This is a genomic window from Pseudoclavibacter sp. Marseille-Q434 (assembly GCF_050315415.1).
Lineage (GTDB): Bacteria > Actinomycetota > Actinomycetes > Actinomycetales > Microbacteriaceae > Pseudoclavibacter.
In genome coordinates, this window is record NZ_JBNPQH010000002.1 from 901,886 (window position 1) to 1,013,208 (window position 111,323).

General features: G+C 68.7%; 104 protein-coding genes, 1 tRNA gene and 2 pseudogenes (2 of these 107 running past the window's edge). 57 read left to right on the forward strand and 50 right to left on the reverse strand.

All coding sequences use genetic code 11. The annotated features are described in order from the left end of the window. Positions 1-833 carry the 5' portion of an SDR family oxidoreductase gene (locus tag ACQFZP_RS11190; protein WP_211891341.1) on the reverse strand. The gene continues 25 nt to the left of window position 1, outside the view, so only the first 833 of its 858 coding nucleotides appear in the window; it begins with the start codon at positions 831-833; its stop codon lies beyond the left edge, outside the window. Between the two features lie 257 nt (positions 834-1,090). On the opposite strand from ACQFZP_RS11190, the gene fdhA reads away from it, so the two are divergent. The 3 genes and pseudogenes from fdhA to ACQFZP_RS11205 all read left to right on the forward strand — a co-directional run. Beyond that, positions 1,091-2,305: a formaldehyde dehydrogenase, glutathione-independent gene (gene fdhA, locus ACQFZP_RS11195; protein WP_104313265.1), complete on the forward strand. Its 1,215-nt coding sequence runs from the start codon at positions 1,091-1,093 to the stop codon at positions 2,303-2,305. Positions 2,306-2,502: 197 nt separating this feature from the next. After that, entirely contained in the window at positions 2,503-3,324 is an 822-nt protein-coding gene (locus ACQFZP_RS11200; RefSeq protein ID WP_211891342.1) for an alpha/beta fold hydrolase, read from the forward strand. A gap of 116 nt (positions 3,325-3,440) precedes the next feature. Beyond that, positions 3,441-3,599 (forward strand): annotated as a pseudogene (locus ACQFZP_RS11205) (DUF3253 domain-containing protein); the annotation flags it as partial. Positions 3,600-3,631: 32 nt separating this feature from the next. Here the strand turns inward: ACQFZP_RS11205 and ACQFZP_RS11210 are convergent. From ACQFZP_RS11210 to ACQFZP_RS11220, 3 genes are all read right to left on the reverse strand, one after another. Then, positions 3,632-4,261 (reverse strand): hypothetical protein, encoded by a 630-nt coding sequence (locus tag ACQFZP_RS11210; RefSeq protein ID WP_211891343.1) that lies wholly within the window; start codon positions 4,259-4,261, stop codon positions 3,632-3,634. Positions 4,262-4,510: 249 nt separating this feature from the next. After that, positions 4,511-6,784 (reverse strand): FdhF/YdeP family oxidoreductase, encoded by a 2,274-nt coding sequence (locus tag ACQFZP_RS11215; RefSeq protein ID WP_249312448.1) that lies wholly within the window; start codon positions 6,782-6,784, stop codon positions 4,511-4,513. A 211-nt stretch (positions 6,785-6,995) separates the two neighbouring features. Beyond that, positions 6,996-9,146, reverse strand: a complete 2,151-nt coding sequence (locus tag ACQFZP_RS11220) for a heavy metal translocating P-type ATPase (RefSeq protein WP_211891345.1) — start codon at positions 9,144-9,146, stop codon at positions 6,996-6,998. A 132-nt stretch (positions 9,147-9,278) separates the two neighbouring features. On the opposite strand from ACQFZP_RS11220, the gene ACQFZP_RS11225 reads away from it, so the two are divergent. The 5 genes from ACQFZP_RS11225 to ACQFZP_RS11245 all read left to right on the forward strand — a co-directional run bounded on the left by ACQFZP_RS11225 (position 9,279) and on the right by ACQFZP_RS11245 (position 15,347). Continuing rightward, positions 9,279-10,142 carry a MerR family DNA-binding transcriptional regulator gene (locus ACQFZP_RS11225; protein ID WP_211891346.1) on the forward strand — a complete coding sequence of 288 codons (864 nt, stop codon included), beginning with the start codon at positions 9,279-9,281 and terminating at the stop codon, positions 10,140-10,142. Positions 10,143-10,539: 397 nt separating this feature from the next. Further along, positions 10,540-11,247, forward strand: coding sequence for a FadR/GntR family transcriptional regulator (locus ACQFZP_RS11230; protein ID WP_211891347.1), 708 nt, complete (start codon positions 10,540-10,542; stop codon positions 11,245-11,247). Between the two features lie 133 nt (positions 11,248-11,380). Beyond that, entirely contained in the window at positions 11,381-12,871 is a 1,491-nt protein-coding gene (locus ACQFZP_RS11235; protein WP_374100767.1) for a four-carbon acid sugar kinase family protein, read from the forward strand. A 47-nt stretch (positions 12,872-12,918) separates the two neighbouring features. After that, complete coding sequence (locus tag ACQFZP_RS11240) at positions 12,919-13,818, forward strand: NAD(P)-dependent oxidoreductase (protein WP_211891349.1); 900 nt, start codon at positions 12,919-12,921, stop codon at positions 13,816-13,818. Between the two features lie 68 nt (positions 13,819-13,886). Beyond that, complete coding sequence (locus ACQFZP_RS11245; protein ID WP_211891350.1) at positions 13,887-15,347, forward strand: GntP family transporter; 1,461 nt, start codon at positions 13,887-13,889, stop codon at positions 15,345-15,347. 308 nt (positions 15,348-15,655) lie between these two features. On the opposite strand, the gene ACQFZP_RS11250 is transcribed toward ACQFZP_RS11245, so the two are convergent. Beyond that, the gene (locus ACQFZP_RS11250) at positions 15,656-16,852 is read right to left on the reverse strand and encodes an MFS transporter (protein ID WP_179555596.1); all 1,197 of its coding nucleotides are present in this window, start codon (positions 16,850-16,852) and stop codon (positions 15,656-15,658) included. 174 nt (positions 16,853-17,026) lie between these two features. After that, entirely contained in the window at positions 17,027-17,746 is a 720-nt protein-coding gene (locus ACQFZP_RS11255) for a DedA family protein (RefSeq protein WP_104313238.1), read from the reverse strand. 76 nt (positions 17,747-17,822) lie between these two features. Between ACQFZP_RS11255 and ACQFZP_RS11260 the strand changes: the two genes are divergently transcribed. From ACQFZP_RS11260 to ACQFZP_RS11275, 4 genes are all read left to right on the forward strand, one after another. Next, positions 17,823-18,005, forward strand: coding sequence for a hypothetical protein (locus tag ACQFZP_RS11260; RefSeq protein ID WP_211891351.1), 183 nt, complete (start codon positions 17,823-17,825; stop codon positions 18,003-18,005). Between the two features lie 53 nt (positions 18,006-18,058). Next, the gene (locus ACQFZP_RS11265) at positions 18,059-18,901 is read left to right on the forward strand and encodes a DUF222 domain-containing protein (RefSeq protein ID WP_211891352.1); all 843 of its coding nucleotides are present in this window, start codon (positions 18,059-18,061) and stop codon (positions 18,899-18,901) included. A 123-nt stretch (positions 18,902-19,024) separates the two neighbouring features. After that, complete coding sequence (locus tag ACQFZP_RS11270; RefSeq protein ID WP_211891353.1) at positions 19,025-19,777, forward strand: HNH endonuclease signature motif containing protein; 753 nt, start codon at positions 19,025-19,027, stop codon at positions 19,775-19,777. A gap of 4 nt (positions 19,778-19,781) precedes the next feature. Continuing rightward, positions 19,782-20,459 (forward strand): hypothetical protein, encoded by a 678-nt coding sequence (locus ACQFZP_RS11275; protein ID WP_211891354.1) that lies wholly within the window; start codon positions 19,782-19,784, stop codon positions 20,457-20,459. Positions 20,460-20,509: 50 nt separating this feature from the next. On the opposite strand, the gene ACQFZP_RS11280 is transcribed toward ACQFZP_RS11275, so the two are convergent. Continuing rightward, the gene (locus ACQFZP_RS11280) at positions 20,510-22,255 is read right to left on the reverse strand and encodes an MDR family MFS transporter (protein WP_211891355.1); all 1,746 of its coding nucleotides are present in this window, start codon (positions 22,253-22,255) and stop codon (positions 20,510-20,512) included. A gap of 60 nt (positions 22,256-22,315) precedes the next feature. After that, on the reverse strand, positions 22,316-22,939 hold the full coding sequence (locus ACQFZP_RS11285) for a TetR/AcrR family transcriptional regulator (protein ID WP_211891356.1): 624 nt from the start codon (positions 22,937-22,939) through the stop codon (positions 22,316-22,318). A 114-nt stretch (positions 22,940-23,053) separates the two neighbouring features. Here ACQFZP_RS11285 and cls point away from each other — a divergent pair, with 114 nt between their 5' ends. From cls to ACQFZP_RS11300, 3 genes are all read left to right on the forward strand, one after another. Next, a complete protein-coding gene (gene cls / locus ACQFZP_RS11290; protein ID WP_104313227.1) occupies positions 23,054-24,532 on the forward strand; it encodes a cardiolipin synthase in 1,479 nt (492 codons plus the stop codon). Positions 24,533-24,657: 125 nt separating this feature from the next. After that, complete coding sequence (locus ACQFZP_RS11295) at positions 24,658-25,575, forward strand: VOC family protein (protein WP_211891357.1); 918 nt, start codon at positions 24,658-24,660, stop codon at positions 25,573-25,575. Between the two features lie 98 nt (positions 25,576-25,673). Then, entirely contained in the window at positions 25,674-25,910 is a 237-nt protein-coding gene (locus tag ACQFZP_RS11300) for a DUF3072 domain-containing protein (protein WP_104254270.1), read from the forward strand. Between the two features lie 89 nt (positions 25,911-25,999). On the opposite strand, the gene ACQFZP_RS11305 is transcribed toward ACQFZP_RS11300, so the two are convergent. Next, positions 26,000-26,073, reverse strand: a tRNA-Gly gene (locus ACQFZP_RS11305). Between the two features lie 80 nt (positions 26,074-26,153). Then, positions 26,154-26,327 carry a hypothetical protein gene (locus tag ACQFZP_RS11310; protein ID WP_167516542.1) on the reverse strand — a complete coding sequence of 58 codons (174 nt, stop codon included), beginning with the start codon at positions 26,325-26,327 and terminating at the stop codon, positions 26,154-26,156. 47 nt (positions 26,328-26,374) lie between these two features. On the opposite strand from ACQFZP_RS11310, the gene dcd reads away from it, so the two are divergent. From dcd to ACQFZP_RS11325, 3 genes are all read left to right on the forward strand, one after another. Further along, positions 26,375-26,980, forward strand: a complete 606-nt coding sequence (gene dcd, locus ACQFZP_RS11315) for a dCTP deaminase (RefSeq protein WP_104254259.1) — start codon at positions 26,375-26,377, stop codon at positions 26,978-26,980. A 140-nt stretch (positions 26,981-27,120) separates the two neighbouring features. Beyond that, the gene (locus tag ACQFZP_RS11320) at positions 27,121-28,239 is read left to right on the forward strand and encodes a VIT1/CCC1 transporter family protein (protein WP_211891358.1); all 1,119 of its coding nucleotides are present in this window, start codon (positions 27,121-27,123) and stop codon (positions 28,237-28,239) included. 5 nt (positions 28,240-28,244) lie between these two features. Then, positions 28,245-28,826, forward strand: coding sequence for an NUDIX hydrolase (locus ACQFZP_RS11325; protein WP_104313222.1), 582 nt, complete (start codon positions 28,245-28,247; stop codon positions 28,824-28,826). A gap of 273 nt (positions 28,827-29,099) precedes the next feature. Here ACQFZP_RS11325 and ACQFZP_RS11330 read toward each other — a convergent pair whose 3' ends face one another. From ACQFZP_RS11330 to ACQFZP_RS11340, 3 genes are read right to left on the reverse strand one after another with little or no spacing between them, the layout of a single operon-like run. Further along, the gene (locus ACQFZP_RS11330) at positions 29,100-30,119 is read right to left on the reverse strand and encodes a DUF4333 domain-containing protein (RefSeq protein ID WP_211891359.1); all 1,020 of its coding nucleotides are present in this window, start codon (positions 30,117-30,119) and stop codon (positions 29,100-29,102) included. Positions 30,120-30,169: 50 nt separating this feature from the next. Then, a complete protein-coding gene (locus ACQFZP_RS11335) occupies positions 30,170-31,075 on the reverse strand; it encodes a hypothetical protein (RefSeq protein ID WP_179555613.1) in 906 nt (301 codons plus the stop codon). Further along, positions 31,075-32,157 (reverse strand): trypsin-like serine peptidase, encoded by a 1,083-nt coding sequence (locus ACQFZP_RS11340; RefSeq protein ID WP_104313215.1) that lies wholly within the window; start codon positions 32,155-32,157, stop codon positions 31,075-31,077. Before ACQFZP_RS11340 ends, ACQFZP_RS11335 begins: the two co-directional genes overlap by 1 nt. Before the next feature lie 166 nt (positions 32,158-32,323). On the opposite strand from ACQFZP_RS11340, the gene ACQFZP_RS11345 reads away from it, so the two are divergent. Beyond that, complete coding sequence (locus ACQFZP_RS11345; protein WP_104313477.1) at positions 32,324-33,412, forward strand: LLM class flavin-dependent oxidoreductase; 1,089 nt, start codon at positions 32,324-32,326, stop codon at positions 33,410-33,412. Between the two features lie 3 nt (positions 33,413-33,415). Next, positions 33,416-35,095, forward strand: a complete 1,680-nt coding sequence (locus ACQFZP_RS11350; RefSeq protein WP_211891360.1) for a DUF7059 domain-containing protein — start codon at positions 33,416-33,418, stop codon at positions 35,093-35,095. Positions 35,096-35,133: 38 nt separating this feature from the next. Here the strand turns inward: ACQFZP_RS11350 and ACQFZP_RS11355 are convergent, their stop codons facing one another. Further along, the gene (locus ACQFZP_RS11355) at positions 35,134-36,078 is read right to left on the reverse strand and encodes a 2-hydroxyacid dehydrogenase (protein ID WP_307852819.1); all 945 of its coding nucleotides are present in this window, start codon (positions 36,076-36,078) and stop codon (positions 35,134-35,136) included. Positions 36,079-36,212: 134 nt separating this feature from the next. Here ACQFZP_RS11355 and ACQFZP_RS11360 point away from each other — a divergent pair, with 134 nt between their 5' ends. The 3 genes from ACQFZP_RS11360 to ACQFZP_RS11370 are packed head-to-tail and all read left to right on the forward strand — an operon-like array spanning position 36,213 to position 39,909. Then, positions 36,213-37,661 (forward strand): GntP family permease, encoded by a 1,449-nt coding sequence (locus tag ACQFZP_RS11360; protein ID WP_211891361.1) that lies wholly within the window; start codon positions 36,213-36,215, stop codon positions 37,659-37,661. Positions 37,662-37,702: 41 nt separating this feature from the next. After that, positions 37,703-38,974 (forward strand): CaiB/BaiF CoA transferase family protein, encoded by a 1,272-nt coding sequence (locus ACQFZP_RS11365; protein WP_211891362.1) that lies wholly within the window; start codon positions 37,703-37,705, stop codon positions 38,972-38,974. Then, positions 38,971-39,909 (forward strand): hydroxymethylglutaryl-CoA lyase, encoded by a 939-nt coding sequence (locus ACQFZP_RS11370; RefSeq protein ID WP_211891363.1) that lies wholly within the window; start codon positions 38,971-38,973, stop codon positions 39,907-39,909. Before ACQFZP_RS11365 ends, ACQFZP_RS11370 begins: the two co-directional genes overlap by 4 nt. Before the next feature lie 24 nt (positions 39,910-39,933). Here the strand turns inward: ACQFZP_RS11370 and ACQFZP_RS11375 are convergent, their stop codons facing one another. From ACQFZP_RS11375 to ACQFZP_RS11410, 8 genes are all read right to left on the reverse strand, one after another. After that, positions 39,934-40,740, reverse strand: coding sequence for an IclR family transcriptional regulator (locus ACQFZP_RS11375; RefSeq protein ID WP_104313203.1), 807 nt, complete (start codon positions 40,738-40,740; stop codon positions 39,934-39,936). A 9-nt stretch (positions 40,741-40,749) separates the two neighbouring features. Next, complete coding sequence (locus tag ACQFZP_RS11380) at positions 40,750-41,214, reverse strand: DoxX family protein (RefSeq protein WP_211891364.1); 465 nt, start codon at positions 41,212-41,214, stop codon at positions 40,750-40,752. A 35-nt stretch (positions 41,215-41,249) separates the two neighbouring features. Next, complete coding sequence (locus ACQFZP_RS11385) at positions 41,250-42,323, reverse strand: carboxylate-amine ligase (protein WP_211891365.1); 1,074 nt, start codon at positions 42,321-42,323, stop codon at positions 41,250-41,252. A gap of 99 nt (positions 42,324-42,422) precedes the next feature. Then, the gene (locus ACQFZP_RS11390; protein ID WP_307852820.1) at positions 42,423-43,427 is read right to left on the reverse strand and encodes a CPBP family intramembrane glutamic endopeptidase; all 1,005 of its coding nucleotides are present in this window, start codon (positions 43,425-43,427) and stop codon (positions 42,423-42,425) included. Between the two features lie 147 nt (positions 43,428-43,574). Continuing rightward, complete coding sequence (locus ACQFZP_RS11395; protein ID WP_211891366.1) at positions 43,575-44,618, reverse strand: hemolysin family protein; 1,044 nt, start codon at positions 44,616-44,618, stop codon at positions 43,575-43,577. Further along, the gene (locus ACQFZP_RS11400) at positions 44,611-45,990 is read right to left on the reverse strand and encodes a hemolysin family protein (protein WP_211891367.1); all 1,380 of its coding nucleotides are present in this window, start codon (positions 45,988-45,990) and stop codon (positions 44,611-44,613) included. Before ACQFZP_RS11400 ends, ACQFZP_RS11395 begins: the two co-directional genes overlap by 8 nt. Positions 45,991-46,135: 145 nt before the next feature. After that, on the reverse strand, positions 46,136-47,197 hold the full coding sequence (locus ACQFZP_RS11405) for an aldo/keto reductase (RefSeq protein ID WP_211891368.1): 1,062 nt from the start codon (positions 47,195-47,197) through the stop codon (positions 46,136-46,138). A gap of 77 nt (positions 47,198-47,274) precedes the next feature. Then, complete coding sequence (locus tag ACQFZP_RS11410; protein ID WP_211891369.1) at positions 47,275-48,729, reverse strand: MFS transporter; 1,455 nt, start codon at positions 48,727-48,729, stop codon at positions 47,275-47,277. A 173-nt stretch (positions 48,730-48,902) separates the two neighbouring features. Here ACQFZP_RS11410 and ACQFZP_RS11415 point away from each other — a divergent pair, with 173 nt between their 5' ends. After that, positions 48,903-49,766, forward strand: a complete 864-nt coding sequence (locus ACQFZP_RS11415) for a hypothetical protein (RefSeq protein ID WP_211891370.1) — start codon at positions 48,903-48,905, stop codon at positions 49,764-49,766. Between the two features lie 130 nt (positions 49,767-49,896). Here the strand turns inward: ACQFZP_RS11415 and ACQFZP_RS11420 are convergent. Together ACQFZP_RS11420 and ACQFZP_RS11425 are read right to left on the reverse strand one after the other, a co-directional pair. Further along, a pseudogene (locus tag ACQFZP_RS11420) lies at positions 49,897-51,228 on the reverse strand (ABC transporter substrate-binding protein); the annotation flags it as partial. 12 nt (positions 51,229-51,240) lie between these two features. Next, complete coding sequence (locus ACQFZP_RS11425; RefSeq protein ID WP_211891371.1) at positions 51,241-51,522, reverse strand: hypothetical protein; 282 nt, start codon at positions 51,520-51,522, stop codon at positions 51,241-51,243. 363 nt (positions 51,523-51,885) lie between these two features. Between ACQFZP_RS11425 and dnaK the strand changes: the two genes are divergently transcribed. From dnaK to ACQFZP_RS11450, 5 genes are all read left to right on the forward strand, one after another. Further along, a complete protein-coding gene (gene dnaK / locus ACQFZP_RS11430; protein WP_104313183.1) occupies positions 51,886-53,751 on the forward strand; it encodes a molecular chaperone DnaK in 1,866 nt (621 codons plus the stop codon). 2 nt (positions 53,752-53,753) lie between these two features. Continuing rightward, complete coding sequence (locus ACQFZP_RS11435; RefSeq protein ID WP_211891372.1) at positions 53,754-54,464, forward strand: nucleotide exchange factor GrpE; 711 nt, start codon at positions 53,754-53,756, stop codon at positions 54,462-54,464. 114 nt (positions 54,465-54,578) lie between these two features. Then, a complete protein-coding gene (locus ACQFZP_RS11440) occupies positions 54,579-55,589 on the forward strand; it encodes a DnaJ C-terminal domain-containing protein (RefSeq protein ID WP_104254235.1) in 1,011 nt (336 codons plus the stop codon). An 8-nt stretch (positions 55,590-55,597) separates the two neighbouring features. Next, the gene (locus ACQFZP_RS11445) at positions 55,598-56,110 is read left to right on the forward strand and encodes a heat shock protein transcriptional repressor HspR (protein ID WP_211891373.1); all 513 of its coding nucleotides are present in this window, start codon (positions 55,598-55,600) and stop codon (positions 56,108-56,110) included. 19 nt (positions 56,111-56,129) lie between these two features. Further along, positions 56,130-56,669, forward strand: a complete 540-nt coding sequence (locus tag ACQFZP_RS11450; RefSeq protein ID WP_211891374.1) for a hypothetical protein — start codon at positions 56,130-56,132, stop codon at positions 56,667-56,669. Between the two features lie 181 nt (positions 56,670-56,850). On the opposite strand, the gene ACQFZP_RS11455 is transcribed toward ACQFZP_RS11450, so the two are convergent. Together ACQFZP_RS11455 and ACQFZP_RS11460 are read right to left on the reverse strand one after the other, a co-directional pair. Further along, positions 56,851-57,621: an SDR family NAD(P)-dependent oxidoreductase gene (locus ACQFZP_RS11455; RefSeq protein ID WP_104313175.1), complete on the reverse strand. Its 771-nt coding sequence runs from the start codon at positions 57,619-57,621 to the stop codon at positions 56,851-56,853. Positions 57,622-57,735: 114 nt separating this feature from the next. Beyond that, positions 57,736-58,479, reverse strand: a complete 744-nt coding sequence (locus ACQFZP_RS11460) for a FadR/GntR family transcriptional regulator (RefSeq protein WP_181027060.1) — start codon at positions 58,477-58,479, stop codon at positions 57,736-57,738. A gap of 176 nt (positions 58,480-58,655) precedes the next feature. On the opposite strand from ACQFZP_RS11460, the gene ACQFZP_RS11465 reads away from it, so the two are divergent. The 6 genes from ACQFZP_RS11465 to ACQFZP_RS11490 are packed head-to-tail and all read left to right on the forward strand — an operon-like array spanning position 58,656 to position 64,449. After that, the gene (locus tag ACQFZP_RS11465) at positions 58,656-59,654 is read left to right on the forward strand and encodes a zinc-dependent alcohol dehydrogenase (RefSeq protein ID WP_104313172.1); all 999 of its coding nucleotides are present in this window, start codon (positions 58,656-58,658) and stop codon (positions 59,652-59,654) included. Beyond that, on the forward strand, positions 59,651-60,232 hold the full coding sequence (locus ACQFZP_RS11470) for a TRAP transporter small permease (RefSeq protein ID WP_104313170.1): 582 nt from the start codon (positions 59,651-59,653) through the stop codon (positions 60,230-60,232). Before ACQFZP_RS11465 ends, ACQFZP_RS11470 begins: the two co-directional genes overlap by 4 nt. After that, entirely contained in the window at positions 60,232-61,488 is a 1,257-nt protein-coding gene (locus tag ACQFZP_RS11475; protein ID WP_104313168.1) for a TRAP transporter large permease, read from the forward strand. The genes ACQFZP_RS11470 and ACQFZP_RS11475 overlap by 1 nt, the downstream gene beginning before the upstream one ends. A 44-nt stretch (positions 61,489-61,532) precedes the next feature. Beyond that, positions 61,533-62,549 (forward strand): TRAP transporter substrate-binding protein, encoded by a 1,017-nt coding sequence (locus ACQFZP_RS11480; RefSeq protein ID WP_211891375.1) that lies wholly within the window; start codon positions 61,533-61,535, stop codon positions 62,547-62,549. A gap of 2 nt (positions 62,550-62,551) precedes the next feature. Next, positions 62,552-63,802 (forward strand): 3-oxo-tetronate kinase, encoded by a 1,251-nt coding sequence (gene otnK, locus ACQFZP_RS11485; protein ID WP_211891376.1) that lies wholly within the window; start codon positions 62,552-62,554, stop codon positions 63,800-63,802. After that, the gene (locus ACQFZP_RS11490; protein ID WP_104313164.1) at positions 63,799-64,449 is read left to right on the forward strand and encodes a class II aldolase/adducin family protein; all 651 of its coding nucleotides are present in this window, start codon (positions 63,799-63,801) and stop codon (positions 64,447-64,449) included. Before otnK ends, ACQFZP_RS11490 begins: the two co-directional genes overlap by 4 nt. 33 nt (positions 64,450-64,482) lie before the next feature. Here ACQFZP_RS11490 and ACQFZP_RS11495 read toward each other — a convergent pair whose 3' ends face one another. Both ACQFZP_RS11495 and ACQFZP_RS11500 read right to left on the reverse strand, forming a co-directional pair. Beyond that, positions 64,483-65,322 (reverse strand): helix-turn-helix transcriptional regulator, encoded by an 840-nt coding sequence (locus ACQFZP_RS11495; RefSeq protein WP_211891377.1) that lies wholly within the window; start codon positions 65,320-65,322, stop codon positions 64,483-64,485. Positions 65,323-65,331: 9 nt separating this feature from the next. Continuing rightward, complete coding sequence (locus tag ACQFZP_RS11500) at positions 65,332-66,267, reverse strand: SDR family oxidoreductase (RefSeq protein WP_211891378.1); 936 nt, start codon at positions 66,265-66,267, stop codon at positions 65,332-65,334. Between ACQFZP_RS11500 and ACQFZP_RS11505 the strand changes: the two genes are divergently transcribed. The 5 genes from ACQFZP_RS11505 (at position 66,244) to ACQFZP_RS11525 (ending at position 70,075) form a co-directional block, all read left to right on the forward strand. Then, complete coding sequence (locus ACQFZP_RS11505; protein WP_211891379.1) at positions 66,244-66,873, forward strand: hypothetical protein; 630 nt, start codon at positions 66,244-66,246, stop codon at positions 66,871-66,873. The two genes, ACQFZP_RS11500 and ACQFZP_RS11505, sit on opposite strands and share 24 nt — an antisense overlap. Before the next feature lie 74 nt (positions 66,874-66,947). Beyond that, complete coding sequence (locus ACQFZP_RS11510; RefSeq protein WP_146080854.1) at positions 66,948-67,586, forward strand: hypothetical protein; 639 nt, start codon at positions 66,948-66,950, stop codon at positions 67,584-67,586. 106 nt (positions 67,587-67,692) lie between these two features. Further along, complete coding sequence (locus ACQFZP_RS11515; protein WP_146080853.1) at positions 67,693-68,037, forward strand: hypothetical protein; 345 nt, start codon at positions 67,693-67,695, stop codon at positions 68,035-68,037. Positions 68,038-68,175: 138 nt separating this feature from the next. After that, the gene (locus ACQFZP_RS11520; protein WP_211891380.1) at positions 68,176-69,168 is read left to right on the forward strand and encodes an NADP-dependent oxidoreductase; all 993 of its coding nucleotides are present in this window, start codon (positions 68,176-68,178) and stop codon (positions 69,166-69,168) included. A 46-nt stretch (positions 69,169-69,214) separates the two neighbouring features. After that, positions 69,215-70,075 carry an alpha/beta fold hydrolase gene (locus ACQFZP_RS11525; protein WP_211891381.1) on the forward strand — a complete coding sequence of 287 codons (861 nt, stop codon included), beginning with the start codon at positions 69,215-69,217 and terminating at the stop codon, positions 70,073-70,075. Positions 70,076-70,165: 90 nt separating this feature from the next. Here the strand turns inward: ACQFZP_RS11525 and ACQFZP_RS11530 are convergent, their stop codons facing one another. Beyond that, complete coding sequence (locus tag ACQFZP_RS11530; protein WP_211891382.1) at positions 70,166-70,879, reverse strand: SDR family oxidoreductase; 714 nt, start codon at positions 70,877-70,879, stop codon at positions 70,166-70,168. 149 nt (positions 70,880-71,028) lie between these two features. Here ACQFZP_RS11530 and ACQFZP_RS11535 point away from each other — a divergent pair, with 149 nt between their 5' ends. Continuing rightward, positions 71,029-71,631, forward strand: a complete 603-nt coding sequence (locus ACQFZP_RS11535; RefSeq protein WP_211891383.1) for a TetR/AcrR family transcriptional regulator — start codon at positions 71,029-71,031, stop codon at positions 71,629-71,631. A 76-nt stretch (positions 71,632-71,707) separates the two neighbouring features. Here ACQFZP_RS11535 and ACQFZP_RS11540 read toward each other — a convergent pair whose 3' ends face one another. Continuing rightward, entirely contained in the window at positions 71,708-73,945 is a 2,238-nt protein-coding gene (locus ACQFZP_RS11540) for a beta-glucosidase family protein (protein ID WP_211891384.1), read from the reverse strand. 47 nt (positions 73,946-73,992) lie between these two features. Then, a complete protein-coding gene (locus ACQFZP_RS11545; RefSeq protein ID WP_211891385.1) occupies positions 73,993-75,432 on the reverse strand; it encodes an XRE family transcriptional regulator in 1,440 nt (479 codons plus the stop codon). 124 nt (positions 75,433-75,556) lie between these two features. On the opposite strand from ACQFZP_RS11545, the gene ppsA reads away from it, so the two are divergent. Then, positions 75,557-77,980: a phosphoenolpyruvate synthase gene (gene ppsA, locus ACQFZP_RS11550; RefSeq protein ID WP_211891386.1), complete on the forward strand. Its 2,424-nt coding sequence runs from the start codon at positions 75,557-75,559 to the stop codon at positions 77,978-77,980. Between the two features lie 101 nt (positions 77,981-78,081). Here ppsA and ACQFZP_RS11555 read toward each other — a convergent pair whose 3' ends face one another. Both ACQFZP_RS11555 and ACQFZP_RS11560 read right to left on the reverse strand, forming a co-directional pair. Then, a complete protein-coding gene (locus ACQFZP_RS11555) occupies positions 78,082-78,789 on the reverse strand; it encodes an NADPH-dependent F420 reductase (protein ID WP_249312298.1) in 708 nt (235 codons plus the stop codon). Beyond that, the gene (locus tag ACQFZP_RS11560) at positions 78,786-79,400 is read right to left on the reverse strand and encodes a TetR/AcrR family transcriptional regulator (RefSeq protein WP_211891388.1); all 615 of its coding nucleotides are present in this window, start codon (positions 79,398-79,400) and stop codon (positions 78,786-78,788) included. The genes ACQFZP_RS11555 and ACQFZP_RS11560 overlap by 4 nt, the downstream gene beginning before the upstream one ends. Before the next feature lie 113 nt (positions 79,401-79,513). Between ACQFZP_RS11560 and ACQFZP_RS11565 the strand changes: the two genes are divergently transcribed. Then, positions 79,514-80,845 carry an NtaA/DmoA family FMN-dependent monooxygenase gene (locus ACQFZP_RS11565; protein WP_211891389.1) on the forward strand — a complete coding sequence of 444 codons (1,332 nt, stop codon included), beginning with the start codon at positions 79,514-79,516 and terminating at the stop codon, positions 80,843-80,845. 88 nt (positions 80,846-80,933) lie between these two features. Next, on the forward strand, positions 80,934-81,413 hold the full coding sequence (locus ACQFZP_RS11570; RefSeq protein WP_211891390.1) for a CinA family protein: 480 nt from the start codon (positions 80,934-80,936) through the stop codon (positions 81,411-81,413). Between the two features lie 78 nt (positions 81,414-81,491). On the opposite strand, the gene ACQFZP_RS11575 is transcribed toward ACQFZP_RS11570, so the two are convergent. The 7 genes from ACQFZP_RS11575 to ACQFZP_RS11605 all read right to left on the reverse strand — a co-directional run bounded on the left by ACQFZP_RS11575 (position 81,492) and on the right by ACQFZP_RS11605 (position 84,678). Continuing rightward, positions 81,492-81,665: a CsbD family protein gene (locus ACQFZP_RS11575; RefSeq protein WP_104254193.1), complete on the reverse strand. Its 174-nt coding sequence runs from the start codon at positions 81,663-81,665 to the stop codon at positions 81,492-81,494. A gap of 74 nt (positions 81,666-81,739) precedes the next feature. Then, positions 81,740-82,345 carry a hypothetical protein gene (locus tag ACQFZP_RS11580; protein ID WP_211891391.1) on the reverse strand — a complete coding sequence of 202 codons (606 nt, stop codon included), beginning with the start codon at positions 82,343-82,345 and terminating at the stop codon, positions 81,740-81,742. Further along, entirely contained in the window at positions 82,342-82,923 is a 582-nt protein-coding gene (locus ACQFZP_RS11585) for a DUF6286 domain-containing protein (RefSeq protein WP_211891392.1), read from the reverse strand. The genes ACQFZP_RS11580 and ACQFZP_RS11585 overlap by 4 nt, the downstream gene beginning before the upstream one ends. Then, positions 82,920-83,300, reverse strand: a complete 381-nt coding sequence (locus ACQFZP_RS11590; RefSeq protein WP_104313131.1) for a hypothetical protein — start codon at positions 83,298-83,300, stop codon at positions 82,920-82,922. The genes ACQFZP_RS11585 and ACQFZP_RS11590 overlap by 4 nt, the downstream gene beginning before the upstream one ends. Next, on the reverse strand, positions 83,297-83,497 hold the full coding sequence (locus ACQFZP_RS11595; protein WP_104313129.1) for a DUF2273 domain-containing protein: 201 nt from the start codon (positions 83,495-83,497) through the stop codon (positions 83,297-83,299). Before ACQFZP_RS11595 ends, ACQFZP_RS11590 begins: the two co-directional genes overlap by 4 nt. After that, the gene (locus tag ACQFZP_RS11600) at positions 83,494-83,961 is read right to left on the reverse strand and encodes an Asp23/Gls24 family envelope stress response protein (RefSeq protein WP_104313127.1); all 468 of its coding nucleotides are present in this window, start codon (positions 83,959-83,961) and stop codon (positions 83,494-83,496) included. Before ACQFZP_RS11600 ends, ACQFZP_RS11595 begins: the two co-directional genes overlap by 4 nt. Before the next feature lie 114 nt (positions 83,962-84,075). Continuing rightward, entirely contained in the window at positions 84,076-84,678 is a 603-nt protein-coding gene (locus tag ACQFZP_RS11605; protein WP_181027057.1) for an RBBP9/YdeN family alpha/beta hydrolase, read from the reverse strand. 130 nt (positions 84,679-84,808) lie between these two features. On the opposite strand from ACQFZP_RS11605, the gene ACQFZP_RS11610 reads away from it, so the two are divergent. Both ACQFZP_RS11610 and ACQFZP_RS11615 read left to right on the forward strand, forming a co-directional pair. Then, positions 84,809-85,108 (forward strand): hypothetical protein, encoded by a 300-nt coding sequence (locus ACQFZP_RS11610; RefSeq protein WP_211891393.1) that lies wholly within the window; start codon positions 84,809-84,811, stop codon positions 85,106-85,108. A 151-nt stretch (positions 85,109-85,259) separates the two neighbouring features. Then, positions 85,260-86,357: a DUF418 domain-containing protein gene (locus tag ACQFZP_RS11615; RefSeq protein ID WP_249312299.1), complete on the forward strand. Its 1,098-nt coding sequence runs from the start codon at positions 85,260-85,262 to the stop codon at positions 86,355-86,357. Here ACQFZP_RS11615 and glgX read toward each other — a convergent pair. Further along, positions 86,326-88,371 carry a glycogen debranching protein GlgX gene (gene glgX / locus ACQFZP_RS11620; RefSeq protein ID WP_211891394.1) on the reverse strand — a complete coding sequence of 682 codons (2,046 nt, stop codon included), beginning with the start codon at positions 88,369-88,371 and terminating at the stop codon, positions 86,326-86,328. The genes ACQFZP_RS11615 and glgX overlap by 32 nt on opposite strands. 193 nt (positions 88,372-88,564) lie before the next feature. Here glgX and ACQFZP_RS11625 point away from each other — a divergent pair, with 193 nt between their 5' ends. Further along, positions 88,565-88,867: a DUF427 domain-containing protein gene (locus ACQFZP_RS11625; RefSeq protein WP_104313119.1), complete on the forward strand. Its 303-nt coding sequence runs from the start codon at positions 88,565-88,567 to the stop codon at positions 88,865-88,867. 242 nt (positions 88,868-89,109) lie between these two features. After that, positions 89,110-90,693 carry a Mur ligase family protein gene (locus tag ACQFZP_RS11630; RefSeq protein WP_249312460.1) on the forward strand — a complete coding sequence of 528 codons (1,584 nt, stop codon included), beginning with the start codon at positions 89,110-89,112 and terminating at the stop codon, positions 90,691-90,693. Between the two features lie 30 nt (positions 90,694-90,723). Here the strand turns inward: ACQFZP_RS11630 and ACQFZP_RS11635 are convergent, their stop codons facing one another. Then, positions 90,724-91,965, reverse strand: coding sequence for an MFS transporter (locus ACQFZP_RS11635; protein WP_211891395.1), 1,242 nt, complete (start codon positions 91,963-91,965; stop codon positions 90,724-90,726). Further along, positions 91,962-92,522 (reverse strand): cyclophilin-like fold protein, encoded by a 561-nt coding sequence (locus ACQFZP_RS11640; RefSeq protein ID WP_211891396.1) that lies wholly within the window; start codon positions 92,520-92,522, stop codon positions 91,962-91,964. The genes ACQFZP_RS11635 and ACQFZP_RS11640 overlap by 4 nt, the downstream gene beginning before the upstream one ends. Positions 92,523-92,662: 140 nt before the next feature. Between ACQFZP_RS11640 and ACQFZP_RS11645 the strand changes: the two genes are divergently transcribed. The 4 genes from ACQFZP_RS11645 (at position 92,663) to nagB (ending at position 97,445) form a co-directional block, all read left to right on the forward strand. After that, positions 92,663-93,565, forward strand: coding sequence for a helix-turn-helix transcriptional regulator (locus ACQFZP_RS11645; RefSeq protein WP_211891397.1), 903 nt, complete (start codon positions 92,663-92,665; stop codon positions 93,563-93,565). Between the two features lie 172 nt (positions 93,566-93,737). After that, positions 93,738-94,454 (forward strand): GntR family transcriptional regulator, encoded by a 717-nt coding sequence (locus ACQFZP_RS11650; RefSeq protein ID WP_211891398.1) that lies wholly within the window; start codon positions 93,738-93,740, stop codon positions 94,452-94,454. Between the two features lie 94 nt (positions 94,455-94,548). After that, positions 94,549-96,474, forward strand: coding sequence for an N-acetylglucosamine-specific PTS transporter subunit IIBC (gene nagE / locus ACQFZP_RS11655; protein WP_211891399.1), 1,926 nt, complete (start codon positions 94,549-94,551; stop codon positions 96,472-96,474). Positions 96,475-96,662: 188 nt separating this feature from the next. After that, a complete protein-coding gene (nagB, locus tag ACQFZP_RS11660; protein WP_211891400.1) occupies positions 96,663-97,445 on the forward strand; it encodes a glucosamine-6-phosphate deaminase in 783 nt (260 codons plus the stop codon). A 278-nt stretch (positions 97,446-97,723) separates the two neighbouring features. On the opposite strand, the gene nagA is transcribed toward nagB, so the two are convergent. From nagA to ACQFZP_RS11680, 4 genes are all read right to left on the reverse strand, one after another. Continuing rightward, on the reverse strand, positions 97,724-98,851 hold the full coding sequence (gene nagA, locus ACQFZP_RS11665) for an N-acetylglucosamine-6-phosphate deacetylase (RefSeq protein WP_211891401.1): 1,128 nt from the start codon (positions 98,849-98,851) through the stop codon (positions 97,724-97,726). 241 nt (positions 98,852-99,092) lie between these two features. Further along, the gene (locus ACQFZP_RS11670) at positions 99,093-99,797 is read right to left on the reverse strand and encodes a response regulator (RefSeq protein ID WP_211891544.1); all 705 of its coding nucleotides are present in this window, start codon (positions 99,795-99,797) and stop codon (positions 99,093-99,095) included. A gap of 29 nt (positions 99,798-99,826) precedes the next feature. Further along, entirely contained in the window at positions 99,827-101,308 is a 1,482-nt protein-coding gene (locus tag ACQFZP_RS11675; RefSeq protein WP_211891402.1) for a sensor histidine kinase, read from the reverse strand. Between the two features lie 332 nt (positions 101,309-101,640). Beyond that, a complete protein-coding gene (locus tag ACQFZP_RS11680) occupies positions 101,641-102,537 on the reverse strand; it encodes a MurR/RpiR family transcriptional regulator (protein WP_211891403.1) in 897 nt (298 codons plus the stop codon). A 171-nt stretch (positions 102,538-102,708) separates the two neighbouring features. Between ACQFZP_RS11680 and ACQFZP_RS11685 the strand changes: the two genes are divergently transcribed. Genes ACQFZP_RS11685 through ACQFZP_RS11695 form a run of 3 tightly spaced genes read left to right on the forward strand, consistent with a single transcriptional unit; the run spans position 102,709 to position 105,829 of the window. Next, positions 102,709-104,109: an MFS transporter gene (locus ACQFZP_RS11685; RefSeq protein ID WP_104313099.1), complete on the forward strand. Its 1,401-nt coding sequence runs from the start codon at positions 102,709-102,711 to the stop codon at positions 104,107-104,109. After that, positions 104,106-104,624: a hypothetical protein gene (locus tag ACQFZP_RS11690; RefSeq protein WP_104313097.1), complete on the forward strand. Its 519-nt coding sequence runs from the start codon at positions 104,106-104,108 to the stop codon at positions 104,622-104,624. The genes ACQFZP_RS11685 and ACQFZP_RS11690 overlap by 4 nt, the downstream gene beginning before the upstream one ends. Next, entirely contained in the window at positions 104,621-105,829 is a 1,209-nt protein-coding gene (locus ACQFZP_RS11695) for a metal-dependent hydrolase family protein (protein WP_211891404.1), read from the forward strand. Before ACQFZP_RS11690 ends, ACQFZP_RS11695 begins: the two co-directional genes overlap by 4 nt. Before the next feature lie 171 nt (positions 105,830-106,000). Here the strand turns inward: ACQFZP_RS11695 and pdxY are convergent, their stop codons facing one another. Together pdxY and ACQFZP_RS11705 are read right to left on the reverse strand one after the other, a co-directional pair. Continuing rightward, a complete protein-coding gene (gene pdxY / locus ACQFZP_RS11700; RefSeq protein ID WP_104313092.1) occupies positions 106,001-106,852 on the reverse strand; it encodes a pyridoxal kinase PdxY in 852 nt (283 codons plus the stop codon). Positions 106,853-107,054: 202 nt separating this feature from the next. Continuing rightward, positions 107,055-107,993 carry an FRG domain-containing protein gene (locus tag ACQFZP_RS11705; RefSeq protein ID WP_211891405.1) on the reverse strand — a complete coding sequence of 313 codons (939 nt, stop codon included), beginning with the start codon at positions 107,991-107,993 and terminating at the stop codon, positions 107,055-107,057. A 268-nt stretch (positions 107,994-108,261) separates the two neighbouring features. Between ACQFZP_RS11705 and ACQFZP_RS11710 the strand changes: the two genes are divergently transcribed. Next, positions 108,262-109,791 carry a serine hydrolase domain-containing protein gene (locus ACQFZP_RS11710; protein WP_211891406.1) on the forward strand — a complete coding sequence of 510 codons (1,530 nt, stop codon included), beginning with the start codon at positions 108,262-108,264 and terminating at the stop codon, positions 109,789-109,791. Positions 109,792-109,874: 83 nt separating this feature from the next. Here the strand turns inward: ACQFZP_RS11710 and ACQFZP_RS11715 are convergent, their stop codons facing one another. After that, on the reverse strand, positions 109,875-110,666 hold the full coding sequence (locus ACQFZP_RS11715) for an HNH endonuclease family protein (RefSeq protein ID WP_211891407.1): 792 nt from the start codon (positions 110,664-110,666) through the stop codon (positions 109,875-109,877). 180 nt (positions 110,667-110,846) lie between these two features. Here ACQFZP_RS11715 and ACQFZP_RS11720 point away from each other — a divergent pair, with 180 nt between their 5' ends. Next, positions 110,847-111,323, forward strand: the 5' portion of a protein-coding gene (locus tag ACQFZP_RS11720; RefSeq protein ID WP_211891408.1) for a hypothetical protein. It continues 168 nt past the right edge of the window; the window shows 477 of its 645 coding nt (coding positions 1-477); the start codon lies at positions 110,847-110,849; its stop codon lies off the right edge, out of view.

A 111,323-nucleotide genomic window follows, 5' to 3' on the forward strand; every position in this document is an offset into this window, starting at 1 on the left:
TCGGCGAGGGTGGTCGTCGGTCGCCCGGACACGCGGGAGAGGTCGCCGGTCGTGAGGCCGAGGGCGCCGTCGCGGATGTTGGCGTCGAGCCCGGTGATGAAGCCGATCGTGCCTTCGTCGACGGCGTTCGAGGTGAGGGCCGCCGCGTGCTCCTCCGTGGTGAGTGCGCGGTACTCGACGTCGCGGCCGAGGGCGTCGGCGAGGGTCTTCGCGAACTCGTCGAAGTCCCAGGCCTTGTCGCCGGAGAACTCGTAGACCTTGCCGTCGTGGCCGTCCTCGAGGGCGAGCGCGGCGATGCCCGACGCGTAGTCGGCGCGCGACGCGCTCGCGACGCGGCCCTTGCCGGCGCTGTTCGCGATGACGCCCGTGGTCTCGCCCTGGGCGATCTCGGCGACGTAGTTCTCGGTGTACCAGCCGTTGCGGGCGACGGTGTAGGGCAGGCCCGATTCGCGGATGAGGGACTCGGTGGCGACGTGCTCCGGGGCGAGGATGAGGGCGTCTGGGTCGCCGCCGAGGACGCTCGTGTAGATGATCCGGGCCGCGCCTGCGTCGTTCGCCGCGTCGATGATCGTCTCGTGCTGGGCGACGCGGGTCCCGACCTCGTTGCCGGAGATGAGCACCACGGTGTCGCCGGCGCTGATCGCCCCTGCGGCTGTCTCGGGGCGGGCGTAGTCGATGACGGCAGTGCGGACGCCCTTCGAGGCGAGCTGCTCGAGGCGCTCCACGTTGCGCCCGCCCGCGACGATGTCGGCGGGAGCAGCACCTCGTTCGAGGAGGCTGTCGATGACGAGGGTGCCGAGCTGTCCGGTCGCGCCGGTGATGACGATTGCCATGCTGTGCTGTTCCTTCCGAGGGGGTGCTTGCAGCTACAACAACCACGGGATCGTCGCGACTATTCCGGATGGACCAGTGGAAAGGGCGCGGTCGGTCACCCGGACACGCGCCTGTGCATCCACCCCTCATCCGCCCCTGATCCTGGCGCGGCGTGGGGGTGGACCATAGCCTCGAAACACTGCGTAACAGAGACGTTCGCAGGGCTGCGCGTTCGCGCGCACCGCACGCAGCATCCGCTCAACTCAAAGGAGAGATCATGGCGAGCAACAGAGCTGTCGCGTACAAGGGGCCGAACGAGGTCGAGGTCATCGACATCCCGTACCCCGAGTTCGAGCTGAAGGACGGGCCGGGCGTGAACCCGGCGAACGTGGGCCGGCAGGTGCGGCACGGCGCCATCCTCCGCACCGTGACTACGAACATCTGCGGTTCCGATCAGCACATGGTGCGCGGCCGCACCACTGCCCCGGTCGACCTCGTGCTCGGGCATGAGATCACGGGCGAGGTCATCGAGGTCGGGCCGGACGTCGAGTTCATCAAGGTCGGTGACATCGTCTCGGTGCCGTTCAACATCGCCTGCGGGCGCTGTCGCAACTGCAAGGCGGGCAAGACGGGCATCTGCCTCAACGTCAATCCCGACCGCCCCGGCAGCGCGTACGGCTACGTCGACATGGGCGGCTGGGTCGGCGGGCAGGCTGAGTATGTGCTCGTGCCGTACGCCGACTGGAACCTCCTCAAGTTCCCCGACCGGGACCAGGCGCTCGAGAAGATCCTCGACCTGACGATGCTCTCCGACATCTTCCCGACCGGGTTCCACGGTGCATACACCGCGGGTGTCGGACCAGGGTCGACCGTCTACATCGCGGGTGCTGGGCCCGTCGGCCTCGCGGCCGCGGTGAGCGCCCAGCTGCTGGGCGCAGCGTGCGTCATCGTCGGCGACCTCAACGAGGACCGTCTGGCGCAGGCGAGATCCTTCGGCTGCGAGACGGTCGATGTCTCGAAGGGCGACCCGGGCGAGCAGATCGAGCAGATCCTGGGCGTGCCGGAGGTCGAGTGCGGTGTGGATGCGGTGGGCTTCGAGGCCCGCGGGCACGGCTCGGATGCGGGGCACGAGGCGCCCGCGACGGTGCTCAACTCGCTCATGACGGTGACGGAGGCTGGCGGAGCGCTCGGTATCCCCGGCCTGTATGTGACGGGCGACCCGGGCGGCGTCGATGATGCCGCGAAGGTCGGCTCGCTGTCGATTCGTCTCGGCCTCGGCTGGGCGAAGTCGCTGTCGTTCACGACCGGCCAGTGCCCGGTCATGAAGTACAACCGCCAGCTCATGCAGGCGATCCTCTTCGACAAGGTGAAGATCGCGGATGCAGTGCAGGCGACCCCCATCACGCTCGACGAGGCGCCGAAGGGCTACGCCGACTTCGATGCAGGCGCACCGAAGAAGTACGTGCTCAACCCGAACGGCTACGTGAAGTAGCTCTGCGCGGGGGACAATAGACCGCGACAGAGCGTGGATGGCGCCGAGCCTCGCGCTGCAGGGATGGACTGCAGTGCGGGGCTCGACGTATGCGTCGGGGGCTTTCGCCTGGTTTTGTCGGTGGCCGGGTGCAGACTGTCGTCGTAGTCGAGTGCGGGCACCGAGGCCGGTACTTGCGGGCGCAGGGGAGCAGGAACATGGTTGCAGCAGAACAGAACGACTTGGGTGGGGTGCGCGTCGACCGCGAGGTCGCCACCTCCGCCGACGGGACCCGCATCGCGTACGAGATCCGCGGGGAAGGGCCCGTGGTGGTCATCGTCAATGGCGCCTTCTCGACGGCGCGCGATGTGACGGAATTCGCGATGGCGCTCGTCCGGGCGGGATTCGCGGCTGTCTCCTACGACCGTCGCGCTCGCGGGGACAGCGGCGACACGAAACCCTCGGCACCGGAGCGCGAAGCTGAAGACCTGGCGGCCGTCATCGACGCGGTCGGCGGTCGGGTGAGTGTCATCGGGCATTCCTCTGGTGCCGTGCTCGCGCTCTTCGCCGCGTCGCTGGGCGTGCCCGTGCAGCATCTGTTCCTCTCCGAGCCGCCGTTCCGCTTCGGACAGCACGAGCCTGCCGCCGATCTCGCCGAGCGTCTGCAGCGCCTCGTCGACGACGGCGACGAGGCGACGGCCGTCTCCACCTTCCAGCTCGAAGGCGTGGGCCTTGACCCTGCCCTCGTGGAGCAGATCAAGCAAAGCCCGATCTTCCCTGGGCTCGTGCCGCTCGCGCAGTCGACCGTCTACGACGCGCAGCTCGTGCGACAGGTGTCGACGCCCACGGAGGCGATGGTCGCCGTGCAGGTGCCCGTGACGATCGTCGTGGGCGGCGACACGTTCCCGTTCCTCGCGAGCGCAGCGAAGCGGCTTGCCGAGACCCTGCCTGGGTCGGAGCTCGTCGAGGTCGCCGAGTCGGTTGGCCACCGCGTGCATCCCGAAGCGACGGCGAAGGTGCTGGCGGAGCGGCTGCTGTGAGCGCGGCGGGCGGCCCCGAGAGCGGCCCCGATCGCGCAGGAGGCGAGCTCGAGCGGGTGATTCTCGATCTCCTGGACAAGCGCGCCGAAGGGGCCACGATCTGACCATCGGAGGCGGCCCGAGTTGTCGGCGGCGACGAGTGGCGAGATGAGATGGAGGCGGCGCGGGCCGCCGCGCGGCGACTCGTCGAGTCGGGCGAGGTCGACATCACCCAGGGCGGCGAGGTGGTCGACGGCGCGACGGCCAAGGGGCCGATCCGCATCCGCCGCCGCTGAACCATCCGCACCGGCCGAACCATCCCTGCTGCTCAGTCCCAGTAGGTGATCGTGCGGTACACGATCATCATCTCGCCGGCGGAATCGACGGAGATGAAGAGCGTCGGGAAGGTCCAGAACTCCGCGTCGAGCGGTTCGACGTCGACGCGCGTGCACGCGTAGGTGTCGTCGATCACGGTGAAGGCGTCGCTCAGGGTCTGCTGGATGCGGTCATCATCACGATGGACGCAGGTGACCGGCGAACCCGCGTACTGGGTCAAGGCGTCGCGGATGTCGCTGTTGTTCTGGATACGCGACACGATCTCGGGGTCGCCTGACTTGTCGGCGACCGTCACCCAGTCGCCCTCATCCACTGCGGTGAAGAACATCTCCGCGACGCTCTCTGCACCCTCGATGCTTCCGTCCGGATCGAAGACGTCTGAGCCGGTCTCCGACGAGCCGTCCGTCCCGGTGTCGCTGCTGTCTGTGTCGCCGTCGGCGGTCTCGGCCGTCTCGGCCGTCTCGGTCACCGTGACCGTCTCGGTCACGGCCGGCGGAGCCGAGGTGGCAGGTGGTGCTGGAACTTGGCAGCCCGCGAGCACCAACGCCCCCGCCGTGGCGGCGAGCACAGAGAAGACCCTGCGCGGGGTCAGACCTGGATTGGATTCCTGTCGAGTGGACATGATCGTCCTCCTCTCATGGCGCGGACCCGAATCTCGGGTCCCGCGTTCAGAGGACGGAGGAGGGCCAGAAGTGTCCGGGCGCCCCTCCGCCCGATCTTTCGTACACTAAGGAATCGGCTTGACTCCGCCCCGAAAATGGAGTCACGGACCGGTCCCGTTCGCCTGTCAGCTCTCTGAGCATGTGAAGCGGGAGTCGAGATTCAGGCCGGCCCGGAGAGGGCTCGGAGCGAGTTCGGAGCTTGCCCGCGCCTACGAGGCGAGCTTCTCCAGCCGGACGACGATCGACTTCGACGTCGGCGTGTTGCTGACGTCGGCGGTCGAGTCGAGCGGCACGAGCACGTTCGTCTCCGGGTAGTACGCGGCGACGCAGCCGCGCGGCGTCGAGTAGACCACGATGCGGTGGCGGTCGCTCCGGCGTTCCTCGACGGTGCCGTCGCGGCCCGGCCACTCCGAGACGATGTCGACGTGGTCCCCGTCCGCGAGGCCCTGGTCGCGCGCATCCGCCTCGTTGACGAACACGACGCGCCGCGCGCTCTTCACGCCCCGGTACCGGTCGTCCTTGCCGTAGATGGTGGTGTTGAACTGGTCGTGCGAGCGCAGCGTCTGCAGCAGGAGGCGACCCTCCGGCACCTTCGGGTACTCGAGCTCGTTCACGGTGAACTTCGCCGTGCCGCCGATGTTCGAGAAGTCGCGGCCGTCGCGCGGGCCGTTCGGCAGGATGAACCCACCCGGCTCGTCGATTTTCGCTTCGAAGTCCTCGAAGCCCGGGATGACGCGGGAGATGGAGGCGCGCACGTTCGCGTAGTCGGCGCGCAGCTCGGCCCAGTTCACCTGCGGCACGTTCGGCCGCGATCGGGTGAGGACCCGCTCGGCGAGCATCGTCACGATGGCGACCTCGCTCAGCAGCTCATCGCTGGCCGGCTCGAGGCGTCCGCGCGAGGCGTGGACCGCGCTCATGGAGTCCTCGACGGTGACGCGCTGCGTGCCGCCCGCCTGTCGGTCGCGTTCGGTGCGGCCGAGGGTGGGGAGGATGAGGGCCCGGCGTCCCGTCGCGACGTGCGAGCGGTTGAGCTTGGTCGACACCTGCACGGTGAGTGCGAGCGACTCCATGGCGGCCTCGGTCACGGCCGTGTCCGGCGTCGCCCGGGAGAAGTTGCCGCCCATCGCCATGAAGACGCGGGCCTTGCCGTCGCGCATGGCGCGAATCGCCTCGACCGTGTCGTAGCCGTGCTTGCGGGGGGAGGCGAACGAGAACTCGGCGTCGAGCTTGTCGTGGAACGACTCCGGCATCTTCTCGAAGATGCCCATCGTGCGGTCGCCCTGCACGTTGGAGTGGCCGCGCACGGGGCAGACGCCCGCGCCCGGCTTTCCGATGTTGCCCTGCAGGAGGAGCAGGTTGACGCAGTCGCGCAGAGTCGGCACGGAGTGCTTGTGCTGCGTCAGGCCCATGGCCCAGCAGACGATCGTCGACTTCGACGCGAGCAGCATCTCGCCGGCCTCGCGGATCTCGGCCTCGGTGAGGCCCGTCGCGGTCTCGACCTCAGCCCAGTCGAGCCGCCGGAGCGACTCGAGGTACGCATCCACCCCCTCCGTCTTGGCGGCGATGAACTCGGCGTCGAGCACGGTGCCAGGGTTCGCCTCCTCGGCGTCGAGCAGGATGCGCCCCAGCGCCTGGAAGAGCGCCTGGTCGCCACCGAGCTTGATCTGCAGGAACAGGTCGTTCAGGGCGGTGCCGCCGAGCACCATGCCGCGTACGGTCTGCGGGTTCTCGTAGCGCATGAGCGCAGCCTCCGGCAGCGGGTTCACGGCGATGATCTTGCCGCCGTTGATCTTCGCCTTCTCGAGCGCGGTCAGCATGCGGGGGTGGTTGGTGCCGGGGTTCTGGCCGGCGATGATGATGAGGTCGGCCTCGTGGATGTCCTCGAGGCTCACCGAGCCCTTGCCGATTCCGAGGGTCTCGCCGAGGGCTGAGCCGCTCGACTCGTGGCACATGTTCGAGCAGTCCGGGAGGTTGTTCGTGCCGAGGCCTCGCACGAACAGCTGGTAGACGAACGCGGCCTCGTTGGAGGTGCGGCCCGACGTGTAGAAGATGGCCTCGTCTGGGTGCGACATCTGCGCGAACTCGTCGGCGATGATCTCGAACGCCTCATCCCAGCTGACGGCGCGGTAGTGCGTGCCGCCCTCGTCGAGGAGCATGGGGTGTGTGAGGCGGCCCTGCTGGCCGAGCGAGTAGTCGTCCCACGTGCGCAGCTCCTCGACGGAGTGCTCGGCGAAGAAGCTCGGCGGGATGCGCCGCTTCGTGGCCTCCTCGGCGACGGCCTTCGCGCCGTTCTCGCAGAACTCGGCAGGGCTGCGGTGCTTGCCCTCCGGCCACGCGCATCCGGGGCAGTCGAAGCCGTCTTTCTGGTTGATGCGCAGCAGGGTGCGGGCCGTGCGGGTCGGGCCCATCTGCGCGGTCGTCACCTTGAGCGAGTTGAGCACGGCGGGGATGCCGACGGCTGTGATCTTCGGCTCCGAGAACATGGCGGCGGTCTCGTCGATGTTCTCCACGATGCGCGCGGCGCCGTCGACGGGCTTCGCGTGCTTCTCTGGATGCTTCGGTTCGGGCATCGTTGCTCCTCCCGGGGAATGCGCTCAGTCTACGCGGGGGGACTGAAGTCGATCGCTGCCGGTGTTCCCAACCGCTCCGGGCTCGCAGGCGGTTGGGGACACAGGCAGCGACCACCCAGTGCAGCTACTTCACGAGCGCGCTCGAACCCGGGGAGAGGTCCACGCGGCGCAGCAGCTGCGCGTTGAGGGCGACGACGATCGTGGAGAGCGACATGAGCACGGCGCCGATCGACATGGGCAGGATGAACCCGACGGGCGCGAGGATGCCCGCCGCGAGTGGCACCGACAGCAGGTTGTAGCCGGCCGCCCACCAGAGGTTCTGCGTCATCTTGCGGTAGCTCGCTCGCGACAGCTTGATGACGGAGAGCACGGAGCGGGGGTCATCGCTCGCGAGGATCACCCCGGCGGACGCGATCGCCACGTCCGTGCCAGCGCCGATGGCGATGCCGACGTCGGCGCGCGCCAGTGCTGGGGCGTCGTTCACGCCGTCGCCCACCATCGCGACCTTCTTGCCCTCGGCCTGCAGCTCGGCGACCTTCGCCGACTTGTCCTCGGGCCGCACGCCGGCGTAGATGCGGTCGACGCCGAGCTCCTCGCCGACGCTTCGGGCCACGGCTTCGGCGTCACCCGTGATCAGGACGACCTCGATGCCCAGGCGGTGGAGTGCATCCACGGCCTCGCGCGACTCGGGGCGGATCTCGTCGGCGAGTTTGAGGCCGCCCACGACCGCGCCGTCTCGCACGACGTGCAGGATGATCGCCCCGTCCTCGCGCCACGCATCCGCTTCGCTGATCTCGGATGCGCCGAGCGCCTCGAGGAGGCGTGGCCCGCCAACACGAACCTCGCGACCGTCGACGGTCGCCGTGACGCCGACCGCCGGTGATGAGCTGAAGTTCGACGCCGCCGGCACGGTGAGGCCGCGCTCGGCCGCCGCGCGGACGATGGCCTTGGCAAGCGGATGCTCGCTGTCGGTTTCCGCGGAGGCCGCGATCGCGAGTATCTCGTCGGCCGTGAGGGCGCTTGCGGAGCTGCCTGCGATCGCGATCTCGGTGAGCGTCGGCTCGCCCTTCGTGAGGGTGCCGGTCTTGTCGAAGAGGACCGCGTCGACGGTGCGGGTGCTCTCGAGCGCGAGGCGGTCCTTGATGAGGACGCCGCTGCGCGCCGCCTTCTCTGTGGCGATCGACACGACGAGCGGGATCGCGAGGCCCAGTGCGTGGGGGCAGGCGATGACGAGGACGGTGATGGTTCGCATGACGGCGGCGTCGGGGTTGCCGACGAGCGTCCAGACGATGGCCGTGATGGCGGCTGCACCGAGGGCGAACCAGAACAGCCAGGCGGCGGCCCGATCGGCGATCCGCTGCGCTCGCGATGTCGAGTTCTGTGCTTCGGTGACGAGCCGCTGGATGCCGGCGAGGGTCGTGTTGTCGCCAGTCGCGGTCACCTGGATGCGCAGACCGGAGTCGGTCGCGACAGTCCCGGCCGTGACGGTGTCGCCGACGCCGCGGGACACCGGGCGCGACTCGCCGGTGACCATCGCCTCGTCGATCTCGGCCCTGCCCTCCGTGATCCTGCCGTCCGCCGGCACGCTCCCACCCGGGCGAACCACGACGACGTCGCCGACGGCCAGCTCGGCGGGGGAGACCTGCACGATGCGATCGCCCTCCACGCGTTCGGCGCTATCCGGCAGCAGGGCCGCCAGGGAGTCAAGTGCCGAGGTGGTCTGCGCGAGCGAGCGCATCTCGATCCAGTGGCCGAGCAGCATGATGACGATCAGCAGCGCGAGCTCCCACCAGAACTCGAGGTCGTGGTGCAGGAGGCCGAGGCTCGCACCCCACGATGCGGCGAACGCGACGGTGATCGCGAGCGCGATGAGCAGCATCATGCCGGGCTTGCGTGCCCTGAGCTCGCTGATCGCGCCGGTCAGGAACGGGCGCCCGCCCCAGACGTACATCACGGTGCCGAGGATGGGCGCGATGAAGGCCGCGCCGGGAAAGTCGGGGATCTCGTAGCCGACGAGCATCGCGAACATGCTCGAGAAGCCGACCACTGGTACGGCGATGACGAGGTTGATCCAGAACAGGCGCCGGAACTGGGCGACGTGATCCGCGCCGTGGCCGGCGTGGCCGGCGTGCCCTGCCGAGTCCCCGTGCCCCGCGTGGGTGTGCGCTTCGTCCTCGTGCCCCGCGTGCTCGTGCTCATGCTCGTGCTCGGAAGGCTGGCCGTGCGTGATCGCCTGGCCCGGCTTGTGGGTGTGCGCTTCGGGCTGTGTGCTCATGGGCTTCTCCTCGGCTTGGCGACGTGGTGCGGTGTCGCGTATACCCCTTGGGGGTATAGGGGTTAACCGGCCAGCGTTCCCGTGTATTCCTGCCCTTGACCTTCCTGTTACGGGAGGCGGCAGGCTTGAGTCATGCTCACCATCGGAGAATTCGCGAACACGACCGGCATCAGCGTCAAGGCGCTTCGTCACTACGACGAGACGAAGGCGCTTGTCCCCTTCGAGGTGGATGCGGCGACGGGGTACCGCAGGTACTCCGAGTCGCAGGTGCGCGACGGTGCCCTCCTGCAGACGCTGAGGGCAGCCGGCGTTCCCTTGCCTGCCGCCGCGGGGGCTCTTCGAGACGGCGACGCGGCCGACGTGCTGCGTCGCCACCGGTCGGAAGTGCTCCAGAAGCGCGACGCCGAGGATGCAGCCATGACGGCGGCGGATGCAGTGCTCACGGCATTCGCGCGCCCGGCCGCCGTCGAGGAGCGGCATCTTGGGGCCACTCCTTTCGTGGCGCGCGTGATGCAGCTGACCGCCGACCTGGACGCAGCAGGCGTGGATGGCGCTGGCAGGGAAGGGGTCGCGCCGACTGATGAGGACGCGAATCGAGCCTTCGCCGACCTGTATCAGCACTGCGTCGAGGCCGGTCTCGAGCCCGGGCCAGCGTTCTGGACGTCCTTGCGGGAGGCCCCCGGCAGTCCGGCGAGGGCACCCGAACTGCAGATGCTGCTCTGCTGGCCGGTCGCGCGCCTTCCGAAACCCGACGATGCGTCGTGGGCCGACGAGCGCATCCTCGCCGACGAGCTGCCACCGCGAACCGATCTCGTCGCCGTGTGGCGGTCAGACGGCGCTGACCTGCCCGAGGGCTCCGTGCATCCGGCCGTCGTCGCCCTCTTCGACGCGCTCGCGGAGCGTGGGGTGGCGCTCCAGTCGCAGGAGGTGCGCCAGCGCGTCCTCGGCGAAGACGAAAGCGACTTCGCCGTGGAAGTCGCCGTCACGCTGCTGTGACGCGGCCCCCCTCCGCCGCCCTCCCGCCCTGCCACCTCCACCTCCGCCGCCCCGCCCGTCCCCGTCGCCGTGCGCCGCCCGACTCGGTCGCTGCCAGTCAATTGGCCCGTATGGCCGCGGCTGTAGGGCCACTTGACTGGCAGCGACCGAGTCGGGCGGCGGCTGAAGGGCCACTTGGCTGGCAGTGATCCCCCTCGAAGCGCGGTGCAGCTCGGAACGGCGGAAGCGGTGGCAGCGATCGGGTGGCGGATGCGCGGGAGCGAGGCCACGGGCGCGGGGCACGGGTGCGGGGTGAGCGCGCGGGGTGCACGCGGGGTGCACGCGCGCGGGCGTAGGGGTGCGGGCGCTGCCCCGCCGACTACCATTGCGAGTTCGGAGGTCACCACCGGAGGTCACCATGGCGAGAGCGTCGCTTGTTCAGTCGGTCAGCGACCGGCTCCTCGATGACATCATCTCGGGGGAGCTGCCTCAGGGGGCGCCGCTGCCGCGCGAGATCGACCTTGCTGAGCGGCTCGGCGTGAACCGTCTGACCCTTCGCGAGGCGCTCAAGACGCTGCAGGCGCAGGGGGTCGTGCAGCCGGTCCCCGGCACGCGCGGCCGCGTGCTGCCCATGGAGGACTGGACCGGCATCGAGCCGCTCCTGCGCGCCGCGACCTCGACGGAAGGCAAAGCGCAGGCGTCGGTGCAGCTGGTGCAGCTGCGTCGGATGATCGAGACCGGCGCGTGCGAGCTCGCGGCGCCCCTGCGCACGGAAGACGACCTCGAGCGACTCGAGGCGTACCTCGAGGAGATGCGCGCCGCATCCGCCGCCGAGGACGTGCACACGTTCGTGACGGCCGACATCGCGTTCCACGACGTGGTGCTCCGGGCCAGTGGCAACCCGTTCCTGCGCGTCCTGCTCGAGCCGCTCGGCCGCTTCCTGTACGAGCGCCGCTACGAGACCTCGGCCGTGCCGCAGGTGCAGGTGAACGCGATCCGCGAGCACGCGGGGATCCTCGAGGCGCTCCGCTCGAGTGAGCCGGCGGCGGCCCGTGCGGCGATGGAGTCGCACATGCAGCAGACGGCGGATGACCTGCAGCAGTACGTGCTCGGGCCGCAGGCCTGACCCCGAGGCGGGGCTCGCGCCCGGGTGGGCCCCTCGGTCGAGGCCGGGCATCCCGGAATAGATATCAGATATCTCCTTGACAACACTCTTCGTCGGGCGCAAGCTATCTGATATCCGATTACAAGGGAGTTCTCTGATGGATGAAACCCGACTGCTCGCGCAGTACCCCGCCCCAGTGCACGTCGATGCCGCGGAGGTCGCCGACCGGGTCCGCGAGTCGGGAGTGACCCTCATCGTCCTCGACGACGACCCGACGGGAACGCAGTCGGTCGCCGACCTCCCCGTCCTCACCCGCTGGGAGCAGGACGACCTCGTCTGGGCGCTCGAGCAGGGCCGCGACGCCGTCTACGTGCTCACCAACACCCGAAGCCTGGACGCGGAGTCCGCCGCCGCGCGCAACCGCGAGATCGTCACGGCGGCCCTCGCCGCCGCCGAGCGCCTCGAACGCCGCGTCGCCTTCGTGAGCCGCGGCGACAGCACGCTGCGCGGCCACTACCCGCTCGAGACCGACGTCATCGCGGCGACGCTCGAAGAGCTCGGCGGCCCGGTTCCCGACGGCGTCCTCATCGTCCCCGCGTTCCCCGACGCCGGCAGGGTCACCATCGGGGGCATCCACTACTACCGCCAGAACGGCGAGCTCGTGCCCGTCGCCGAGACGGAGTTCGCGAGGGACGCGACATTCGGATTCCGCAGCTCGGCCCTGCCCGAGTGGGTTGAGGAGAAGACGAAGGGCCGCTGGGCGGCCGCCGACGTCACCGTGCTCTCGCTCGACATCATCCGTAGCGGGCCGGAGGCGGTCGCCGCCATGCTGCAGGACGCGCGCGACGGCCAGCCGATCGTCGTCGACGTGGTCATCGAGGACGACATCCGCATCGTCGCCCTCGGGCTCGAGCTTGCAGAGGCTGACGGCAAGCAGTTCCTGTACCGCGTCGGGCCGCCGTTCGTGCGCGCCCGCATCGGTCAGGAGATCGCCTCGCCCCTCGAACCTGCCGAGCTCACGCGCGCTCGCGCAGACGCGTCCGCCGCCGGCGGCCTCATCGTCGTCGGCTCGCACGTCGACCTCACGACCCGCCAGCTCGCGGCCCTCCACCAGGAGCACCCCGACCTCCCGACCGTCGAGCTCTCCGTCTCGACGATCATCGACGCCGACCATCGCGAGGCGCACCTCGACGACGCCAAGGCGCGCGTCATCGAGGCGCTCGCGGTCGGGGACGTCATCCTCCACACGAGCCGCGAGCTCGTGAAGACCGACGATGCGGATGCGTCGCTCGCCATCTCGAGGAACGTCTCGGCCGCCGTCTGCGAGGTCGTCGCCCACGCGCTCCGCGAGACGCCGCCCAGCTTCGTCATCGCCAAGGGCGGCATCACCTCGAGCGACGTCGCCACCAATGGCCTCGAGATCCGCCACGCGGTTGTGCGCGGCCCCATGCTCCCGGGCATCGTCTCCCTCTGGCAGGCGGTCGGGGGACCGGCCGACGGCATCCCCTACGTCGTGTTCGCCGGCAACGTCGGCGACGAGGACTCGCTCGCGCGGGTCGTCGAGAAGTTCCACGCGAGCGCCGCGACCGGCGTCGTCCCCACGGCCGGCGCGGCAGCACCCGCATCCGCACCCGTAGCCAACTGATCAGCAACAGCGCTGAGACCTCAACACGCACCGAGAAACGAGCAACCATGACCTCCTCTTCCTACTCCGTCGCCGTCCTCGGGCTCGGCGCCATGGGCCTGCCGATGGCCACGCGCCTCAGCAGCCAGCTGACCGTCAACGGCTTCGACATCGCGCAGCCGCGCCTCGACCTCGCGGCCGCCGCGGGCATCGTGCCGCACGACTCCGCGGCCAGCGCCGTCACGGGCGTCGACGCCGTCCTGCTCGCGGTCCGCAACGGCGAGCAGCTGCACGACGTGCTGTTCGGCGCGAACGGCATCGCGGACGAGCTCGACGAGGGCGCAGTCGTCATCCTCACGAGCACGGTCGGCACCGACGGCATCGCCGAGGTCGTCGCCCGCCTCGAGCAGCACTCGGTCGAGCTCGTGGATGCGCCCCTGTCGGGCGGTCCCGTCCGCGCGGGCCAGGGCGACCTCCTCATCGTCGTCGGCGCGACTCCTGCCGCTCGCGAGAAGGCGCAGCCCGTGCTCGAGCTGCTCGCATCCACGCTCACCGTCGTGGGCGACCGCCCCGGCGACGGCCAGGCGCTCAAGACCGTCAACCAGCTGCTGTGCGGCGTGCACATCGCCGCCGCCGCCGAGGCGCTCGCCCTCGCCGAGCGACTCGGCCTCGACCCCGAGAAGACGCTCGAGACGCTCGGGGCGGGTGCCGCCGGCTCGTTCATGCTCGCGAACCGCGGGCCGCGCATCCTGGAGGCCTACGACGAGGACGGCGCCGAGGTTCTCAGCCGACTCGACATCTTCGTGAAGGACATGGGCATCGTCGGCAAGGCGAGCCGCGCCGTCGGACTCCCCACGCCGGTCGCAGCCGCCGCCGAGCAGCTGTACCTCCTCGGGCAGGCGCAAGGTCTCGGCGCGGCCGACGACTCGGCCGTCATCCTCGCCCTCGCCCCGAAGACCACCGACTAGCTCCCCCAGACACTCCCTCGGCGCGAGCCCCCGCTCTCGCCCCGTCGTTCTCGTCAAAGGAGACGAACTTGTCCACACTGCTGCTGCTCACCATCGGCGTCGGAGGAATCGCATTCCTCTTGCTGCTGATCATCAAACTCAAGGTGCACGCCTTCCTGGCGCTGCTCATCGTCAGCATCCTCGTCGGTCTCGCGACGGGGCTGCCGCTCGTCACGATCCCCGAAACCGACCTGGAGCCGGCGAAGCTCGGCGTCATCGAATCGATCATCGCCGGCATGGGCGGAGTGCTCGGCTCGGTCGCCATCCTCGTCGCACTCGGCGCGATGCTCGGCAAGATCATCGAGATCTCCGGCGGCGCGTCGAGCCTGGCCGGCCGGTTCACGAAGATCCTCGGCCCGAAGCGCGTCGCCGGCGCACTCACCGCGGCGGCCCTCGTGCTCGCGATCCCGGTGTTCTTCGACGTCGGCTTCATCATCCTCGTGCCGATCATCTACGGCTTCTGCAAGGCGGCAGGCGTCAACCCCGTCAAGTTCGGCCTCCCCATCGGCGGCATCATGCTCGCCGTGCACGTGTCCGTACCACCGCACCCGGGCATCGTCGGCGGCTCCGGCATCCTCGGGGCCGACCTAGGCTGGGTGACCATCCTGGGGCTCGCAGTGTGCCTGCCCCTCGCCGTGGTGGCGCACTTCGTCTCCAAGTGGCTCAACCGTCGCGACATCACCATGCTGCCGAGCACCGCGGCCTCCTTCGCAGCGTTCGGGACCGAGAAGGACACCGAGTCGATCGTCGACGGATCAGGCGCGGGGACATCGGCGGTCGCAACCTCGACGAAGACCGGCACGGTCGCACCCCCGAGCTCGGGAATGATCATGGCGCTCATCCTGACCCCGCTCGTCATGATCGCCCTCGGCACGGTCGGAGCCACGCTGCTCCCGGCCGGCGACCCGGTCCGCAACGTGCTCGGCTTCATCGGCGCACCGCTGTTCGCTCTGCTCGTGACAGTGCTGCTCGCGAGCTTCTTCCTCGGATTCCGTCGAGGATGGAACGCAACCCAGCTGGGCGAGGTCATCGAATCGGCTCTGCCGCCCGTCGCGATCGTCATCCTCGTCTCCGGAGCCGGCGGATCGTTCGCCCGCGTGCTCACGGAGAGCGGCATCGGAACGGCGCTCAGCGAGACGCTCCTCGCGACAGGAATGCCCCTCATGCTCCTGGCCTTCCTGATCTCGCTCGCGCTGCGAGCCGCGCAGGGGTCGGCAACCGTGGCGATCCTCACGACAGCCGGGCTGCTCAGCGCGTCGGTCCTCGGAGGCGACTACTCCACCATCCAGGTCGCGCTCCTCGCCCTCGCGATGTCCTTCGGCGCCCTCGGCCTGTCGCACGTCAACGACTCGGGCTTCTGGGTCGTCACCCGCTACCTCGGCCTCAGCGTCGCGGACGGCCTTCGCACCTGGACGGTCCTCACGACGGTGCTCGGCCTCGTCGGCTTCCTGCTCTGCTCCGTCGTCTGGCTGATCGTGGGCCTCGCGTAGCCCCACCCCACCCGCGCACGCATCCGCCGCCGCACTCGATCGCTGCCAGTCAAGTAGCCCCTCTGGCAGAGGCTGAAGGGCCACTTGGCTGGCAGCGATGGAGTCGTGCGGCGGCGATTGGGCCACTTGACTGGCAGCGACTGCCGAACGGATGCTGCGGGCGCGGGCGTGGGGACGGATACCGGGTGGATACCGCGGGCGCCACCACCCCGCAGCTAGGCTCGGGCCGCTGGCAGCGATTGAGGTCTGGCTCGCATCCAGGGCCAATTGGCTGGCAGTGATCGCGCGTCGCGGCCCGCGCCGCACCCCTACGGTGCCCGCGGGCCCTTCTGCACGGGGATGACGCCGGTGCGTGCCGGCGGGTTCGGGAAGAACCAGAGGATGGCGCCGGAGAGGATCCAGATGATGGCCATGCCGGCGACGAGCCATCCGGCGTCGAACCCGGCGATGAGGCCTGCGACTGCGGCGCCGATCGCGGCGGCGGTGACGCGCAGTCCTGCGCCGATGGTGAAGACCTGGGAGCGCACGTTCGGCTTGCTCTCCTTGTCGCGCAGCAGCATCATGGCGGCGTTCGCGGGGGCCGCGAAGAGGCCGGCGATGAAGACGGCGGCGAACGTGAAGCCGACGGGGAGCGCTGGGACGGCGATGAGGAGGAACGCGCCCGTCGCGACGAAGCCCATGCCCATGACCCAGACGGGGCCGCGCGTGGTCCAGGTCCTGATGGCCATGAACAGTGCGCCGGCGAGGCCGCCGATGGCGTAGGCCGTGACGATCCAGGCGGCGGATGCTTCGGAGCCGGTGCGCTCCAGGGAGATGGCGATCGCTGCTATGCCGAGCGCCCCGCCGGCGATCTGGCTGACGGTGCCCGCCGTGGTGACGATGGCGATCGGCTTGTGCCGCACGAGGTAGGTCATGCCGCGGGCGATGGTGCGGCCGAGCCCTTCGACGGTGCCCGCCTTTGGGTGCATCCGGATGCCGAACCCGGCCATCGCCCCGATGAACGCGAGGGCTGCGAGGAGCACCATCGCGAGCCGAGCGGACCCGGCGAGCGGGATCGCGAGCGCGGCCAGCGCGGGCCCGCCGACCGACGCGATCGTGTAGGACAGGGCGTCCTGCGCATACGCCTTCCGAACGGGTTCGATGTTGTCTGGCGCGAAGCTCGAGAGGCCGCCCATGTATGCGGGGGTCACGAAGCCGGCGACCGCCAGGATGAGCGCGATGACGCCGATCGGCAGGGTGCCGAGCTGCGACGCGAACAGGTACGCGGCGGCTGTGATGGCACCGCCGATGATGAGGAGCAGGCGGGGTCGGCGCATCCGGTCGAGGAGCGCGCCGACGAGCGGCGCGGCGATGACGCTCGGGAAGAGGGCGACGGCGACGAGGAACCCGCCGACCGCGACATCTCCGAGCTGTTCGACGGCGAGAAGAGGAAGAGCGACGACCGCTCCGGCGTTCGCCAGTCTGAGGGGGATCGAAGTCGACTGGTACCGCCAGATGCCGCTCATCCGAGAACAGAACTCCTCACTGCAACGCCGTCAGAGACGCGGCAGACGATGCCGCGGAAGGCCAGCCTACGTCTCACTGGAGGCGTCGGTCGGCGGTGCGAAACGTGCCGCAACGCGTCGAGGCTGGGCTTGTGACGGGCGGTTCGCGCCGTCCGGTTTCCTCTCGTGCGGCGCTCAGTCGCCCAGCTTCTGGTCGAAGTCCTTCGGCGCGAGGGCGAGGGCTTCCGCCTCTTCACCGCTCAGCTGCTGAGCTTCGCGCCGCGACTTCCGTGCGTTGAGGAGGTAGTGGATGGTCGTGGGCACGACGGTCGCGAGGACGGCGAGGATCAGGATCACGTCGATGTACTCGCGGATGAAGTCGCCGAGCACGGGCACGTAGCCGAGGAGGTAACCAGCGAAGGTGAGGCCGGCCCCCCAGATGAGGGCGCCGATGAGGTTGTAGATCGTGTACTTGCGGTAGTCCATCTTGCCGACGCCGGCCGCGACGGGAGCGAACGTGCGGACGATGGGCACGAAGCGGGCGACGATGACGGCGAGGCCGCCGAAGCGCTCGAAGAAGGCATTGGTGCGTTCGACGTTCTTCATGCTGAAGAGGCCGCTCTCCTTGCGTTCGAAGATCCTCGGGCCGGCCTTGCGGCCTATCAGGTAGCCGACCTCGCCTCCGAGGAACGCGGCGAGGCCGATGGCGAGGCACACCCACCAGATGTCGAAGCCGATGCCCGGGTAGAAGGCGAGGAGGCCGGTGATGAGCAGCAGCGTGTCGCCGGGCAGCAGGAATCCGACGAGGAGTCCGGTCTCCGAGAACACGATGAGGCAGACGACGAGCAGCGCCCAGGGACCCGCGCCGTGAATGATCGTTTCGGGGTCGAGCCAGGGGAAGAGTGTGGGAACCACGGAAGATGCATCCAGTCGCAGAATTCTTGAGGTGAACGAAGGGTATCCCCTGCGGATGGGCGAAGAGGGGGCGATTGTGTCAACCGCGGGCGTCGGTCGTGTTGCGGCTCGCGGTCTGGACGTCCAGGCAGGGGAATCGCTCACCAACGTGCGCGGGTGTCTCCCCGTCGCCGACCTCGTCGATTGGGCGTTCGTCGACGTCGAGGACGTGCCGCCGGGGCCGTGGCTCAGGCTGGTCACCACCTCCGAGGTGCAGTGAGTGGGCCGCTAGCGGGCCGCGGCGGAGAGAATCTACTGTGGATACTCGTATCTATGTTCGAGAACATGGTAGGGTGGAGCTGGATCTTGGGGGAGGTCGAGATGTGGGATGAAACGCAGAATCTGCGCGACGACGAGGCTTCGTGCTCGGGCGCTGTGTCGTTTCCGGCAGGTGTTGCGGCGTCCGTTCGCGAGGCCGCTGTCAACGCGACTCCGGGAGTCGAGGCGCTCATCGACGGGCGCCGTCCCGTCGCATCCCTGCTCGATACGGAGTTCTTCGCCGCATTCGAAGAGCTGGCCGCACGCAAGCGGATGCTCGACGCGACCCTCCTCGAGATGACCGCCGAGCTGCTCGGGCGCGACGAGGTGACCCCCGTGGCATTCTCAGGGTCGCTGGTTCGGCGCGGTGGGTTCAGATCGGTGCACGAGGCCGTGCAGCAGACCCTCGGGCTCCGGCGAGGTGAGGCGGGCGCCATGCGAGAACTCGCGGAGGCGACTCGCGAGACGATCAGCATGACGGGTGAGCCGCTGCAGCCGACGCGGGGCCACGTCGCGGTCGCCGTCGCAGAAGGGCGAGTGACCCTCTCGCAGGCATCAGCCATCGCCAGAGGGCTGCGTGAGGCCGATGGTCGCGCTGATGTCTCCGCCCTCGATCGTGCGGAGTACGAGCTCGTGCGGGCAGCCTGCGGACTCACGCCAGAAGACGACGAGCCCGCCTCGCCTGAGCGCCTCGCCAAGCAGGCGGCCGTGTGGGTTGCCTTCCTCGACCCCGACGGTGCGGAGCCCAACGCGGAGCGCCAAGCCGAGAAGCGCGGTCTCTCCTTCACGCGCCGCTCCGACGGAATGGTGCAGGGGCGACTCCTCGCGACGCCTGAGCAGGGCGAGATCCTGCAGTGAGTCCTCGACGCGTACCTCTCGCCGAGGCGCGATCACGCCTGCGACAAGGAAGACGCCGGCCATGACGCCACGCTTCGCGCGTCCGGTGCAGTCGGTGCGCCCGATGCGTCAGGTGTACTCGGTGTGCCCGATGCGTCAGGTGTACTCGGTGTGCCCGGCACGTCCGGTGTGCACGAGCCTGAGGTGCCGATCCGAGACGAGCGCAGCCCATCCCAACGGCGCATCGACGCTCTCGTGTCGGTGTTCGCGCAGCATGCTGAGTCCCCGGCCGCGCCGCGCACGGGCGGCGAGGCTCCGACCCTGGTCGTCTCGGTCACTCGCACAGGGCTCCTCGGAGCCATCGACAGCCTGGCCGATGTACCGCGCTTCGAGCACTCCGGCGAACCGGCCTCGATCGACGTCGCCAGGCGCATCCTGTGCGACGGCATCATTCGGGCCGCCCTCGTCGACGACGACGGAGAAGTGCTCAAGCTGGGTCGCAAGCGACGACTCTTCAGCCCCGCTCAGCGAAGAGCGATCTTCGCCAGAGACGGCGGGTGCCGAGCACCCGGCTGCGAGTTCCCCTACGACATGGTCGAATTCCACCACGTCAGACCCTGGTGGCAGGGAGGTCTCACCGACACCAGCAACGGCATCGCACTGTGCAGCTTCCACCACCACGAAGTCCACCTTGAACGGCTCGTCATCGTGCCCTCGGCCGACCGTGTCTGGAAGGTCGAGCCCGCAACAGGGCCAAGGGGCAGTCGCAGCCAGATTCGCTCAAGTGACAGCTCGGCGCGCCCCGTGGAGTTCAGGGCTTCGGCCCCCGACCTCGTCCCAGGTCATGTCGCCGACCCCGTCGCCCAGGAGCTGTCGACCGGCAGCTCGCGAGAATAGACGCATGCCACGAATCCGCGCTCAGCAGTTCCCACCCCTCGAGGTCATGAGGGGCCGTTGGGCCCTGGCGGCCGCCATAGAGACGGCGATCCTCGGTGAGAACAACCAAAACGCGCGCGCCGACCACCACGGCTGGTTCTACTCCGACGGCGGCGGCAGCTGGGTCCGCCTCACTCCACTCACCGACGGCCGCGCCGTCCTCAGCGGCATCGACCGCGACTACTCCGAGACGCATCAGACGGGCATCGACCCCACTGCCGGTCTCCCCGACTGGGCGATCGAACACGTCGAAGCCGCCGTTCGCGACGAATCGGGCAGCGAGTGGTCCAGTGGTGACGAGCAGCCCTGGCTCGGGTTCGTCTCCTGGCTCGACCGCGGTGAAGTCGATTGGCGCACCGTCGACCACGGCGTCGCCGACGGCCTCGACCGGCACCTGCTGCCCGCGCTCAGCGAACAGCGGATGCTCGACGCCGCCGACGACTGGTTCCAAGGCGCCGCCATGGAACTCGACGACCCGGAAACAGCGCCCGAACGCGTGGACACCGAAGCCGTGCTCCGCGCCGCGCAGCTGGGCCCCGACCTCACAGGAGACGCGCTCGCCGCCGTCCTGCCCTTCGAGGGGATGCACGTGCAGGCCGCACTCCGAGCCGCCCGGGCATTCGCCAACGGGCCAGCTGCCTGAGAGAAGAGCAGAGAAGAAGCTCTCAGTGAGCCGGCCGTGACGACAGGACGCTAGTCGCGCTGCGGCCCGATGTCAGACGCCTGATCAGGCCTCTCTGCGGCCGATGCAACCGTCGTCGCCGCGCCCGCGCCCGTGGCCGCCGCCGCGCCGACCTGTGCCGTCTCTGCGACACCCGCGTGCGCTGCCCGAGCGCCGCCCCGGGCCGCCGCATCCAGCTCCTCAGCCTCGTCGCCGCCAACCGCCTCACCGCGGGCCACCAGCCCCGCGACATCCGACAGCGGGATCTGCTTCAGGAACAGCGACAGCAGGAACGCGAGGGCGATGAACGGCACGAGGTACCAGAACACGGGCGCCAGCGCATCCGCATACGCCGTGACGATGCCATCTCGCACCTCGTCGGGCAGCTGCGACAACGTCTGCGGGTCGATCGATGACGTCGCCGTCGCCGCATCCGCCGAGCTGGCCCCGCTCGCCGTGAACACCGACGTCAGGTTCTCGGTGAGGCGCGTCGTGAAGATCGCGCCGAACACCGCCGTGCCGAGCGCCGCACCCACCTCGCGGAAGTAGTTGTTCGTGCTCGTCGCCGTGCCGATCTCCGCAGCCGGAACCGCGTTCTGCACCACCAGCACCACCACCTGCATGATGAGGCCGAGCCCCGCCCCGAAGAAGAACAGGAACACGCAGATCAACCAGACCGGCGTATCCGCCGTGAGGGTCGTCATCGCGACCATCGCGAGCCCCGTGAGCACCGTCCCGATGATCGGGTAGATGCGGTAGCGGCCGGTCTTCGAGATCAGGATGCCGGACGCGATCGACGTGCCCATGAGGCCCGCCATCATGGGCAGCATGAGCAGGCCGGACGCCGCCGCCGAGGTGCCGGACGACATCTGCAGGAACGTCGGCACGAAGCCGATCGCCGCGAACATGCCGATGCCCAGCGTCAGCCCGATGGCCGTCGCGTTCACGAAGATCGGGTTCTTGAAGAGGCCGAGCGGGATGATCGGGTCCTCGGCGCGCGACTCGACGAAGACGAACAGTGCTGCCGCAACCAGCAGTCCGAGACCCCACGCCCACGTGACCATCGAACCCCAGCCGTGCTCGGCATCCGCACCGAAGTCGGTGAAGAAGATGAGGCACGTCGTTGCGGCCGAGAGGAAGATGACGCCGAGGTAGTCGATGCGCTTCGTCGCCTTCTTGCTCGGCAGCTTCAGTGCGACGACGGCAATGATGAAGGCCGCGATGCCGACGGGGATGTTGATGTAGAACGCCCACTGCCACGTCAGGTGGTCGACGAAGTAACCGCCGAGAAGGGGGCCGCCGACCGCGGAGAGGCCGAAGACCGCACCGAGCGGGCCGAGGTACTTGCCGCGCTCGCTCGCCGGCACGATGTCGGCGATGATCGCCTGCGACAGGATGATGAGGCCGCCGCCGCCGAGTCCTTGCAGGGCGCGGAACACGACGAACGCCCAGAAGCTGTCCGCGAAGGCGCACCCCACGGAGGCGAGCGTGAAGATCGCGATCGCGACGAGGAACAGGTTCCGCCGCCCGAGGACATCGCCGAACTTGCCGTAGATCGGCATGACGATGGTCGTCGCGAGCAGGTAGGCCGTCGTGATCCACACCTGGTGGTCGACGCCGCCGAGCTCCCCGACGATCGTGGGCATCGCGGTCGACACGATCGTCTGGTCGAGGCTCGAGAGCAGCATTCCTGCGATGAGGGCGCCGAAGATCGTCCAGATCCTGCGCTTCGTCAGCAGGAACTGCGGCTCGGCAGGCGCGTGTGCGGTGGAGGTCATGCGTTGGTCCGTTCGAAGAGTGCGGTGGGGGATGCGGCGAACTGCGGGGAGGGGGGAGGGTCAGCGCTGCAGCACGGCGCGCATCGCGTCGACGCGCCTGCCGACGATCGCCTCCATGTCGTCGGTGTTGTCGGTCGTGAAGAACTCGAACGCACTCGCCCGCATGATCGACATGAGGATCTGCACGGCGGCGGAGGCGCGGAGGTCGCCGGCGGGGAGCCCCTCGCGTCGCTCGACGAGTGCCACGTCGCGCTTCTCGTCGCTCGACATGTGCTCGAGCACACGCCTGAAGAGGCGCGGCTCCTGGTCGATGACGGCCATGACCTCGCGCACGCGCTCGGGGTCGGGTTCGGGATCGTCTATCCGCCACCGCTCGAGTGCGAGACGGGTGAGCGCCTCGAGGAGGTCGGGGCTCAGGTGCTTGCTCTGCGGGTCACCGCCAGCCACGAAGTCCTCGTCGAGGTGCGCCGTGTCGCGCCGAGCGGAGATGCCGAGAACTGCGTCTTCCTTCGATGCGAAGTAGTTGAAGAACGTCCGCCGGGAGATCCCGACCTGCTCGCAGAGCTCCTCGATCGTGAAGCCGGCGAGTCCTGCATCGAGGGCTCGCCTGCGGGCGGCCGCCGCGAGGTCGCGGCTCATCTGCGCCATCTTGCGGGCGCGCAGGCTCGTTGCACTATCGGTCACAAGTGCAGTATTGCACTTCCAGCCGGAAGTGCAACAAGCCTTCCGAGTGGATGCGAGGCCTCGCCACGCGCATCCGTTGCCCTACGCTGTCCCCTAGTACCCCGAGGAGACCAGATGGCCGAGATTCCGCACATCACGATCAGCGCCGGCTTCATCTTCGCGATCATCGACCTGATCATCCGCGTCATCGCGATCATCGTCGTGCCCCGCAACCGCAAGCCGAGCGTCGGCATCGCCTGGCTCATGGCCATCTTCCTCATCCCGTACGTCGGCGTCGTCGCCTTCCTCCTGCTCGGCAGCTTCCGCCTCCCCGCCAAGCGCATGGAGCGCCAGCAGGAGGTCACCACCTTCATCAACATGGCCGTCTCGAGCGTGGAGGTCGAACCCACCGAGCACACCGACCCGCCGTGGTTCGACTCCGTCGTCGCCCTCAACCGCACGTACACGGCGATGCCGCTCATCAGCGACAACGAGGTGGTGCTGCAGGGAGGCTACGAGGAGACGATCCTGGCGATGGCCGCCGAGATCGACACGGCCGAGAAGTGGGTGCACATCGAGTTCTACATCCTCGCCTGCGACCACACCACCCTCCCCATCTTCGATGCCCTCGACCGGGCAGCCGCCCGCGGCGTGAGCGTGCGCATCCTGCTCGACCACATCGCGTCCATCCGAGTGCCCGGGTACCGCAAGCACACGCTGTCCCGCCTCAAGGCCCTCGAGCGGGCAGGCGCCGAGTGGCACTACATGCTGCCGGTGCGTCCGTGGCGCGGCGAGTACCAGCGGCCCGACCTGCGCAACCACAGGAAGCTGCTCATCGTCGACGGCAACTCCGCGTACCTCGGCTCGCAGAACGTCGTCGACTCCACATACAACAAGCGCGGCAACATCCGCCGCGGGCTCCACTGGCACGACCTCATGGTGCGCCTCGAAGGTCCGGCCGTGCACGCCGTCAGCGCCGTCTTCATCACCGACTGGTACTCGGAATCGGGCACGATCATCCCCGAGGACCTCACCGACGTCGAGACCATGCCGCAGGAAGCGCGGATGGACTGCCAGATCGTGCCGAGCGGTCCCGGCTACCCCAGCGAGAACAACCTCCGCCTCTTCCTCAATCTGCTCTACGTCGCCCAGAAGTCGATCATCATCACGAGCCCCTACTTCGTTCCAGACGAGTCGATGCTGTACGCGATCACCACTGCAACCGCGCGCGGTGTGGTCGTCGAGCTGTTCGTCTCCGAGATCGGCGACCAGGCGATGGTCTACCACGCGCAGCGCTCCTACTACGAGGCGCTGCTGCTCGCGGGGGTGCGCATCTGGATGTACAAGTCGCCGACGATCCTGCACGCCAAGCACTTCACGATCGACGACGAGGTCGCGGTCATCGGGTCGTCGAACATGGACATGCGCTCGTTCTCCCTCAACTTCGAGGTGTCGCTCATGGTGCGCAGCGCCGACTTCGTCGAGGATCTCCGCGAGGTGCAGCAGGACTACCGCGAGCATTCGCGCGAGCTCACCATGTTCGAGTGGCGCAAGCAGCCGATGCGCTCGACCGTGCTCGACAACCTCGCGCGGCTCACGGCGGGATTGCAGTAGGCGCAGTCTGGATGTTCGCTCCGACCCGGAGTCCGGGCGCGCGGCCAATGTCGGTAGTCGGGAGTAACTTTACCAGTGGGTTCGACTGGGCCCGGAACCACCGACGCGTGCAGGAGTAGCGAGTCATGCAGAAGATCATCCCGAACCTCTGGTTCAACAAGAACGCCGAGGAAGCTGGCGAGTTCTACGCTTCCATCTTCCCGAAGACGACGACGTCAGTGGAAGCCAGGTATCCCGAGACCGACCTCCTCGACTTCCAGAAGGAGTTCGCCGGCCTCCCGCTCGTCGTGGGCGTGGAGATCGAAGAGTACCGGTTCACGCTCATCAACGCGGGCGACCAGTTCAGGCCCAATCCTTCGATCTCGTTCATGCTCAACTTCGACCCCCGCGTGCTCGGTGGAGACGCGGCGTCGGCACGCGAGGAGATCGACCGGGTCTGGGCAGGGCTCAGCGACGGTGGCAAGGCCCTCATGCCGTTGCAGGAGTACCCGTTCAGTCCGCACTATGGCTGGATCGAAGACCGGTACGGCGTGAGCTGGCAGCTCATGCTCGTCGACCCCGACGGGTTGAGCACGGCTGACGAGCCTCGTCCATTCATCGTCCCGAGCCTCATGTTCGGTCGCGAAGCGCAGAACAGGGCGCGCGAGGCCATCGACCTCTACGTATCCCTGTTCCCGGAGTCCCGTATCGGCACCGTCGCCGAGTATCCGGCTCCGTCAGGCCCGGCTGTGGCCGGGGCGATCATGTACGCCGACTTCCAGCTTGCGGGGCAGTGGTTCGCCGCCATGGACAACGGTGCCGGACAGGAGTTCGGCTTCGACTGCGGTGTCTCGCTCGAGGTCGACTGCTCCGACCAGGCCGAGATCGACCGCTACTGGGATGCACTCACCGCCGTACCCGAAGCGGAGCAGTGCGGATGGCTGGTGGACAAGTTCGGTGTCAGCTGGCAGATCGTGCCCGCGAACATGGGCGAGCTGATGGCGAGGCCCGGCGGCTACGAGCACATGATGCAGATGAAGAAGCTGGTCATTGCCGACTTCTGATTCCTAGCACCCCGAGGTGCGCTGGTCGCCCGGATTCGAACACATATTCCCAGCATCCGTCGGGCCGCCAGCCAGGAGCGCCGCCTACTGTCGCGGACATGGCAGAGACACACGAAGGTGAAATGCTCGGCGCGACCGAGCCTGGAGAGAACGGTACCGAGAAGGACCCGTCGACGTGGGTCACCGGCGATGAGCCGATGACCGGTGCGCAGCGCAGCTACCTCGACACGCTCGCTCGCGAGGCCGGCGAGGAGATCCCTGCGGACATCACGAAGGCGGAGGCGTCGGAGCACATCGACCGGCTGCAGCACGAGACCGGTCGCGGCGAGAGCTGACCGCGGCGACTGCTGACCGCGGCGACTGCCTCCAGAAGGCGAGAACGGCCAGGTCGGAATGCGAACTGCATCCGGTCTGGCCTTCTTCGTGGAGCGGATGACGGGAATCGAACCCGCGCTATCAGCTTGGGAAGCTGAAGTTCTACCATTGAACTACATCCGCGCACCCGCCGGCACTCGGCCTGCGGACTCGACCATCGTACATGCACGCCGCTTCGAGACCGCAAGGGCGCCCGGTCGGCGTCAGTCGCGTTTTGTGACGAGAGCCCGGATCACGAAGAACACGATGACAGCGACCACCGCGACGATGCTCAGGCGGGCCACCATCCACGCCAGGTGGAAGAGCACATCGACAAGCCACCACGCGATGACGACGGCCACGACAACCCCGATGACGGTCCACACGTTTCTGCTCACGGGCTGAGCCTAGCCGTCGGCTTCCGACGAGCAACTAGGCTGGCGACGTGCTTCTCAGCGATCGGGACATCAAACAGGGCGTCGAGACTGGCCGCATCGGCCTTGAGCCGTACGAGCCGGGGCTCATCCAGCCTTCGAGCATCGACGTGCGCCTCGACCGGTACTTCCGGCTGTTCGACAACCACCGGTACCCGTTCATCGACCCGTCGGAGGAGCAGCCAGAGCTGACCCGGCTCGTGGAGTCGAAACCCGACGAGCCGTTCGTCCTGCATCCGGGGGAGTTCGTCCTCGCCTCCACGTTCGAACGCGTCACCCTCGGCGACGACGTCGCCGCGCGCCTCGAAGGCAAGAGCTCGCTTGGCCGCCTCGGACTCCTCACGCACTCCACGGCCGGCTTCATCGACCCCGGCTTCACCGGACACGTCACCCTGGAGCTCTCCAACGTCGCGACCCTGCCGATCAAGCTCTGGCCAGGGATGAAGATCGGGCAGCTGTGCTTCTTCCAGCTCTCCAGCGCCGCGGAGCACCCCTACGGGTCAGCGATCTACAGCTCCAGGTACCTCGGGCAGCGCGGACCGACCGCATCCCGCTCCTTCATGAACTTCACGCGCGCGGACGTCTCCGTGACCGAGGCCGGCGCCCCCGGGCAGTGACCCTGAGCCCCGCTCAGGTGCGCCGAACATCTCCGCGAGGTTGCGGAAACCAGGAGGCGCGCGCGTAGCGTTGGCTGAACGTTGCCAACGATGCCCGTGCTCCACAGGGCTCGAGGCATCCGCACGAAGGATGCACGGCCATGCCACAGACACCACCGCCAGTCCCGGGGACCGGGGATCTCACGCGGGAACCCACCTCGGCGGACATCCGCCGCTGGCGCCGCTACCTCGCCGACGAACGCGCCGAGGGCTCCGTCTACCGGGACCTCGCCGCGAAACGCGAAGGTGAGGAGAAGGAGATCCTCCTCGGCCTTGCGAACGCTGAGGTGCGCCACGAGGAGCACTGGCTGCGGCTGCTCGGCCCTGCCGGCGACGGCGGCGTCCGCGCCCACCTCGGCACGCGCCTCTTCGGGTGGTTCGCTCGCCGCTTCGGCTCCCTGTTCGTGCTTGCCCTCATCCAGCGGGCCGAGTCGAGGTCCCCGTACGAGCGGGAAGCGGATGCGACGCCGGAGATGGCCGCCGACGAGCGCATCCACGAGGAGGTCGTGCGCGGGCTCGCGATGCGCAGCCGGTCCCGCATGTCTGGCATGTTCAGGGCTGCCGTGTTCGGAGCGAACGACGGCCTGGTCTCGAACCTGGCCCTGGTGCTCGGCATCGGCGCGACCGGCGCCCCGACCGTCATCATCCTCGCGACCGGCCTCTCCGGGCTGCTCGCCGGCGCCCTCTCCATGGCCGCCGGAGAGTACGTGTCGGTGCGGTCGCAGCGCGAACTGCTGCAGGCATCCACGCCCAGCCCTGACACGCCGCAGACCATTCAGCGGCTCGACGTCAACGCGAACGAGCTGGAGTTCGTGTACCGGGCGCGGGGCATGGACGAGGCCGAGGCGCGCAGGTACGCGCATCGCGTGTTCGCGCTGCAGGGAGCCGACCCAGCCTCGGGCCCCATCGCCCTGCAGGCAGCCGATGAGGAGCACGAAGAGCTCGGCACCGCGTGGACAGCGGCGCTCTCGAGCTTCGGCTTCTTCGCCGCCGGCGCACTCCTGCCGGTGCTGCCCTACATCTTCGGCATGAGCGGGCTGACGGCCGTCATCGTCTCCGCGATCGTCGTCGGCATCGCGCTGCTCACGACCGGCGCCATCGTCGGCGTGCTCTCGGGCGGCCCGCCGTGGCGCCGCGCGGGACGCCAGCTGCTCATCGGCTACGGAGCGGCCGCCGTCACCTACGTGCTGGGCCTCATCTTCGGTGTTGCGGTTGGATAGGCCCCATGCCGATTCCTGAATTCGTCGCCGACCTGCGTGCCAAGATCGGGCCGGAGCATCCGCTCTGGCTTGCCGGTTCGACCGCCGTCATCATCCGCCCGCGTGCACGCGCGGGCGACCTGTCGCCGGTCGAAGGATCTCGGCCGGCTGGCGAGGCTGTGCCCGCCGACGAGGAGGTGCTGCTGGTTCGCCGCTCCGACAACGGGGTGTGGAGTCCCGTGACGGGCATCGTCGACCCCGGTGAGCATCCCGCGACAGCCGCCGTGCGGGAGAGCCTCGAGGAGGCGATGGTCGAGGTGCGCGTCGACCGGCTCGTGCGGTTGAGCGTCTCGCCGAAGATCGTCCACGCGACGGGCGACCGGGCGCAGTACTGCGACCTCGTCTTCCGGTGCACGTGGGTCTCCGGCGAGGCTGCCGTCGGTGACGACGAGTCGGTGGACGTCGCCTGGTTCCCAGTGGATGCGCTCCCCGCCATGCCCGAGCACCTCGCGTCGCGCGTCGCGGTCGCGGTGGCCGACCGCCCCGAATGCGAGCTGCTCGTCGATGGCGTCGCGCTGCCGATCGTCGGGCCGAACGGGACCGCGTAGCGCCGGCGAGTCAAGGCCTTCGGGCCGAAGGGGCTGGGACGGGCTGTGGCGGGGCCGACTCGGAGCCCGCCTGTCCAAAATGAGTGCGATTTCCAGCCGATTGAAGCTTGGGCGGGCTCAGCGCACTGATATCGCACTGATGTTGGACAGCCTCTTGACCCTGCCGTCTCGCGCGGACGGGCTGGGACTCGGCCGCTTGCCGGTCAACGGGCAGCCTGGAGGCTGGCGGCGTCTGCGTCCTGTGACCCGCGTCCGCTCGGTGACCGGCGGCGGTTACTCGGGCGCGCCAACGACGACCTGGCCGTCGGCGGAGGAAACGGTGACGGTCACCGACTGGTCCTGCTCCGCGTAGGTGAACGTGCACTGGAACTCGGAACCCTGGTCGGCCTTCACCTGCTCCGGGCAGGTGACATCGCTGACTTCCACGAGCCCGAAGTCGTCCTGCAGCACGCGAGTCACCTCCGCCTGCAACGGCTCCGCCGCAAGAACACTGCCGTTGCTCTCCCCGATGAAATAGCCGCCGAGACCCGCGATGAGCGCCGCCGCCGGGATCGCGAGGATGAGCAGCAGGCGTGAGTTGCGGCGCGGCTTGCCGTTCGGAGTTGGGCCGGCCGCAGCGAAGCCGGAACCGGGGGCCCCTGGCGTCGGGTAACGCGTCGGCTGCTGATACCCGAAGCCCTGAGCCGGAGGAATCCCGGTTGACTGAGCCCCGTTCGAGGAGCCGTACCCCCCTCCAGGAACGCCGTACCCCGTGTTCGGTGTGGCATAGCCGGAGCTCGTCGCCGACGGTGCGCCGTAGCCGGAGTTGGTCGCCGAGGGTACGCCGTAGCCCGAGTTCACGCCGTAGCCGGTCCCGGAGCCCGCGCCGGTCGCAGTTCCCGTGCCCGCGCCGCCGGGAGGCGTGGCCGAAGCGGCCGAGTACCCGGGCTGCGGATATTGCTGGCCGGCCTGCGGATACTGCTGACCTGGCTGTGAGTACTGCTGGTCGGGCCGGCCCTGCTCGTTGCCCCGGCCCGGCCCCGCAGTGCTGGTCGCGCCGTGCTGGCCGTGCTGTCCGGAACCGTACGAGCCGTGCTGATTCTGTTGAGGCTGCTGCCCGTACTGGCCCTGCTGTGGGGTCTGGGGGTTGGGCGCCCCGTGCCCGGTTGCAGCGTCCTGCCCGTTCGGCCGACCCTGCCCAGGGTCTTGGGTGCGAGGGCCCTCTTGGGTGCGAGGGTCCTGCTGGTTCCGCGGGTCGCCTGGGTTGCGCGGATCGTACGGCCGCTGCGGGCCGCCCTGCGGTGGGAAGGTCATCGTGCTGCCTCCAGCTTGCTTGCTGCTGCGTTCATGAGCCCGGCCAACCCCTAGCCGGTCCTTGCGTTTCCGATGGCATCCCAGAAGGCACTGGCCTGGTCTGCGGTGACGTTCGTCACGTACTGCGGCGCGAGCGACGCCGGGTCGTCCGGCAGATCGTCGGCAGTCGGCGTTCCCGTGATCTCGAAGCCGAACTGCACCTCCACGTCGAGGGAGGCCGCGTCCATCGTGCCGTTGACCTCGATCTTCTGGATGATGCCGTCGGTGCCCACCCACACGTGCAGGGGGAGGAGCGTGCCGAGCTCGTCGTCGCTCAACTGCGAGCGCAGGTCGTCGCCCAGCGTGTACAGCCCCGCCGCTTCCAGGGAGTCGAAGGTGACCGCGGACGTGAAGTGCTTGCTGCCGTCAGCGGAGACCTCGAGCTTCTCGGGCAGCTCCTCGCCGTTGCTCTCCTTCGAGAGCTGCCACGCCTCGACGAGATTGCACATGAAGATGACGGTGCCGAGGATGCACGTGCGCTGAGGGTCGTTCGCCCGGTCGAGGTCGCCCATCGGCAGCCGAGCCCACGGCGTCGCCACGACCGTCGTGTACGCGCTGCCGAAGAGGTAGTACGTGAACCCGCTGCCGGCCATGTGGACCTCGTCGATCGAGGTTCCCGGCTCGGCCGTTGATTCCTTCGTGACGTAGGACGCGCCGACCACGGTCGTCTCGTGCTGCGTGCTGAGCGTCGCCCCCGTCGAGGCCTTGCCGTGCGTGTAGGCGGTCGCCGAGAAGTTCTCGACCCCGGCGAGACCCTCGACGAGCGAGTCGCCGAGCAGCTCAGCGCCCGTGTCGGCGTGGTACTCGAGTTTCGCCTCGTGGTTCGCGACCGCCGTGGGCGTCGTCGTCGCGCATCCCGTCAGCACCAGCCCGACGAGCAGCGCCGTCGCGCCCGCCACCAGCCGCTGCGTGCGCATCAGGACCCCCCGAGCTCGTCGTACAGCGAGAGTGCGGTCTGGCCGAGGACCGAACCCTCCCAGCGGAACGGGGGATTCGCGGACGAGAGGACGGTCGACGACGTCGCGGCGACGTAACCGGCGCCGACGACCTTGTCGTAGTAGACGAGCCAGGCCCCGCCGGATCCTCCCGGCGTCATGCTGCACATGTGCGTGTAGCCGCCCGCCGAGCCTTCCTTCCACTGGCTGGAGGCGCACATGTACTCCTCCGACCCGTCGTAGGGGCTCGCGCTCGGGTAGCCGACCTGCGTGATCGCCTTGGCGGGCACGCCGAACGCGATGCCCTGGCCGCCCGTCACGTCCTGGATGCGTTGCCCGTCTTTCTCCTCCATGACGAGGAACGCGAAGTCGTTGTTCCATCCGTCGCCGTACACGCCCTGGTCGCCGTAGTTGGCGTTGTCGAGGAAGTGCTGCGGGATGCTGTAGTCGGTGGCCGCCCAGCGCCCGTAGGGCTGCTCGGCGCCGTCGCCGCGGTCGCCGGGGATGAAGACGACGTTGGTCGCGACGGCCTTGTTGCTCTCGAAGTCGACGAGGCAGTGCGCCGCGGTGACGACGATGTTGCGCTCGCCCGAGTTCACGACCGTCGCCGAGCAGACGGCGAGGCCGCTCGCGAACGACATGTAGAGGCGACCGAAGGTGGATGCGCCGAGCCCGGCCCGGTCGAACGGCACAGCCTCGGTGACGTCGCCGTACCCGTTCGGCGACTCCGCTGCGGGCACCGCCGTCGTCGGAGCGACGAACGCGCCCGTCGCGGGGTCGCCGACGCCCACCGTGATGCCGTTGTCTGGAGAGGTGTAGTCGAAGCCCTCGGCGTTCTTGAACATGTCGGGGTCCGACCAGAAGTCGTGGGACTCCTGGGGCGACGACTCGAACGAGTCGCGCAGGCTGACCGTTCCCCCCTCGATGGGGGCGTCCACCGCGTCGTAGCCGTTGGCAGACGGGACGGCAGTTGCGCTCACGGAGCACCCCGCGAGCAACACGACCGCGGCAAGCGCGCCGATGCTCGCGAGCAGCGCCCGCGGTCGGCGACGATGTCGAATCATGGGGTCTCCTTCGGCACGCTGGGTATGCCGTTCCTGGTCATGCTACGCAGGGCCACCGACAGTCAGGCCGCGAACTGGCCGAAAACCCAGGTGACGGGGAGTTCTCCCCTGGAGGCTGCCGAAGTCGTCCAGGAATAGCGGCGGGATGGCGCACGTTGCCCTTGCCATGCCAGGAACGACCAAGCTCTCCGTGCTCGACCTCATCCCGGTCTCTGAGGGGCAGACGAGCGCCGACGCGATCGCCGCATCACGTCGCCTCGTGCAGCGTGCCGACGAGCTGGGGTACCACCGGTACTGGGTCGCCGAGCACCACAACACGGAGCTCGTCGCCTCGACCACCCCTCCGGTGCTGCTGGCGGCCCTCGGAGCGGGGACCAGCCGCATCCGCCTCGGGTCGGGTGGCGTGATGCTGCCCAACCACGCCCCCTTCGTGGTCGCCGAGCAGTTCGCGGCCCTCGAGTCCGTCTACCCCGGGCGCATCGACCTCGGATTGGGGCGTGCCCCCGGTACCGACCCGTTCACGGCCGCCGCCCTGCGCCGCGATCTGTCGCGTGACCGCGTCGACGAGTTCCCGAACGACGTGCTCGAGCTGATGGGATTCCTCGGCGATGTGCGCGACGAGCACGATCGCGAGGTGCTCAACCGTCTCCGCGTGACGCCGGGCGCCGCCACCCACCCCGAGATCTGGCTGCTCGGCTCGAGCCTCTACGGGGCCGAGCTCGCCGCCGCCTTCGGTCTGCCGTACACCTTCGCCCACCACTTCGCGATGCACGCCGACCCGAAGGCCGCGGCAGACCACTACCGCGAGCATTTCGTGCCGTCTCCGGTGCTGGCAGAGCCGCACTTCATGGTGTCGGTCTCCGCGATCTCCGCCGACACCGTCGAGGAGGCCACTCGCCTCGCGCTCCCGAGCCGGGCCGCGATGCATCAGATCCGCTTCGGCCGACCCACCCGTGTCCTCACGCCAGACGGCGCCGCGGCGTACGCCGCGCGCATGCAGGACCGCTCGCTCTTCGACGCGACGACCGGCACGCAACTGGTCGGAACCCCCGAGATGGTGGCTGATGGCATCGACCGGCTCGTCGAGCGGACGGGCGCGGACGAAGTGCTCCTGGCCGCCACGACGCACGACGTTGAGGTGCGCATCCGCACCATCGAGGCGCTCGCCGAGCTCCGGGACCCCGCTGCCTGGGAGTCGCGCGACTTGGCTGATCGGGCGTCGCGCGCGACTGTCGGTGCGCATCCGCATAATTGACGGGTGACTTCCCACGCGCGCCATGCCACCTCAGCCTCCTCTCGAGACGCCTTCACCTTCGACGACCCGAGCGACGCTCCCGACAGCACCGACGAGGCGCTCCTCCGCGCGCTCGCGGTGACGTTCGCCGAGGTCGGCTTCACGGTCGACGGCGTCGAGTCGCGCCTCGGCGCGGAAGCGGCGGATGCGCTGCACCGGGACCTGCTCGAGCCCGCCTCGTTCGCGCTGTCGCGTGAGCCAGACGACGCGCTCGCAGCGCTCATCCGCCTGTTCGTGCTCGCCGAGCCAGTGGAGGTGGGCGACGTGCCGGCCCTCGAAGAGCTGCTGGCGGCCCGGCTCGTCGAACGCCTGCCGCGTGTGGCGCCGGGGGATGCGAGCGGCGATGCGTCCGGCGAGGAGCTCGTCGACGAGCTCGTGACCGCGCTTGTCGATGTGCGCCCGTACGCGAGCGAGGGTGTGAACGGCAGCGTCGAGATGTGGGTCGCCTCCGACCTCGGTGGGGTGCAGCTCGGCCGCGATCGGCCTCTGCGCCGCGACCACGTCGTCGGCATCGGGCCGGCGACGACCCTGCTCGCGCAGCTCACCCCGCGCGAGCCGGTCGCGCGGGCCCTCGATCTCGGCGTCGGCATGGGCGTGCAGACCATGCACCTGCTCGCGCACACGCGCCACGTCGTCGCCACCGACATCTCGGAGCGCGCCCTCGCCTTCGCGAAGTTCAACCTCCTGCTCAACGCTGCGGCGCTCGGCATCGCGCCTGGCGGCCTCGACGACCGCGTGAGCCTGCGCCTCGGCAACATGCTCGAGCCCGTCGCCGGCGAGCAGTTCGACCTGTTCGTCTCGAACCCGCCGTTCGTCATCACGCCCCGCCGCGAGGGTGAGGAGGGCAGCGACCAGTACACGTACCGCGACGGCGGCAAGCCTGGCGACAGCATCGTCGAGGGGCTCGTCCGCGAGCTCGGCACGGTGCTCGCACCCGGTGGCGTCGCGTGCATGCTCGGCAACTGGGAGGTGCGCGAGGGCGACGCGACCTGGCACTCGCGCATCGAGACATGGCCAGCGGGCGACGTCGACCTGTGGGTCGTGCAGCGCGAGGACGCGACGCCCGTCGAGTACGCCGACATGTGGTTGAAGGACGCGGCCGAGAACGCCGAGCTGTCGAGCTGGCAGCACGCGTTCCGCCGCTACCTGCAGGACTTCGCGAGCCGCGACGTCGAGCGCATCGGCATGGGCATGTTCTTCCTCCGCCGCACGCACGAGGGGGCCTTCGGCGGCCCGCTTCGCCGCTTCGAGCACCTCGCGCACGCCCTCGGCCACCCGCTTGCCGAGCACATCCGCGACGGCTTCGAGGCCATCACCTGGCTGCGCGGCCTCGACGACGCCGAGCTCTTCGACGAGCCGCTCATCGTCGCCGGCGACGTCACCGAGGAGCGCCACTCGCGACCGGGCGACGAGGACCCGAGCATCATCATGCTCCGCCAGGGCGCCGGGTTCCGCCGCACGATGTCGATGTCGACCGAGCTCACGGGCTTCGTGTCGGTGTGCGACGGCGAGCTGGTCGGCTCGCAGATCGTCACCGCCATCGCCTCGCTCGTCGACGTCGAGGAGGAGGCGCTGCGCGAGAGCCTGGTCCCCGACGTGCGCGAGCTCGTCGCGCTCGGCTTCCTCGCGCCACGCTGGCGGTAGGGGCGGAGCCGTCGCGGCGCTGGGCGGTCAGCTGCGCGTCATCTCGACGCCACGATGTTCTCGGGCGTCTCCCCGTTCAGGAGCGCACGGAGCTGCCGTTCGATGAGCGCGACCATGCGGGGGTGCATGGCCGAGGAGGCGCCCCCGACGTGCGGCGTGATGAGCACGCCGTCGAGCCCCCACAGCGGGTGCTCTGGCGGCAGCGGCTCCGGGTCGGTGACGTCGAGGGCGGCGCGGATGTGGCCGGTCTCGAGCGCGCGGACGAGCGCGTCCGTGTCGACGACCGGGCCCCGCGCGACGTTCACGAGCAGCGCGCCGGGTCGCATGGCCGCGAGGAAGGCGTCGTCGACGAGGTGCCTGGTCTCTTCCGTGAGGGGAACCGTGAGGATCACGACGTCGATCTCCGGCAGCAGGCCACGCAGGCTCGAGATGGGATGCACGAGGCGCGCCCCGCCCGGGCCGCCGGCGCGTGCGGTGCGCGCGAAGCGGAGCACTCGCGCCTCGAAGCCGTCGAGGCGCTTCTCGATGGCCTGACCGACGCCGCCGTAGCCCACGATGGCGACGGTGCGGTCGGCGAGGCTCTGACCGGGGAGCTGCTGCCACCGCCCGCCCTGGGCCGCGATCGAGTACTCCGGGAAGCGTCGCAGCGAGGCGAGCGCGAGGCCGAGCGCGAGCTCCGCCGTCGAGGCCTCGTGCACGGAGCGCGCGTTGGCGACCGTGTGCCCGGGCGGCAGGTGCGCGACGATGTCGTCGTAGCCGATGGTCTGCGCCTGGACGAGCTGGGTTGTCGTTGCCCCGAGGTTCGCAACGAGGCGGGGGTCCTGCTGGTAAGGGAGGACCACGAGCTCGATGTGCGCAGAGGGTGACGGCGTCGTCAGGTCCCAGGTGATGCACTCCACGCGGTCGGTGAGGTCGAGCTGCGCGATGTCCGCTGCGAGTGCCGGTGTCGGCACCGAGATGCTGACCCTCGATTCCTGGATCACGATGTGGACCCTTGCTTACATAATGAGTTCATGCACATAATGTAAGCCGGACGCGGGCCCAGGCCAAGCCCCCATCCGCTCCGCCTCGACCCGGCCGGGGCACCGCGCGAGACCAGAACCTCGATTGGACGACAATGACGTCAGAGATCATCACCATCATCCACACCGCGATCGCCATCCTCGGCGTCGTCGTGCTCATCACCCGCTTCCGCCTGAACCCTGCGGTCGCGCTGGTCATCGGCTCCCTCTACCTCGGGCTCGCGACGGGGAACTCGCCGACCGACACGATCGGGACCATCACCGGCGGCTTCGGCGAGATCATGGCAGAGGTCGGCCTCCTCATCACCTTCGGCGTGCTGCTCGGCTCGATGCTCAGCGAGATGAACGCCATCCAGCGGCTCGTCTCGCACCTGCTGCGCATCTTCGGCCCCAAGGGGCTGCCGTACGCCATGGGGCTCACGATCGGCACCGTGCTCCAGTCGATCTTCCTCGACGTGCTCCTCGTCATCTCCGCGCCGCTGGCCCGCAAGATGGCGCCGCTCATCGGCAAGCACGGCACACCGCGCATCGCGACCGCCCTCGCCATCGGCCTCGAGTGCGGCATCGTCTTCATGGTGCCGGGCGTCGCCGCCCTCGCGCTCGCCGGCGTGCTCGGCGTTCCCCTCGGCCAGATGCTGCTCTTCGGCCTCATCGTGATCGTGCCGACCATCGTCATCTCGATCTTCATCATGACGCTGCTGTTCCGCATCGGCTTCTGGAAGGAGAAGCTCGACGAGACGCAGCCCGTCGAAGGGGAAGACGCGGCGGACGACAGCATCGACGGTTCCCCCGAGCCCGTCGGACCGCTCAAGACCGAGAACATCCCCGTCGGCGACCGACTCAGCAAGGTCGGCGGTGTGCCCCGCGGCGTCGCGGTCGCCGAGCGCACGACCACCTCCGAGCCCAAGCTGATCCTGCTCTTCTCCCCGCTGCTGCTCTGCCTGGCGCTCATCGCCACCGGCGCGATCCTGCAGATCGCCGGCATCGAGATCGACGCGCTGGTCCTCATCACCGACCCGGTCTTCGCCCTGCTCATCGCCGTGCTCGGCACGAGCGTCATCGGCAGGCTCACGGTCGGCGTCAAGGCCGTCGAGAAGTCGGTCGTCGCGGGCTTCCGAGAGAGCGGCCAGATCCTCATCCTCACGGGCGTCGGCGGCGCGCTCGCCGCGACCGTCGCGGCGACCGGGCTCGGCGACATCCTCGGGCAGGCGTTCGGCGCGCACAGCTTCGCGCCGCTCCTCATCGTCTGGGCCATCGCCGCCGTGCTGCACGTCGCCGTCGGCTCGGTCACGATCTCCGCGATCACCGCGGCGGGCATCCTCGCTCCCATCGCCTCGGTGATCGGGCTCGACCCGATCCTCATCGCCCTCGCTGCCGGTGCCGGCTCCCTGTTCGCCGTGCACGTCACGAGCAACACGTTCTGGCTCCTCCAGTCGCTGCTCGGCCAGACGACACGAGGCACACTGAAGACGTGCACCGTCGGTGTCTCCGTCGCCTCGGTCGTCGCGCTGCTGGTGACGCTTGTCCTCAGCATCTTCATCTGACCCGCACGCTCCGACCGATCACCAGTCCGGAAAGGACCGACATGCACACCAACGCCAAGATCGCCCCGCTCAAGGGAGTCCGCGTGCTCGAGCTCGGGAACTTCATCGCGGCCCCCACGGCAGGGCGGATGCTCGCCGACTTCGGTGCCGAGGTCATCAAGGTCGAACGCCCCGGAACGGGGGACGAGCTGCGCTCGTGGCGCCTGCACCCCGGTTCGACGACGTCGATGCTGTTCCACACCATCAACCGCAACAAGAAGTCGATCACGCTCGACCTCCGCACGGAGGAGGGGAGGGATGCGGTGCGCGCGCTCGCCGCCGACTGCGACGTCATCCTCGAGAACTTCCGGCCCGGCACGATCGAGCGGTGGGGCATCGGTCCCGACGTGCTCGACGAGATCAACCCCGGCATCGTCATCGGCCGCATCTCCGCGTTCGGGCAGACGGGCCCGCTCTCGAGCAGACCCGGGTTCGCGGCGGTCGCCGAGGCGATGGGCGGGTTCAGGAACCTCGTCGGCGACCCGGACCGCGCCCCGGTGCGTGTCGGCGTCTCCATCGGCGACTCCATCGCGGGCGTGTACGCCGCCTACGGCGTGATGATGGCGATGTTCCAGCGCGAGCAGCGCCGCGGGGCCGGCCTCGGGCCAGCGCCGCTCGAGGAGCGGGTCATCGACGTGGCCCTCAACGAGGCCATGTTCTCGATGATGGAGTCCCTCATTCCCGACTACCAGGCCCACGGCGTGGTCCGCGAGCGGGTCGGCGGACGAATGGAGGGGATCGCCCCCACGAACGCCTACGTGTGCGCGGACGGCAAGAGCGTCGTCATCGCCGGCAACGCGGATGCGATCTTCGTGCGCTTCATGGGCATCATCGGCCGCCACGACCTCGCGGGCGACCCTGGGCTCGCGACGAACAACCTCCGCTGGGAGCGCCGCGACGAGCTCGACGCGGCGATCGGCGCGTGGACGGCGACGATGCCGGCCGACGAGGTCCTCGACATCCTCGACGACGCGGGCGTCCCATCCGGCCCCATCTACACGGCGGAGGACATCAGCGAGAGCCCGCAGTACGCGGCCCGCGACATGATCCAGAAGTTCGACGTGGCCGACGGCGAGCAGACGGTCGAGGGGGTCGGGTTCCCCGGCATCGTCCCGGTCCTCGGCGGCGCGTCCCTCCCCATCCGCACCCTCGCGCCCCAGCTTGGACAGGACACCGAGGCGGTGCTCGCCGCCTACGCCAGCCTCGCGCCGCGGGATCAGCTCGACGACAACAGGACCCAGCTCGACGACAACAGCAAGGTGGAGACACGATGAGCCAGAACCCGATCACCGACGCGCGTCTGCGCGACGTCACGCTGCGGGACGGCCTGCAGCTCACCGGCAAGCTGCTGTCGACGGACCGCAAGGTCGCGCTCGCTCGCGAGCTCTTCGCCGTCGGCGTGCCAGAGCTCGAGATCGGCTCGATGGCGCGCGGCGACCTCGTCCCGCCCATGGCCAACACGCTCGACGTGATCGAGGCGCTCACGCCGGAGGAGCTCGAGCGCAGCTGGGTGTGGGTCGCGACCCCGCGGCACATCGAGAAGGCCGCGGCAGCCGGCGCGAAGAACTTCCAGTACTGCCTCTCCGTCTCCGACGCCCACAACCAGGCGAACATCGGCCGCACCACGGACACGAGCCTCGCCGCCATGCCGGACGCCGTCGCCCTCACCCGTGAGGCCGGCGGGCGCATCCAGCTGTGCCTCGCCACCTCCTTCACATGCCCGTTCGATGGGCAGGTCGACCCAGACCGGGTCATACAGATCGCCAACGATCCCCGCGCCGAGGGTGCTGCGGACATCGTGATCTGCGACACCCTCGGGCAGGCGCATCCCGGGCAGGTGTCGTCGCTCATCTCGCGGGTCGCGACCGAGACCCCGCAGCGCGAGATCGTCTTCCACGGGCACGACACGTGGGGTGCCGGCGTCACGAACTCGATCGCCGCGGTGCTCGCGGGGGCCAGCGTCGTCGACGGGGCGCTGGGCGGCCTCGGCGGCTGCCCCTTCGCTCCGGGCGCCAGCGGCAACACGGCCACGGAGGACCTGCTCTTCGCGATGCGCCCCGAGTGGCTCACTCCGGCGGCGTTCGCCCAGATCGTCCGCGAGTCGGAGGCGCTGCTCGACGACCTCGGCGAGCCCAACCGTTCCAAGGCGAGGCAGGGCGCCCGTTCGAAGGCTCCCGCGTTCGAATGGGTCGTGCCGGCCTCGCTCTGACGGCTGCCAGCCGAGTGCCCGCTGTCAGTCGGTGGCGGGGGCGCGCCCGCCGATCAGGCGAGTCGCGCGTTCGGCCGTCTCGACGAGCATCGGGGCCCACTCCTCGAGCATGTGCGGCTTGATGCGCGCGGCGGGCCCGCTCACGCCCATGGCCATGCGCACCCGCCCGCTCGGCTCGAACACCGGGGCCGCGAGGCCGACGAGCCCGTCGATGCGCTCGTTGCGCGTGATCGCGAACCCGTCCCGTCGCGTCTGATCGAGCACCCCTCGCAGCTCGGCCGGGTCGGTGATGGTGCTTGCCGCGAGGTCCGGGATGGGGTGGGCGAGGATGCTCTCGCGCAGGTCATCGTTCCAGGCGAGAAGGACCCGTCCCGCGGAACCGACCGTGAGCGGCGCGACCTTGCCGACGTGCACATCCTGCTTCAGCTCGTGGCGGGTCTCGTCGACGGCGATGCAGACGCGGTAGTCGTCGTCCGCCCTGAACAGCGTCGCGCTTTCCCCGGTCGCCTGTCGCAGCTCGCGGAGCAATGGCGCGAGCAGGTCGATGGCCTTGATGCCTCGCACGGCAGGCGCCGACCAGTACGCCATCTTCAGCCCGATTCGGAAGCGATCGTCGTCGCGGTCGAGGAAGCCCTGCGCGACGAGGTTCGTGACGAGACGCTGCGTGGTCGAGGTCGGGAGCCCGGTCCTCGACCTGATCTCCGCGAGTGACAGCGACGGCGACTCGAGCGTGAAGCTATCGAGGATGTCGGTGATCTTGCCGAGCACGAGCAGCGGGGCGACCCCGGAGTTTCCGGTGGCGGGCGAGGCTGCGCTGCCGGGATCTGTCATAGGAGAAATCTAGAGCATCCGTCCCCGGCGGAATGGCTCGAGCAGTTCGCGACGGTCGCGCCACGCGCCGGTCGACCAGATCGCCAGCCCGATGAGCAGCACCTGGAACGGGAGGCGGATGAGCCGGGCCGCGTCGGTGTCGAGCCCGAACGCATCCGTCCCCGTCACGTACTGGGAGATGTTGCCGGGGAAGACGGCAACGAAGAACGCCGCGACGGTGAAGCCGACCGCGACCCGCCATCGCCAGGCCGCGATGAGCGCCAGCCCGAGCAGCACCTCGACGACACCGGATGCGAGCACCACGAAGTCCGCATCGAGCGGCAGCCAGGTCGGCACCTGCGCCTGGAACTCCTCGCGGGCGAAGCTCAGATGCGCGATGCCGGCAAACAGCAGGAACCCACCGAGGACGACGCGCGCGATCGTCCTCGGGAGCGAGGTGCGCTGAACCTTGGCAGGGGGAGTGGTCGGAGGCATCCACCCAGTCTGCTCCCTCGGCGTGGCCGATCCGCTCAGACGGCCGCGTGGAGGGCACGCAGAGCTTCGATGCCGCCTTCCTGGTATGTCTGCCGTTGCCGCGCGGCTCCCGTCCCGAAGCGGAAGAGACGGTCAACGCCCGAGCGGATCTCGTCGCCGTCCCCGAACGCATCCGCGGCAGGACCGACGTGGGAGAGCAGGGCATCCGCGACCTGGCGGGCCCCCGCCAGCTCGCCCGTCACCGGGTTGAGGAGCCGTGCGTCGATCCCATCACGGGCGGCCTGCCAGAGCGACGCCTCGAGCAGCTCGGGAGGCAGGTCGGCGAGGGCGCCACCGCCCTCGCCGTCCTCAGTCGCCGTGACCAAGGCCCGGCAGATCAACGCAAGCAGCACCGTCTCGCGCGTCTCGAGCTGCGCGTCGAAGACCCGGAACTCGATCGTCGGGTGGTTCGCGGAGAGACGCATGTTCCACGCCACCGAGCCAGCATCGATCGTTCCTCCAACCCCGACAAGACGCTCCATTCGTTGCCGATAGTCCTCGGCATCGACGAACACCGGAGGGCAGTCGTGAGTGGTCCAACGCCGCATCTGGATGGTGCGCCAGCTGTCGAACCCAGAATCCTCTCCATGCCAGTGCGGCGAATTGGTGCTCAACGCGAGCAGCACCGGCGTCCAGCCGCGCACGGCGTTCATGATCCGCACACCCTCTTCACGTGAGGAGATCCCCACGTGCACGTGGATGGCGTTGATCTGGTGCTCCCGCACGAGGCCCCGGTACTCGCTCGCGAGCTCCCCGTACCTGGCTGTCTCGGTTGCGTGCGGCTCACCGGGGACAAACGGCACCGCCCCGTGCCAGGGCGCGACCCTGGCATGATCGGCGGCCGAGTTGAGTGCCTCTCGGTAGGCGTTGAGGTGCGTGTGCGCCTCCCGCGCCGACCGGAGCACGGGCGAGCAGTACTCGACCTGCGAGTTGAGGAACTCGCGGGTGACGAGGGAGCGAAGGCGCCCATCGTGGCGGAGCCCCTCGAGCACTTGTGCGGAGGCTGGCCTCGGCTCGAGCGTGCGCGGGTCGACGAGCATCGCCTCCTCCTCGATGCCGAATGTCTCCATCGATGTCCCCTTCCCCCAGACATCCGCTTGGCGATTCGCGTGAGCTCACCGCGGATGCATCCTCGTGGCGGCATCAAAGCAGAGGTGGCCTGAACTTCGTCAGGGAGTTGACGAAGCGGCCGTCGGCTGCGGCCCACGACGGCCTTCGAGCACTTCGGCGGGCTTCGGCGGCGCGAACTGCTTCGTCGCGAGCAGCACGCCGAGGAAGATCAGCGGCACGATCCACCCCGTCCAGCCGAGGATCGTGGCCTGCGTCGTGTCGACCTCTTCGCCAGCCGCAGCGAAGAGCAGGTACGAGCCGGCGGCGGCGTTGAACGCCCCGTGCGCGAGGGCCGCCGGCCACACCGACTCCGAGCGGATGCGCAGCCACGCGAACACGGCCCCGACCAGGATGCACATCCCCGTCATCATGACCAGCGCGAGCCAGCCCGGCGCATCCACGTAGTTGTAGCCGAGCAGGATCAGCGGCGCGTGCCAGACGCCCCAGATGACCCCCGAGATGAGGAGCGCGGGAACGGTACCCAACCGGAGGAGCTTCGGGAGCAGCCAGCCGCGCCAGCCCAGCTCCTCGCCGAGGGCGGGGATCAGGTTGAGGAACGCCCCGAGCGGGATGCTCGCGAGCTGCAGCAGCACGAGCACGGCGACCGGGATGGGGAGCTCCAGATTGCCGACCCCCTCGGCTGCGAGCTGCTCGTCGAGCATCGCCTGGAAGCCGGAGAAGTTCACGAGGTCCATCGCGTAGACGCCGAACAGGGCGCCGATGGGCAGCGCGACGAACACGAGCGCCACCGGGACGACGACGGCGAGCGCAAGGTAGGCGATGAGCCGTCCGACGGGCTTCAGCGGCACGATCCCGAGCGCGCGCCATGGCCTCGCCGGACGCTCGATGGCGAAGACCGCGACGAGCGCCGCGATGGCTGGCGTCATCATCATGGCGATCGAGATGACCGGGAACCACGGGTTCGCGAGACCGTCGCCCAACCACAGGGGCAGGGTCACGAGCCACGGCAGGCCGAAGGCCAGAGCGAGGAAGACGCCGACCGAGAGCTTCTCCCGCCCGCTCGCAGTGGTGGTGGTCTGGGCGGTCTGTGGGGTGGGCTGCACCTCACCACCCTCTCGTTTGGCCACGTGCACTGTCAACGAGCGATGACAGGCAGGTGCCGGATGCGCCTACAGCTGCACCCGGAAACCAAGGATGCCCCCGCCCGTTTCCGGGCGGGGGCATCCTCGAGCTGGTCTCGACCGTGTCGGCTAGTTCGCAGCGGCGGTCGCGTTGACCTCGCCGACCAGCACCTCGAGGACGTCCTCGAGGAACAGGAGGCCTGTCACGTTGCCCTCGGAGTCGAGGGCCTTCGCGACGTGCGCCCCGCGGTCACGGAGCACCGCCATTGCGTCCTCGAGTTCCGCATCCCGCGACACGGAGACGAGGCTCCGCAGTCGCTTCTGCGGGATCGGGGCCGTGAACACGTCCGGGGCCATGAGGTCCATGACGTCCTTCATGTGGATGTAGCTCGTCGGCTCACCGCGCTCGTCGGTGACGACGTAGCGCGAGAAGCCGTGCTCGGCGACGGCCTTCTGCACGTCGATGGGGCGCGCGCCCGCAGGCAGGAGCACCATCTCGGCGATCGGCACATCCACGTCGCTGACCCGCTTCTCGGTGAACTCGAACGCGCCCGCGAGCGTGCCCGACGCGTCGTTCAGTGTTCCCTCTCGGGTCGACTGCTCGACGATTCCGGCCACTTCCTCGAGGGTGTAGGTACTCGTCGCTTCGTCCTTCGGCTCGACCTTGAAGAGGCGCAGCACGCCGTTCGCGATCGTGTTGAGGCTCCAGATGATCGGGTTGAAGATCTTGGAGACCACGACGAGCGGCGGGGCGAGCAGGAGGGAGGCGCGGTCCGGCACCGAGAACGCGAGGTTCTTCGGGATCATCTCGCCGAACACGACGTGCAGGAACGTGACGAGCACAAGCGCCACCGCGAACGCGATCACGCTGATGAGCTCGGCCGACAGCGCGGTGAGCCCGAGCGGGATCTCGAGGAGGTGGTGGATGGCCGGCTCGGAGACGTTCAGGATGAGCAGCGAGCAGACGGTGATGCCGAGCTGGCTGGTCGCCAGCATGAGCGTTGCGTGCTCCATCGCCCAGAGGGTCGTCTTGGCGGCGCGGCTGCCCCGCTCAGCAAGGGGCTCGATCTGCGACCGCTTCGCGGAGATGACCGCGAACTCGGCGCCGACGAAGAAGGCGTTGCCGATGAGGAGGACGAACAGCCACAGGATTCCTGGCAGGTACTCACTCATTGATCATCGCCTCCTTGACTCGCTCGTGCGCTCTGTCGTGAGCGAGCTCCTGATTGCTCATGAGGCTCTGGTCTCCGTCTGGCTCGTTCGGCAGGTAGCGGACCCGCACGATGCGGGTGCCGTCGATGCGCTCGACGCGCAGGGTGCCGGCCTCGATCTCGACCTCATCGCCCAGTTCGGGAAGGCGCTCGAGGGTGTCGGTGATGAAGCCGCCGACGGTGTCGTAGTCGCCGTCCTCCGGAACTTTGATCGCGAGGCGGTCGAGCACCTCGTCGGGACGCCAGGAGGCGTCGAACGTGACCGAGCGGCCGCGCCGGATGAAGCCGGTCTGGTGCCGGTCGTGTTCGTCTTCGAGTTCGCCGACGATCTCCTCGACGAGGTCCTCGAGGGTGACGATGCCTGCGGTGCCGCCGTGTTCATCCACGACGACGGCGACTTGGTGTCGCTCGGCGCGCAGCAGGGTCAGCAGGGCGGAGGCGCCCATCGACTCCGGCACGCGCAGCGCCTCGGTCTGCAGCTGGCCGGCCGTGACCTCGCCGTGTGTCTCGACGGGCACCGCGAACGCCTGCTTCGCGTGCACGAAGCCCGTGATGTTGTCGGGCGTCCCGTCGACGACGGGGAACCGGGAGAACCCGGTCTCGATGGCGAGGGCGATGATCGCCTGCGCCGTGTCGTCGACTTCGACGCTCGCCATGCGCACGCGAGGTGTCATGACGTCGGACGCGTCGTGCTCGGAGAACTTGAGGGTGCGTCGCAGCAGTGCTGCGTCGTCTTCCTCGAGGAGCCCGGAGAGCGCGGAGTGCCGGATGAGGTAGGAGAGCTCGTCGGCGCTTCTGGCACCGGAGAGCTCCTCCTTGGGCTCTATGCCCATGGAGCGGATGATGGCGTTCGCCGTGTTGTTCAGGAGCAGGATCACGGGCTTGAACACCGTCGTGAAGAGCGCCTGGAACGGGATGACGACCTTCGCTGTCGCCCGTGGGAGGGCGAGCGCGAAGTTCTTGGGGACGAGCTCGCCGATGATCATCGAGAACAGCGTCGCGAGGACGATGCCGACGATGGCTCCGACGACGGGCACGAGGCCCTCGGCCACCCCGAGGCCCTCGAGAGGCTCTGCGAGGAGAGAGCTGACGGCCGGCTCGAACGTGTATCCCGTGAGCAGGGTCGTGAGCGTGATTCCGAGCTGCGCGCTGGAGAGGTGTGTCGACGTGATCTTCAGGGCCTTGATGGTTGGCCCGAGTCGTTTCTCTCCGCGGCTCTGCCGGTTTTCGAGATCGTTTCGGTCGAGGTTGACGAGCGCGAATTCACTCGCGACGAACAACCCGGTTCCTACTGTGAGAACGAGGCCGATGCCGAGCATCACCCATTCGTTCATGCGTGGTGCCTCCAGACTGTGGCGGCCGAAGATGCGGCCGGAACGTCAAGAGGCTTGGGACTATGACTGGGAGGGTCTTCCATGAGGGGAGATTCTAGTTGCACTTCGTTTGCCTGCAACTCGGAAAGCTGGGGATAAGCCCGGATCAGGATGCCGCGAGCGCCGCCTCTTCGCGGCCCTGGGACGTCCAGGCGGGATCTGCCGAGCGGTTCCCGACGACGCGCTCGGCGATCGAGTCGAGTCGGAGCAGCTGCTCGCCGGCCAGGTCGAGGCCGATGGCCCGCAGGTTCTCGTCGATGCGCTCGGGGCTGCGGGTTCCCGGGATCGGGGAGACCCGTACCCCGAACTCCGCCGACTTCGCGGAGACCCAGGCGAGGGCCACCTCGGCGACGGAGACATGGCGGTCGTGCTGCTCGGTGAGCTGCTGCGCGACGGCCGCGACCTCGCCGGCGAGGGCGCGGTTCGCTGGCAGGTTCTCTGCGAAGAAGCGGGGGAAGTTGGCGCGCACGTTGGGCTTCTCAGCGGTGAGTTCGGCCCACGAGTCGGTGAGCAGGCCGCGGCTGACGGGGGAGTAGGGCACGAAGCCGGCGCCGACCTCGCGGATGGCGGGGATGACGTGGTGCTCGAGATCACGGCTGAAGATGCTGTACTCGCTCTGGACGGCGGCGATGGGGTGCACGGCGGCGGCGCGGATGATCTCGGCCCCCGTCGGCTCGCTCAGGCCGATGTGCCGCACCTTGCCCTCGGCGACGAGCTCGGCGACGAAGCCGACCGTGTCCTCGATGGGCACGTTGGGGTCGACGCGGTGCTGGTAGTAGAGGTCGATGTAGTCGGTGCCGAGGCGCTTGAGGGAGAGCTCGACCTGCTCGCGGACGTGCTCGCGGTCGCCGCGCACACCCCGCTTGCCAACCCCGTCGCCCTTCGTGATGCCGAACTTCGTGGCGAGCTGGATGCGCTCGCGCTGCCCCGGGAAGATCTTCGCGATGGTGCGCTCGCTGCGGCCGTCGCCGTAGATGTTGGCCGTGTCGATGAACGTGATGCCCGCATCCACCGCGTGCCGAAGCGTGCGCAGCGCCTGCTCGTCGTCGATGGGACCGTACGCGTCGCTGAGGCTCATGGCGCCGTACCCCTGCACGGTCGTCACGAGGCCATCGCCGAGGAGGGTCGTGGGGAGCTGCGCTGCGGTGCCGTTCGTCTCGTGCGTCATGGCATCAAGTGTCGTCCGCACCACCGACATTCCGCCAGCGAGCCCGGCCTTGGGGGTAACAGTTGCAGAGCGGGCCGCTACGCGCTCGCCTGCTTCACCTTGCTCGGCACGGGCAGCATCATGAGGAATCCCACGGCGAGGACGATGCCGATGCCGATGATGCCCATCTTCGGGTTGCCGGAGAGGAACACGAAGAGGCTGAACAGGGCGGGGGTGATGAAGCTCGCGACCCGGTTCGTGGTGGCGTAGAGGCCGAACAGCTCGCCCTCGCGGCCGGGAGGGGTCGCGCGGGACAGGTAGGAGCGGCTCGCGGCCTGCGCAGGACCCACGAAGAGGCAGAGTGCGAGGCCGAAGATCCAGAACACCGTCTTCTCGGACGGGAGGAAGAGGAGCACGACCGAGAACGCCGTGAGCGAGACGAGCGACGCCATGATCACGAGCTTCGGGCCGAAGCGGTCGTCGAACCAGCCAGCGGCGAGCGTGCCGAGGCCGGCGACGAGGTTCGCGGCGACCGCGAAGTAGATGACCTCGCTGGGCGCGAAGCCGTACACCTGTGCCGCGAGGATCGCGCCGAACGCGAAGATCGCCTGCAGCCCGTCGCGGAACACGGCGCTCGCGGCGAGGAAGAGGAGGAGCTTCGGGTCGCTCTTCGCGAGCTTCCCGATGACGCGGAACAGCACGCCATACGACGCGAAGAAGCTCACCTTTCGGCGGGTCTCGTCCTTCGGGATCTCGGGCACCTTGAACATGACGGGCAACGCGAAGACCACGTACCAGACAGCGGCGAGCACGATCGCGAAGCGGATGTCGAGCGCGCCCCCATCCGCCCCGCTCGGCACCCCGAGGACGCCGTTCCGGCCTTCCGCGCCGAACGACTGGATGAACAGCACGAGCAGCAGCACCAGCAGCACGATGCTGCCCAGGTAGCCGAGGCCCCAGCCGATGCCCGAGATGCGGCCCACGTTCTTGGGCGTCGACACCTGCGACAGCATCGCGTTGTAGTTGACGCCGCTCAGCTCGGCGAAGATCGTGCCGACTGCGAGCAGCAGCGCGCCCCAGAACAGGTACTCCTCGCCGGGCTGGATGAAGAACATGGACAGCATGATGAGCACGGTGATGCCGGTGAAGATGCCCAGCCACAGCTTTCGCCTCCCCGACCCGTCGGAGCGTTGCCCGAGCACGGGTGCGATGAGGGCGACGAGCAGGCCCGCGACCGTGCTCAGGTTGGCGATGACGTTCGTGGATGCGGCCTGAGCGGCCAGATACTGCGGGTCGAGCGGGTTCGCCTCGCCCAGCGCCGCGACCTGCGGGTCGATGAAGAGATCGCTCGCGAGGTACGTGGCGAAGACGAAGGTGACGACGACGGCCTGGAAGGCGGAGTTGCCGACGTCCCACAGCGCCCAGGCGGTCGCGCGCTTCTTCAGCTCCTTCGGCGTGACGGCGGCGCCGCCGTCGACGGTCTCGACCCGCCCGCTCGGAGTCGGGTCGCTGGGGGAGGGTGCGCCTTCGTCGGCGCGGCCGGGGTGTGCCATGCGCGGATTCTATGCGCGTGAGGCGGCGCGGAGGGGAACGGCCCTGCGCGAGGTCCTGGCCGATTGAGTTCGCTCGCCGTTCGTCTGCCGTGAACCGCACTGTGACCTGCGCGTGGCACCCTGGCCCGGAAAGCGGTCGGAGCGTGCGCGCGGCTGCGGACGGGAGGCAGCACATGCGACTCAGGACTCGGGTGTGGCTCGCCGCCCTCGTGATCGCGCTCTTCGGCGTCCTGCTCGGCGCCGCGACGCTCTTCAGCTGGATGGTCAACGAGACCCGCTTCGACCGTCCGAGTGCGGAGTTCGATGCCCTCGTCGAGCAGGTCGAGGCGATCCCGGGCGTGACCGAGGTATCGGGACAACGGTGGGTTGAAGCGCCGATCTTCGTCGACCCCATCTCGCGGATCGAGCTCGACGTCGAGCAGGAGCACCTACCCGCCCTGCTCGACGAGCTCTGCGCGTCGGCGCATCCCGAGGGTGTCGGCTGGTCGCTCGAGGTGCCCGCCGCCGCGGGCGGCGTGATGTCGCTGCACAGCCAGACCGACTCCTCTGGGCGAGCGCTGTCAGGAGGCACCTGCCCTGACTTCGGCTTCGACGCCGTGTCGCTCGTCGACGAGCTCGACGAGATCGCGCCCGGCATGGCCGTGCAGCCGGCGATCTGGGAGAACGGGCGCTTCGCCCTCGTCTCCATCGAGGAGACCAGGGACGGCTACCTCCACCTGCTGCCGCTCGTCCAGAACGTCGGGGCGCTGCTTGCCGCCGCGGGCTTGGACCCCGACGGGGAGGTCGAGATCAACTCCACGACGCTCGGTGCCACGATCCTGCCCGGGCAGCAGGAGCCCTACCTCGCGCTGCTCACCGACCTCGCCGAAGATCACGAGGTCGAGGCCTTCTGGGCAGACGGCGGGAGCGCGCCGATGGGTGGCCGAGGCCACGTGAACGTCACCGCGCCCGCCGCCCAGCACGCCGCGATCGAGAGCAGGATCGGCGCATCCGGCCTGCACATCGCGGACTTCCCGGTGACGTTCCACGAGCCGTGAGGCGGACAGCCGCCAAACTTCGGTGACAACTGCGGCCGAACGCGCTCGAGACGGACGGAAGAGGCCGAATAGTCACCGAAGTTTGACGCGGACGGATGTGCTTTCCCGCTTCGGGCCACCGACGCGCGGCCTACTGCCCGAGCCAGGTGTCGTAGAAGTACGGGCGGCCGACGGCGTTGGTCTCGATGCCGGACACGTTCGGGCTCGTGACGAACACCTGGTAGTTGTCGACGATCGGCACCGTGTAGGCCTCATCGATGACCGTCTCCTGCAGCTCGGCGAGGTTGGCGGCGCGCTCCTCGCTGCCGTTCGCAGTCTCCGAGACGCCGAGCAGCTGCTCCTCGAGCTCGCCGTTCTCCAGCTGGAACTGGTTCGTGTAGTCCTGACCCCAGTACTGGCGCAGCGTCGTCGCGTCGAGGAACGAGTTGGCGACCGGGAAGATGGACGTGCCGCCCGCGGCGAAGATGTCGGTGTACGTGCTCGCATCCGACTGGCGAATCTCGAGCTCGATGCCGATGGCCTTGAGCTGCTGCTTGGCGAGTTCGAGGATCTGGCCAGACCCGTTGACGAACGGGGAGGTGTACGCGGGGATCGTGAGTCGCGTGCCGCCCTTGACCCGGTAGCCGTCACCGTCCGTCTCGGTCCACCCCGATTCGTCGAGCAGCGTGTTCGAGAGGTCCTGGTCGAAGGCGAGGTTCTCGCTCAGGTCGACCCAGCCCGGCGTCGCGGCCTGCACCGACGAGGTGGCGGGCTTCCAGTTGGAGTTGTAGACGGTGTCGACGATCTCCTCGCGATTCACGCCGTGCTGGATGGCCTGGCGCACCTTCGCGTCGTCCGTGATCTCTGCGTTGGGGCGCAGCACGAAGTTGATGGGCGTGCCGAGGTACTCGCCGTAGATGACGTTGAAGCCCTCGTCCGTGAGGCGCTGCTCCTCGCTCGGCTGCACGAAGTGCACCGAGTCGACCTGGCCGGCCTCGAGGGCGCCCTGGCGGGCGGAGTCCTCCTCGAGCACGTTGAAGGTGATGGAGTCGAGGTAGGCGGGGCCCTCGTGGGCGAACGCCTCGCTCGCCCAGTTGTAGTCGTCGCGCTTCGTGACGACGATCTCGCGCTCCGGCACCTGCGACTCGAAGACGAAGGGGCCCGTGCCGACGACGTTCTCGAGCTTCGCCTGCTCCTCGAGGGGCAGGTCGATCGTGCTCTCGCCGAGGATGCCTGCGGCGAAGAAGCCGAGGCTCGGGATGAACCCGCGGTTGGGGGAGCTGAGGGTCACGAGCACGGTCGTGTCGTCGACGGCTTCGGCGCTCGCGAACTCGCCGGGCACGATGGGCGAGCGGGTGATGCCCTTGCTCTCGTCGCCGAGGCCCAGCACCTCGAGGTTCTTCGCGACGACGTCTGCGTTGAGCGGCGTGCCGTCCGAGAAGGTCACGTCGTCGCGCAGCTTCAGCGTGTACTGGAGTCCGTCCTCGCTCTCCTCCTACGACTCGGCGAGCCACGGGTGCACCTCGCCGGTGCTGTCGACGTAGACGAGCGTCTCGACGAGCTGCGTCCACACCTGGCTCTTGTGCCAGTTGTTGGACTGCTGCTGCTGCCAGCCGTCGGCGATGGCGGTGACGGCGTGCACGAGGTCACCGCCCTGCCTGGGGGTGTCGGAACCCGCGCTCGCGGTGCTCTGCCCGGTCGCGCATCCGCTGAGCAGGAGGGAGGTGAGGGCGGCGCCGATGACGGCGGCGGAGAAGATGGAGCGGCGTCTGGTCATGACGGTCCTGTCGCGGATGCATGCACGGGTTGGATGCACTGGGAGCCCGGAGGCGGCGCGCTCGGAGTGGCGGGCTGGCGAGAGCGTCGCAGGAAGCTCGGGCGGCGTCCAGGAATCGCGTAACAGTGGGTGCGGGGCGGTCGCTCGGTGACGTTCCGCGCAGAAAAGTTGCCCCACGTGACGGCCACCAGACTTGAGTCGCTCACACTCAACTCTCAGCCACTGAGCTTGACGGTCGGAGCCCGATGAGTAAACTTGAGTGCATACGGCTCAGGTCTGCATCTGTCTCGACGCACACGATCGAGACAGCAACCCGGGCCGACTCAGACTCACACAAGCAGCTCTACAAAAGGAGAACCACACATGTCACGTGCTGTTGGAATCGACCTCGGAACCACGAACTCCTGCGTCGCAGTCCTCGAGGGTGGCGAGCCGAAGGTCATCGCAAACGCCGAGGGCTTCCGCACCACCCCGTCCATCGTCGCCTTCACGAAGGACGGCGACGTGCTCGTCGGCGAGACCGCCAAGCGCCAGGCAGTCACCAACGTCGACCGCACCATCGGCTCCGTCAAGCGCCACATGGGAACCACCTGGACCCAGGGCATCGACGACAAGAAGTACACCGCGCAGGAGATCTCCGCGCGCATCCTCGGCAAGCTCAAGCGCGACGCCGAGCAGTACCTGGGCGACAAGGTGACCGACGCCGTCATCACCGTTCCCGCGTACTTCAACGACGCAGAGCGTCAGGCCACGAAGGAAGCCGGCGAGATCGCCGGCCTCAACGTGCTCCGCATCATCAACGAGCCCACGGCGGCCGCGCTCGCATACGGCCTCGACAAGGGCAAGGAAGACGAGCTCATCCTCGTCTTCGACCTCGGTGGCGGAACGTTCGACGTCTCGCTCCTCGAAGTGGGCAAGGACGACGACTTCTCCACGATCCAGGTGCGCTCCACCGCCGGCGACAACCGCCTCGGTGGCGACGACTGGGACGACCGCCTCGTCAAGTACCTCATCACGGAGTTCAAGTCGCAGACCGGCGTCGACGTCGCGAACGACAAGATCGCACTCCAGCGTCTGAAGGAAGCCGCTGAGCAGGCGAAGAAGGAGCTCTCCAGCTCCACGAGCGCCAGCATCCAGCTGCCCTACCTCTCCCTCACCGAGAACGGCCCCGCGAACCTCGACACGAGCATCACTCGCGCCAAGTTCGAGGACCTCACCAAGGACCTCCTGGAGCGCACCCGCAAGCCGTTCGAAGACGTCATCCGCGAAGCCGGCATCAACGTCGACCAGATCGACCACGTCGTCCTCGTCGGTGGCTCCACCCGCATGCCCGCAGTCGCAGAGCTCGTCAAGAAGCTCAGCGGCAAGGATGCCAACAAGGGTGTCAACCCTGACGAGGTCGTCGCCGTCGGCGCAGCACTCCAGGCTGGCGTGCTGAAGGGCGAGCGCAAGGACGTCCTCCTCATCGACGTCACCCCGCTCTCCCTCGGCATCGAGACCAAGGGTGGCATCATGACCAAGCTCATCGAGCGCAACACGGCCATCCCGACCAAGCGCAGCGAGACCTTCACGACGGCAGACGACAACCAGCCGTCCGTGCAGATCCAGGTCTTCCAGGGCGAGCGTGAGTTCACCCGCGACAACAAGAACCTCGGCACCTTCGAGCTCACCGGCATCGCACCGGCCCCCCGTGGCATGCCGCAGATCGAGGTCACGTTCGACATCGACGCCAACGGCATCGTGCACGTCTCCGCAAAGGACAAGGGCACGGGCAAGGAGCAGTCGATGACGATCACCGGCGGCTCCAGCCTCGGCAAGGAAGACATCGAGCGCATGGTCCGCGAGGCGGAAGAGCACGCGGAAGAGGACAAGAAGCGTCGCGAAGGCGCTGAGCAGCGCAACATCGCCGAGACCACGGTCTACCAGGTCGAGAAGGTGCTCACCGAGAACGACGACAAGCTCCCCGCCGACGTCAAGAACGAGGTCCAGGGCGACGTCGACGCCCTCAAGACGGCTCTCGCAGGCGACGACGACGCGGCAGTGAAGTCGGCGCTCGACAAGCTCAACACCAGCCAGACGAAGCTCGGCGAGGCAATCTACGCCGCAGCCCAGGCTGAGCAGGCAGCGGAAGCCCCCACGGCTGACGCACCCGCCGGAGACCAGGCGGCCGACGATGACATCGTCGACGCCGAGGTCGTGGATGACGAGGACGACAAGGACAACAAGTAGTCATGGCTGAAGAGCGAAACGAGTCAGAAGCACGCGGTCCCGAGAACTCGGGAGAAGCAAACGAGCCGATCATCAACGACAAGCGTCGGATCGACCCGGAGACTGGCGAAGTTCGCGACCTCGGCAAGGCTGCTGGTGCCGAGTCGGCGGAGTCCACCCCGGACGACACCGACCCGGCGACCGGCGAGGCTGCTGAAGCCGCGGCTGAAGGTCTGAGCGTTGAGGACCTCGAGAAGCTCCTCAGCGGGGAAGGCGCGGAAGACGCACCAACCGAGGGCACGCCTGGCGAGAGCGATCTCGCCCAGGAGCGCCTCCAGGACCTGCAGCGCGTCCAGGCGGAGTACGCCAACTACCGCCGCCGCACCGACCGTGAGAAGAGCGAGGCATACGACGCCACCAAGGCTGAAGTGCTCCGCTCCCTCCTCCCGGTGCTCGACGACTTCGACCGTGCCCAGAAGCACGGCGACCTCGTCGAGGACACGCCCATGGCCGTCATCGCCAACAAGCTCCGCACGGCGGTCGAGCGCCTCGGCCTCACCGCCTACGGCGAGGCCGGCGAGGCCTTTGACCCGCAGCGGTACGAGGCGATCGCGCAGCTCCCGAACCCGAGCGTCACCACCGACACCATCGCCGATGTTGTCGAGCGCGGCTACACGGTTGGCGACCGCGTGGTCCGCGTCGCGAAGGCAGCGGTGTTCGTACCCGCTTCGTAAGCACCGCGATCGGCGCACCCGCACCGATCGAACACGGCAGGGGGCACCGCAGACGCGGGCCCCCTCTCGTGTTCATCCAGAAGACATGCTCATTCCTAGGAACAGAAGGACCATATGGCCAGTCAGGATTGGTTTGACAAGGACTTCTACGCGGTGCTCGGCGTATCGAAGGACGTAGACGAAAAAGACCTCAAGAAGCAGTACCGGAAGCTCGCGCGTCAGTACCACCCTGACTCGCACCCGGGCGACACCGCTGCTGAGGCGAAGTTCAAGGAGATCTCCGAGGCCTACTCCGTGATCTCCGACCCAGAGCACCGCGCAGAGTACGACCAGATGCGCGCGATGGGCTCCGGCGCCCGCTTCCAGCAGGGCCCAGGCGGCCCCGGAGGCGCGGGCTTCGAGGACGTGTTCGGCGGGATGTTCAACGGCGGCGGTGCGCGCCGAGGCGCGTCGAATGCGGACTTCGAGGACCTCCTCGGCTCCATGTTCGGCGGAGGCGGCGGCGGATTCGGCGCCGGCAGCTTCGGCGGCGGCGCAGGTCGCCCCGCCGGGTTCCAGACCGGACCGCAGAAGGGCCGCGACCAGAGCGCATCCACGACCCTCGGTTTCATGACCGCCATCAAGGGCGACACCGTGGAGCTGCAGGGGCAGGACGGACGCGTCGTGAAGGTGCGCGTTCCGGCCGGCGTCGAGGACGGGCAGAAGATCCGACTCCGCGGCAAGGGCGGCCAGAGCCCCAACGGCGGCGAAGCGGGAGACCTGATCCTCACGGTGACGGTTCGCCCGGACCCCGTCTTCACCCGCTCGGGCCTCAACCTCGAGGTCACCGTGCCCGTCTCCTTCGCGGAGGCAGTGCTCGGCGCGACCATCGAGGTACCCACGGTCGACGGCGGCACCGTGCGCGTGAAGGTCGCGCCCGGCACCCCGAACGGCAAGACGCTGCGCGTCAAAGGCCGCGGCATCGAGACGAAGAAGGGCAAGGGCGATCTGCTCGTGCACCTGGAGGTCGCGGTCCCGAACCATCTCTCAAGTGCGCAGGAGAAGGCCCTCGCTGACTTCGTCGCCGCATCCGGTGACGAGAGCCCGCGCGAGGATCTCCTCCGCCTCGCCCGCCAAGGCAGGTAGGGGCGCTCATGGCACTCCCCTCCGACCTCGACGAGGACGCCCCGATCTTCGCGATCGCCATGGCCGCCGAGCTCGCGAACATGCACCCGCAGACCCTGCGGCAATACGACCGGATGGGTCTGGTCACGCCGCAGCGTACGGCGGGCCGCGTGCGGCGCTATTCGCTGCGCGACGTGGCGCAGCTGCGGGAGATCGCAGTGCTCTCGAACGAGGGCGTGAGCCTCGAAGGCATCGCGCGCGTGCTCGAGCTGCAGCGTGAGGTGCTCGGGCTGCGGCGGCGCGTGCGGGCGCTCGAGGTGGAGCTCGCCGACGAGCGTCTCACCCGACTGGGCGGCCGGGTCTTCGCGGCTGGCGAGCGCGGCGACGTCGTGCCACTCGCGCACGGGCGCCGCACTGCACGCCGCACCGAGGTTGTCGTCTGGCGGCCGGCTCGCGTGCACGAGGCGGAACGCGAAGCCGAGGAGCGCCCACGCCCCGTGCGCAGGCGTCGCCCCACCGCGAAGAAGCCCGCGAACGACTAGGCACGCCGAGGAACGCGCCGTGAGCATCCGTGCATTCCGGTCCCAGCGGTTCCCGATCACCCACCGGTCACCGGAAGAGGTGTGGCGGGCTGCGACCCCCTTCGGCACGGCCACGCTCGTGTACTCGGCCGACCCCTGGCGCGCGACGGCCTCCGGCGACGGGCTCCCGACCGCCGAGCTCATCGCCGACGAGAAGCACCACCGCGGGGCGGCCTGGGTCGCACCCGAGGGCGCATTCCGGTTCCCGATGCAGCTCGTCGTCGGCGGTATCGCCGGCGAGGTGACGCAGCCGCATGCTCGGCGATTCGACCTTCAGCTCACTCGCCGCTCGCGCACGGTGCGGGCTCGCATCGGCGGCGTCGACGGCACCGAGTGGACGATGCGCGGCGTCGGCCTCTCGAGCGTTCAGGTCTCCCGCAATGGGGCGCCGGTCGTGACAAGCGGGGCGTCGTTCACGTCGCATCGGCTCGAGGCCGGGTGCACGCCTCACGACCTCGCCGTCGCGATCGCGCTCTCGCCGCTGCGCGCGACGCTGTTCGTGCTGACGAGTCTCGCCTGAGGGGCGGCGGGAGGCGCGGGTGCCGCGGGCTGTGCCGCGCCTCGGGAGAGGCGACCCGGTGAGCCGCGAGCACCACAGAGTTGTGGCCCGATGCTGTTCCCGTTCTCGGGAGCAGCACCGGGCCACAACTCTGACTGCGTGAGTCTGCCTTCGCCCGCGCGCGGCGCGGAGGATGCTCTGGTCAGCGGGCGCCGTTGCCGCCGTCGACGCGCCACTGCGCGCCGGTCACGAACGACGCCTCGTCCGAGCCGAGGAACACGACGACGCGCGCGATGTCGAGCGGCTCCGCGTAGCGGCCCATCGGGATCGCCGCCTGGAAGCCTGCCTTCGCGGCCTCGGTGTCGCCGCCGCCGAATCCTTCCTCGAGGCGCCGCACCATCTGCGTGTTCACGCCGGACGGGTGGATGCTGTTGACCCGCACCCCGGTCGCCGCGACCTCGAGCGCGGCCGACTTCGTGAAGCCGACGACGGCGTGCTTCGACGCGACGTAGGCGGAGACGCCCGGCGACCCGTCGAGGCCTGCCTCCGAGGAGGTGTTGATGATGCTGCCGCTGCCGCGCTCGGTCATGACCTTGAGCACGTGCTTCATGCCGAGGAAGACTCCGCGGACGTTGACGGCGAACACCTTCTCGTAGTTGTCGACGCTCGCCTCCGTGAGCGGGCCGACGGCGCCTTCGATGCCGGCGTTGTTGAAGAACACGTCGATGGTGCCGAACGCCTCGACGGTCTCGGCGACGTAGCGCTCGACGTCTGCCTCATTGGTGACGTCCGCAGTGATCGTGATGACGTCCCCGTGTGCCGCGAGGCGCTCGCGCGTGGCCTCGAGCGGCTCGGCGAACAGGTCGACCAGAGCCACGCGGGCCCCCAGCTTGAGGAACTCCTCTGCGGTCGCAGCGCCGATGCCGCCCGCTCCACCGGTGATGAGGACTGAACGTCCGCTGAAATCTGTCATATCGCAACTCCTTTGTCGTCTGGGCCCGCGTGGCTGGCCGCCCGGGGATCCAACGAAGGCTAGGAAGCGCGCATCCATAATCGCTGTGTAGTCACACAGCGACTGGTGCTGCGGTCAGGGTGACGGATGCGACTGGTGCAGGATCCAGGTCTCGCGCACCTCGCCGAGGTGATCCACCATGGCCTTGCTCGCGCCATCGGAGTCGTGGGCTGCGAGACGCGCGACGATCGCCGCATGGGCCCGAGCCACGACGTCGATGCGCCTGGGGTCGAAGGAGAAGGTGGCGATGCGGGTCTGCATGAGTCCCTCTCCGAGGACGTCGTAGAGCGTGACGAAGAAGTCGTTCCCGGTGGCTACGGCGAGCCCGCGGTGGAAGTCGTAGTCGTTGCGCGAGGCGGCGGCGATGTCGTCGGAGAACGAGGGCAGCTGTTCGCAGAGGTCGGCGAGCGCGCTGATGCCGGTGTCGTCGATGCGCTCGGCTGCGAGCCCCGCGACGGAGACCTCGAGCGTCGCGCGCACCTCGTGCAGCTGCAGGTAGGGGACGTCCGGTCCGTTTCGGAGGAACATCTGCAGCATCTGGCCGACGTCGTCGATGCTCGCGCGGGCGACGGTGAGTCCGGAGCCGGGAGTCGCGATCACTATGCTCTTCGCGGTGAGCGCCTGGACTGCCTCTCGGATGACGGTGCGTGAGACGCCGTAGGTCTCGCAGAGCTCGCGTTCGGACGGGAGCTTGTCGCCGGGCTCCAGCCCACGCTCCAGGATGTCGTCCTTGATCGCGTCCGCTACCTGGTCGGAGAGCCGCTTCTGGCGAACGATCCCTGTCTGCGGTGTGCGCTGTGTGCTGGCTGCCTCAGGCATCAGCGCTCCCTTCGTAGGTGTGGTTTCCATTCTGCCGCACCAGAGCTGCGGCCCAACTGGTATGATAGGATGCAATCAGTCAGCTTGTCGCGTGCCATCCAGTGCTGGATTCGCACCGCAAGCACCTACCCGCACGCGAAGCAACGCGGCCGTGAGTCGCGGGGAAGAGCAGCCGAATGCGCGCTATCCGTTTCGACGAATCTGGGAAAGCCCAGGTGGTCGACATTCCGAAACCCCAAGCCCGACCAGGCGAGGTGGTGGTGCAGGTGACCTCCACCGGCGTGTGCGGCTCCGACCTGGCTGCGCTGCGCGGCACGCATCCGTTCCGCATCCCACCGCTCATCTCAGGCCACGAGGCGGGCGGGCGCGTCGCCGAGGTCGGATCCGGCGTCGACGGACTCACAATCGGAGATCGCGTTGTCATCGACCCTCAGCGCTCCTGCGGCGAGTGCGCACTCTGCGCAAGCAACCGCTACCACCTCTGCGCGAGCAAGCAGATGCTCGGCATCGCCGCGTGGGACGGCTCCTTCGCGGAGTTCACCGCCGTCCCCGCGACCACCATCATCCCTGCACCGGACGGCATCGCCGATGAGCACCTCGCTCTCGCCGAACCCATCGCGGTCGCGGCCCACGCGGTCGCCCAGCTGGGAGAGCGGGCCCGCACGCGGTCGCTCGTCCTCGGCGGCGGAACCATCGGTGCGCTCGTCGCTCGCGTGCTCCGTGACTCCGGTGCGGAGACGCTCGATGTGATCGAGCCGCGCACCCATGTGCATCCGATGCTCGAGTCCCTCGGGGCGACCGGAGTGCACGTTCCGGACGTCGACCTGGAGTCCCACAGCTACGACGCGGTCTTCGTGGCGGCTGGCGTGCCGGCTCTCCTCGAGCGGGCCTTCGCGGCTGTCGCACCTGGAGGCGCCATCGTGCAGGTCGCCGTCTTCGGTAAGCCCGTGCCGGTTCCCGTGGGCGAGCTGCAGGTTCGCGAGATCGCCCTCCTCGGCACAGCCATGTACACGAAGGCGGACTTCTCGACCGCGCTGGACGTCCTCGACCGGCACCCCGGTCTGGCCGACGCCATCGTCTCGCGGACGACGTCCCTGGAAGAGGGAGCCGAGATCACCACCAGGATGGCCGCAGACGGCCCCGGTGACATCGTGAAGCTGGTGATGGTCCCGTGATCGGCGGCGTCGTCGGCCGGATCTTCACGGGCATCGAGCGTGTACTCCTCACGATCGCCGCCGTTGCGGTCACGCTCATCAGCCTCGTCCTCGTGTTCCAGGTGTTCATGAGGTACGTGCTCAACAGCCCCACGGTGTGGTCTGAGGAGTTCGCGACCCTCATGTTCGTGTGGTGCGTCATGGCGGCCATCCCCGTCGCCGTGCGGCACAGTGAGCACATCGCGGTCACGCTCGTCGTCGATCGCATGCACGGCAAGGTGCGGCGCACCTTCGTCGTCGTCGCCTACGTCCTGACCGCAGCCCTCTTCGCGCTGGTCACGGTGTATGCGGCGATGATGCTGCCCACAGGGGCCCGGCAGCTCATGACCGGCCTCACCATCGCCTCCGGCATGGATGTGACCCTGTTGGCGATGTACCTCACGGTCCCCATCGGCATGGGCCTCTCGTTCCTCTTCTCGTTCGAGAAGCTAGTCGCGGCCCTGCGTGGCGACTTCGACGAGCCCATCGACGTCGTGGCGGTCCTCACCGCGGAGACGAGCGTCGACGAAGCCAAGACCCCAGAAGACAAGGACGTCTGATGCCCGTGATTCTCGGAGGACTGCTCCTCCTGCTCCTCGCTATCGGCGTCCCGGTGGGGATCTCCGTCGGCCTCGCGTCGTTCGTCAGCCTGGCAGTCGAGGGTGTCCCACCTGAAGTGGGGGCCCAGCGCTTCATCGCCGGTATGCGCTCCTTCCCTCTGCTAGCCGTGCCTCTCTTCGTACTGGCTGGCGCCATCATGAACGCAGGTGGCACGACGCAGCGACTCATCGACTTCGCCTACGCGCTCGTCGGGCGCATCCGAGGCGGGCTCTCGGCGGTGAACGTGCTCACGAACGTCACATTCGGTGGCATGTCGGGCTCGGCCGTGGCAGATGCGTCGGCCGTCGGGCGTCTCCTCATCCCGCAGATGCTTCGCCGCGGCTACTCGCCCGGTGACGCGGCGTCGGTGACCGCCGCCGCGTCGATCATCGCCCTCGTGCTCCCACCGAGCATCACGATGATCATCTATGCCGTGGCCGCCGAGGTCTCGATCGGCGATCTGTTCTTCCACGGTCTGTACATCGGTCTCGCATTCGGCGTGGTCTACCTGATCACGGGCTGGCTCATCGCGCGCAAGAAGGGATATCCAGCTGAGAAGTCGACCGACCTGCGCGGTCTCGGAAGGGCCTTCCTCAAGGCGATTCCCGCGCTCCTCATCCCCGTCGTCGTGCTCGGAGGTATCCGCCTCGGTGTCTTCACGGCCACGGAGGGAGGCGCGGTGGCGGTGACGGTCGCCGCGATCATCGGGTTCTTCGTGTACCGGGGGCTGACGTGGGCTCGCATCGTGACGGCGATGCGGGAGACAGCGATGCTCGTAGCTGCGATCATGCTCATCATCGCCATGGCACAGGCGTACTCGTGGGCGCTCGTCACCGGCGGCACCCCCGAGATCCTCGCAGCGGCGGTCCTGGGGATCACCGACAACATCTTCGTGATCCTCCTCGTCGCGAACGTCCTGCTCCTGCTCGTCGGTACCGTGGTGGAGGGCAACGCTGCAATCATCATCTTCACGCCGGTGCTCCTGCCGATCATGACGGCCGTCGGGGTCGACCCCGTGCACTTCGGGCTCATCGTGGTCATCAACCTCGCGATCGGCCTGATCACGCCACCTGTCGGCATCAACCTGCTCATCACGAGCCGCATCGCAGGCATATCCGCCGAGAAGGCGATGAAGGACATGCTGCCGTGGCTCGGCGTGTCGATCCTGCTGCTGTTCATCGTCACCTACGCGCCGTTCGCGCTCGGTTGGTACTGATCCCGATGCGTGCAGCGACATCCACCACCAAAGGAGTTCCCCTCGTGAGTAAAGGAATCAGCGCGTCGCTTCGTCGAGGTGCGGTCGCCCTCGCCGGTGCCGCCCTCATCCTCAGCGGATGCACCGTCGCCCCCTCGGCCTCCGAGCCGGAGCTGCTGCTGCGCCTCGGACACTCGTACGGTGTCGGCAGCCTCCAGGATCGCGCTGCGAACATGCTGTCGGAGCAGGTCGCGGAGTCGTCCGACGGGCGCATCGAGATCGAGGTGTATCCCGCCTCGCAGCTGGGCAGCTGGGAAGACATGCAGGAGGGCCTCGAGTACGGGGCAGTCGACATCGTCATCGAATCCGTGGGATCTCTCGAGCGCTACACGGATCTGGCAGCCATCGAAGGCGTGCCGTTCCTCTACGAGGACGAGGCGCAGTTCCTCGACGTGTGGGAGGGGGAGCTCGGCGACGAGATCCTCGACTCCATTCGCGAGGACACAGGCTTCCAGCTTCTCGGCCAGATGTATCGAGGGGCGCGCGTGCTCAACACCCAGCGACCCGTTGCCGAGCTCGCCGACACGCAGGGCCTGAAGCTCCGTGTTCCCACGCAGCAGACGTACCTGGACACGTGGGAGTCGCTCGGCGCCAGCCCGACCCCGCTCGCGTTGAGCGAGGTGTTCACCGCCATCGAACAGGGGGCGGTGGAGGGGCAGGAGAACCCCATCGACGTGGTGCGGTTCAACTCCTTCTACGAGGTCGCGCCGAACGTCACGCTGACGAATCACATCTACGGCAACTTCCACTTCCAGGTCTGGGCCGAGACCTATCAGGGCTGGCCGGCTGAGTTGCGCGACATCGTCGACGCGGAGATCGCCGATGTCTCTGACTGGTACGAGCAGACCTCCATCGAGGAGCGCGACGCGAACATCGCCTTCCTCGAAGAGAACGGCGTTGAGTTCCACGAGATCGACCGAGCGGAGTGGGCGGATGCGACGAGCGACGTGCTCGAGCACGTCGATCCGCAGGTGGTGGAGTGGGTCGAGAAGATCCGCGCGAGTGCCGAGGCGAGGGGCTGACCGTGCTGGGAGCGATTGCCGATGATTTCACCGGGGCCACCGACCTGGCCGGCAACTGGCGCTCACGTGGGCTCTCGACTGCCGTGGTGCTCGGCGTCCCGGAGGCCGATGGGCTCGATGCGCTTCGCACGCACGCCGCCGTCGTGATCGCCCTGAAGATCCGGTCGGTACCAGCGGAGGAGGCTGTCGCTACGGTGCGCGAGGCCGCTGCTGTGCTGCGGGAGCTCGGGTGCACGCAGGTCTACGACAAGTACTGCTCGACGTTCGACTCGACGCCTGAGGGCAACATCGGCCCCATCGCCGACGCACTGCTTGAGGAGACGGGGGCGAGGACCGCGGTTGTCGTCCCTGGCTTCCCGGACGCGGGTCGCACCGTGTACAAGGGGCATCTGTTCGTCGGGAACGATCCGCTCGACCGCAGTTCGATGAGAGATCATCCGCTGAATCCCATGTGGGACTCACGCGTCTCGACGCTCCTCGCCGCGCAGACGTCACACGCTGTGGCGGAGGTCCACATCGATGTCGTCCGGCGCGGGTCGGCTGCGCTGCGCGCGGCCATCGATGCGGCGGACGCACGTGGTGCGCGGTACGTCGTCGTCGACTCGATCGACGGCGCCGACCTCCGAACCATCGCGACGGCGACGGGTGGCGATCCGCTCGTCACCGGCGGGTCCGGGCTGGCGCTCGGGGTCGAAGCGAAGCAGGTGGCCCCAAGCGATCTCGCGGCTATCCCGGGCAGGCGCGTCGTGCTCGCGGGCAGCGCATCCACTGCGACGCAGGCGCAGGTGCAGGATGCGCGTCGCACCATGTCGAGCCGGAAGCTCGATGTTCGCACGCTGGTCGACGACATGGCTGGGGAAGAGCAGCGCCTCCTCGACTGGTTCGTCGAGCGCTGGGCGGATGACCCGGACCGGCCGGTCATGCTGTACTCGGTCGGTGACGCCCGCGACGTGGCGGCGGGACGGGCTGCCTCGCCTCGTGCATCGGAGCTCATCGAGACCCTCTACTCGCGTCTCGCGCCCCGCCTGGCAGATGCCGGCGCCTCGCAGTTCATCGTCGCAGGGGGTGAGACCTCCGGCAGCGTCGCTCAGGGGCTGGGGGTCTCCGTGCTCGAGGTCGGGCAGCTCCTCAGCCCGGGCGTCTCCTGGCTCCGCGCGCGCCGTCGGTCGGCGCCGGAGCTGAACCTGGTGCTGAAGTCCGGGAACTTCGGCGACGTCGATCTCTTCTCCAGCGCTTGGGAGAGGCTCGCATGAGCGATCTCGTCGATGAGCTGATCGAAGCGGGGCGTCTTCTCGCGGAGATGGGGCTCTCACCGGGGAGCTCCGGCAACGTGTCGGTGCGGTTAGGGAACGAGATCTGGATGAGCGCGAGCGGTACGACGCTCGGCACCCTCGAACGGGCCGCGTTCGCGCGTGTGAGCGTCGACGGTGAGCCTCTCGATCCGCAGGGGCCGACGGCGACGAAGGAAGCACCCCTGCACCTCGCCATGTACGCGCGGAACCCCGCTGCGACGTGCGTCGTCCATCTCCACTCGCCGAACGCGGTGGCTGCGTCCTGCCTCGCGCCTTGGCGCGCGCACAGCGCCCTCCAGCCGATCACGCCGTACCTCCTGATGCGCGTGGGCAACGTGCCGCTCGTGCCGTATGCGGCGCCGGGGGACCCGGCGCAGGCCGCGGCCGTGCGGGCGGGTGCGCTCTCGTTCCATGGCGCGCTGCTGCAGAATCACGGATCCATCGTCAGTGGAATCACGGTGGCGCAGGCGGTCGACCGCGCCATCGAGATCGAGGAAGCCGCGCGCACCCGGCTTCTGGTCGGAGGGCGGGAAGACCTGCGCCCGCTCACCGACGACGAGGTGCAGGAACTCGTCGATCGCTACGGGCAGCCGTGGGGTGACGGCTGAGTCGAAGCGGCCACGGGGTCCCCGACCTGGGCGTCAGGCGTCCGCGGTCAGGCGCTGGGTGCCGAGCACGGAGAGCAGCTGCAGCCTGTCGTAGCTCTTGGTGCCGGGCGTCGCCGTGAGCACCAGCAGGGTCTGGCCCTGGTCGACGAGGAACTGGCACTGCACGGTGATCACCCCGGCCTCGGGATGCTGCACCCGCTTCTCGAGCTCGTGCATCGCATTGATCTCGTGGTCGGCCCAGATCTCGGCGAACTCCGGGCTCGCAGCGAGGAGGGCGTCGATGACCCGCTGGGCGCGAGAGTCAGGACCCTGCTGGGCCGCGAAGCCACGGGCATCCGCGGCGAAGGCGCGCGACAGCTTGTCATGGTCGCTTTCCGGGTAGACGTGGCGGGCGCCGGGGTCGGTGAACCAGCGGTAGACGACGCTGCGTGCGTTGCCGGTGAAGCGGGTCTCGTCGCCGAACAGCGCCCGCGCCGCTGGCGTCTGCACGAGCGTCTCGCCCATGGCCGTCATGACCTGGGCTGGGGTGTCGGCGAGCCGGTCGAGGATGCGCATGAGCCCCGGCGCGACGTGCTCGCCGCTGATCGTGCGCTTCGGCGGCTGGTGGCCGGCGAGGTGGAAGAGGTGGTCGCGCTCCGCCACGGTGAGGCGCAGACCGCGGGCGATCGCGGCGAGCATCTGCTCGGACGGCTGCGGGCCGCGGCTCTGCTCGAGTCGGCTGTAGTAGTCGACCGACATGTCGCTGAGCGCCGCGACCTCCTCGCGCCGCAGGCCCGCCGTGCGCCGGCGGGGCCCCTTCGCCAGGCCGACGTCGTCCGGCTGCAGCGCCTCGCGGCGGCTGCGGAGGAAGTCGGCAAGCTGGGCTCTGTCCATGACGCGAGGCTAACGGGTCGCGTGCTCGGCGACGAGCTGCTCGGACAGCTCCCACAGGCGGCGCGCATCCGCCTCGCTCGTGACTCGCGAGTAGAGCTTCTGCTCGGCGGGGCGGCCGCCGATGTGGCCGGGTCCCTTCGGCCCATACAGGCGCCCACCCTTCGCCTCCGGGCTGGTGGCCGCGAGGATCGCGGGGAGGGCGGCGCTCTGCGGGGTGCCAGCGAGGCCGATGCGCGAGAGCACGCGGATGACCTTCACCTCGGTGGTGTCGCTGGCGCGGCCCATGCCGGGCTGCGCCGCGAGGAGGTTCGTGGGGGAGATGCCGGGGTGCGAGAGGTTGCTCGTGATGCCCCAGTCGTTCGCCTCGCTGAGGCGGTGCAGGTGCATCCCGAGCAGGCCCGTGGCGATCTTCGACGAGCTGTACGAGCCCATGCCGCTGTAGCTGCGCTCCCAGTTGAGGTCGTCCCAGTTCACAGCGCCCTGGTTGGCGGCGACGCTGATCTGCGTGGTGACGTGCGCTCTGCCCTCCTTGAGACGGGGGAGGAGGCCGGTGGTGAGCGCGAAGTGGCCGAGGTGGTTGGTGCCGAACTGCAGCTCGAAGCCGTCGCTCGTCGCGCGACGCTCTGGCGGCGTCATGACCCCGGCGTTGTTGATGAGGATGTTGATGGGGCGTCTCTCGGTGACGAGCTCCCCCGTAAGGGCGGCGACCGATGTCAGCGATGAGAGGTCGAGGTCGCGCAGCTCGAGCTTCGCGCTCGGGTTCGAGCCCCGGATGCGCGCGACGGCCTTCTCGCCCTTGTCGCGGTTGCGCACGGGCATGATCACTTCGGCGCCAGCGCGGGCGAGGCGGCCAGCGATGTGGAAGCCGATGCCGTCGCTAGCGCCCGTGACGAGGGCGAGCTTGCCGTTGAGGGACGGGACTTGAATGTCGATGTTCTTCGGCACGGGATTCTCCTGAATTGTGCGGGCGCCAAGCTCGCGAGTGGTGATGAAGCGAATCTGCAGTCTGGTTGCTGGAACCAGTGTGATGCTTCGATGTTCTTCGATTCAGGACTCGCTCATCCAGGGATTCCCGATCCCTGGATGAGCGCACAGCGCCGAGCTCAGAATGTCGGCGGCTGGGAACATACTGGCGACAGCCAATCGAAAGGAGCGACCATGCTCGGGGTTCACACCTACCTGCACTGGACGGATGCTGACGGCACTCAGCGCAGCCTGCCTGGTTGGAGCAGTCAGGACATGGTTTCGGTCCAGGACAACTCGGCGTGTGAGGGGCGTGACTTGGGCGGCACGTGCAGGTGCGATGCACCGCATCCGTGGCGAGGACTTGCTGAGCGGGAGGCGGTCATCTCCCACGGCGGTGATGGCTATCCGACGCGGTACGAGCTCGCCGTTGAGGGGCTCATCGATCTCTACCTGCGAGCTGAGCGTCAGGCGATCCGCGAGCTCACGCTGGAAGGTGGCCCGGTCGACACGGCGACCCGGGTTGCGGAGTTGCGGGCGCTGGCGCCGGGGACGATCGTCGTCGTCAAGGAGTGGGATCAAAGCTGACATGAACGGGGCGGTGGAGTGCGATGGGTCTTTTTGACGGGGACGCGGGCAACTTGCGTGAAACGGTGCGGCAGATGGGCCAGGAGGTCCAGGTCGCGCTGCTCGCGCGGGGTTGGGCGGTCACGGACCCCTGGGTCGATGAGGACCAGCCGATGGAGTTCTTCTGGCCGCCGACGGCACCCCATGGGTACGGTCGGCGACCCCCAGTGCCTGCCGCGGTGGCCCGAGACCGGGCGAAGTTGAGCGAGCCAGAGGCGACTCCGTGGCTGGCACCAATACGGATCGCGCGGGTGGATGATGGCTGGCGAGTCCAGTACGGAGAGGCAGCAGCGGCGAGGCCGGCCGAACTGGCTCTGCATCGGGACGACGTCTCGCTGCTCGCGGACATCGAAGGCATCGAGTGCTGGCCGATGAGCGTTGAGGAGTCCCTTCAGATCCGAATGGAACGCGTCTTCCAAGCGACCTACGCCGCCGCGCACAACGAGCACTATCCCGGATTCACCTCCACCGAGCCCTACGTGACCAGGTACAACCTCGTGATGCGGCAGCTGCGTCTCGAGAAGGCTCAGGGAGGTGTCCCCGGTGCCGTCGCGGTGCCCGCTCCTTCTCGTCCGCGGGGTGACCTCAACGCGCAACTGCTGCTCATCGACGCGGAAGCCTGGGCCTCCGCGGTGCGCACGGCGCGAGCGGGAGGGGAGCGGCGAGACCGGTGAGACCGGGTGGCCCAGCGGGAGGGCCTGCTCCTCGGCGACGATCGGCGTCACGGGCCTGCTCCTCTCCCGGATCTCGGCGCAGGCATCCGTGCTGGCCGGCGCCATCGTGACTCTGCTCAGTCTTGTGCTCATGGCCGCGGCGAGCGTGTTCGGCTCCTTGCCGCTGTTCTTCGGTTGGTGCCTCGTCGGAGGCGTCGCCTACGCACTCGCATTCACGGGCGGGCTCGGCCTCATCAACCGGCTCGCGCCCGCGCATCACCGAGGCGCGAGCCTGTCGCTGCTCTACGTCATCGCCTACGCACTGCAGGCGGGCACCGCGATCGGGGTTGGGGCCATCGCCACGGGTGGGACGCTCGCCATGGCTGTCCTGGTCGCCGCGACGGTGCTCGGAACGATGTGCGTGGCGGTCGTCGTGCTGATCGTCGTGGCGCGGAGGGGCGGGCGTCTCTAGGGGGTTCGTGCGCAGGTGTCTGTCGATCGCCGCCTCGGACGAAGCTCTTGACAAAATAACTGAGTCGACTCAGGATTGAGTACGCTCGGCAGATGTCGAGCGATTCACCGACGCGATCTCGAATCCGGAGCCTCACCCATGCGAGCGTTCACCCTCTCCAAGTACAAGACGCCGCTGCGCGAGGCTGACGTCGCCGAACCGGTCGTCGGCGACCACGACGTGCTTGTCCAGGTGCAGGCCGCCGGCGTGAATCAGCTCGACGAGAAGATCCGCATCGGCGAGTTCACGCAGATCCTGCCGTACAAGCTGCCGCTGACCCTCGGGCACGATGTCGCCGGCACGGTGCTGCGGGTCGGGGCCGCCGTTCGCGCGTTCCGGCCCGGCGACGAGGTCTACGCGAGGCCCCGCGACCACCGCATCGGCACGTTCGCCGAGCGCATCGCGATCAATGAGGCGGATGTGGCGCCGAAGCCGTCGTCCATCTCCATGGAAGAGGCGGGCTCGCTCCCGCTCGTCGCCCTCACCGCCTGGCAGGCGCTCGTCGAGATCGGTCGGGTGCAGCCCGGGCAGAAGGTCCTGATCCATGCCGGTGCGGGCGGCGTCGGGTCCATCGCGATCCAGCTCGCCAAGCACCTCGGTGCTGAGGTCGCCACCACGGCGAGCGCGGCCAACGCCGAGTTCGTCCGTGGCCTCGGCGCTGACCACACGATCGACTACCGCAACGAGGACTTCGAGCAGCTGCTCAGCGGCTACGACTTCGTGCTCGACAGCCTCGGCGGCGAGAACCTCGAGAAGTCGCTCCGCATCCTGAAGCCAGGCGGGATCGCCGTCGGGATCTCAGGTCCGCCCACCCCGGACTTTGCCCGAAGCGCGGGCCTGAACCCCGTGCTGCGCCTCGCTATTGCCGGGCTCAGCGGCAAGGTGCGCAGGCAGGCGAAACGCCTCGGCGTCGAGTACCGCTTCCTCTTCATGAGAGCGAGTGGTGAGCAGCTGCGGGAGATCTCGGCGCTCGTCGAGAGCGGAGTGATCAAACCCGTCGTGGGACGAGTCTTCCCCTTTGACGGGACTGTGCAGGCGCTCGAGTCGCTAGGCGGCGGCATTCGCGGCAAAACGGTCGTCAGTATCCCGTAGCGAGTGCCGTCCGCACCGCCTTCGTCGAGATTCAAGAGAGAACACCATGAGCACCGCATCCAATGAGCCCGTCGTCACCTCGTACGCGCTCGCCCCGGCGAAGAGCATCACCGTGGGCGGCATCAGCTACGCCTACCGTGAGCTGGGCCCGAGGGAAGACATCCCCGTCATCTTCTTCGTGCACCTCGCGGCCACGCTCGACAACTGGGACCCCCGCATCGTCGACCCCATCGCACAGAAGCGCCACGTCATCACCTTCGATCAGCGGGGCGTCGGCGCCTCAACGGGAACCGTCCCGAGAACCATCGAGGAAGCCGCCGACCACGCGTACGAGTTCATCACCGCCCTCGGCTACGACAAGATCGACATCTTCTCCTTCTCCATGGGAGGGATGATCGCGCAGGACCTCGTCGTCAAGCACCCCGACCTCGTGCGCCGGCTCGTGCTCACGGGCACCGGTCCGCGCGGCGGCAAGGACATGGACAAGGTCGTCGGTGTCACCTACCTCGACCTCGTCCGCTCGATCCTCACCCGCTCCGACATCAAGGAGTTCCTCTTCTTCAACCGCGACGATCGCGGCAAGCGGGCCGCGAAAGCGTTCGTCGCCCGGCTGTCCGAGCGCACGGTCGACCGCGACACGTCGATCAGCCTGAAGGCGTTCCAGACGCAGCTGGGGGCCATCCAGCGCTACGGCCGTTCCGCGCCCTCCGACCTCTCGAAGGTCAGGCAGCCGACCCTCATCGCCAACGGTGACAACGACCGCATGGTGCCATCGGTGCTCTCCAACGACCTGCACAGGCGCATCTCCGGCTCCGAGCTCGTCATCTACTCCGACTCGGGCCACGGCGGCATCTTCCAGTACCATCACCAGTTCGCGCCGGTCGCCGTCGAGTTCCTCACCCGGTAGCGCTGGTGGGCCCGGTCAGACGCACGCAGGAGTGGCGCGGCTTCCAGAGAGCTCTGGGAGGCGCGCCACTCTGTATCCGGGGGTCTGCTGCTAGCTGCTTGACCCCCCGAGCTGCGGGTAGACCGCCTCGAGCGGGGCGCTGAGCCCGGCCTTCAACTGCACGGACGTCTCGTCGGCGAGCACCTCGTACTCGCCGGCCTCGGTCGCGTCGAAGACCTTGGAGACCAGCGCGGCCGGGTCGGTCTTCGGGTCGTCCGTGTGCGCGGCCATGGCCGTGTCGACCCAGCCCACGTGGACGCCGACCACGTGGACGCCGGCGGGGAGCAACTCGAGGCGCAACGAGTTCGTCGCGGACCAGAGCGCAGCCTTCGTGGCGCTGTAGATGCCATTGACCGCGTACCAGCTGAGGGCTGAATGCACGTCGATGATGGCGGCACCCTCACGGTTCGCGAGAAGTGGCGCGTAGGCGCGCGCGAGGAAGACGGGTCCGAGGAAGTTGGTCGCGACGTTCGCCCGAATCTCTTCATCGCTGTGGGACAGGATGCTCGGGGACGAGACCGAGGCGCCCGCGTTGTTGATGAGCACGGTCACGTCCGGCGCCGCGTCGACGACTGCGGCGATGGATGCCGAGTCGGTGACGTCGAGGGTGAGCGGCACGATCCGCTCGTCGTCCCAGCTGCGGGGCGTGCGGGCGGTGGCGTAGACCTTGGATGCGCCGCGGGCGAGAGCCTCGCGCACGAAGTTCGTGCCGATGCCCCCGTTCGCGCCGGTGACGAGGACAACTGCTCCGTTGAGTGAGGGCATGGGTGGTCTTTCTGTTGCTCGGGTCGTCTGGTCACTGATAATGACGGGCCCTGGGGGCGTGGAAGAATCGGCGTGAGCACCGGTCCTCAGTCGATAGCGACTAAACTCATAACTGAGTCTGCTCAATATCTATTCCCGGAGGAGATCCGATGACCACCGACGCCCGGCCACTGGGACGCCGCGAGCGGAACAAGCTCGACAAGCTCGAGCGCATCACGGCGGCGGCTGGCGAGCTCTTCGCCGAGCGCGGGGTCGATGACGTCACAACGCAGGAGATCGCTGACCGGGCCGACATCGGCACCGGCACGCTCTTCCTCTACGCCAAGACCAAAGGCGAGCTGCTGCTGCTCGTGCAGAACTCCATGTACGAGACCGCGCTCGAAGAGGGCCGCGCGGCCTCAGCTGAGGCGACTGGTGCCCTCGACGGCGTGCTTGCCGTGCTTCGCCCCGTCGTGGCGTGCAACCGCAAGCAGGTCGAGAACGGCCGCACCTACCTGCGCGAGATGGTCTTCGGTGATCCCCAGGAGCCGCGGCACGCCGAGGCGCTGAAACTGACGAGCCAGACGCAGGACCTCGTCGCTGACGTCATCGACCGCGAGACCGCGGCGACGGCCGACACCGCGCGCGCACTCGCGCAGGTCGTCTCCGCGATCATGTTCACCACCATGGCGGCGTCGGTCAACGCCTCGCTGTCGGACGACGAGATCGTCGAGCAGGTGCGGGCGCAGGTCAGCGTGGTGCTGCCCGCCTGATCCGACCGACCTGACTGGCTCGTCCCGACCCGGCGTGCCGGTCCGGGAGCTCCCGAACCGGCACAGTGTGCTGCGTCTAGCGCTTCGCGCTCGCCACGAGCTCGTCGAGCCCCGACTCGTCGAGGGGGCTTCCCGGGAACGCAGCGACCCGCCCGAGCGGCATGGAACCGAGCATCTTGAGCATCTCCGGGTCGGCCAGCATCCCGGCCAGTCCGCTATCCCCTTCGAGGAGGGCGGAGCGGAGCAGCGGTCCACCGCGCTCGTCGTCCAGCCATTCGGCGATCGTCGACGTCTCGTCGAGGGTGAGCGCGAGCTCGTCACCCGCGACCGACACCCGCGTCGAGGCGCGGATGTCGCGGCTCGAGGCACCCACCTCGATGCGGTATTCGCCGCCTTCCACCGTCCATTGCCCGGCGACCGGGTGGAAGTAAGCGAGCTCAGAGCGCGGGACCTCGATGGTGACCGCTGCCGTCGAACCGGCCGCGACCTCCACGACCGAGAACGCGGTCAGCGAGCGAATCGCGCGCGGTACAGCGGAGCCCGGGAGGCCCGTGTAGACCTGCACGACCTCACGCCCGTCCCGGCTGCCCGTGTTCGCGACCTCCACCTGGATGCGCAGGCCGCCGTCCTGGACTTCGACGGCGAGGTTGTCGTAGGCGAAGCTCGTGTACGAGAGGCCGTGGCCGAACGGGAACGAGACCTCGGTGCTTCGCGCGTCGTAACCGCGGTAGCCGACGAAGATGTCCTCGCCGTAGCGGACGTGGCCGAACGCGCCGGGGAACCCGAGGTGGGCCGGGGAGTCATCGAGGCGCACCGGGATGGTCTCGGCGAGGCGCCCAGAGGGGTTGACGGCGCCGAAGAGCACGTCGGCGGTTGCGCCGCCGCCGGCCTGGCCGAGCAGCCAGCCCTCGACGATCGAGGGAGCGAGGTGCTGCCAGGTCGAGGTGCGCACGATGCCGCCGTTGGAGAGCACGACGACGACGTTCTCGTTCGCGGCCTGCACCGCGGCGAGGAGCTCGAGTTGGTCGGCGGGGAGGTCGATGTGCTCACGGTCGAAGCCCTCGGACTCCTCGTGCGCGGGGAGGCCGAGGAAGAGCACGGCGACGGATGCGTCTGCGGCGGTCTTGACCGCATCCGCTCGCAGCGCTTCGGTGTCGCCGGAGTCGTCGAGCGTGAAACCGGGCGCGAACCGCACCCGGTCGCCGGCGACCCGGCTCAGCTCGGTGAGGGCGTCGTCGAGGCGGGTCGGGTTGATGAGCGAGCTGCCGGCGCCCTGGTAGCGGGGCGTGCGCGCGAACTCGCCGATGACCGCGAGGGTGTCGTCGGAGCCGAGGTCGAGGGGCAGGAGGTCGCCGTCGTTCTTGAGCAGCACGATGCTGCGTCCAGCCGCCTCGCGGGCGAGCGCGTGGTGCTCGTCGGCGTCGTAGCTCGCAGACTCGTCTGCGCCCGCGACGATCTTGTCGACGAGCTCAAGCGCACGGCGGGCGGCCGTGGTCACGTGCTGCTCGTCGAGGTCGCCGGAGCGCACCGCATCCACGAGCTGAGCATCCGTGCGTCCGCCGCTGGACGGCATCTCGAGGTCGAGCCCGGCGGCGACGCCGGTGACCCGGTTGTCGACGGCCCCCCAGTCAGAGACGACGAGGCCCTCGTAGCCCCACTCCTCCCGCAGCACGGTCGTGAGGAGCCAGTGGTTCTCGGAGGCGTAGACGCCGTTGATCTTGTTGTACGAGCACATGACCGTCCACGGCTGCTGCTCGGTGACGACGCGCTGGAAGGCGCGCAAGTAGATCTCGCGCAGCGGGCGCTCGTCGACGTCAGCGCTGATCCGCAGCCGGTCGGTCTCCTGGTTGTTCGCGGCGAAGTGCTTGAGCGAGGAGCCGACGCCCTGGCTCTGCAGCCCGCCCACGAGTGCTGAGCCCATGACGCCGCTCACGAGCGGGTCCTCCGAGAAGTACTCGAAGTTGCGGCCGCAGAGCGGGGAGCGCTTGATGTTGATGCCGGGGCCGAGCAGCACGCCGACGCCCTCCGCCTTTGCCTCCTCGCCGAGCGCGACTCCGACCCGGCGTGCGAGGTCCGCATCCCAGCTCGCGCCGAGCGCCACGGCGGGCGGGAAGCAGGTGGCGGGCACGCTGTCAGCGAGCCCGAGGTGGTCGCCACCCTCACGCTGCAAGCGCACGCCGTGCGGGCCATCCGTCAGCGTCACCGCCGGGACGCCAACTCGATCGACCGCCTTCGTCGACCAGAAGCTGCCACCACTCGTCAGGGACGCCTTCTCCTCGATGGTCAGATCGTCGAGGTGCTCGGCGTGGGTCATCGTGATGCTCCGATCGGTCGTGCGGGGGAGTGCTCGCGGCCCGGAGATCAGGGCGCGTGCCGTTCCAGATAAGCGTAGATCTCGCTGTCGTCGACGCCTGGGAAGCGGCCTGCTGGGAGGGATGCGAGGATCTGCGCGTGCAGTCGCGCGCTCGGCCACGCGCGTCCCGCCCAGCGGGCCGCGAGCGCCGGGTCGGGTCGCCGGCAGCAGGTCTCGTCGGGACAGCGCGAGACCTGGCGGTTGTCGGTGTCGCGCCCGCGGAAGTACTTGGCGTCGTCGAACGGCACCCCGAAGGTGATCGAGAAGACCCCCTCGGCCGACTTGCCGGTCTGGATGGTGCTCCAGAACGTGCCGGCCGGGGTGTCCGTGTACTGCCAGAACTCGGTGGTGCGGTGCTCGATCTCCGTCGCCCGCCGCGCACCCCACTTGCGGCAGACGATCTGCCCCTCGACGGCGCCAGTCACGTCGAGCGGCAGCGGCAGGTCGTCGTTCTCGTAGGCCTTGTAGACCTCGCCGACGGAACCGACGCGGAGGAAGTGCACGCGCATCCCGAGGTGCTCGGTCATGAGGTTCGTCATGCGCAGGGCTGCGGCTTCGTGGGTGACGCCGAACGCGTCACGGAAGTCCTCGACGGCGAGGTCGCGGTCCTTCTTGCGGGCGCTCAGGAAGTCGACGGCCTGCGTGCGCGGGATGAGGCAGGCGGCGGCGAAGTAGTTGATCTCAAGGCGCTGGCGCAGGAAGTCGGCGTACGAGTCCGGCGGCGTGTGGCCCAGGATGCGGTGGGCGACGGCCTGCAGGGCGATGGAGCGCAGCCCGTGGCCGCCCGGGATCGACTCCGGCGGCAGATAGATGCGTCCGTTCTCGAGGTCGGTGATGCTGCGCGTCGAGCGGGGCAGGTCGTCGGCGTAGACGATCTCGAGGCCGAGCTGCTCGACCATGAGGTGCACCTCGCGGTGCGTGAGAGCCCCGGCGACGTGCCCGACCTGGCGGAGGCGCTCCTCGGCGACCGCCTCGATCTCGGGCAGGTAGTTGTTACGCTCCCGCATCCACGCCCGCTGCTCGGTGTTGCGGATGCGCGCCTCCTCTGGTGTCGCAGATGCGGTCTGTGCGCGACGCTCGAGTTCACGGTGGAGGCCGACGAGCGTCTCGAGGGTGTCGTCTGGCATGCCCTTGCCGCCGCGCAGCTTCGGCAGGCCAAGGCCCGCGAACAGCGGGGAGGCCTGGGCGCGCTTCAGCTCGAGCTCGAGCGCGGCTCGGCTGTTCGGAGCCTCGGCGCGCACGAGGTCCTCGACCGTCACCCCGAGCGCCCTCGCGAAGGAGGGCAGCTCTGACGGCTTCGGCTCGCGCCGTCCGTTCTCGATGAGTGAGATGCGGCTGGGGCTCGTCTCGAGCATCGCCGCGAGGTCGTCGAGCGTGAGCTTCGCGAGCGAGCGGTAGTGGCGAATGCGGGCTCCGAGCACTGAGGCGGTGTACACGTCGGCGGGCATGGCATGACGCTAGCGCAAGAACAGAACTTATTTACCTCTGTTTCTTGGAAAGAGTTCTCGATCTGCATCAAATACTGGGTTCACCCCGCAACAACCGTCAACGACGACACCAGAAGGACCCACCATGACGCTGCTCCACGAACCCCCGCTCTCCGCAGACACCGGCGCATCCGCCCGCGACGATGTCTACGTGCTCCCCTTCAGTGCCGTGCGCCTCGGCGACATCCCCGAGGTGGGCGGCAAGAACGCCTCGCTCGGCGAGCTCATCGCCAACCTGCAGGATGCCGGGGTGCGTGTCCCGAACGGCTTCGCGACGACGGCGAGTGCCTTCAATCGACACCTGCGCGAGACGGACATCGACACGTGGATCCGGGGCGAGATCGTGGGCCTCGACGTCGACGACGTGGCGCGCCTCGCGATCGTCGGGGCCCGCATCCGCGCTCGTATCGAAGCCGCGCCGCTCGCGCCCGAGCTGGAGGCCGCCATCCGGAAGGCGTTCGCGGCGCTCGAGGCCGAGACCGACGGCGAGCTCCTCGTCGCCGTGCGGTCCAGCGCCACCGCCGAGGACCTGCCGGACGCGTCGTTCGCCGGGCAGCAGGAGACGTTCCTCAACATCGCCGGCATCGACAACGTGCTCGCCGCCACCCGCAAGGTCTTCGCGTCGCTCTTCACCGATCGGGCCATCGCCTACCGCGTGCACCAGGGCTACGCGCACACCGGGGTCGCGATCTCGGTCGGCGTTCAGCGCATGGTGCGCTCCGATGAGGGCGCGGCCGGAGTCATGTTCAGCGTCGACACCGAGTCGGGCTACGACGGTGCGGTGTTCGTGACGAGCGCCTACGGGCTCGGAGAAGGGGTTGTGCAGGGTGCGGTCAACCCCGACGAGTTCACGGTGCACAAGCGCACCCTCCGCGAGGGGCGGCCCGCCGTTCTGTCGCGTCGAGTCGGCAGCAAGGCGACGCGCATGGTCTTCACGGAGGACACCCGCGTCGGGCGCACGACCGAGTTCGTCGAGACGGCACCGGATGCGCAACGCCGGTTCTCGGTCACGGACGCCGAGGTCACCGAGCTGGCCCAGGCGGCCCTCGCGATCGAGGAGCACTACGGGCGCCCGATGGATATCGAGTGGGGCAAGGACGGCATCGACGGGCGCATCTACATCCTGCAGGCGCGACCCGAGACCGTCGTCTCCCAGCGGGCCGTCGGCACCCTCGAGCGGCACAGCCTGCCCGAGCGCGGCGCGACGCTCGTCGAGGGCCGAGCGATCGGGCAGCGCATCGGCGCCGGCGTCGTGCGCCTGCTCACCTCGCCGTCGCAGATGAGCGAGTTCCAGCAGGGCGACGTGCTGGTCGCCGACATGACCGACCCAGACTGGGAGCCGATCATGAAGCGCGCATCCGCTATCGTCACGAACCGGGGCGGCCGCACCTGCCACGCCGCGATCATCGCCCGCGAGCTCGGCGTGCCCGCCGTGGTCGGGGCGGGGGATGCGACTGAGCGGCTCGCGGACGGCGACGAGGTCACCGTGACGTGCGCCGATGGGGAGACCGGGGCGGTGCTCGCGGGCATCCTGCCCATCGAGGTGGAGCGCATCGAGCTCGACTCCTTCCCGGAGCTGCCGGGCAAGATCATGCTCAACGTCGGCAACCCCGACGCCGCGTTCACGCTCGCCGCGCTCCCCAACGACGGCGTGGGGCTCGCCCGCATGGAGTTCGTCATCTCGCGCCAGATCGGCGTGCACCCCCGCGCCCTCCTCGAACTCGGCGACCAGGAGGAGAGCATCCGCGCCGCCATCGACGAGCGCATCGCGGCGTACGAGTCTCCGGCAGACTTCTTCGTGCGGCGCCTCGCCGAGGGGGTCGCGACGCTCGCGGCGGCCTTCGACGGGAAGCCCGTCATCGTGCGGCTCTCCGACTTCAAGTCGAACGAGTACGCCGGGCTGCTCGGCGGCGCCCGCTACGAGCCGGTCGAGGAGAACCCGATGCTCGGCTTCCGTGGGGCGTCCCGGTACATCTCCGCCGACTTCGCGGAGGCGTTTGCGCTCGAGTGCGAGGCGATCAGGTTCGTGCGGGATGACATGGGGCTCACGAACGTGAAGGTCATGATCCCGTTCGTGCGGACGGTCGAGGAGGCGCGTGCCGTCGTCGAGCGCCTCGCCGAGAACGGACTGCGCCGCGGCCAGAACAGCCTCGAGGTCATCATGATGTGCGAGGTTCCCTCGAACGCGCTCCTCGCGGAGCAGTTCCTCGAGGTCGTCGACGGCTTCTCGATCGGCTCGAACGACCTCACGCAGCTCACCCTCGGGATCGACCGCGACTCGGCGCTCATCGCGGACAGCTTCGACGAGCGCAACCCCGCCGTCCTTCGGCTCATCGACCTCGCCATAGAGGCCTGCACGAAGCACGGCCGGTACGTGGGCATCTGCGGGCAGGCGCCCAGCGACCATCCGGAACTCGCCCAGTACCTCTTCGACCGCGGCATCTCCTCGCTGTCGCTCAACCCCGACACGATCGTCGAGACGTGGACGAGGCTCGCGGCGAACCGCTGATGGAGAGCAGTCGGCGCCCCACCTGAGTGGGGTGCCGGCTCGTGCGCAGGTGCTTGCTCAGACCCGGCTGAACGACGCCGTGGCGTTCAGGTGGTGATTTATCAGAACTGTCGCGCGCCCACGTCCGCGCGGTGCGCGGTCGAAAGGATCTCGGTGAGCCGGTCTGCCGGCAGCGGCGCGCCCGGGTCGCTGAGGTAGTCGGCGCGGAACGCGGCCAGGTCAGCGACATAGATCTGCGTGTACGCGCCGGACTCCGGCTCGAAGCGCCACGACTCGGCAAGCGTCCCGGCATCGACGGTGTCGAAACCGAGAGCGCTTACGAGTTCCGAGACACGTGCCTTGGCGGCGGCATCATCGCCCGCGATCGGAAGCGCGGTGCGCGGTGTCGAGTTGGCGAGATTCGGGATGTGGGTGAAGAGGATGTTGTTGAACGCCTTCACGATGCGCGTTTCCGGAAGCAGCGCCTGCTCGTATTCGGCGGTTGTGACGGCGAGCGTGTCGAGCTGCTCGATGCGCCCGTCGCGGTGCGGGTAGTAGTTACCGGTCGAGAGGACGGTCTTGCCAGCGAAGGCGTCTTGCGGCAGGTTCGGGTATGCCGCGAGCGGAACCGCGAGGAGCGGGGTCTCGCCGAATTCGACGGCTTCGCGAACGCTGCCGGCTCGTGCCAGCGGGCCGAGCGCCTCGACGAGTTCCGAGAGGGATGCGGGCCCGCGCGAGTTCGCGATCAGCACCTCCCAGCCCGCGGCGACCGCCAGGCGGGCGACCGCTGCTCCGATGGATCCGCTGCCGATGATTCCGATGCGCTTCATGCTGTTCTCCTTGTGTTCGGCTGATCGGGCTTGCGTTCCCATCCGCTTCTCGTGAGCGCCGCCAGTGCGGCGCCGGAGGCCTCGTCTGCCATCGCGGCTCCTCGCACCCAGCTGGTGGCGAGGGCTGCGAGGAAGAGGTCGAGCGCGCGGATGTCGGTCCGTGCGCGTCCTTCGCCCTGAGCGGCCCGGAGGAACTCGTCGGTGGTCGTGAGGAAGCCCTGGCAGGTCACAGCCAGTGGGGACAGGTCGGTGGTCGTGGCAACGCGCAGCGGCTCGGGGAGACCGTCGAACGCGCATGCCCACTCGGTCACCGCGTTCAGCCAGCCGTCGAGTGCCTCGGCGGCGTTTGTCGCTGAGGAGCGGAGCTCATCCCGGCGGGCCACGAGCTGTTCGTCGCGTGCGGCCAGGAGCGACGCGAGGAGTGCCTCGCGGTTGGGGAAGTGGCGGTAGAGCGTGCCGGCGCCGATGCCGGCGCGTTTCGCGATCGCATCCAGTGACCCGGTGACGCCGTGTTCCGAGAAGTACTGCTCTGCGGTGTCGAGGATGTGGTCTCGGTTGCGTCGTGCGTCTGCACGCGGCGCGCGGCGCTTGCTCGCGGTGGATTCGGTCATGGTGCCCCTCGGTTGACAAAGTGGAGAGCATCTCCGTATCTTCTCTCGAAGGGGAGAGTATCTCCATTTCGTCGCGAGTGCCAGTGCTCCCGACAGCAACAGGAAGCGGAACGATGACCGGCAACAGCAAGATGATCCTCGGGTTGCACATCGGCAGCGGATACGGCTCGCAGAGCTCCGCTTGGCGGGCGCCAGGTGTCGACCCCGCCAACTACACGAACTTCGACGCGCAGGTCCGGTACGCCCAGGCCGCCGAGCGCGGCAAGTTCGCGTTCCTGTTCTTCCCGGACTTCCCGGGCGAGCAGGTCGACCTGTCCCGCGAGTCGTTCATGATCTCCATCGAGCCCGTGCTGACGTTGGCCGCGATCGCGCGAGAGACCGACAGGATCGGCCTCGTCGCGACCGCATCCACGACCTTCAACGAGCCCTTCACCATCGCCCGTCAGTTCAAGGCGCTCGACATCATGAGCCACGGACGCGCCGGCTGGAACGCCGTGACGACCAGCGACCCGGGAGCGGCGGCCAACTTCGGCCGCACGGTCGCGCCGAGACCCGAGCGCTACCAGCGCGCACACGAGACGATCCAGATCGTCGAGGCGCTCTGGGGGAGCTGGCAGCAGGACGCGTGGGTGATGGACACGGCGACGGGTCGCTTCGCTGATCGAGACAAGATCAGACCCATCAACCTGCAGGGCGAGTATGTCGCCTCCCGCGGCCCCCTCAACATCCCGCCCTCAGAACAGGGGCAGCCCGTGATCTTCTCGGCCGGTGGCGGCGCGAACGGGGCCGAGATCGCCGGACGTCACGCGAGCGGAGTCATCGGGGCGGTGTTCACGATCGAGGATGCGCGGCAGCAGCGCGAGGCGTTGCGGGAGGCTGCGCGTGCGGCCGGGCGCGACCCAGACGACGTGAAGTTCTTCGCCGGTGTCATGCCAGCCCTCGGTGCGACCAAGCGCGAGGCGCTCGACCGTCGGGTCGCGCTCGGCGAGCTGTCCGCGCCCGCCCGCGTCGGGTACCTGGGCCAGATGCTGAACCTGCCCACGGCGCTGGACCCCTCCCAGCTCGACAAGCCGCTCACCGCGGGCCAGCTGGCCAGCGCCAGCCCGAATCCGTACGATCCGCGCTCCGCGCGCGCCCTCGAGATCGCGCGTGAGGGATGGACGATCCGCGACATCCTCGCGCACGGGGTCATCGACTACCACCCCACCCCGGTTGGCCCAGCGAGCGTGATCGCCGACCACATGCAGGAGTGGTTCGAGGCCGGCGCGTGCGACGGCTTCTGGGTGTCGGTCGACGTCAATGAGCATGGCATCGACGCGTTCGTCGACGAGGTGATCCCGCTCCTGCAGGAGCGCGGCATGTACCACGACGACTACGAGGGGGCGACCCTTCGCGACCATCTCGGGGCGCCCGCCCAGTACGGTCGGGACCCGCGCGTGGTCTGAGCTGACGCGCCGTGACTCCGGCGTCGCTCTGCGGACACGCTCACCAGGTACTCCGCCGCCGTTCAGCACGCGTTCCTACGATGCTGCAATGGCACAGCTCAGTGACGAGAACCTCATCGAGACCATCGCCGAACGACTCGCGGAGACGGGCCGCACCCTGAGTGTGGCCGAGTCTCTGACCTGCGGGAGGGTCGCCTCCACGCTCGGCAGCGGACCTGACACGAAGACGTGGTTGCGCGGCGGGGTCGTCGCCTACCAGACGGAGGTGAAGCAGCGCGTCCTCGGTGTGACACCCGGCCCGGTCGTCTCGGCCCGGTGCGCCGAGGAACTCGCGGTCGGCGTGGCACGGCTGCTTGAGTCCGACATCTCCATCGCGACGACCGGTGCGGGCGGCCCCGGACCGGAAGAGAGCGAACCGGAAGGCACCGTGTTCCTGGGATGGAGTGTCGACGGTGTCGTGGGCAGCGAACGTCACGACTTCGACGGGGAGCCCGCCGAGATCCTCGACCAGACCGTCCGTCAGGTGCTGGAACGACTGCAACAACTCCTGACCGGCGGGAAGCACTAGCCAGCACCGAAACGACGGCGCACGACGAAGCGGCAGCCGACCCGAAGGTCGACTGCCGTTTCGCTGTGCTGGTGTGAGCTACTTCTTGAAGGCGTCCTTGACGTCTTCGCCCGCCTGCTTCACGTTGGCCTTGGCCTGGTCGGCCTTGCCTTCGGCGACGAGCTGCTCGTTGTCGGTGACCTTGCCAACTGCTTCCTTGGCCTTGCCGCCGAACTCTTCAGCTGCGTTCTTGATCTTGTCTCCTGCGCTCATGGCAGTTCCTTTCTGTTGGGGGTTGCGGTGCCGTCGAATCGCGGTGCCGCGGTGGGGAGTTGTGGTGGTGAGTCCTACTGGAGGCGCGTCGACTGCTGCACTCGGGCGCGGAAGCCGCCGCTGAGCTGGAGCAGCACGGGCACCTGCCGGCCGAGGAGTGCATCCAGGGCCTCGAGGTTCTGCTCGACGATCTCCGTCGCGTCTCGAGGCGAGACGCCGCGTCGGCACGTGGCCGACACCTTCAGCACAGGGGTGCGTTTCACGTCGTACGCGGAGACGCTTGTCGTGAGGAACTCGTCGCGGGCATCGAGCGCATCCGAGAGGGCGTCGCGGGCAACCGACACGTCGACGATGGTGCGCCCGGTGTCCGGCGTGCGGTCGCTGACGATCGTGCAGGTCCGTCCCTGTCCTTGGCGGAGTGCGAAGACCAGGAGCAGGATGATGGCGATCGCGAGGACGGCGACGACGGCGATGAGGAGCCAGCTGAAGTCAGCGCCCGGGAACGGGGTCTGCTGGAGCCAGCTGCTGGTCTGCGTGTTCACGCCTTCGGAGATGGGCGTCCACGTGTCTTTCGCCCCGGGCAGCCATGCGCCGATGGCTGCGGCGGCGCCGATGGCGAGGAGGAGGAGGCCTGTGGCGGTGATGAGGAGTCGGTTGAGGCCTCGGTTGGTGCTGTTCATGCGCCGACCTTCCCGTTCTCTGCGACGCGCACCTTGGCGGTGACGCGCGGGGTGAGCTCGTACTGCTGGAGCTGCTGGTTGACGGCGGCCGTGATGGCGGACGCGTCGACCGGGAGCCCGGATGCGGGGGTGAGGTGCACGTCGGCGCGTCGGTGGGACACCGACACGGTGACGTTGTCCGGGCTCACGTTGCCGGCGTGCGCTGCGTGCCGGGCGAGGGCGGACGCGATGACCGCGTTGTCCGCGACGGTCGCGGTGCGCGTCGAGGTGAGCGTGTGCCTGGCTCGTCGTCCGGGGGCGAGGCCTGCGATGAGCAGCACGAGCCCGATGATCGCGACGACCACGCCGGCGATGCCGACGTACTGGGCGGGCTGCTCGAGCACGCCCAGCGCCGAGGCGAACATGTCCGCCGGTGCGACGAGCAGCGCCGGGAGGGCGAGCAGCGATAGCACGATCTCGGTGCCGATCCAGGCCGCGACGAGGATGAGGAGCACGGCGAGGGTGATCGCGAGCGCCGAGCGGGGCGAGTGCGTCTCTCGCCGGGAGAGGCGCGAGTACAGGGAGGTGTTGGTGCTCATCTGACTCGCTCCTCTGCCTTGATGTTGAGCCCGGTCACGCGGATGGTGACGAGGCCGACCTGGGACCCGCTGAGGGTCTGCACGCGGTCACGGATGGTGGTCTTCGCGGTCTCGACTCGCTCGAGGAGTGGGCCGCCGCTGCGCTCGAGCGCGCTCGGCTGCTCGCGGATTCGGGCGAGCGAGGGAACCCGGATGGGGGTCCTCACGCGCAACGCGAGCTTGCCGTTGTGGTCGTCGAGGTCGACGCTGACGCTGCCAGCGTCGACCCCGAGCGCGTCACCGGCGACAGCTGACGCAAGACGAGTCAGGGCCTTCGCGGTGAGTCGTGTTGTGCCTCGCTGCGCCGCGCCGCTGAGTGTGGTCGCGGCGGCGCTCATGAGGAGGTGTTCCGTCCTCGGATGACGTCAACGAGGGCGGTCGCGTCGAGCTTTCCTTCGAGGATGCGTCCGATGACGCCGCCGATGATCATCGCGATGGCGACGAAGAAGAACGCCCAGAAGCCGAGGATGATCCAGGTGAGCGCGAGGACCGCGCCGATGAGGATGCCGGTTCGGGTGAGGGATGCCGTGTTCACTGGACTCGCGCTTCTTCCGTCTTGTCGTTGCTGTCGTCTTCGGAGGGGAGGTGCACGTCGTTGACCGTGACGTTGACCTCGGTGACCTCGAGGCCAACGATGGTCTCGATGGCGCGGATCACGTCGGCGCGGACGCCGTCGGCCACGTCCTGCAGCGAGACGGGGTACTCGGCGACGATGGTCACGTCGACCGCGACCTGCTTCTCGCCGACCTCGACGTTGATGCCCTGGCTCTGGTCCGTCGCGTTGATCGCGTTGCGGATGGCGCCGATGGCGCGGGCCGCGCCGCCGCCGAGGTCGTAGACGCCGCGAGCGTCACGAGCGGCGATCCCTGCGACGCGAGCGACGACGCTGTCGACGATCGTCGTCGTGCCGCGTCCGCCCGAGGTGTTCGTGGGGACGACGCTGCTGGACGTCTGAGCCGTCTTGGGGGCGGTAGCGGTGGTGGGTGTCGTGTTCGCCATGATGCTCTTCTTTCTGGTCTCTGCCTGGTGCCGGTGCACCGTGTGGGCTTGTACAGGTGAGACGCAGGCGACCCCCGATGTGTCACAAACTCGTTTTGCGTTTTCAGGAATCGCTCAGGTTCGGGGCGCGGGGCGGGCCTGGAGGAGCGCGTCGAGGACGACCGGCAGCGAGGTCACGCCGGTCGCTTCGAGGAAGTGCCCGGCGCCCGGTTGCACGCGGACCTCGGCGAAGAGTCGGCGCGCGAGGGCATCGGATGCGCCGGGAGGCACGAGGGTGTCGTTGTCCGAGCGGATGACGACGCGAGTGTTGATGCGGTCGGCGACGCGTTCCGCATCCACGTCGTCGGCGAGGTACTCGTCGAGGTCGGGGAGCGTGTCAAGCGTGCCGGTGAAGCCGGACACGAAGACGACGCCGCCGAGACGCCAGTCACCGAGTTGCGCCGCCAGCGCGCGGAGCGCCGTCACGGCGCCGAGCGAATGGCCCACGATCCAGGTCCGCTCGTCGGGGGTTCCCAACGCGAGCGCGACCTCGCGCTGCCAGTCGGCGGCGTTCGGCGCCTCCGGCAGCGGAAGTTCGACGCTCGTCGCCTCGATGCCCCGGTCGGCGAGGGCTTCCCGTAACCACGGGAACCAGTGCGCGTCGACGTTCGCGCGGAAGCCGTGGACGATGATCACGCGGGCCGGGAGGTGGACGGGGTCAGTGGATGCGGGTGCCATGGCACGCAGGCTAGGGGCAGGAGTTGCGAGCCGGCGTGATCGAGTCGAGCGGCGTCCGAATCGTTGTCGATGTCGCAGGCGGGCGCTCGCGCCGAGGGGGCACCCATCGCGGGGTCGTATTCTGCCCGGCATGAGAGTGATGCACCTCGACGGCTCGTCGGATCCCGCTCGAGTCGAGGATCTGCCGGCCCTCCTCGCCGAACTCGACGGTGCGAGTGACGATGAGCCGGATGTCGGTGCCGGTGACCCGTACGGGTGGTTCGTCACCGCCTACTCGTCCGGGACCGTGGTGCTCGCGCACGCCGCACGACCACACGACCCCGAGCTTGTGCTCTCCCACGTGCCCCGGAACGAGGCTCTCCTGATCTTCGCCGAGGTTGTACGCGGTGAGATGGACGCCGTTCTCACCCGGCCCTGGGTCGAAGAGTAGGGGCCGGCTTGGGAGCCGGGCAGCTGTGGTCCCGTCAGCCCAGCGGATGACGCGGGTCCTTCCAGCGCAGGACGCGAGCCGCCGAGTTCCCGGCTGATGATGGGTCGTCGCGCCAATCCCGAGATCCGGGCCGCGCCGCGAAAGGCCCGTCTTGACCTCCCTCTCTTCCCCCGAGCGCATCTCCGCCGCGCCCGACGCATCTGCTGCCCTGCCTGCATCCGGCAAGCGGATCGCTGCCCTCGACGTCATCCGCGGCGTCGCCCTCTGCGGCATCCTGTTCGTCAACATCGCCCCGCTTGTGCACTTCGGCTACGACACCGGCATTCCCCAGCCCACCAACCTCGGCGACCCGAGCGGCTGGCTGCAGCTGTTCGTGCAGCAGCGCTTCTTCCCGATCTTCTCGCTGCTCTTCGGCATCGGCTTCGCGCTCTTCTTCGAATCGGCGAAAGGCCGCTCCCAGCGGCCGAGGCTGGTCCTGCTCAGGCGACTCCTGCTCCTGCTGGCCATCGGCATCCCCTTCGAGCTCCTGCAGAGCGGCTCGGCGCTGTGGCCGTACGCGATCGCGGGCCTCATCCTGCTGCTCCCCAGCACCTGGCTGCCGCGCTGGGTCGTCGCCGTGGGCGCCGCGGTCCTCATCGCCGCGAGCCTCGCGCTCACCGGCGGCGGCATCAGCCTCATCCCCGGTGTGTTCCTGCTCGGCGCGAGCCTGACCCGCTACGGCGTCGTCCAGGCGATCGGCCGGTCGCGCGCCGGCTCGGTCGTCGCGCTGCTCGCCTTCACCGCAGCCTCGATCCCGCTCGCGCTCTGGCAGGCGAGCGACATTCGGATGTCTGGCTTCGACCTCGCTTCCGGACTCGCCGGCTTCGCGATGGCCGGCACCTACGTCGCACTGCTGTCGCTGCTCATGACAACCCCAGCCGCCCGCGGCCTCCAGCTCGCGTTCGCGCCGCTCGGCAGGATGGCGCTCACCAACTACGTCGCCGGTGCCCCGCTGATGCTCGCGGCCGGCGTGCTGTTCGACCTGCCCAACAGCACCTCGTGGACGCTGCTGCTGAGCATCGTCGTCGGCATCCTCGCGCTGCAGTGGGTCGCGAGCACGCTCTGGCTCCGGTCCTTCACGCAGGGCCCACTCGAATGGCTCTGGCGCTGGGGCACGTGGGGCACGCGCGGGCCTCTCCGTCGGCTGCCCGCCGGAGAGGCCACGCAGGTCAGCGAGGTCAGTGCTGGAGCGGCGAACGCAGCAGCGTGAAGGAGCCCTCCTTGACCATGAGCGTCGTCACGGGGTCGCTGACCAGCTGCTCGCCATCGCTCGAGAGCGCCAGCTCCCAGGTGCCGTGCGGCGCATCCGGGACCGTGAACTCGACCGCGTTCTCGGCCGCGTTCAGCAGCAGCGCGAACGAGTCAGCACCCGTGTGCGAGAACACGAACGCGATGGAGCGCGCCTCCGGGTTGTCCCAGTCGGCGTCGTCGAAGCCGAGCGCATCCGACCGCAGCACGTCCACCGTGGCGTCTGCGCCCGTATCCGGTGCCTGCCTGAACCAGACGGGGCGCAGCGCCGGATGCTCGGCGCGCAGCGAGATGAGCGTGCGCGTGAACTCGAGCAGGTCGCCGTCGATGGCCTCCCAGTCGAACCAGGAGATCTCGTTGTCCTGGCAGTAGGCGTTGTTGTTGCCGCCCTGCGTGCGGCCGAGCTCGTCGCCGCCGAGGATCATGGGCACGCCCGCCGAGAGCAGCAGCGTCGCGAGCAGGTTGCGGCGCTTGCGAGCGCGGCGGTCGTTGACTGCCGCATCATCGGTCGGGCCCTCGGCGCCGCCGTTCGCCGAGCGGTTGTCGCTCTCGCCGTCCTGGTTGTCCTCGCCGTTCGCGGCGTTGTGCTTGTCGTTGTACGAGGTGAGGTCGGCGAGCGTGAACCCGTCGTGCGCGGTGATGAAGTTCACACTCGACAGAGGCGAGCGGCGGCTCGCCTCGTACACGTCGGGGGAGCCGAGGATGCGCTGCGCCGTCGTGCCGAGCGTTGCGTCGCTGCCGTTCCAGTAGTCACGGGCGTCGTCGCGGAACTTGCCGTTCCACTCCGACCAGTCCGCAGGGAACCCGCCCACCTGGTAGCCGGCCGTATCCCACGGCTCGGCGATCATCTTCACGGGCGCGAGCACCGGGTCCTGCTGGATGAGCGTGAGGAACGCGCTGTGCAGCTCCGCGTCGCCACCCTGCCTGGTGAGGGTCGTGGCGAGGTCGAAGCGGAACCCGTCGACGTGCATCTCCGTCACCCAGTAGCGCAGCGAGTCCATGATGAGGCCGAGCGCCGCCGGGTGGCTGACGTTGACGCTGTTGCCGGTGCCCGTCGTGTCGAAGTAGTGGCTCTCGTCGCCCTCCACCAGCCGGTAGTAGGCGGCGTTGTCGATGCCCTTGAACGACAGCGTCGGGCCCAGATGGTTGCCCTCGGCGGTGTGGTTGTAGACGACGTCGAGGATCACCTCGAGGCCCGCGGCGTGCAGGGCCTTCACGAGCTCCTTGAACTCGGCGACCTGCCCGCCGCCGTCACCCGCCGCGGCGTAGTCGCCGTGCGGCGCGAAGAACCCGATCGAGTTGTAGCCCCAGTAGTTGCGGAGGCCCTTCTCCTCGAGGTGGCTGTCCTGCACGAACTGCTGCACGGGGAGCAGCTCGACGGAGGTCACGCCGAGGTCGACGAGGTGCTTGATGGCGGCGGGATGAGCGAGGCCGGCGTACGTTCCGCGGATCTCCTCCGGCACCTCGGGGTGGAGCTGCGTGAACCCCTTCACGTGCACCTCGTAGATGACGGTCTGGTCGAGCGGGACGCGCGGCGAGGCGTCGTCACCCCAGTCGAAGCTCGGATCGGTGACGACGCTCAGGGGCACGGAGCCCGCCGAGTCGGTGTCATCGCGCTGCTCGGGCTCGTTCATGTCGTGGCCGAACACGGCCTGCGACCAGTTGTACTGGCCCTCGATCGCGCTGGCGTGGGGGTCGAGGAGCAGCTTGTTCACGTTGTGCCGGAGGCCCTGTTCCGGCGCCCACGGGCCGTCGACGCGGATCCCGTAACGGGAGCCGACCTGCAGCGCGTCGACGAAACCGTGAAACACGTGGCCCGTGCGCTCCTCGAGCAGGGTGCGCGTCTCGGCGCCCGACCCGTCGAACGTGCACACGTATACGGCATCGGCGGTCTCGGAGTAGACCGCGAAGTTCGAGCGGCCGGCGACAGTGCTGAAGCCGAGCGGATACGGGCGGGAGCGATCGGAGTGCGACAACGGAAGGCCTTCCAGTGGCGGGGGAGCGGAGCCCCGGCGCGGAACCCCGCCGTTGAGAGTAGGGCAACCGGCCCGTGGCTCTGCCGACGTTCTCCCAGGTACGCGGGGCGCTCATCCACAGGCATCACCGTTCTCACAGCCTGTGGGGCGACGCTTCCCGTCTCCCCACTCGCTACCCATCGGAGGAAGCATCATGAAGGCAACTGTCAACGGAACCGTCATCGCCGAAGCGCCCGAGTCCGAGCTCGTCGGCATCGAAGGCAACCACTACTTCCCGCCGTCGTCGCTGACGTCAGGGGCATTCACCGAGAGCGCGACGCAGTACACGTGCCCATGGAAGGGGCACGCACAGTACTGGGACGTGGTGACGGATGGCGAGACGCACCGCGACGCCGCCTGGAGCTACCCGGAGCCGTTCGCGGGCGCGGCCGAGAAGGTCGGGCACGACTTCGCCGGCTACGTCGCCTTCGACAAGTCGCAGGTCAGCATCGGCTGACCGACTCCGAGACGGAGTCTGCCTGGGAAGTCAAGGCCGTGCGGGACGTCGGAGCCGCCGCGTAGCTTCGGGAAGGTGTCGAGCCCGAATCGCTTTCCCCCCATCCCATCCGTCACGGACGGCTGGCGATCCGCGCAGGCACGGCGCTTGGGCATCGGCCTTCTCGGCGCCGGAGCGGCGCTCCTCGCCTACCGCCGGCACGGAGGCGTGGGGTCACGCGGCAACGACAGTCGGGCACGGTGATGGTGCGGGACGACGCGGCGACGGTCCGACCGAAGCTGCTCCGACCCGCCGCGCTGGGGCGTCGCACGCTCGACGAACTGATCGAAGAGTTCGGCGGAGAGCACCTCAGCCCGGCCGAGGGTGCCGACCTCAAGGCGACCGTGCCGCTGGGCGGGCTTGCCGTCGCATCCCTCGACGTCGCACCCGGCGACCTGTTCGTCGCCCTCCCCGGGTGCCACGCGCACGGGGCCCGCTTCGCGACGGACGCGGCGACGGCTGGAGCAGTTGCGGTGCTGACGGACCAGTCCGGTGCGCAGCTCGCAGCAGCCTCCGGCCTCCCCGTCGTGCTGCTCGAGCGGTTGCGGGCACAGCTCGCCGCGATCTCGTCGTGGATGTACCAGGACGAGCGCACGCCCCCGCAGCTGTTCGGGGTCACCGGCACGAACGGCAAGACCTCCGCCACCTACCTGCTGCATGCCCTGCTCGAGCAGCTCGGTGTCGTCGCCGGGCTGAGCAGCACCGCCGAGCGGCGCATCCGGGGCCGTGTCGTCGCGAGTCGCCTCACCACCCCGGAAGCACCGGAACTGCAGGCCCTCCTCGCGGCGATGCGCGAGGAGGGCGCTGAGGCGATCGCCGTGGAGGTGAGCGCCCATGGTGTGAGCCGCGCACGGGTCGACCACGTGCTGTTCGACGTCGTCGGGTTCACGAACCTCAGCCACGACCACCTCGACGAGTACCCGAGCATGGACGCGTACTTCGCAGCCAAGGCCGCGCTGTTCACGCCCGCGCACACGAGGCGGGCCGTCGTCTCCGTCGAAACCCCGTACGGGCAGCGCCTCGCCGCCGAGGCCCGCGTTCCGGTGACCACCATCTCCTCGCATCCGGGTGTCAACGCGGCCTGGCGGCTGCGAGTCACCGACTCGAGCGCGGAGTCCACCGGCTTCGAGCTCACGGCGCCGGACGGACAGCAGCTGCGCAGCAGAGTCTCCCTGATCGGGCGTCACATGGCGGCCAACACGGGCCTTGCCATCGCGATGCTCGTGGAGGCCGGCTACCGCCTCGACGCGATCCGCGACGCACTCGCCGCGGACGGGCTCCAGGTCGAAGTGCCCGGGCGGGGCGTGCGCGTCTCCGGCGCGACCGGGCCGCTCGTCCTCCTCGACTTCTCGCACAACGGGGCGGCGTTCGAGCACACGCTGACCGGACTGCGCAAGGTGACGCCGGGCACTCTCACGATGGTGATGGGTGCCGACGGCGACCGCGACCCGAGCAAGCGCGAGCTGATGGGACGCATGAGCTCGCTGCACTCGGACGTGCTCATCGTCACCGACCACCATCCCCGCCACGAGGACCCGTCAGCGATTCGTGCAGCACTCCTGGCGGGAGCCGCACGCGCCGACGACCGCGCCGAGGTCCTCGAGATCCCGGACCCGGCGGCCGCGATCCGCACCGCCATCGCCAGGAGCGGCCAAGGAGACACGATCCTCTGGGCCGGCCCCGGCCTCACCGACTACCGCATCATCGGAGCCGAGCGGCTGCCGTACTCACCCCGCGAAGACGCACGGCGGGCGCTCGACGATGCTGGCTGGCCGACCGTGAGCTGACGCTCGGGCATCGCCGAGACGTTTGCCCGATCACCTCGCATCTCGGATCCCGCCTGATCGGGGCGTCGACGGCAAGAAGGCCGAGCGCCGGCCCGAGAACGTCAAAATCAGGGCAACCGCGCCGAGGACGATCATCGCGCCGGGAAGCGACATCGCGCCGTACGCTCCCAGCAGTCCGGCGCCCAGTATCCCCGCTCCGAAGATCGCGAGGTTGAAGGCGACGGGGAGGAAGGAGTTCGCGACGTCGGAGTTCTCGCCACCGGCGCGAGTGAGCGCGCTCTGGAGCTGGGACGAGGCACCTCCGAAGCTGACACCCCAGAGGGCTGCGGCGGCAAGCAACGCCGGTACCGAGGCCCGCCCCGCGAGCAGCACCACACCCGCCGCGACGAAGGCCAGGACGCTCAGGTGCAGCAGCGCCCGCGGGTGTCGGTCGAGGAGCAGGCCCGCCACGGCCACGCCGACGAGCGAGGCGACTCCATAGACGAGCAGCATGAGGTCCGGCGTGATTCCGGTCGCTGTCTCGCGAAGATATGGAGCAACGTAGGTGTAGATGGTGCTGTGGGCGAGCATCCACACGAAGATGACCGACAGCACGATCGGTACACCACGCAGCCCGAAGACCTTCACCAATGGCAGTCCAGCGACCGCTCGCTGCCCGGGGGCGTCCGGCACCCAGAGGATGACGGCGACGGCGACGACGAGGGCAAGCACAGACAGGCCAGCGAACGACCAGCGCCAGTCCGAGACGGCGCCGATCCACGCGCCGAGCGGCGTGCCGAACGCGAACCCCAGGGGTGCGCCGATCGACACGATCGCGAGAGCGGCACCAAATCTGGCGGGTGGGCTGATGCGGATCGCATACGGGGCGAGCATGCCCCAGATGACGCCAGAGAACGCCCCCGCCACGAACCGTGCCCCCAATGAGAGGGCGATGTCGGAGGAGATCGCGGTGACCGCATTCGCGACGAGAAGCCCCGCGATGCCGACCAGGAGAAGAGGCTTGCGGCGGAATCGACGCGTCAGCGAGATGGCCGGAATGGTCACGACGACGGTGCCAAGGGCGTAGGCGCTCACGAACAATCCGATGATTCCCTCCGAGGCGCCCAGCTCGCCGGCGATCTCGGGCAGGAGGCCCGCGGGCATGGTCTCCATGGCGACGAGGATGAACCCCATGAGGGCGAGCACGACGAGCGCCGTCAGCCGGAGCTTGGTGGGCTCCGCGCTGTTCCGGACCGTCGGGACGTCGGAGGTCGGCGACTGCAGGGAGGTCATTCCGCGGACACGGTTCCAGTCGACGGCGCTGCGTCACGGACCGCCTCGACGCCCTCGAACGTGCCGAGGGGGATGATGCCCGGGTAGTAGCCGACCGACTCGTAATACAGGACGAGGCCCTGGTCCGGCGCGTAATACCCGAGGGTTCCTGCTGGTGCATCGCTTCCGGAGGGCAGCCCGTCCAGCGAGAGCGCCGTCGGGAGCGTCGCGATCTTCTCCTGCCCGCCGAAGTCCTCGAAGGAGAGCTCGAGGGGCAGCTGCGCGATGAGGTCGGCAGTCGTGGTGTTTGCGTCGAGCGTTCCGCGCACCGTGGTGTCACCCATGGTGATGGTGATGTTCGTCGTCATGTTCGTCAGTTCCTCCGATTCGGGGACCTGGCTCTCCGTGGGCGAAGGCTCGTGGGCCGTCACCTGGCCCGGGTCGGTCGTCACCGCCGCCGTGGTGCTGCTTCCTGGCGCTGCGGTGCTCGCGCATCCGGTGAGCAGGGCGCCCGCTGCGAGCAGGACGACCGGGAACGAGAGCCGTCTCGCTGTTCCGATTGGCGCGATGGTGCTCATGTGCTCCTCTCCGAGGGACCGAGGCTCGGTTCTCTCATGCCTGCAGTCAACGCCTCGTGCGAAGAAGGAGGGAGGGGCGGGCCAAAGGGGTTCCAGCAGAGGTACCCCTAGGCTCGGGTCCGCGTCGTAGCGTGAGCTTCATGGACAACCGGAGCGAAGTACGAGAATTCATCAGCTCCCGCCGCGGCAGGCTCCCGCCGGAACAGGCGGGCATCGACCCTGGGACGACGCGACGCCGTGTCACCGGGCTGCGCCGAGACGAAGTCGCGCGCCTCGCTGGGGTGAGTGTCGAGTACTACACCCGTGTCGATCGCGGGAACCTGACCGGCGTCTCCGACAACGTGCTCGATGCCGTCGCTCGAGCGCTGCAGCTCAGCCGCGCCGAACACGATCACCTCCGCGACCTCGCGCGAACCGCGAACCTCGGGGCGCAGGTGCGCCCCGCGAAGCCGCGTGCCACCGGGTTGGGCCCCACCGCGCAGCATCTCCTGGACTCGATAACGGGAGCCGCCGCCATCATCGGCAACAACCGCATGGACATCGTGGCCGCCAACGACCTCGGTTTCGCCCTCTACTCCGAGATGTACCGGAGCAGCGCGCGTCCGGCGAACCACGCCCGGTTCATCTTCCTCGACCCGCGGGCGCACGATCTCTACCCCGACTGGGAGCGCGCGGCGAACGTCAACGTCGAGATCCTTCGCCGCGAAGCCGGCCGATCCCCGTTCGACAAGCAGCTCACCGACCTCGTCGGCGAGCTCTCCGTCCGCAGCGGCGAGTTCCGCACACGTTGGGCCGCGCATGACGTCCGCCGCCACTACTCGGGGGCGAAGCAGTTCCAGCATCCAGTGGTCGGACTTCTCGAGTTGAACTACCACGCCATGGACCTCGAAGACGACCCCGGCCACACGATGACCGTCTACACGCCACTCCCCGCAAGCCCATCTGAGGAAGGCCTGCGGCTGCTCTCCTCCTGGGCGGCCACCGAGAACATCAGTGCCATCACCCGAGACCCCGCGGTACGCAGGAGCACGGCACGCGCCTGATCGAGCGACATGGCTCCCGCTGCCGCCCATACATCCCAGCTGATCGTCGGGTCAGTTTCAGCCCATCCCGAGGCCGCGAACGGGCGTCAAGTGACCTACCGGCGCATGCGGGGGCGGCGATCGTGAGCCGGATGACCGCGCCCGGGTCCGGACGCGATGGGATACTTGCGACATGGCAAGGCTCAGTGGTTCAACAGCTCTCGAGGGTGTTCGCGCCCTCGCCGCCTCGCTCTCGCCAGGCGAGCTGCTGCCCTCGGAGCGCACCCTCGCAGCGGAGCTCGGAGTCGCGCGGATGACGGTGCGTGCAGCGATCGATGTCCTCGAGCGCGAGGGCCTCGTCCGCACGAAGCGCGGCATCGGCACGGAGAAGCTCGCCCCGCCCGTGTCCCTGCAGGTCCGGCTGCGGTCCTTCGCGAGCGCCGTTCGCGAGCACGGGATGCGCGCCGAGACGCAGGTGCTGTCATTCGTCCGGAGCACCGACCGCCCGGCCGAAGTGGATGAGCACCTGCAGCTCCCACGGGGCGCCGAGACCATCCACCTGCGGCGACTGCGCCTCGGCGATGACCGCCCGCTCGCGCTCGAGGATGAGTGGCTTCCCGCGGCGCTGGTTCCCCAGCTCAACGAGGAGACGGCGAAGGGCAGCCTCTACGAGATGCTCGAGACCCTCGACCTGCTGCCGACGGAGGGTGTCGAGGTGGTCACCGCCACGCTGCCGAGCCCGGAGGAGATCGAGGTGCTCGGCATCGCCGCGAGCTACCCGGTGCTGCGCCTCACGCGAGCCGCGATCGCCCGCGGCCTGCCCATGTCGTACTCGCGGGCGACGTTCCCCGCGGATCGTTTCGAGCTCACCTTCCCCCTGCAGGAGCGCCTCACACTGCCCTTCTCGTGAAGTAAACCGCACCACCGACGAACTCTGGTCTATACCAGGGCGGATTTTCCAAGTAGAGTCCCCCTAACTTTTCCTTTGACCACGGAGTCTCGTCATGAAATATCTCCAGAAACTCGGCAAGTCGCTCATGCTGCCGGTGGCTGTCCTGCCGGTAGCGGCCATCCTGTCCGGTATCGGGTACTGGATCCTCAACACGGCCGGCGAGAACTTCGTCCAGGCCTTCTTCACCGCAGCGGGAGGCGCGCTCCTCGACAACCTGCCCCTGCTCTTCGCGCTCGGCGTGGCAATCGGCATGGCATCGAAGCCAGACGGTACCGCCGCGCTCGCGGGACTCGTGTCCTGGCTCGTCGTCACGCGGCTCCTGAGCCCTGAGACGGTCGCAACCCTGCAGGGCATCGCCGTCGAGGACGTGAACATCGGCTTCGGTCGCATCGAGAACGCGTTCGTCGGCATCATCTGCGGCCTCATCGGCGCCTACTGCTACGACAAGTTCAAGGACGTCCAGCTGCCGGCCGCCCTGTCGTTCTTCTCGGGCAAGCGCTCCGTCGCGATCGTCACGACCGGCGCATCCCTCGTCGTCGCGCTTGTCCTCTACTTCGTGTGGCCGGTGCTGTTCGGCGGCCTCGTCTCGTTCGGTGAGTGGATGGTCGGGCTCGGCCCGGTCGGCGCCGGCCTCTACGGCTTCTTCAATCGCCTCCTCATTCCGCTCGGCCTGCACCACGCACTCAACGCGGTGTTCTGGTTCGACGTCGCCGGCATCAACGACCTCGGCAACTTCCTCAACGGCACGGGCACGGCGGGTGTCACCGGCCAGTACATGACGGGCTACTTCCCGATCATGATGTTCGGCCTCCCCGGTGCCGCACTCGCCATGTACCTCACGGCCAAGACCAACCGCCGCAAGGTCACCGCGGGCATCCTGCTGTCCGGCGCCTTCGCCTCGTTCTTCGTGGGCGTGACGGAGCCGCTCGAGTTCGCGTTCATGTTCCTCGCGCCGGCGCTGTACGTCGTCCACGCGATCTTCACGGGCATCTCGATGTTCATCATGGCGCTGCTGCCGGTGCGCATGGGCTTCGGGTTCTCTGGCGGGTTCATCGACCTCATGCTCGGCTGGGTCAATCCGTTGGCGCAGAACCCGTGGGCGATCTTCCTGGCGGGCGCCATCTGGTTCGTCATCTACTTCGTGTCGTTCTACTTCATCATCAAGCGCTTCGACCTGAAGACGCCGGGTCGTGAAGACGAGGAAGTCGAGGTGGATGAGACGTCGACAGGCTCGTCGAAGTTCCTGAGCCAGGCCTCCGCGATCCTCAAGGGGCTCGGCGGCAAGGACAATGTGCTCGAGCTCGACAACTGCGCCACGCGGCTCCGCATGGAGATCGCCGACGTGTCGAAGGTCGACGACGCGGCGATCCGCCGCGCGGGGGCTGCGGGCATCATGAAGCCGGGCGGGAAGTCCGTGCAGGTCATCTACGGCCTCGAGGTGCAGTTCGTGAAGGACGCGATGGAGGACCTCATCGCCGGCCGAGTCGAAGCGCCGGCTCCGGCAGTCGCCGCGCCGGTCGTCGCGGCTGATGCAGGCGCGGGCGAGGCTTCGCAGGGCGGCGTCGCCACGAAGACCGTGCTCACGCTGCGTCAGCCGGTCGCGGGTCGCGTCGTGCCGCTCTCCGAGGTTCCGGATGCGACCTTCTCCGAGGGCATCATGGGGCCAGGCGTCGCAGTCGAGCCGACGGGCGACACCGTGTGGGCTCCTGCTGACGGCACGGTCGCTCACCTCTTCCCGACGAGCCACGCGGTCGCGATGACGCTCGGCGATGGCACCGAGGTGCTTGTCCACGTCGGCGTGGACACCGTGGAGATGAAGGGTCAGGGGTTCGAGACGCTCGTCTCGGTCGGGGATGTGGTCACCGAGGGCACCCCGCTGCTGCGGTTCGACCTCGAGGCCATCCGTGCGGCCGGGCATCCCGCCGTCACGCCGGTCATCGTGCTCGGCGGCGGCGACATCGAGCTGAAGCTGCGCTGAGGCTGACCCGTCGCCGGGGTCGAGGGGTGGGCTGCCGGGTTCGGCAGCTCACCCCTTCCGTTCTTCTGGACTAGACCACTCGGGGGATTGTCGGTAAGGTGATGCGCAACACGCCTCGCTGATCAGGCTCGCGATCCATGAGACTGGGCTGAGGAACACCGATCTTCGTCGATCCCTAGGAGCAGCGCATGGAAGTTGTCATCATGGCCGGGCCGGCAGAAGTCGGTGCTTTCGCAGGCGGACGCATCGCGGATGTCGTCGCGGGAAACCCGGAAGCAGTGCTGGGAGTCGCCACGGGCTCGAGCCCACTGGAGACGTATCGGACGCTCGCCGCCCGCAGGGACGCGGGACTCGACTTCAGCCGGGTGACCGCCTTCGCGCTCGACGAGTACGTCGGCATCCCCCGATCGCATCCGGAGTCCTACCACGCGGTGGTCGGGCGCGAGGTCGTCGAACCGCTCGGCCTGAACCCTGCACGCGTGCACGTCCCCGACGGGCTCGCCTCCGACCTCGACGCGGCCTGCGCCGACTACGAGGCGAAGATCCTCGCCGCTGGAGGCGTCGACGTGCAGCTCCTCGGTATCGGCGCCAACGGACACATCGGCTTCAACGAGCCCACCTCCTCCCTCTCCTCGCGCACCCGCGTCAAGACGCTCGCCCCGAAGACCCGCGACGACAACGCGCGCTTCTTCGACAAGGCAGAGGATGTGCCCGTGCACTGCCTCACGCAGGGGCTCGGCACCATCCTCGACGCGCGAAGCGTCGTGCTCGTCGCGCAAGGCGCCTCCAAGGCGCGCGCCGTCGCAGCCATGGTCGAAGGCCCCGTCTCCTCGATGTGGCCCGGCTCCGTGCTCCAGCTGCACCGCCGCGCGACGATCGTCATCGACGAAGCCGCAGCATCCGAGCTCACCATGGCCGACTACTACCGATACACGGTCGAGCACCGCGCCGGCGTGCAGCCGCAGGCGTAGGCGGGCCCACCTGGCCGGTGGCGCAGATCGGCTGTCGCAGGCCGATCCGCGCCACGGGCGTTCGTGGTGGGTTCTCGCGTCGCTGGTGGTTTCCGCGCCCGAGTTTGATGGGTTCCGGCGACGCTGATGGGTTTTCCGGATGCGCGTGATGGGTTTCGGTGACTGGTGATGGGTAAAAACCCATCAGAGTTAGCAAAAGCCATCACGGTGCAACGGCTGAGGCGGTTCGACGCCGGGAGTGGAAGCGGCCTCAGCGGGCCGCGGCCGAGCGGTGACGCTCAGCGCACCCACTCGCCGCGCCGCATGACGCGCTGCACGCCAAGCGACGCATCCAGGACGACGAGGTCGGCAGAGTTCCCGGCGACCAGCGCACCGACTCTCTCGAGCCCGAGGGTCGCGGCGGGTGTTGCAGTCGCGGCGCGCACGACGTCGACGAGCGGCAGGCCGGCGACGCCGACGGCGTACTGCACGGCCTGGGCCATCGTGAGCGTCGACCCGGCGATGGCGCCGCCCTCCGTGAGGCGGGCGACGCCGCCCCGCACCTCGACAGCGAGCGAGCCGAGCACGTAGTCGCCATCGTGCATGCACGCCGCCGACATGGCATCGGTGACGAGCATGAACTGGTGCGGCTTCGCCACCGCGGCGAGGCGGAGGGCCGCGGGATGCAGGTGCGTGCCATCCGCGATGAGCTCGATCACCGCGTCAGGGTGCTCGAGGAGCGCCGCGACCGGGCCGGGTTCGCGGTGGTGCAGCGTCCGCATCGCGTTGAACAGGTGCGTGCCGACCGTAGCGCCCTGGTCGAGTGCGTCACGGGCGACGTCGTACGTCGCATCCGTGTGCCCGATCGCCGCGACCACCCCGGCCTCGGTGAGCGTCCGGATGGCGTCGAGGCCACCTGGCAGCTCAGGCGCGAGCGTGACCATCCGCACGTGACCGCGCCCGGCCTTCAGGAGAGTGGCGATGTCCTCGCCGTTCGGCGCGAGGAGATGCTGCTGCGCGTGGGCGCCCGGGTGCAGGGGGCTGAGCCACGGCCCCTCGAGGTGGATGCCCGCGAGCGTCCCCTCCTCGACGAGCGTCGCCAGGCCCGAGATCGAATCGCACATCGCCGGGACCGCGTCCGTGACGAGGCTCGCCACGATCGAGGTCGTGCCGTGCTCGAGGTGCGTGCGGGCCGCCGTCGCGGCGGAATCTCGATCGCCGCCATCGAACGAAGCGCCGCCGCCGCCGTGCACGTGCGCGTCCACGAACCCGGGCGCGATCGTCGCGTCCCCGAGGTCGACGACGTCGCCCCGGTCGGCCTGGGGCCGCCCCGCGGCAACGCTGAGCAGGGAGTCGCCGTCGATCTCCACCCAGCCGGGCGAGAGATGACGTTCCTGAGTGATGACGTTCGCGGCGCTGACGATCATTCTGCGGGCTCCGCTTCTCGAGATGACTCACTGGTCTGTACCAGTTGTACTTTTGTCCGTGAGGACAGCGGTGTCAAGTCGAGGTGCGTCGAAGCAGCGCCGCCGGTTCAGCCTCGCGCGACGCCGGCCGAACCCAAGCCTGCAGAGTTGTGGCGAAGAGCCGCCAGCGAGATAGCCGCCAGCGCTTCGCCACAACTCTGCGCCCGGGGAGGGCCGCCGCGGGCGTGCGTCAGGAAGCCGGCTACCCCGTGACGAGGCGGTGCTCGTAGGCGAACACGACGATCTGCGCGCGGCTCGACAGCTCCAGCTTCGCGAGCACGTTGCGCACGTGCGTCTTCACGGTCGCCTCGCTCACGAACGCGGCTGCCGCGATCTCGCTGTTGCGCAGCCCCTTCGCCGCGAGGAGGAAGATCTCGCGCTCGCGGGGTGAGAGGGCAGCGATCGCCAGGTCCGGGCGCGGGGCGATCTCGGCGGGCTCCGCGGTCGGGGCGGCGCCGCGGGCCATACGCCCGACCGGCATGGTCGGGGCGTCGCCAGCGTGCACGGCGCGGATCGTGTCGAGCAGCATCTCGGGCGTCGCATCCTTCGTCACGTAGGCGCTCGCGCCGTTGTGCATGGCCTGCAACACCGCTTCATCCTGCCGGAACGTCGTCAGCATGACGATGCGCGGGCGCGGCCCGGTCTCATCGGCGTACGGCGCAGCTTCCAAGATGCGCCTTGTCGCGGCGATGCCGTTCAGGCCGGGCATGCGGATGTCCATGAGCACCACGTCTGGGCGCCCGGCGACGACCAGCCCGACGGCTTCCTCGCCATCCGCCGCGGTGCCGATCAGCTCGAGGTCCGGCTGCGACTCCACGAGCATCCGCATGCCGTAGACGAACAGCTCCTGGTCGTCGACGAGGGCGATGCGGATGCGCGGGGCCGGGTCCGGCTGCGCCGTCGCGATTGCAATGGGCTGGGTGTCGGTGTCGTCGATCACGGCTTGTCCTCATCGGATGCGGTCTCAACCGTGACTGGGCTCGCGCTCTGAGCGTTCTCGGTGCCGGTTACCTTCGGCACGATGTCCTGCGTCGGGATGAACGCCGTCACCACGAACGTCTGGTGGCCACTGGTTTGGTTCACGGAAGGCTCTGCCCCGGCGGTCAGCCAACCGCCCGCGAGGCGAGCGCGCTCGCGCATCCCGGCCACGCCGAGGCCAGAACGTTCCGCGGGTTCGGCCTTGGAGTCGTCGTCGCCCACTCCCATGCTGACGATGTTGAGCGACAGCCCGGCCCCGCGCCAGTCGAGCGAGACGGTTGCCGACGCTTCGGAACCGGCGTGCTTCATCGAGTTCGTGAGGCTCTCCTGCACGATGCGGAACACGCTCAGCTCCTGCACCTGCGAGAGGCGCTTCCGTTCTCCGAGGTTGCGCAGTTCGACGTTCAACCCGGTCTCTGCTGCCTGCTTGACAAGCGCGTCCAGCTCGTCCAGCTTCGGCTGCGGCGCGGACCCCTCGCCGCCGATGCCTTCCAGCAGCCCCTGCAACTCGAGCAGGGTGCTGCGGGCGTTGTCGGCGATCTTCTGCAGATCGTCGGCGGGCTCCCCGCGTGACTCTCGCAGCAGCCGCGAGCCCTCCGCCATCGAGATCGTCACGGTCAGCGAGTGGGCGAGCACGTCGTGGACCTCGCGGGCGATGCGGGACCGCTCCTGGAGGACGAGCACCTCCGCGGAGGACGCCGAGAGCTCGCCGGCGAGGGCGGCGCGCATGGCCTGGTCGCGGCTGCGCTTGATGGCGTACTGGATGGCGACGCCGAGAACCCAGGCCGCCGCGGCCACGAGCGCGAAGATGAACGCCAGCTGCGCGGCCGTCTGAAGCATGAGCTCGGACATGGGGCCGCCGACGCTCACGAACTCCATGCTGCCCTGGTCGTTGTACACGACCTGGACGACGTTGTTCCCCTCCGTCGGTCCGTCCCAACCGTCCTGGTAGACGAGCTCGCCGCTCGGGGTGTAGTGGTTGACACCGGAGAGGTACCCCATCGTGCCACCGCCGAGCGGCCCCGACCAGAGGAGCCACTGGCCCGCATACACGAACAGGAACGCGATCCCGATGCCGTGCACGACGCCGGCTCCCAGCGCGATCCAGCGGGTCAGACCCACGGTGCTCAGCGCGACGAAGAACACCACGATGGGCATGCCCAAGTGGATGGGCCAGCCCGTGGAGTCCGCCATCGGGATCGCCCAGGTCAGCTGCAGGAGCGGGACGAGGAGCCCGATGCCGATCGCTACCCGGGGGAACCGCCGCGAGATGCCGATGGCGACGCCGTAGATCAGTGGCGCGGCGTAGAGGGGCAGGTAGCTGCCCCACCGGCCGACTTCGGCAAAGCACCACATCGTGACGAAGAGTGCCCCAGCCGCGGGTTCGAGGAGCCACCGCAGCGCGGTGGCGGCGGTGAGGTGATCACGCAGTCGGAGCATGCTCACCAAGCTAGGGGTGATTCCGGACGCGGATGGTCGCGAGCGCGCATCCGGTCATCGCTTTCATCCGAAGGGGTGAGCGGGCGGGCCAGCCACTCCCGACTCGCTGGCTGATGCACCGCATCCGCGCCCGTGATGTGCATTTCGGGACGTTCGCGGCCAGGCTGGTGAGGCCAGCGTCGGCACCGGCGCTCCCTCCAAGTCGAAGGCCGAGACCTCCCGATGACCGACAACCGCGCAGCGTTCGAGCACTGGGACGTGCTCCAGCCCGTGCCCGCAACGAGCGTGCACGACCACCCCATGTTCTGAGCGGCCAGAAAGCTCGGCCTGGGCTACTGCGCCGAGCGCGGGTCGATGAGGATCTCGAGCTCGTTCCACAGTCGCTCGGCCGCGTCGATCCGCACCTTGGTGGCCTCCGGGTCGAGCTGGGCGAGCGTCGCGACGAGCCCCTGCTGCACGGCCATCGGCACGGTGAGCGACGGGAAGAACGACGTGCCCTCCGCGGGGATCATGATGAGGTCATCCACGGCCCCCTCGAGCTGCGGCGGCAGGTAGTCGGTGAGGGCCACGACCGTCGCACCCTGGCGGTGCGCGGCGTTGGCGGCCGCGACGATCGTGCGGTAATGCCGCCAGTAGCTGCAGACGATGAGCAGATCACCGTCGCCCATCTGGGCGACGCTGTTCGAGAGTGCGCTGTCGCGGTCGAGGAGCGCGTGCACGTGGTAGCCGGCGATCTGCAGGTTGTGGACGAGCGCCTGCCCGACCGCGGCGAAGCTGCCCATCGCGGTCACGTGCACCCGCTTCGCTGACTGCACGGCCGCCGCGACGCGGGCGATGGCCACGTCGTCGACGTCGCGCATCGTCGCGGCGAGCAGCTCGGAGTCGTTGCGGAGCGCGTTCTGGAACGGGGTGTCGGTGAGACCGTGGATCTCGGCGATATCGACCATGGAGAGCTGCGCGAGGTAGCGGGTGCGGAGCGCCTGCTGCAGGTCGGGCCACCCCTTGAAGCCGAGCTGCTGCGCAAGGCGTGTGGTCGTGGATGCGCTCACCTGGGCGGACGCGGAGATCTCCGACGCCTGCGCGTAGCTGGCCGCGTTGATGTTCGTGACGAGGTAGTTCGCGAGCTTCTGGCTGGTGGGGCCGAGATTCCGGGCCGCGAGCATCCCGCGCAGCCAGGCGTCGGGAGAGAGTCGCGTCTCGTCTGCGGTGGGCGGCTCGGCGGCGGACATGCTCTCATTTCAGCACGGATCCGGCCCGGGATGCGTTGGGCGGGGCTGAGGCGGCGGTTCTTTTGCAAGAGATTTCGCGTGGGTTACATTTCTGCAATCTGTATTGCATGATGGTGATTGCTGGATCAAGCTTTCTCGAACACCGACGTTCCCGATCCCCAGGAGACTCCGTTGTCACTCACCGCACGGCTCGATCGCCTGCCGATCAGCAGACCCCACTACGCGCTCCTGCTCATCGGCGGGCTCGGCTACACCTTCGACGGCATGGACGGCGCGATCGTCGCCTTCCTCATGCCGAGCGTCCGCGACGTGTTCGGCTTGGAGGCCGCACAGCTTGGCCTCGTCGGCTCGGCCGCACCGTTCGGATTCCTCTTCGGCGCGCTCCTCGCGGGCTACCTCGGCGACAAGATCGGCCGCAAGAAGGTGATGATGTGGTCGCTGGTGCTCTACGCGGTCGCCTCCCTCGTCGCGGCACTCTCGTGGAACTTCGAGGTCTTCCTCTTCATGCGCATCCTCGCCGGCATGGGCGCCGGTGCCGAGAGCGCCATCATCGCGCCCTTCCTGTCGGAGTTCGTGCCCAAGCATCGCCGCGGCTGGTTCGTCGGCACCCTCGCCGGGTTCTTCTCGTTCGGGTTCGTCGCCGCAGCCCTCATCGGCCGCTTCGTCGTCCCCGCGTCCGACGACGGCTGGCGCTGGGCGCAGGTGCTCACCTTCCTCCCCATCGTCATGCTGCTGTGGTGGCGGCGCTCGCTCCCCGAGTCGCCGCGCTACCTCGCGAGCGTCGGCAGGCACGCGGAAGCCGAGGCCGTCGTGGCGAGCTTCGAGGACCGGGTGCGAGCATCCACCGGCAACGACCTCCCGGCCGTCGACCCGAACGCGCCCGAAGAGGAAGCGCCCGTCAAGTTCGGCTTCATCAAGGCCGTGAAGTTCCTCTGGGGCCGCACGATGTGGCGCATCACGGCGACCACCTGGCTCATCTGGTTCGTCATCACGTTCTCGTACTACGGCTTCTTCACCTGGATCCCGACGCTGCTCGTCGACCGCGGCATCGACGTCACCACGAGCTTCACGTACTCGCTCTACATCTACCTCGCGCAGATCCCCGGCTACTTCAGCGCCGCCTACCTCAACGAGAAGCTCGACCGGAAGTTCACGATCGCGCTCTACCTGATCGGCTCCGCCGGGGCCGCGCTGTGGATGAGCCAGGCCAACGACCCGATCATGGTCACCGTCGCCGGCATCGTGCTCTCGTTCTTCCTCAACGGCACCTACGCCGGCGTCTACGCCTACACACCCGAGGTCTTCCCGACCTGGCTGCGCGCCACGGGCGTCGGCATGAGCTCCTCGTTCGGCCGCATCGGCTCGATCACCGCGCCGATCATCATCGGCACCTTCGCCGCCCAGTGGGGCTTCGTGGGCGTCTTCGGCATGACGACGACCGTGCTGGTCATCGGCGTCGCGTGCACGCTGCTCTTCGCGGTGCGCACGGCCGGGCGCTCGCTCGAGGACATCACCAACAGCGGCAAGGGTGCCATCACCAAGACCGACGACAAGGAAGGCACCAACGCATGACCCCCAACGGCGCACGAGTGCGAAGCGGACAGCAGGGCCAGAGCGGACAGGGCGGTGAGACGGCACTGGACGCGGTCGACTGGGCGAGCATCCACCACACCATCGAAGAGGAGGTCGGGGTCGTACTGTTCACGGTGCTGCGCTTCACCCAAGGCGGTGAGGTGATGGAACGCATCTACAGCTCGCACGCCGACGAGTACCCGGTGGGCGGCACGAAGCAGGTCGCGACGCAGGTCTCGCCCGACTGGGTGGCCGCCTGCCGCGACTCCGGTGAGCCGTTCCTCGGCGCAACCCCGGCAGACCTCGACCGCATCTTCGACGACGCCAGCACCATCAAGGCGCTCGGCTGCGGGTCGATCCTCAACGTGCCCATCCCCGGGCCCGACGGGGCGCCGCTCGCGACCGTCAACATGTGCGCACCAGAAGGCACATACACCCCGACGGCGCAGGAGCGCGCCGTTCAGATCATCGACACCGGCGTGGAGAGCGCCAAGCAGCAGGGAGCATCCGCATGACCGCAGACCTCAACATCCGCAACGCCACCTGGCTCGACGTCGACGCGGGGGAGTACCGCACTGGCGATCTCTCGATCCGTGGCGGGCGCTTCGAGCAGGTCGGCGGCGAGGTCGCCGCGGCCGACGGGGTCGAGGAACTGGATGCATCCGGTCGCTACCTCCTGCCCGGCCTCATCGACTGCCACGTGCACGTCACGGCGCACACGGCCGACCTGGCCTCCATCGGCGAGGAGTCGCCGAACTACGTGGCGCTGCAGGCCGCGAAGCTCATGGGCGACATGCTCAGCCGGGGCTTCACGACCGTGCGCGACGTCGCCGGCGCCGACTTCGGCCTGCACGACGCGCAGGTCGACGGACTCGTGCGCGGTCCGCGCCTCTTCTTCGGCGGGAAGGCGCTCTCGCAGACCGGCGGGCACGGTGATCCCCGCTCGCGTGGACGCGACAGCCACGACGGCGAGTACACGTGCTCGCACATCGGCCGGGTCGTGGATGGCATCTCCGCCGTCCGCCACGCGGCCCGCGACGAGATCCGCCGAGGCGCCCACCACATCAAGATCATGGCGGGTGGCGGGGTCGCCTCGCCCACCGACCGCGTCGACTCCACGCAGTTCTCCGTCGAAGAGATCGAGGCCGTCGTCGAGGAGGCGACCGCCGCGAACCGCTACGTCACGGCGCACGCGTACACGGCCCGGGCCATCAATCGCGCCCTGCGGGCGGGCGTGCGCGGCATCGAGCACGGCAACCTCCTCGACGACGAGTCGATCGAGCTGTTCCTCGAGCACGACGCGTTCCTCACCATGAACCTCGTCACCTACTGGGCGCTCATGGAAGAGGGGCGCGAGCACGGGCTGCCGCAGGACAACTGGGAGAAGGTCTCCGACGTGCTCGAGGGCGGCAAGGTCGCACTCGAGAAGGCCCACAAGGGCGGCGTCAACCTCTGTTACGGCAGCGACCTGCTCGGCGGCATGCAGCGCCACCAGGCCCGCGAGTTCGAGGTGCGCGCCGAGTTCATGCCGGTGCTCGACATCGTCCGCAGCGCCACGACGACCGCGGCTCGCCTGCTGCAGCGCGAAGGGGAGCTCGGCGTGGTCGCACCCGGCGCGCACGCCGACCTGATCGCCGCATCCGCCGACCCGCTCGACGACGTCAGCGTGCTCGCCGAGTCGCGCCTCGACTGGGTCATGCAGGGCGGGGCGCTGGTGTAGCGGGTGCGGGCGCGGTCGCGAGCTGGCGCTCAACGCCCCTGCGACGGTCAGCCCTCGACAGGGTTGTGGCGAAGTGCTGTCTGAGCGTGATCGGACAGCACTTCGCCACAACCTTTGCCACGGCGGCGCAATGGCTACGCGGCGAAGTGGCTACGCAGCGCAGCGCAGGGGCTAGCGGATCTGGCGCACCTGGAACTGCATGCGCGGGTTCGCGAACGCATCCTGAGCCGCGACGATCTGCAGCTCGCGCTCACCCGAGTCGAGCGTGATCTGCAGCAGGTCGAAGACGCTCGAGACCGTCGCGGCGAGCGCCTCGGACGCCGAGCCGGACGTGCGGTAGTGCGCCGTGAAGAGCGCCGAGGTGACGTCGCCCGATCCGTTCGCCTTGAACGGGAGGTACGGGGTCTGCACGATCCAGGCGCCCGTGTCATCGACCGCCATCATCTCGATGGTGCCTTCCGGGCGGTCTGGGCGCTCGACGCTCGTGACGAGCACCGTGCGCGGGCCGAGCTCGCGTGCCAGGTCGACCGATTCGAGGGTCTCGTCGATCGTCGAGGGTGTCGTGCGGGTGAGGAAGCCGAGCTCGAACTGGTTCGGCGTGAGGATGTCGGCGACCGGCACGACCCGCTCGCGGATGAGCTCGGGGATGGCGGGGGCGACGAAGCAGCCAGACTTGGCGTTGCCCATGACGGGGTCGCACGTGTACGTCGCAGCGGGGTTGAGCTCCTTGGTGCGCTTCACCGCGTCGACGACGACGTCGACGATCTCCTCGCCGCCCAGGTAGCCGGAGAGCACCGCATCCACCTGCGCGAGCGCGCCGCGCTCCTCGACGCCGAGGATCACGTCGCGCACGTCCGACGCGGGGAGGAGCGGGCCGCGCCAAGCGCCATAGCCCGTGTGGTTCGAGAACACGACGGTCGAGACCGGCCACACCTCGTGTCCGAGACGCTGCAGCGGGAACACCGCAGCCGAATTGCCCACGTGCCCGTAGGCGACCGATGACTGGATCGACAGGATCTTCATCCTTCGATCTTCCCACGCCGAACCCCGGCTTGCCGCCGGACGACGCCGTGCGACGGATGCGCGCTCCGGTGCCTGTCTGCCACGGAGAGGCGGTCACATCTGCCGATGGTCGTCGCCTCGCGGTCTCCGCGTAGGAGGTACGGACGCCGCCCCTTGTCCACGCCCGAACTATTGGACAGAACTTATCTGCGAACTTCGAACCCTACTCGGCTGGGCCAAAGGCTGTCAGATGGCCTAGAGCAGGTCCAGGCATTGGAGAATTGTCGAGAAGTAGACGGTAGCCTTCGTCGTAGGTTGCAGGCGGGAAAAGTGCTGCAGCGGAGGTCATCACCCCTTGACCCAGCCAGCTCAGTGCATCGTTCAAGTCGACTTCAAGCACCCCTTCCACGCTCGAAGAGAGTGACCCAATGCTGCCCCTAGGCGCGCTGAGATCGAGTTTCAAAGGAGCGATCAAAGCTCCGTGTTGAGCGTGTGGTCTGAGATACAAGGATGGCACACAATAACGAAGATCCACGAAGCGAGTGGTGCTAGAGAGGCTGTATCCCGGTATATGTGTCTTCTCCAGCGTGCCAGTTGACATTACGAACACATACGCCTTGGCGGATGCCGGCTCCTGTGACACTGAACGGCGAGAATGATGTGCATATCTGCCGACGGTGATCTGCCGGTGACACGCAAACCAAAGCGCAACCCAGATGTTGTCGACGACATCTATCCAACGTGTTCTGAGGCCGTAGTGCTGGAGGAGAGGTTCGACTGCGGCGCGATGTGTGCTGTTGATCAAAGCTCCCTTGCTGGCGACTTTCTCCGTGCATTCGTGCGCATATCGGTACTCGCGCGCTCGAAGACAAGTGCAGGGCGAACCAACGATCTCGTCGATGTAGTCCCGGAGCGCAGTCCCATGTCGACTCACCCCGCCTCGTGCTAGAGGAGCGCCTGCCTCGCCGCGAAAAGCCGATGCCGACATGGTCGAGTGCAAGCTCGCCTGCCCACGGAAGAGTGAGAGGCCCCCGCTGCCCCTGAATTTCAGGTATCCAGAGATCTGTGTCAATTCATGTGGGGTGCCAACTGTCCATATATTCCAGCCATGCTCAATCCGCTGCTGCGTGTTCTTTGTGAAAGTGGGAAGTGAAGTCGACACGATTTACCTTCCAGATTGGTTCGCAGTACGCACGGTCGCCATCTAGACCAGCGCGGGACATGCCGCCTCATCTAGTTCCAGGCCTTTTGAGGCTAGCCTCTCCGCGGACTTTTGGCCGAGTAAGCGAGCTCGTTGGAGCTCCGCATGTCGGTCCCATCTCCGGCGCGCGGCGGATGCATCTCCCGCCTGCGACCGAGGCCGATGTCGGTAGCTGCTCGTAGCGTTGAAGGACGGAACGGGGAACAGCACCGAAAGCAAGGGGAAGCGCATGTCTCACGAACACCAGCAGCAGCAACCAGCCCCCGCGGCACCGCCACGCGGCCCCGCGAGGCGCATCCTTCTCATCGCCGCGCTTGTCGCGGGGGTCGTCGCGGTCGTGCTCGGAATGCTCGTGGGGCCGCAGCGCCAGGCGCTCGGCACGCAGACCTCGGGTGATGAGGCCCTCGCGGCGCGGGTCGTGGATGCGGTGGGCGGCCATGGCGGCTTCCGGTCGGTGGTCGTCGCCGAGGTCACGCCGGAGGGCACCACGTGGGCGGGTGTCGGCAAGACAGGAGAGGGTCGCGACGGCCCGGCTCCCACGGACGAGACGCTCTACGAGCTCGGCTCGGTCACGAAGACCTTCACGGCGTCGCTGTTCGCGGACGCCATCGACCGCGGCGAAGTGACCGCGGAGGACCCGCTCTCGGCGCACATCCCGGAGCTCGAGGGGACCCCGGCCGGCGAGGTGACGCTCGCCAGCCTCGCGCAGCACAGCTCGGGCCTCCCACGCCTGGGGCCGACCTTCGCCGTCGAGTCGCTCGCGGCGTCGCTCTCCGGCGGCAACCCGTACGGGCCGCAGACCACCGAGGTCATGATCCAGGATGCGGCGGCCGCGCCTGTCGACCCAGCGCAGGGTCCCGTCTACTCGAACCTCGGCGTCGCGCTGCTCGGCACGGCGCTCACGAACGCGGCGGGCGCCGACAGCTACCCGGCGCTCCTCGAGCAGCGGGTGCTCGGGCCCGTCGGCATGGAGTCGACGAGCATCGCGACGACCGAGGCCGAAGTTCCTGCGGCCACGACGCCCGGATTCCTGACGAACGGCATCCCGACCGACGACTGGTGGAGCGAGGGGTACGCACCCACCGGCAGCTCGACGACCACCACCGTCGCCGACCTCGCCACCTGGGCGTCCGCGAACCTCGACGGCACGGCACCCGGCGTCGCATCACTCGAACCGACGGCGCAGTTCGCCGAAGGCAGCGAGATCGGCTGGATCTGGCAGACGACGCAGGTCACCAACCCGACGGCGACGTCGAACCCGAGTCTCACCTGGCACAGCGGTGGAACCGGTGGATTCGCGTCCGTCGTCATGCTCGACCACGAGGCCGACAGAGCGGTCGTGGTGCTCGGCAACACGCAGCAGATCGTCGACCCCATCGCCGTCTCGCTACTGACCGAGGCGGAGGTGCCCGACCTCGGCGCCCAGGGGTCGCTGCTCCTGTGGGTGACGTTCGGGTTCGCGCTCATCGCGTCCGGTCTCGCGCTGCTCTTCGCGTTCCGCTCGAAGGCCGCCCTGCCCATCGTGAACTGGCTGCTGCTCGCGGCATCCGGCCTCGTGAGCCTCTGGTTCGCCGGACCCTGGGCAGCCGTCGGCGGCTGGGCTTTCGGGCTGGCCCTCGCTCCCGCGCTCGCGGCGGTTGCGGTCGGGGTGCTGCGCTCCCCGGCGCTCCGGTTCCAGCCCAAGAGGTGGGCGTGGCTCAGCTGGGTCGGCCTCGCCATCGTGCTCGTGATCCTCGTGGCCACCCTGCTGGTCGTGTGACGTCGGGCCGGGCGGTCGCCATCCGTTGGGACGGTGACCGTCTGGCGCCGCGACGGCTACCGCCCGCGCCCCGAAAGGCCCGGTTACGCGCAGCCCTCGAGCACGTCGCGCATCGCGTCGTGCTCTGCCTGCGTGACCCACAGGTTGTAGGTGGCCTTCACCACGATCTGACGGGCCACGTAGGTGCAGTGGTACGACTCCTGCGGGGGCAGCCAGTTCGCCGCATCCTGGCTCTTCTTGTCGTCATTCACCCAGCCGGCCGTCGCCTGCAGGTTCATGGGGTCGTTCGACAGCTCGACCCGCTCCACGAACGACAGCTCCTTCGCGCCCGTCCGCCACGCGTTCGCGAGCGCCACCACATGGTCGATCTGCACGAACGGACTCGTGTCGGGGCCGCGCTCGAAGTCGATCTCGTCACCCGAGTACGGGTCGACGAAGACGCCCGTGTCGACGCGGCAGCCGTCGCGGTTCAGGTCGACGTCGGTCATGGATGCGGCCAGGGCGTCGTTGCGTGCATCGCACCCATTGCCGTCCGGGTCCTGCCAGCCCTCGCCGAACGATCCCTCGCGGTCGAACTCCTCCCACTCCGCGCGCGGTGCGATGTCGAGCTTGCCGAGCACGTCGAGCGCATCGGCGGCGAACGACGTCGACCCGTCGCCGTCGCCGTCGGCGGAAGCCGCCTCCACCTCGTCGGTCAGCGCCACCAGCTGGCTGGCCTCGGGAGACGAGGCGCCGTCGGGTGTCGTGGACTGCGTGCCCACGGGCGTGCATCCGACCAGCAGGGTCGCGGCACCGGCGAGGGCGAGCGCTGCGAGCGTGCGGCGTCTTGATCGTCTGGTGGCGGCGGCGTGAGCGGATGCAGGAAAGGGAAGCACTGGGAACTTTCTCGAGCGGGGTGGCCGCACCAGACTGCCACAGAGAATGCCCGGCGAGGCGAGCAGGCAGCGGAGACGGTCGGCCGACGCATGACACATGTCACGGGTTCTCGTGACGCCGCGTCACTGGCGTCACCTCGCGAGGTCCGGTGAGCTTGAAGTATGTCCTCAGCACCAGCAATGAAGGGTCCCGATACTCCCGTACCTCTCTGGCGGCGACCATTTCACCTCATCCGCACGAACCTGCGGGCCTACCTGCTCGTGAACGTCTTCGCCTACGGGCTCTTCACCGTCGGGTTCATCGTCGGTCTGATGTTCCCGGCGCTCAACGCGGCGCGATCCGTCGCGCTCGAAGACGACGGCACTACGGAACTCGTGCAGGGGTTGGTCGCAACGCCACCGCTGTTTGCGCTCGTGATCCTGGCGGTGAACGTCGGCAAGCTCAGCTTGGCGACGATCGTGCTGCCGTCGCTGGTCGTGCCCTTCGCCGGGTTCGCCTTCTTCGGGTACTGGGCGGTCGAAACCGGCATCACGCTAGCGCCCACGACGCCGACCGCCTGGGTGCAGTTCATCCCTCACTCGCTCACCGTCGTCATCGAACTGCAGGCGTATGTCCTGCTTCTGCTCGGCACATGGCTCCTCGGCCGACATTGGGTG

What these genes read in the sequence shown, in the direction of transcription:
- ACQFZP_RS11585 (WP_211891392.1), bottom strand. Translation starts at nt 82,923, where the DNA reads ATGAGCACCAACACCTCCCTGTACTCGCGCCTCTCCCGGCGAGAGACG.
- ACQFZP_RS11200 (WP_211891342.1), top strand. Translation starts at nt 2,503, where the DNA reads ATGGTTGCAGCAGAACAGAACGACTTGGGTGGGGTGCGCGTCGACCGC.
- ACQFZP_RS11340 (WP_104313215.1), bottom strand. Translation starts at nt 32,157, where the DNA reads ATGATTCGACATCGTCGCCGACCGCGGGCGCTGCTCGCGAGCATCGGC.
- ACQFZP_RS11510 (WP_146080854.1), top strand. Translation starts at nt 66,948, where the DNA reads ATGGGCCAGGAGGTCCAGGTCGCGCTGCTCGCGCGGGGTTGGGCGGTC.
- ACQFZP_RS11525 (WP_211891381.1), top strand. Translation starts at nt 69,215, where the DNA reads ATGAGCACCGCATCCAATGAGCCCGTCGTCACCTCGTACGCGCTCGCC.
- ACQFZP_RS11210 (WP_211891343.1), bottom strand. Translation starts at nt 4,261, where the DNA reads ATGTCCACTCGACAGGAATCCAATCCAGGTCTGACCCCGCGCAGGGTC.
- ACQFZP_RS11220 (WP_211891345.1), bottom strand. Translation starts at nt 9,146, where the DNA reads ATGAGCACACAGCCCGAAGCGCACACCCACAAGCCGGGCCAGGCGATC.
- ACQFZP_RS11690 (WP_104313097.1), top strand. Translation starts at nt 104,106, where the DNA reads ATGACCCCCAACGGCGCACGAGTGCGAAGCGGACAGCAGGGCCAGAGC.
- ACQFZP_RS11360 (WP_211891361.1), top strand. Translation starts at nt 36,213, where the DNA reads ATGACGTCAGAGATCATCACCATCATCCACACCGCGATCGCCATCCTC.
- ACQFZP_RS11440 (WP_104254235.1), top strand. Translation starts at nt 54,579, where the DNA reads ATGGCCAGTCAGGATTGGTTTGACAAGGACTTCTACGCGGTGCTCGGC.
- ACQFZP_RS11645 (WP_211891397.1), top strand. Translation starts at nt 92,663, where the DNA reads ATGGACAACCGGAGCGAAGTACGAGAATTCATCAGCTCCCGCCGCGGC.
- ACQFZP_RS11445 (WP_211891373.1), top strand. Translation starts at nt 55,598, where the DNA reads ATGGCACTCCCCTCCGACCTCGACGAGGACGCCCCGATCTTCGCGATC.
- ppsA (WP_211891386.1), top strand. Translation starts at nt 75,557, where the DNA reads ATGACGCTGCTCCACGAACCCCCGCTCTCCGCAGACACCGGCGCATCC.
- nagE (WP_211891399.1), top strand. Translation starts at nt 94,549, where the DNA reads ATGAAATATCTCCAGAAACTCGGCAAGTCGCTCATGCTGCCGGTGGCT.
- ACQFZP_RS11300 (WP_104254270.1), top strand. Translation starts at nt 25,674, where the DNA reads ATGGCAGAGACACACGAAGGTGAAATGCTCGGCGCGACCGAGCCTGGA.
- ACQFZP_RS11650 (WP_211891398.1), top strand. Translation starts at nt 93,738, where the DNA reads ATGGCAAGGCTCAGTGGTTCAACAGCTCTCGAGGGTGTTCGCGCCCTC.
- pdxY (WP_104313092.1), bottom strand. Translation starts at nt 106,852, where the DNA reads ATGAAGATCCTGTCGATCCAGTCATCGGTCGCCTACGGGCACGTGGGC.
- ACQFZP_RS11590 (WP_104313131.1), bottom strand. Translation starts at nt 83,300, where the DNA reads ATGAGCGCCGCCGCGACCACACTCAGCGGCGCGGCGCAGCGAGGCACA.
- ACQFZP_RS11410 (WP_211891369.1), bottom strand. Translation starts at nt 48,729, where the DNA reads ATGGCACACCCCGGCCGCGCCGACGAAGGCGCACCCTCCCCCAGCGAC.
- ACQFZP_RS11330 (WP_211891359.1), bottom strand. Translation starts at nt 30,119, where the DNA reads ATGACCTTCCCACCGCAGGGCGGCCCGCAGCGGCCGTACGATCCGCGC.
- ACQFZP_RS11475 (WP_104313168.1), top strand. Translation starts at nt 60,232, where the DNA reads ATGCCCGTGATTCTCGGAGGACTGCTCCTCCTGCTCCTCGCTATCGGC.
- ACQFZP_RS11520 (WP_211891380.1), top strand. Translation starts at nt 68,176, where the DNA reads ATGCGAGCGTTCACCCTCTCCAAGTACAAGACGCCGCTGCGCGAGGCT.
- ACQFZP_RS11345 (WP_104313477.1), top strand. Translation starts at nt 32,324, where the DNA reads ATGCCAGGAACGACCAAGCTCTCCGTGCTCGACCTCATCCCGGTCTCT.
- ACQFZP_RS11425 (WP_211891371.1), bottom strand. Translation starts at nt 51,522, where the DNA reads ATGACCAGACGCCGCTCCATCTTCTCCGCCGCCGTCATCGGCGCCGCC.
- ACQFZP_RS11375 (WP_104313203.1), bottom strand. Translation starts at nt 40,740, where the DNA reads ATGACAGATCCCGGCAGCGCAGCCTCGCCCGCCACCGGAAACTCCGGG.
- ACQFZP_RS11370 (WP_211891363.1), top strand. Translation starts at nt 38,971, where the DNA reads ATGAGCCAGAACCCGATCACCGACGCGCGTCTGCGCGACGTCACGCTG.
- ACQFZP_RS11535 (WP_211891383.1), top strand. Translation starts at nt 71,029, where the DNA reads ATGACCACCGACGCCCGGCCACTGGGACGCCGCGAGCGGAACAAGCTC.
- ACQFZP_RS11275 (WP_211891354.1), top strand. Translation starts at nt 19,782, where the DNA reads ATGCCACGAATCCGCGCTCAGCAGTTCCCACCCCTCGAGGTCATGAGG.
- ACQFZP_RS11365 (WP_211891362.1), top strand. Translation starts at nt 37,703, where the DNA reads ATGCACACCAACGCCAAGATCGCCCCGCTCAAGGGAGTCCGCGTGCTC.
- ACQFZP_RS11280 (WP_211891355.1), bottom strand. Translation starts at nt 22,255, where the DNA reads ATGACCTCCACCGCACACGCGCCTGCCGAGCCGCAGTTCCTGCTGACG.
- ACQFZP_RS11215 (WP_249312448.1), bottom strand. Translation starts at nt 6,784, where the DNA reads ATGTTCTCGGAGCCGAAGATCACAGCCGTCGGCATCCCCGCCGTGCTC.
- ACQFZP_RS11325 (WP_104313222.1), top strand. Translation starts at nt 28,245, where the DNA reads ATGCCGATTCCTGAATTCGTCGCCGACCTGCGTGCCAAGATCGGGCCG.
- ACQFZP_RS11405 (WP_211891368.1), bottom strand. Translation starts at nt 47,197, where the DNA reads ATGACGCACGAGACGAACGGCACCGCAGCGCAGCTCCCCACGACCCTC.
- ACQFZP_RS11240 (WP_211891349.1), top strand. Translation starts at nt 12,919, where the DNA reads ATGACCTCCTCTTCCTACTCCGTCGCCGTCCTCGGGCTCGGCGCCATG.
- ACQFZP_RS11710 (WP_211891406.1), top strand. Translation starts at nt 108,262, where the DNA reads ATGTCTCACGAACACCAGCAGCAGCAACCAGCCCCCGCGGCACCGCCA.
- ACQFZP_RS11225 (WP_211891346.1), top strand. Translation starts at nt 9,279, where the DNA reads ATGCTCACCATCGGAGAATTCGCGAACACGACCGGCATCAGCGTCAAG.
- ACQFZP_RS11640 (WP_211891396.1), bottom strand. Translation starts at nt 92,522, where the DNA reads ATGAGCACCATCGCGCCAATCGGAACAGCGAGACGGCTCTCGTTCCCG.
- ACQFZP_RS11675 (WP_211891402.1), bottom strand. Translation starts at nt 101,308, where the DNA reads ATGCTCCGACTGCGTGATCACCTCACCGCCGCCACCGCGCTGCGGTGG.
- ACQFZP_RS11415 (WP_211891370.1), top strand. Translation starts at nt 48,903, where the DNA reads ATGCGACTCAGGACTCGGGTGTGGCTCGCCGCCCTCGTGATCGCGCTC.
- ACQFZP_RS11605 (WP_181027057.1), bottom strand. Translation starts at nt 84,678, where the DNA reads ATGGCACCCGCATCCACTGACCCCGTCCACCTCCCGGCCCGCGTGATC.
- ACQFZP_RS11495 (WP_211891377.1), bottom strand. Translation starts at nt 65,322, where the DNA reads ATGGACAGAGCCCAGCTTGCCGACTTCCTCCGCAGCCGCCGCGAGGCG.
- ACQFZP_RS11265 (WP_211891352.1), top strand. Translation starts at nt 18,059, where the DNA reads ATGTTCGAGAACATGGTAGGGTGGAGCTGGATCTTGGGGGAGGTCGAG.
- ACQFZP_RS11455 (WP_104313175.1), bottom strand. Translation starts at nt 57,621, where the DNA reads ATGACAGATTTCAGCGGACGTTCAGTCCTCATCACCGGTGGAGCGGGC.
- ACQFZP_RS11230 (WP_211891347.1), top strand. Translation starts at nt 10,540, where the DNA reads ATGGCGAGAGCGTCGCTTGTTCAGTCGGTCAGCGACCGGCTCCTCGAT.
- ACQFZP_RS11630 (WP_249312460.1), top strand. Translation starts at nt 89,110, where the DNA reads ATGGTGCGGGACGACGCGGCGACGGTCCGACCGAAGCTGCTCCGACCC.
- ACQFZP_RS11295 (WP_211891357.1), top strand. Translation starts at nt 24,658, where the DNA reads ATGCAGAAGATCATCCCGAACCTCTGGTTCAACAAGAACGCCGAGGAA.
- ACQFZP_RS11380 (WP_211891364.1), bottom strand. Translation starts at nt 41,214, where the DNA reads ATGCCTCCGACCACTCCCCCTGCCAAGGTTCAGCGCACCTCGCTCCCG.
- ACQFZP_RS11625 (WP_104313119.1), top strand. Translation starts at nt 88,565, where the DNA reads ATGAAGGCAACTGTCAACGGAACCGTCATCGCCGAAGCGCCCGAGTCC.
- ACQFZP_RS11490 (WP_104313164.1), top strand. Translation starts at nt 63,799, where the DNA reads ATGAGCGATCTCGTCGATGAGCTGATCGAAGCGGGGCGTCTTCTCGCG.
- dnaK (WP_104313183.1), top strand. Translation starts at nt 51,886, where the DNA reads ATGTCACGTGCTGTTGGAATCGACCTCGGAACCACGAACTCCTGCGTC.
- ACQFZP_RS11560 (WP_211891388.1), bottom strand. Translation starts at nt 79,400, where the DNA reads ATGACCGAATCCACCGCGAGCAAGCGCCGCGCGCCGCGTGCAGACGCA.
- ACQFZP_RS11460 (WP_181027060.1), bottom strand. Translation starts at nt 58,479, where the DNA reads ATGCCTGAGGCAGCCAGCACACAGCGCACACCGCAGACAGGGATCGTT.
- ACQFZP_RS11565 (WP_211891389.1), top strand. Translation starts at nt 79,514, where the DNA reads ATGACCGGCAACAGCAAGATGATCCTCGGGTTGCACATCGGCAGCGGA.
- ACQFZP_RS11400 (WP_211891367.1), bottom strand. Translation starts at nt 45,990, where the DNA reads ATGAACGAATGGGTGATGCTCGGCATCGGCCTCGTTCTCACAGTAGGA.
- ACQFZP_RS11635 (WP_211891395.1), bottom strand. Translation starts at nt 91,965, where the DNA reads ATGACCTCCCTGCAGTCGCCGACCTCCGACGTCCCGACGGTCCGGAAC.
- ACQFZP_RS11385 (WP_211891365.1), bottom strand. Translation starts at nt 42,323, where the DNA reads ATGGAGACATTCGGCATCGAGGAGGAGGCGATGCTCGTCGACCCGCGC.
- ACQFZP_RS11695 (WP_211891404.1), top strand. Translation starts at nt 104,621, where the DNA reads ATGACCGCAGACCTCAACATCCGCAACGCCACCTGGCTCGACGTCGAC.
- ACQFZP_RS11600 (WP_104313127.1), bottom strand. Translation starts at nt 83,961, where the DNA reads ATGGCGAACACGACACCCACCACCGCTACCGCCCCCAAGACGGCTCAG.
- nagA (WP_211891401.1), bottom strand. Translation starts at nt 98,851, where the DNA reads ATGATCGTCAGCGCCGCGAACGTCATCACTCAGGAACGTCATCTCTCG.
- fdhA (WP_104313265.1), top strand. Translation starts at nt 1,091, where the DNA reads ATGGCGAGCAACAGAGCTGTCGCGTACAAGGGGCCGAACGAGGTCGAG.
- ACQFZP_RS11680 (WP_211891403.1), bottom strand. Translation starts at nt 102,537, where the DNA reads ATGTCCGCCGCCGAGCCGCCCACCGCAGACGAGACGCGACTCTCTCCC.
- ACQFZP_RS11570 (WP_211891390.1), top strand. Translation starts at nt 80,934, where the DNA reads ATGGCACAGCTCAGTGACGAGAACCTCATCGAGACCATCGCCGAACGA.
- nagB (WP_211891400.1), top strand. Translation starts at nt 96,663, where the DNA reads ATGGAAGTTGTCATCATGGCCGGGCCGGCAGAAGTCGGTGCTTTCGCA.
- ACQFZP_RS11545 (WP_211891385.1), bottom strand. Translation starts at nt 75,432, where the DNA reads ATGCCCGCCGACGTGTACACCGCCTCAGTGCTCGGAGCCCGCATTCGC.
- ACQFZP_RS11335 (WP_179555613.1), bottom strand. Translation starts at nt 31,075, where the DNA reads ATGCGCACGCAGCGGCTGGTGGCGGGCGCGACGGCGCTGCTCGTCGGG.
- ACQFZP_RS11540 (WP_211891384.1), bottom strand. Translation starts at nt 73,945, where the DNA reads ATGACCCACGCCGAGCACCTCGACGATCTGACCATCGAGGAGAAGGCG.
- ACQFZP_RS11610 (WP_211891393.1), top strand. Translation starts at nt 84,809, where the DNA reads ATGAGAGTGATGCACCTCGACGGCTCGTCGGATCCCGCTCGAGTCGAG.
- ACQFZP_RS11435 (WP_211891372.1), top strand. Translation starts at nt 53,754, where the DNA reads ATGGCTGAAGAGCGAAACGAGTCAGAAGCACGCGGTCCCGAGAACTCG.
- ACQFZP_RS11320 (WP_211891358.1), top strand. Translation starts at nt 27,121, where the DNA reads ATGCCACAGACACCACCGCCAGTCCCGGGGACCGGGGATCTCACGCGG.
- ACQFZP_RS11395 (WP_211891366.1), bottom strand. Translation starts at nt 44,618, where the DNA reads ATGAGTGAGTACCTGCCAGGAATCCTGTGGCTGTTCGTCCTCCTCATC.
- ACQFZP_RS11250 (WP_179555596.1), bottom strand. Translation starts at nt 16,852, where the DNA reads ATGAGCGGCATCTGGCGGTACCAGTCGACTTCGATCCCCCTCAGACTG.
- ACQFZP_RS11530 (WP_211891382.1), bottom strand. Translation starts at nt 70,879, where the DNA reads ATGCCCTCACTCAACGGAGCAGTTGTCCTCGTCACCGGCGCGAACGGG.
- cls (WP_104313227.1), top strand. Translation starts at nt 23,054, where the DNA reads ATGGCCGAGATTCCGCACATCACGATCAGCGCCGGCTTCATCTTCGCG.
- ACQFZP_RS11575 (WP_104254193.1), bottom strand. Translation starts at nt 81,665, where the DNA reads ATGAGCGCAGGAGACAAGATCAAGAACGCAGCTGAAGAGTTCGGCGGC.
- ACQFZP_RS11580 (WP_211891391.1), bottom strand. Translation starts at nt 82,345, where the DNA reads ATGAACAGCACCAACCGAGGCCTCAACCGACTCCTCATCACCGCCACA.
- ACQFZP_RS11555 (WP_249312298.1), bottom strand. Translation starts at nt 78,789, where the DNA reads ATGAAGCGCATCGGAATCATCGGCAGCGGATCCATCGGAGCAGCGGTC.
- ACQFZP_RS11465 (WP_104313172.1), top strand. Translation starts at nt 58,656, where the DNA reads ATGCGCGCTATCCGTTTCGACGAATCTGGGAAAGCCCAGGTGGTCGAC.